General features: G+C 66.6%; 99 protein-coding genes, 3 tRNA genes, 3 rRNA genes and 1 pseudogene (2 of these 106 cut by a window edge). 74 read left to right on the plus strand and 32 right to left on the minus strand.

What is annotated here, in order from left to right; genetic code table 11:
- The 9 genes in view from CIK77_RS10160 to CIK77_RS10200 are tightly spaced (at most 23 nt apart) and all read left to right on the plus strand, a layout consistent with a single transcriptional unit that may run on beyond the window.
- Window positions 1-498 carry the final stretch of an ABC transporter substrate-binding protein gene (locus tag CIK77_RS10160; protein WP_170934069.1) on the plus strand. It extends 1,113 nt beyond the left edge of the window, so the window shows 498 of its 1,611 coding nt (coding positions 1,114-1,611); its start codon lies beyond the left edge, outside the window; the stop codon is at window positions 496-498.
- Window positions 499-521: 23 nt separating this feature from the next.
- Window positions 522-1,481: an ABC transporter permease gene (locus CIK77_RS10165; protein WP_087054201.1), complete on the plus strand. Its 960-nt coding sequence runs from the start codon at window positions 522-524 to the stop codon at window positions 1,479-1,481.
- Window positions 1,481-2,356, plus strand: coding sequence for an ABC transporter permease (locus CIK77_RS10170; protein WP_249268492.1), 876 nt, complete (start codon window positions 1,481-1,483; stop codon window positions 2,354-2,356). The genes CIK77_RS10165 and CIK77_RS10170 overlap by 1 nt, the downstream gene beginning before the upstream one ends.
- Entirely contained in the window at window positions 2,353-3,372 is a 1,020-nt protein-coding gene (locus CIK77_RS10175) for an ABC transporter ATP-binding protein (protein ID WP_087054202.1), read from the plus strand. The genes CIK77_RS10170 and CIK77_RS10175 overlap by 4 nt, the downstream gene beginning before the upstream one ends.
- Window positions 3,369-4,124 carry an ATP-binding cassette domain-containing protein gene (locus CIK77_RS10180; RefSeq protein ID WP_087054203.1) on the plus strand — a complete coding sequence of 252 codons (756 nt, stop codon included), beginning with the start codon at window positions 3,369-3,371 and terminating at the stop codon, window positions 4,122-4,124. Before CIK77_RS10175 ends, CIK77_RS10180 begins: the two co-directional genes overlap by 4 nt.
- The gene (locus CIK77_RS10185; protein WP_249268493.1) at window positions 4,121-5,131 is read left to right on the plus strand and encodes a P1 family peptidase; all 1,011 of its coding nucleotides are present in this window, start codon (window positions 4,121-4,123) and stop codon (window positions 5,129-5,131) included. Before CIK77_RS10180 ends, CIK77_RS10185 begins: the two co-directional genes overlap by 4 nt.
- Window positions 5,132-5,134: 3 nt before the next feature.
- Window positions 5,135-5,806 (plus strand): FMN-binding negative transcriptional regulator, encoded by a 672-nt coding sequence (locus CIK77_RS10190; protein ID WP_087054205.1) that lies wholly within the window; start codon window positions 5,135-5,137, stop codon window positions 5,804-5,806.
- Window positions 5,803-6,858 (plus strand): C45 family autoproteolytic acyltransferase/hydolase, encoded by a 1,056-nt coding sequence (locus CIK77_RS10195; RefSeq protein ID WP_087054206.1) that lies wholly within the window; start codon window positions 5,803-5,805, stop codon window positions 6,856-6,858. The genes CIK77_RS10190 and CIK77_RS10195 overlap by 4 nt, the downstream gene beginning before the upstream one ends.
- Window position 6,859: 1 nt before the next feature.
- On the plus strand, window positions 6,860-7,399 hold the full coding sequence (locus tag CIK77_RS10200; protein ID WP_087054207.1) for a hypothetical protein: 540 nt from the start codon (window positions 6,860-6,862) through the stop codon (window positions 7,397-7,399).
- Between the two features lie 31 nt (window positions 7,400-7,430).
- Here CIK77_RS10200 and CIK77_RS10205 read toward each other — a convergent pair whose 3' ends face one another.
- Entirely contained in the window at window positions 7,431-8,390 is a 960-nt protein-coding gene (locus CIK77_RS10205; protein WP_087054208.1) for a hypothetical protein, read from the minus strand.
- Window positions 8,391-8,472: 82 nt separating this feature from the next.
- On the opposite strand from CIK77_RS10205, the gene CIK77_RS10210 reads away from it, so the two are divergent.
- The 5 genes from CIK77_RS10210 (at window position 8,473) to CIK77_RS10230 (ending at window position 12,106) form a co-directional block, all read left to right on the plus strand.
- Entirely contained in the window at window positions 8,473-9,156 is a 684-nt protein-coding gene (locus tag CIK77_RS10210; protein WP_087054209.1) for a GntR family transcriptional regulator, read from the plus strand.
- A gap of 44 nt (window positions 9,157-9,200) precedes the next feature.
- Window positions 9,201-10,484 carry a serine--tRNA ligase gene (serS, locus tag CIK77_RS10215; protein WP_087054210.1) on the plus strand — a complete coding sequence of 428 codons (1,284 nt, stop codon included), beginning with the start codon at window positions 9,201-9,203 and terminating at the stop codon, window positions 10,482-10,484.
- A complete protein-coding gene (locus CIK77_RS10220; protein ID WP_249268494.1) occupies window positions 10,481-11,305 on the plus strand; it encodes an HAD family hydrolase in 825 nt (274 codons plus the stop codon). Before serS ends, CIK77_RS10220 begins: the two co-directional genes overlap by 4 nt.
- A 142-nt stretch (window positions 11,306-11,447) precedes the next feature.
- Window positions 11,448-11,535 (plus strand) — tRNA-Ser (locus CIK77_RS10225).
- Between the two features lie 103 nt (window positions 11,536-11,638).
- Entirely contained in the window at window positions 11,639-12,106 is a 468-nt protein-coding gene (locus CIK77_RS10230) for an acyl-CoA thioesterase (protein ID WP_249268495.1), read from the plus strand.
- 67 nt (window positions 12,107-12,173) lie between these two features.
- Here the strand turns inward: CIK77_RS10230 and CIK77_RS10235 are convergent, their stop codons facing one another.
- A complete protein-coding gene (locus CIK77_RS10235) occupies window positions 12,174-13,613 on the minus strand; it encodes an RNB domain-containing ribonuclease (RefSeq protein ID WP_087054284.1) in 1,440 nt (479 codons plus the stop codon).
- Between the two features lie 103 nt (window positions 13,614-13,716).
- Between CIK77_RS10235 and CIK77_RS10240 the strand changes: the two genes are divergently transcribed.
- From CIK77_RS10240 to CIK77_RS10250, 3 genes are all read left to right on the plus strand, one after another.
- Window positions 13,717-13,805, plus strand: a tRNA-Ser gene (locus tag CIK77_RS10240).
- Between the two features lie 104 nt (window positions 13,806-13,909).
- Window positions 13,910-15,634 carry an HYR domain-containing protein gene (locus tag CIK77_RS10245; RefSeq protein ID WP_087054211.1) on the plus strand — a complete coding sequence of 575 codons (1,725 nt, stop codon included), beginning with the start codon at window positions 13,910-13,912 and terminating at the stop codon, window positions 15,632-15,634.
- Window positions 15,635-15,741: 107 nt separating this feature from the next.
- Window positions 15,742-17,574: a DUF4012 domain-containing protein gene (locus CIK77_RS10250; protein WP_140403499.1), complete on the plus strand. Its 1,833-nt coding sequence runs from the start codon at window positions 15,742-15,744 to the stop codon at window positions 17,572-17,574.
- A gap of 86 nt (window positions 17,575-17,660) precedes the next feature.
- Here the strand turns inward: CIK77_RS10250 and CIK77_RS17665 are convergent, their stop codons facing one another.
- Window positions 17,661-19,088 carry a hypothetical protein gene (locus CIK77_RS17665; protein ID WP_170934070.1) on the minus strand — a complete coding sequence of 476 codons (1,428 nt, stop codon included), beginning with the start codon at window positions 19,086-19,088 and terminating at the stop codon, window positions 17,661-17,663.
- 147 nt (window positions 19,089-19,235) lie between these two features.
- On the opposite strand from CIK77_RS17665, the gene CIK77_RS17670 reads away from it, so the two are divergent.
- The 10 genes and pseudogenes from CIK77_RS17670 to CIK77_RS10295 all read left to right on the plus strand — a co-directional run bounded on the left by CIK77_RS17670 (window position 19,236) and on the right by CIK77_RS10295 (window position 35,161).
- Complete coding sequence (locus tag CIK77_RS17670; protein WP_170934071.1) at window positions 19,236-21,215, plus strand: sugar-transfer associated ATP-grasp domain-containing protein; 1,980 nt, start codon at window positions 19,236-19,238, stop codon at window positions 21,213-21,215.
- Complete coding sequence (locus tag CIK77_RS10260; RefSeq protein WP_087054214.1) at window positions 21,212-22,342, plus strand: CDP-glycerol glycerophosphotransferase family protein; 1,131 nt, start codon at window positions 21,212-21,214, stop codon at window positions 22,340-22,342. Before CIK77_RS17670 ends, CIK77_RS10260 begins: the two co-directional genes overlap by 4 nt.
- The gene (locus CIK77_RS10265; RefSeq protein WP_170934072.1) at window positions 22,339-23,379 is read left to right on the plus strand and encodes a sugar-transfer associated ATP-grasp domain-containing protein; all 1,041 of its coding nucleotides are present in this window, start codon (window positions 22,339-22,341) and stop codon (window positions 23,377-23,379) included. The genes CIK77_RS10260 and CIK77_RS10265 overlap by 4 nt, the downstream gene beginning before the upstream one ends.
- Before the next feature lie 2 nt (window positions 23,380-23,381).
- Window positions 23,382-24,038: an NTP transferase domain-containing protein gene (locus tag CIK77_RS10270; RefSeq protein ID WP_087054216.1), complete on the plus strand. Its 657-nt coding sequence runs from the start codon at window positions 23,382-23,384 to the stop codon at window positions 24,036-24,038.
- Window positions 24,039-24,155: 117 nt separating this feature from the next.
- Window positions 24,156-24,938, plus strand: a complete 783-nt coding sequence (locus tag CIK77_RS10275; protein ID WP_249268496.1) for an ABC transporter permease — start codon at window positions 24,156-24,158, stop codon at window positions 24,936-24,938.
- A 22-nt stretch (window positions 24,939-24,960) separates the two neighbouring features.
- Entirely contained in the window at window positions 24,961-26,022 is a 1,062-nt protein-coding gene (locus CIK77_RS10280; RefSeq protein WP_087054218.1) for a taurine ABC transporter substrate-binding protein, read from the plus strand.
- Window positions 26,019-26,804 (plus strand): ABC transporter ATP-binding protein, encoded by a 786-nt coding sequence (locus CIK77_RS10285; protein ID WP_087054219.1) that lies wholly within the window; start codon window positions 26,019-26,021, stop codon window positions 26,802-26,804. Before CIK77_RS10280 ends, CIK77_RS10285 begins: the two co-directional genes overlap by 4 nt.
- Before the next feature lie 231 nt (window positions 26,805-27,035).
- A complete protein-coding gene (locus tag CIK77_RS10290; protein ID WP_170934073.1) occupies window positions 27,036-31,679 on the plus strand; it encodes a CapA family protein in 4,644 nt (1,547 codons plus the stop codon).
- Window positions 31,680-32,419: 740 nt separating this feature from the next.
- Window positions 32,420-32,722 (plus strand): annotated as a pseudogene (locus tag CIK77_RS18350) (leucine-rich repeat domain-containing protein); the annotation flags it as partial.
- A 117-nt stretch (window positions 32,723-32,839) separates the two neighbouring features.
- Window positions 32,840-35,161 (plus strand): Mur ligase family protein, encoded by a 2,322-nt coding sequence (locus CIK77_RS10295; protein WP_249268497.1) that lies wholly within the window; start codon window positions 32,840-32,842, stop codon window positions 35,159-35,161.
- A 77-nt stretch (window positions 35,162-35,238) separates the two neighbouring features.
- Here the strand turns inward: CIK77_RS10295 and CIK77_RS10300 are convergent, their stop codons facing one another.
- The 5 genes from CIK77_RS10300 to CIK77_RS10320 all read right to left on the minus strand — a co-directional run bounded on the left by CIK77_RS10300 (window position 35,239) and on the right by CIK77_RS10320 (window position 39,920).
- Window positions 35,239-36,750, minus strand: coding sequence for an HNH endonuclease signature motif containing protein (locus CIK77_RS10300; RefSeq protein ID WP_170934074.1), 1,512 nt, complete (start codon window positions 36,748-36,750; stop codon window positions 35,239-35,241).
- Between the two features lie 82 nt (window positions 36,751-36,832).
- Window positions 36,833-37,030: a hypothetical protein gene (locus CIK77_RS17915; protein ID WP_220224448.1), complete on the minus strand. Its 198-nt coding sequence runs from the start codon at window positions 37,028-37,030 to the stop codon at window positions 36,833-36,835.
- Between the two features lie 33 nt (window positions 37,031-37,063).
- Window positions 37,064-37,696: an SOS response-associated peptidase family protein gene (locus tag CIK77_RS10310; protein ID WP_087054285.1), complete on the minus strand. Its 633-nt coding sequence runs from the start codon at window positions 37,694-37,696 to the stop codon at window positions 37,064-37,066.
- 167 nt (window positions 37,697-37,863) lie between these two features.
- Window positions 37,864-38,769: a nucleotidyl transferase AbiEii/AbiGii toxin family protein gene (locus CIK77_RS17675; RefSeq protein WP_170934076.1), complete on the minus strand. Its 906-nt coding sequence runs from the start codon at window positions 38,767-38,769 to the stop codon at window positions 37,864-37,866.
- On the minus strand, window positions 38,766-39,920 hold the full coding sequence (locus CIK77_RS10320) for a type IV toxin-antitoxin system AbiEi family antitoxin domain-containing protein (RefSeq protein ID WP_087054224.1): 1,155 nt from the start codon (window positions 39,918-39,920) through the stop codon (window positions 38,766-38,768). The genes CIK77_RS17675 and CIK77_RS10320 overlap by 4 nt, the downstream gene beginning before the upstream one ends.
- Window positions 39,921-40,088: 168 nt before the next feature.
- On the opposite strand from CIK77_RS10320, the gene CIK77_RS10325 reads away from it, so the two are divergent.
- Window positions 40,089-41,693, plus strand: a complete 1,605-nt coding sequence (locus CIK77_RS10325; RefSeq protein ID WP_114347249.1) for a xylulokinase — start codon at window positions 40,089-40,091, stop codon at window positions 41,691-41,693.
- Between the two features lie 25 nt (window positions 41,694-41,718).
- On the opposite strand, the gene CIK77_RS10330 is transcribed toward CIK77_RS10325, so the two are convergent.
- On the minus strand, window positions 41,719-42,726 hold the full coding sequence (locus CIK77_RS10330) for a LacI family DNA-binding transcriptional regulator (RefSeq protein ID WP_087054226.1): 1,008 nt from the start codon (window positions 42,724-42,726) through the stop codon (window positions 41,719-41,721).
- A gap of 147 nt (window positions 42,727-42,873) precedes the next feature.
- Here CIK77_RS10330 and CIK77_RS10335 point away from each other — a divergent pair, with 147 nt between their 5' ends.
- The 5 genes from CIK77_RS10335 to CIK77_RS10355 all read left to right on the plus strand — a co-directional run bounded on the left by CIK77_RS10335 (window position 42,874) and on the right by CIK77_RS10355 (window position 51,255).
- The gene (locus tag CIK77_RS10335) at window positions 42,874-44,403 is read left to right on the plus strand and encodes a sugar ABC transporter ATP-binding protein (protein ID WP_087054227.1); all 1,530 of its coding nucleotides are present in this window, start codon (window positions 42,874-42,876) and stop codon (window positions 44,401-44,403) included.
- The gene (locus CIK77_RS10340) at window positions 44,400-45,428 is read left to right on the plus strand and encodes an ABC transporter permease (RefSeq protein WP_087054228.1); all 1,029 of its coding nucleotides are present in this window, start codon (window positions 44,400-44,402) and stop codon (window positions 45,426-45,428) included. Before CIK77_RS10335 ends, CIK77_RS10340 begins: the two co-directional genes overlap by 4 nt.
- Window positions 45,425-46,477 carry an ABC transporter permease gene (locus CIK77_RS10345; protein ID WP_087054229.1) on the plus strand — a complete coding sequence of 351 codons (1,053 nt, stop codon included), beginning with the start codon at window positions 45,425-45,427 and terminating at the stop codon, window positions 46,475-46,477. The genes CIK77_RS10340 and CIK77_RS10345 overlap by 4 nt, the downstream gene beginning before the upstream one ends.
- Before the next feature lie 52 nt (window positions 46,478-46,529).
- Complete coding sequence (rhaS, locus tag CIK77_RS10350; protein WP_087054230.1) at window positions 46,530-47,570, plus strand: rhamnose ABC transporter substrate-binding protein; 1,041 nt, start codon at window positions 46,530-46,532, stop codon at window positions 47,568-47,570.
- A 208-nt stretch (window positions 47,571-47,778) separates the two neighbouring features.
- Window positions 47,779-51,255, plus strand: coding sequence for a glycosyl hydrolase (locus tag CIK77_RS10355; protein WP_170934077.1), 3,477 nt, complete (start codon window positions 47,779-47,781; stop codon window positions 51,253-51,255).
- 178 nt (window positions 51,256-51,433) lie between these two features.
- On the opposite strand, the gene CIK77_RS10360 is transcribed toward CIK77_RS10355, so the two are convergent.
- Both CIK77_RS10360 and CIK77_RS10365 read right to left on the minus strand, forming a co-directional pair.
- Window positions 51,434-51,640, minus strand: a complete 207-nt coding sequence (locus CIK77_RS10360) for a tautomerase family protein (protein ID WP_087054232.1) — start codon at window positions 51,638-51,640, stop codon at window positions 51,434-51,436.
- A 59-nt stretch (window positions 51,641-51,699) separates the two neighbouring features.
- Entirely contained in the window at window positions 51,700-52,440 is a 741-nt protein-coding gene (locus CIK77_RS10365; RefSeq protein ID WP_087054233.1) for an SDR family oxidoreductase, read from the minus strand.
- Window positions 52,441-52,539: 99 nt separating this feature from the next.
- On the opposite strand from CIK77_RS10365, the gene CIK77_RS10370 reads away from it, so the two are divergent.
- Window positions 52,540-53,235 (plus strand): TetR/AcrR family transcriptional regulator, encoded by a 696-nt coding sequence (locus CIK77_RS10370; protein ID WP_087054234.1) that lies wholly within the window; start codon window positions 52,540-52,542, stop codon window positions 53,233-53,235.
- A 26-nt stretch (window positions 53,236-53,261) separates the two neighbouring features.
- Here CIK77_RS10370 and CIK77_RS10375 read toward each other — a convergent pair whose 3' ends face one another.
- Together CIK77_RS10375 and CIK77_RS10380 are read right to left on the minus strand one after the other, a co-directional pair.
- Window positions 53,262-53,615, minus strand: a complete 354-nt coding sequence (locus CIK77_RS10375; protein WP_087054235.1) for an L-rhamnose mutarotase — start codon at window positions 53,613-53,615, stop codon at window positions 53,262-53,264.
- A 90-nt stretch (window positions 53,616-53,705) separates the two neighbouring features.
- Window positions 53,706-55,259: a MinD/ParA family ATP-binding protein gene (locus tag CIK77_RS10380; protein WP_087054236.1), complete on the minus strand. Its 1,554-nt coding sequence runs from the start codon at window positions 55,257-55,259 to the stop codon at window positions 53,706-53,708.
- A gap of 249 nt (window positions 55,260-55,508) precedes the next feature.
- On the opposite strand from CIK77_RS10380, the gene CIK77_RS10385 reads away from it, so the two are divergent.
- The 3 genes from CIK77_RS10385 to CIK77_RS10395 all read left to right on the plus strand — a co-directional run bounded on the left by CIK77_RS10385 (window position 55,509) and on the right by CIK77_RS10395 (window position 57,856).
- Window positions 55,509-56,996, plus strand: coding sequence for a glyceraldehyde-3-phosphate dehydrogenase (locus CIK77_RS10385; protein WP_087054237.1), 1,488 nt, complete (start codon window positions 55,509-55,511; stop codon window positions 56,994-56,996).
- 58 nt (window positions 56,997-57,054) lie between these two features.
- On the plus strand, window positions 57,055-57,672 hold the full coding sequence (locus CIK77_RS10390) for an asparagine synthase (protein ID WP_181861408.1): 618 nt from the start codon (window positions 57,055-57,057) through the stop codon (window positions 57,670-57,672).
- Window positions 57,673-57,783: 111 nt separating this feature from the next.
- A tRNA-Arg gene (locus CIK77_RS10395) sits at window positions 57,784-57,856 on the plus strand.
- Window positions 57,857-57,997: 141 nt separating this feature from the next.
- On the opposite strand, the gene CIK77_RS10400 is transcribed toward CIK77_RS10395, so the two are convergent.
- On the minus strand, window positions 57,998-58,774 hold the full coding sequence (locus CIK77_RS10400; RefSeq protein WP_212647449.1) for an alpha/beta hydrolase: 777 nt from the start codon (window positions 58,772-58,774) through the stop codon (window positions 57,998-58,000).
- Between the two features lie 171 nt (window positions 58,775-58,945).
- Window positions 58,946-59,374, minus strand: a complete 429-nt coding sequence (locus tag CIK77_RS10405) for a MarR family winged helix-turn-helix transcriptional regulator (protein ID WP_087054238.1) — start codon at window positions 59,372-59,374, stop codon at window positions 58,946-58,948.
- 182 nt (window positions 59,375-59,556) lie between these two features.
- Between CIK77_RS10405 and galT the strand changes: the two genes are divergently transcribed.
- From galT to CIK77_RS10420, 3 genes are all read left to right on the plus strand, one after another.
- Window positions 59,557-60,657 (plus strand): galactose-1-phosphate uridylyltransferase, encoded by a 1,101-nt coding sequence (gene galT / locus CIK77_RS10410; RefSeq protein WP_249268505.1) that lies wholly within the window; start codon window positions 59,557-59,559, stop codon window positions 60,655-60,657.
- Entirely contained in the window at window positions 60,654-61,838 is a 1,185-nt protein-coding gene (gene galK, locus CIK77_RS10415) for a galactokinase (RefSeq protein WP_087054240.1), read from the plus strand. Before galT ends, galK begins: the two co-directional genes overlap by 4 nt.
- 215 nt (window positions 61,839-62,053) lie before the next feature.
- Complete coding sequence (locus tag CIK77_RS10420) at window positions 62,054-63,928, plus strand: DUF2207 domain-containing protein (RefSeq protein ID WP_170934078.1); 1,875 nt, start codon at window positions 62,054-62,056, stop codon at window positions 63,926-63,928.
- 285 nt (window positions 63,929-64,213) lie between these two features.
- Here the strand turns inward: CIK77_RS10420 and coaBC are convergent, their stop codons facing one another.
- Window positions 64,214-65,422, minus strand: coding sequence for a bifunctional phosphopantothenoylcysteine decarboxylase/phosphopantothenate--cysteine ligase CoaBC (gene coaBC, locus CIK77_RS10425; protein WP_087054242.1), 1,209 nt, complete (start codon window positions 65,420-65,422; stop codon window positions 64,214-64,216).
- 95 nt (window positions 65,423-65,517) lie between these two features.
- Here coaBC and CIK77_RS10430 point away from each other — a divergent pair, with 95 nt between their 5' ends.
- A complete protein-coding gene (locus CIK77_RS10430; protein WP_087054243.1) occupies window positions 65,518-66,225 on the plus strand; it encodes an NRDE family protein in 708 nt (235 codons plus the stop codon).
- A gap of 164 nt (window positions 66,226-66,389) precedes the next feature.
- Here CIK77_RS10430 and panB read toward each other — a convergent pair whose 3' ends face one another.
- From panB to CIK77_RS10460, 6 genes are all read right to left on the minus strand, one after another.
- Window positions 66,390-67,259: a 3-methyl-2-oxobutanoate hydroxymethyltransferase gene (panB, locus tag CIK77_RS10435; protein ID WP_258861467.1), complete on the minus strand. Its 870-nt coding sequence runs from the start codon at window positions 67,257-67,259 to the stop codon at window positions 66,390-66,392.
- Window positions 67,256-67,645 carry an aspartate 1-decarboxylase gene (gene panD, locus CIK77_RS10440; protein WP_087054244.1) on the minus strand — a complete coding sequence of 130 codons (390 nt, stop codon included), beginning with the start codon at window positions 67,643-67,645 and terminating at the stop codon, window positions 67,256-67,258. The genes panB and panD overlap by 4 nt, the downstream gene beginning before the upstream one ends.
- The gene (panC, locus tag CIK77_RS10445; protein WP_087054245.1) at window positions 67,645-68,496 is read right to left on the minus strand and encodes a pantoate--beta-alanine ligase; all 852 of its coding nucleotides are present in this window, start codon (window positions 68,494-68,496) and stop codon (window positions 67,645-67,647) included. Before panC ends, panD begins: the two co-directional genes overlap by 1 nt.
- Window positions 68,493-69,230 (minus strand): DUF2520 domain-containing protein, encoded by a 738-nt coding sequence (locus CIK77_RS10450; RefSeq protein ID WP_087054288.1) that lies wholly within the window; start codon window positions 69,228-69,230, stop codon window positions 68,493-68,495. Before CIK77_RS10450 ends, panC begins: the two co-directional genes overlap by 4 nt.
- Window positions 69,231-69,755: 525 nt before the next feature.
- A complete protein-coding gene (locus tag CIK77_RS10455) occupies window positions 69,756-70,403 on the minus strand; it encodes a response regulator transcription factor (RefSeq protein WP_087054246.1) in 648 nt (215 codons plus the stop codon).
- A gap of 34 nt (window positions 70,404-70,437) precedes the next feature.
- Window positions 70,438-71,718 (minus strand): sensor histidine kinase, encoded by a 1,281-nt coding sequence (locus tag CIK77_RS10460; RefSeq protein WP_087054247.1) that lies wholly within the window; start codon window positions 71,716-71,718, stop codon window positions 70,438-70,440.
- 143 nt (window positions 71,719-71,861) lie between these two features.
- Between CIK77_RS10460 and CIK77_RS10465 the strand changes: the two genes are divergently transcribed.
- Entirely contained in the window at window positions 71,862-72,704 is an 843-nt protein-coding gene (locus tag CIK77_RS10465; RefSeq protein ID WP_087054248.1) for an aldo/keto reductase, read from the plus strand.
- Here the strand turns inward: CIK77_RS10465 and CIK77_RS10470 are convergent, their stop codons facing one another.
- Window positions 72,705-74,897 carry an MMPL family transporter gene (locus CIK77_RS10470; RefSeq protein WP_087054249.1) on the minus strand — a complete coding sequence of 731 codons (2,193 nt, stop codon included), beginning with the start codon at window positions 74,895-74,897 and terminating at the stop codon, window positions 72,705-72,707.
- Window positions 74,898-75,420: 523 nt separating this feature from the next.
- Between CIK77_RS10470 and CIK77_RS10475 the strand changes: the two genes are divergently transcribed.
- From CIK77_RS10475 to CIK77_RS10500, 6 genes are all read left to right on the plus strand, one after another.
- Window positions 75,421-75,594: a CsbD family protein gene (locus CIK77_RS10475; protein WP_087054250.1), complete on the plus strand. Its 174-nt coding sequence runs from the start codon at window positions 75,421-75,423 to the stop codon at window positions 75,592-75,594.
- A 103-nt stretch (window positions 75,595-75,697) separates the two neighbouring features.
- Window positions 75,698-75,964: a GlsB/YeaQ/YmgE family stress response membrane protein gene (locus CIK77_RS10480; RefSeq protein ID WP_087054251.1), complete on the plus strand. Its 267-nt coding sequence runs from the start codon at window positions 75,698-75,700 to the stop codon at window positions 75,962-75,964.
- 876 nt (window positions 75,965-76,840) lie between these two features.
- Window positions 76,841-78,367 (plus strand): 16S ribosomal RNA (locus CIK77_RS10485).
- 348 nt (window positions 78,368-78,715) lie between these two features.
- A 23S ribosomal RNA gene (locus tag CIK77_RS10490) occupies window positions 78,716-81,821 on the plus strand.
- 122 nt (window positions 81,822-81,943) lie between these two features.
- Window positions 81,944-82,060: ribosomal RNA gene (gene rrf, locus CIK77_RS10495) — 5S ribosomal RNA — on the plus strand.
- The 16S, 23S and 5S rRNA genes sit together here, the layout of an rRNA operon.
- A 103-nt stretch (window positions 82,061-82,163) precedes the next feature.
- Window positions 82,164-82,436, plus strand: coding sequence for a metal-sensitive transcriptional regulator (locus CIK77_RS10500; RefSeq protein ID WP_087055966.1), 273 nt, complete (start codon window positions 82,164-82,166; stop codon window positions 82,434-82,436).
- A 157-nt stretch (window positions 82,437-82,593) separates the two neighbouring features.
- Here CIK77_RS10500 and CIK77_RS10505 read toward each other — a convergent pair whose 3' ends face one another.
- Window positions 82,594-83,757 (minus strand): acyl-CoA dehydrogenase family protein, encoded by a 1,164-nt coding sequence (locus CIK77_RS10505; protein ID WP_087055965.1) that lies wholly within the window; start codon window positions 83,755-83,757, stop codon window positions 82,594-82,596.
- A gap of 372 nt (window positions 83,758-84,129) precedes the next feature.
- Here CIK77_RS10505 and nrdH point away from each other — a divergent pair, with 372 nt between their 5' ends.
- The 13 genes from nrdH to CIK77_RS10570 all read left to right on the plus strand — a co-directional run bounded on the left by nrdH (window position 84,130) and on the right by CIK77_RS10570 (window position 98,015).
- Window positions 84,130-84,363, plus strand: coding sequence for a glutaredoxin-like protein NrdH (gene nrdH, locus CIK77_RS10510; protein ID WP_087055964.1), 234 nt, complete (start codon window positions 84,130-84,132; stop codon window positions 84,361-84,363).
- Window positions 84,364-84,397: 34 nt separating this feature from the next.
- The gene (nrdI, locus tag CIK77_RS10515; protein WP_087055963.1) at window positions 84,398-84,829 is read left to right on the plus strand and encodes a class Ib ribonucleoside-diphosphate reductase assembly flavoprotein NrdI; all 432 of its coding nucleotides are present in this window, start codon (window positions 84,398-84,400) and stop codon (window positions 84,827-84,829) included.
- Window positions 84,808-86,973: a class 1b ribonucleoside-diphosphate reductase subunit alpha gene (nrdE, locus tag CIK77_RS10520; protein WP_249268684.1), complete on the plus strand. Its 2,166-nt coding sequence runs from the start codon at window positions 84,808-84,810 to the stop codon at window positions 86,971-86,973. Before nrdI ends, nrdE begins: the two co-directional genes overlap by 22 nt.
- A gap of 36 nt (window positions 86,974-87,009) precedes the next feature.
- Window positions 87,010-87,984: a class 1b ribonucleoside-diphosphate reductase subunit beta gene (nrdF, locus tag CIK77_RS10525; protein WP_087055962.1), complete on the plus strand. Its 975-nt coding sequence runs from the start codon at window positions 87,010-87,012 to the stop codon at window positions 87,982-87,984.
- A gap of 277 nt (window positions 87,985-88,261) precedes the next feature.
- A complete protein-coding gene (locus tag CIK77_RS10530; protein WP_087055961.1) occupies window positions 88,262-89,155 on the plus strand; it encodes a TetR family transcriptional regulator C-terminal domain-containing protein in 894 nt (297 codons plus the stop codon).
- Window positions 89,152-90,036: a 3-keto-5-aminohexanoate cleavage protein gene (locus tag CIK77_RS10535; RefSeq protein ID WP_087055960.1), complete on the plus strand. Its 885-nt coding sequence runs from the start codon at window positions 89,152-89,154 to the stop codon at window positions 90,034-90,036. The genes CIK77_RS10530 and CIK77_RS10535 overlap by 4 nt, the downstream gene beginning before the upstream one ends.
- A 67-nt stretch (window positions 90,037-90,103) precedes the next feature.
- Window positions 90,104-91,081 carry a 3-hydroxyacyl-CoA dehydrogenase NAD-binding domain-containing protein gene (locus CIK77_RS10540; RefSeq protein ID WP_249268683.1) on the plus strand — a complete coding sequence of 326 codons (978 nt, stop codon included), beginning with the start codon at window positions 90,104-90,106 and terminating at the stop codon, window positions 91,079-91,081.
- Entirely contained in the window at window positions 91,078-91,518 is a 441-nt protein-coding gene (locus CIK77_RS10545; RefSeq protein ID WP_087055959.1) for a thioesterase family protein, read from the plus strand. Before CIK77_RS10540 ends, CIK77_RS10545 begins: the two co-directional genes overlap by 4 nt.
- Before the next feature lie 38 nt (window positions 91,519-91,556).
- Complete coding sequence (locus CIK77_RS10550) at window positions 91,557-92,633, plus strand: alpha/beta hydrolase fold domain-containing protein (RefSeq protein ID WP_249268682.1); 1,077 nt, start codon at window positions 91,557-91,559, stop codon at window positions 92,631-92,633.
- 135 nt (window positions 92,634-92,768) lie between these two features.
- Window positions 92,769-94,343 carry an ABC transporter substrate-binding protein gene (locus tag CIK77_RS10555; RefSeq protein ID WP_212647514.1) on the plus strand — a complete coding sequence of 525 codons (1,575 nt, stop codon included), beginning with the start codon at window positions 92,769-92,771 and terminating at the stop codon, window positions 94,341-94,343.
- Complete coding sequence (locus CIK77_RS10560; protein ID WP_212647513.1) at window positions 94,340-95,299, plus strand: ABC transporter permease; 960 nt, start codon at window positions 94,340-94,342, stop codon at window positions 95,297-95,299. The genes CIK77_RS10555 and CIK77_RS10560 overlap by 4 nt, the downstream gene beginning before the upstream one ends.
- Before the next feature lie 68 nt (window positions 95,300-95,367).
- Window positions 95,368-96,234: an ABC transporter permease gene (locus CIK77_RS10565; RefSeq protein WP_087055973.1), complete on the plus strand. Its 867-nt coding sequence runs from the start codon at window positions 95,368-95,370 to the stop codon at window positions 96,232-96,234.
- A gap of 2 nt (window positions 96,235-96,236) precedes the next feature.
- Entirely contained in the window at window positions 96,237-98,015 is a 1,779-nt protein-coding gene (locus CIK77_RS10570) for an ABC transporter ATP-binding protein (protein WP_087055956.1), read from the plus strand.
- A gap of 31 nt (window positions 98,016-98,046) precedes the next feature.
- Here the strand turns inward: CIK77_RS10570 and CIK77_RS10575 are convergent, their stop codons facing one another.
- Window positions 98,047-99,162, minus strand: coding sequence for a serine hydrolase domain-containing protein (locus CIK77_RS10575; RefSeq protein WP_087055972.1), 1,116 nt, complete (start codon window positions 99,160-99,162; stop codon window positions 98,047-98,049).
- A gap of 130 nt (window positions 99,163-99,292) precedes the next feature.
- On the opposite strand from CIK77_RS10575, the gene CIK77_RS10580 reads away from it, so the two are divergent.
- From CIK77_RS10580 to CIK77_RS10590, 3 genes are all read left to right on the plus strand, one after another.
- Window positions 99,293-100,084, plus strand: a complete 792-nt coding sequence (locus CIK77_RS10580) for an alpha/beta fold hydrolase (RefSeq protein ID WP_087055971.1) — start codon at window positions 99,293-99,295, stop codon at window positions 100,082-100,084.
- Window positions 100,085-100,292: 208 nt separating this feature from the next.
- Window positions 100,293-101,216: a universal stress protein gene (locus CIK77_RS10585; RefSeq protein ID WP_087055955.1), complete on the plus strand. Its 924-nt coding sequence runs from the start codon at window positions 100,293-100,295 to the stop codon at window positions 101,214-101,216.
- Window positions 101,217-101,247: 31 nt separating this feature from the next.
- Window positions 101,248-101,673 (plus strand): pyridoxamine 5'-phosphate oxidase family protein, encoded by a 426-nt coding sequence (locus tag CIK77_RS10590; RefSeq protein WP_087055970.1) that lies wholly within the window; start codon window positions 101,248-101,250, stop codon window positions 101,671-101,673.
- Window positions 101,674-101,787: 114 nt separating this feature from the next.
- On the opposite strand, the gene bcp is transcribed toward CIK77_RS10590, so the two are convergent.
- The gene (bcp, locus tag CIK77_RS10595) at window positions 101,788-102,261 is read right to left on the minus strand and encodes a thioredoxin-dependent thiol peroxidase (RefSeq protein ID WP_087055954.1); all 474 of its coding nucleotides are present in this window, start codon (window positions 102,259-102,261) and stop codon (window positions 101,788-101,790) included.
- 169 nt (window positions 102,262-102,430) lie between these two features.
- Here bcp and CIK77_RS10600 point away from each other — a divergent pair, with 169 nt between their 5' ends.
- The 4 genes from CIK77_RS10600 to CIK77_RS10615 are packed head-to-tail and all read left to right on the plus strand — an operon-like array spanning window position 102,431 to window position 106,267.
- Complete coding sequence (locus tag CIK77_RS10600; protein ID WP_087055953.1) at window positions 102,431-103,450, plus strand: siderophore ABC transporter substrate-binding protein; 1,020 nt, start codon at window positions 102,431-102,433, stop codon at window positions 103,448-103,450.
- A 36-nt stretch (window positions 103,451-103,486) separates the two neighbouring features.
- Window positions 103,487-104,497: an ABC transporter permease gene (locus tag CIK77_RS10605; RefSeq protein WP_249268681.1), complete on the plus strand. Its 1,011-nt coding sequence runs from the start codon at window positions 103,487-103,489 to the stop codon at window positions 104,495-104,497.
- Window positions 104,487-105,512 (plus strand): iron chelate uptake ABC transporter family permease subunit, encoded by a 1,026-nt coding sequence (locus tag CIK77_RS10610; protein ID WP_087055952.1) that lies wholly within the window; start codon window positions 104,487-104,489, stop codon window positions 105,510-105,512. Before CIK77_RS10605 ends, CIK77_RS10610 begins: the two co-directional genes overlap by 11 nt.
- Window positions 105,509-106,267 (plus strand): iron ABC transporter ATP-binding protein, encoded by a 759-nt coding sequence (locus tag CIK77_RS10615; RefSeq protein ID WP_087055951.1) that lies wholly within the window; start codon window positions 105,509-105,511, stop codon window positions 106,265-106,267. Before CIK77_RS10610 ends, CIK77_RS10615 begins: the two co-directional genes overlap by 4 nt.
- Window positions 106,268-106,284: 17 nt before the next feature.
- Here CIK77_RS10615 and CIK77_RS10620 read toward each other — a convergent pair whose 3' ends face one another.
- The 4 genes from CIK77_RS10620 to CIK77_RS10635 all read right to left on the minus strand — a co-directional run bounded on the left by CIK77_RS10620 (window position 106,285) and on the right by CIK77_RS10635 (window position 109,447).
- Entirely contained in the window at window positions 106,285-107,118 is an 834-nt protein-coding gene (locus CIK77_RS10620; protein WP_087055950.1) for a hypothetical protein, read from the minus strand.
- A gap of 297 nt (window positions 107,119-107,415) precedes the next feature.
- Window positions 107,416-107,610, minus strand: a complete 195-nt coding sequence (locus CIK77_RS10625; RefSeq protein ID WP_140403561.1) for a hypothetical protein — start codon at window positions 107,608-107,610, stop codon at window positions 107,416-107,418.
- A 45-nt stretch (window positions 107,611-107,655) separates the two neighbouring features.
- Complete coding sequence (locus CIK77_RS10630) at window positions 107,656-108,630, minus strand: DNA-3-methyladenine glycosylase family protein (protein ID WP_249268680.1); 975 nt, start codon at window positions 108,628-108,630, stop codon at window positions 107,656-107,658.
- Window positions 108,631-108,727: 97 nt separating this feature from the next.
- Window positions 108,728-109,447 carry a winged helix-turn-helix domain-containing protein gene (locus tag CIK77_RS10635; protein ID WP_087055948.1) on the minus strand — a complete coding sequence of 240 codons (720 nt, stop codon included), beginning with the start codon at window positions 109,445-109,447 and terminating at the stop codon, window positions 108,728-108,730.
- A gap of 599 nt (window positions 109,448-110,046) precedes the next feature.
- Between CIK77_RS10635 and CIK77_RS10640 the strand changes: the two genes are divergently transcribed.
- The 6 genes from CIK77_RS10640 to CIK77_RS10665 all read left to right on the plus strand — a co-directional run bounded on the left by CIK77_RS10640 (window position 110,047) and on the right by CIK77_RS10665 (window position 113,659).
- A complete protein-coding gene (locus tag CIK77_RS10640; RefSeq protein WP_087055947.1) occupies window positions 110,047-110,346 on the plus strand; it encodes a helix-turn-helix domain-containing protein in 300 nt (99 codons plus the stop codon).
- On the plus strand, window positions 110,343-111,551 hold the full coding sequence (locus CIK77_RS10645; protein WP_087055946.1) for a type II toxin-antitoxin system HipA family toxin: 1,209 nt from the start codon (window positions 110,343-110,345) through the stop codon (window positions 111,549-111,551). The genes CIK77_RS10640 and CIK77_RS10645 overlap by 4 nt, the downstream gene beginning before the upstream one ends.
- A gap of 89 nt (window positions 111,552-111,640) precedes the next feature.
- Window positions 111,641-111,922 carry a GNAT family N-acetyltransferase gene (locus CIK77_RS10650; protein ID WP_087055945.1) on the plus strand — a complete coding sequence of 94 codons (282 nt, stop codon included), beginning with the start codon at window positions 111,641-111,643 and terminating at the stop codon, window positions 111,920-111,922.
- Between the two features lie 126 nt (window positions 111,923-112,048).
- Window positions 112,049-112,480, plus strand: coding sequence for a hypothetical protein (locus tag CIK77_RS17680; protein WP_087055944.1), 432 nt, complete (start codon window positions 112,049-112,051; stop codon window positions 112,478-112,480).
- Window positions 112,474-112,695, plus strand: coding sequence for a helix-turn-helix transcriptional regulator (locus tag CIK77_RS10660; RefSeq protein ID WP_087055943.1), 222 nt, complete (start codon window positions 112,474-112,476; stop codon window positions 112,693-112,695). Before CIK77_RS17680 ends, CIK77_RS10660 begins: the two co-directional genes overlap by 7 nt.
- Before the next feature lies 1 nt (window position 112,696).
- Window positions 112,697-113,659 carry an NAD(P)-dependent alcohol dehydrogenase gene (locus CIK77_RS10665; protein WP_087055942.1) on the plus strand — a complete coding sequence of 321 codons (963 nt, stop codon included), beginning with the start codon at window positions 112,697-112,699 and terminating at the stop codon, window positions 113,657-113,659.
- A gap of 4 nt (window positions 113,660-113,663) precedes the next feature.
- On the opposite strand, the gene CIK77_RS10670 is transcribed toward CIK77_RS10665, so the two are convergent.
- Entirely contained in the window at window positions 113,664-114,482 is an 819-nt protein-coding gene (locus tag CIK77_RS10670) for an SseB family protein (RefSeq protein ID WP_087055941.1), read from the minus strand.
- A gap of 217 nt (window positions 114,483-114,699) precedes the next feature.
- Window positions 114,700-115,343, minus strand: partial view of a DUF3427 domain-containing protein gene (locus CIK77_RS10675; protein ID WP_258861468.1) — the end only. 2,089 nt of this gene lie beyond the right edge of the window; 644 of the gene's 2,733 nt are visible here — the last part of the coding sequence; its start codon lies off the right edge, out of view; its stop codon occupies window positions 114,700-114,702.

Below are 115,343 nucleotides of genomic sequence, written 5' to 3' on the forward strand. Positions count from 1 at the left end.
CTCGAGCTCAACCTCGTCGTGTACGACTCCGAGGCCGTGCTGAGCGACATCGCCCAGGTGATTCAGCAGAACCTCGCGGAGATCGGTGTGACCGTCTCGATCGAGTCGTACGACTACGCGACGTACTCCAGCCTGGTGTACGCCGATCCGTCCGACTTCGACCTCGCGCTGAGCTGGTTCTCCGGCTACGCCGACCCGTCCATGGTCACCACGTGGTGGAACCCGTCGCTGGCCGGCTTCACGAGCGTGTACAACGTCGGCTCCGACGAGACCAGCGCTCTCATCGCCGACGCCGCCCAGACTCCGGCCGGAGCCGAGCGGGCGGACCTGTTCTCCGATCTGTGCGCGAGCGTCGATGAGGAGTCGGAGACGGTGCCGCTCGTGCTGCGCCCCACGGAGATCGGCTACCGCACCGACGGCCTCAGCCCCACGCTCTTCGCCGACGAGGGCTACGGGAACGTGCTGCGCGCGATCACCGAGTACCGCGCGGCCGAGTAGCGCTCACCCTTCGGAGTTCTCTTATGACAGTCGTGCTGTGGGCGCTGCGGCGCATCGTCGTCGCGGCGGCGACGGTGCTCGCCGTCGGCGTGCTGATCTTCGCGTCCGTCCGGTTGATGCCTGGCAGTTACGTCGACGTCGCGCTCGGCCCGCTCGCCACCGCAGAGCAGCGTGCGGCGGCGATGACCGAGGCCGGGCTCGACCAGCCCATCGTCGTGCAGTTCGCGCAGTGGATCATGGGCGTGGTCACCGGCGACCTCGGCCGGTCTTTCGTCTCCGATGTCGCCATCGCGGAGGAGTTCGCGCTGCGGCTGCCGGTGACCGCGACCGTCGCGCTCGGTGCCATCGCGCTGACGGTGATCATCGGCATTCCGCTCGGCTTCCTCACCGCGCTGCGCTCCGGCCGCCGGGGCGGAGGCGCGGGGGGACGCATCGTCAGCGCGCTCGGCATCAGCGTGCCCGACTTCGTGCTCGGCGGTCTGGTCGTCTTCGCCGTGTCATCACTGGCGATCGGACTCTCCGTCGGCGGCTACCGCTCGTTCGATACGGATCCCGCCGCGTTCGTGAGCTCCCTCGTGCTGCCGACGCTCGTGCTGGCGGTGCCGAGCGCGGCCATCACCGCGCGCAACACCCGCGACGCCGTGATGAACGTGCTCGTCGAACCGCACATCGGTGCCGCGGTCGCACGCGGTTCGTCGTCGTGGTTCATCGTGCGACACCACCTCATCCGGAATGCCATGCCGCCCGTGCTCACACTGCTCGCCACGATCACGGCGACACTGCTGGGCGGCACGGTGATCGTGGAGAGCATCTTCGACGTGCCGGGCATCGGCGCGTACCTGATCACGGCGCTCGGCCGCCGCGACTACGCGATCATCCAGGCCGGCGTGCTGCTGGCCGCCGTGGTGTTCATCGTCGCCAACCTCATCGTCGACCTCGTCGCCGCCGCGCTCGATCCGCGCCTGAGAGGGAGGAGAGTCTGATGTCGGCAGCCCCCGCGACCACATCCGTGATGCCCACCCAGCGCCGCAGGAGGCGACGCCGGGTCGACCTGGTGCTCGTCATCGCCTCGGCGGTGCTCGGCCTGTTGGTCGTGCTCTCCGGGCTCGGCTGGCTCACCGACCTCGCCGGTTCGACGACCGACACCGTCGGCGCACGCTTCGATCGCCCGTCAGACGCGTTCTGGCTCGGCACCGACAACCTCGGCCGGTCGGCGCTGCCCCGCCTGCTCGAGGGGATCGGCACCACACTGCTGCTGTCGCTGATCGCCGTGGCGTGCTCCGCCGTGGTCAGCACCATCCTCGGCATGCTCGCCGGCTACTTCGCCGGCAGCGTCAGCGAGGTCGTGATGCGCGTGATCGACGTGCTCTACGCGTTCCCCGCGCTGGTGCTGGCGATCCTCATCTCGGCGCTGATGGGGCCTGGCCGCGTCGCCGCGATCGTCAGCATCACGATCATCACCATCCCGCTGATGACCCGGATGGTCCGGATCACCACGATGCGCGTCGCGCCGAGGGACTTCATGGTGTCGGCACGGATCAGCGGGGTGTCGGCCCCGCGGATCTTCGCCGAGCACCTGCTGCCCAATATCGCGGGCACCATCGCCGTGCAGGCGAGCTACGCGCTGTCGATCGCGATCCTCGTCGAGGGAGGACTGAGCTTCCTCGGCTACGGCGTGCAGGTGCCAGGCGCATCGCTGGGCACCCTGGTGCAGGAGGGGATGCAGTACATGACGCAGGCGCCGTGGCTGCTGATGGCGCCGGGGCTGGCGCTGGTGATCTCGATCCTGTGCGTGAACCTCGTCGGCGACAGCCTGCGCGATGCCTTCGAACCCCGAGAGACACGGAGCCTGTCATGAGCGCTTCCGAGAACACGCCTCCCGCCCTCGACGCCGACGACGTCGTGGTCGACTTCGACACCCCGTCTGGGGTCGTCAGGGCGCTCGACGGGGCGACCGTCGACATCCGGGCCGGATCGTCGCTCGCGATCGTCGGCGAGTCAGGATCTGGCAAGTCGACCCTGGCGTCGCTCGTCGCGCGGCTGCAGCCGCGGAACGCCGAGATCTCCCGCGGCACCGTGCGCGTCGACGGCGCCGACGTGACGGCGATGCCGACCGATCGTGTGCGCGAGCTGCGCCGCACCACGGTCGGCATGGTGCCGCAGGACCCGATCGGCTCGCTCGACCCGACGCTCCGGATCGGACGGCAGCTGCAGCTCGTGCTCCGCGAGGCAGGCAGCGACCACGACAGAGCGGCGTGCGTCGAACTGCTCGACAGCGTGCGGATCGCCGACCCGGAACGGGTGCTGCGGCTGTTCCCGCACGAGGTGTCGGGCGGGATGGCGCAGCGGATCGCGATCGCCATCGCGATGTGCCGCGAGCCGCGGATCCTCGTCGCCGACGAGCCGACGGCGGCGCTGGATGCGCAGGTGCGCGAGGAGGTCATCCGGCTCATGTTCGACCGAGCCGCGGCGAGCGGCACGACGATCGTGTGGCTCAGCCACGATCTGCCCAGCGTCGCGCGCTGGTGCGACGAGATCGCGGTGATGTACGCGGGTCGCGTCGTCGAGCGCGGACCCGCCAGAGACGTGCTCGATGCGCCAGTGCATCCTTACACCAGGGCGCTCGCCGGTGCGGACCCGGCGAACGTGCCGAGGGGCGCGCGCCTCGTCTCGATCGCGGGAACACCTCCCGTGCTGCGCGAGGCGGCGCACGGGTGCGCGTTCGCGCCGAGGTGCGACTTCGCCGTCGACGCCTGTCACGTGACACGGCCGCGGCGCGTGACCAGCATGGGCCGATCCGTGCTGTGCATCCGCACCGACGAGCTTCCGGAACCGGCGCCGCTCGGTGCCCGTCGCGAGGGAGACGCCGCATGAGCGCGCTCGTCGAGCTGGACGACGTGTCGGTCGAGTTCCGCACAGGGTGGGGCGCGAACCGACGTCACGTCACCGCGATGGACCGCGTCACGCTTTCGATCGAGCAGGGCGAGACGCTCGGCCTGGTGGGGGAGTCGGGATCGGGCAAGACGACGACGGGTGCGGTCGTGCTGGGACTGCAGCGGGTGACGAGCGGAGCTGTGCGCTTCGACGGCGCACCGCTCGCCCGCAGCCTGCGCTCTCGCGCGGGTCGCATGCAGGCGGTGCAGCAGCACCCGCAATGGGCGCTCGACCCGCGCCGGCGTGTGATCGACTCGGTGCTCGAGCCGTTGCGCGTCGTCTCCCGCGACCGGGATGACGAACGACGCGCGCTCGCCATGCTCGCCGATGTCGGGCTGCCGGAGTCGTTCGCCTGGCGCCATCCGCACGAGCTGTCCGGCGGTCAGCGCCAGCGGGTCTCGATTGCGCGCGCCCTCGTCACGAGGCCGAAGTTCATCGTCTTCGACGAGGCCGTCAGCGCGCTGGACGTGTCGGTCCAGGCCCAGATCCTGAACCTCATCCGGGATCTGCAGGCCGAACATGCCTTCTCGTCCCTGTTCATCTCGCATGATCTCGCCGCGGTGCGCTACGTCGCACACCGCGTTGCGGTGATGCGACGCGGAGAGGTCGTCGAGGTGGCCGACACCTCCGTCTTCTACGAGAGCCCCTCCCATCCGTATTCGCAGAAGCTGTTCCAGGAGTTGACATCGTGACCCATCGCCTCGCCCCCTACTTCCCCTCATCCGCCGGACGGACCAATCGGGACCTCCCGCTGGTGCCGGCCAACGGAGCGGGCAGGTCGCGTCTCGAGTACGACTTCCCCGGAGTGCTCGTCGGCAGCGCGGAATACGATGAGGGGCCGACGGGCGCGACGGTGATCTCGGTGCCTGCGGGGGCCAGGACAGCGGTCGACGCCCGGGGCGGGGCGGTCGGGCAGATCGGATCGTATCCGTTCAACCACGCCATCTGCCTCGCCGGCGGTTCCGTCTACGGCCTCGCCGCGGCGACGGGTGTCTCGCACGCGCTGCTGGAGAGCACGGAGGGCAGGGCGTCGTTCGCCGACCTGAAGCTGGTCTCCGGCGCGATCATCTACGACCTCGCCGTGCGGGACAACGCGATCTATCCCGACACCGAGCTCGGCCGCGCGGCGCTCGAGAACGCGGAGCCGGCCGTGCGGATCGGCCGCGTCGGCGCCGGTGCGACGGCATCGGCCGGCAAGATCGAGTACTCGCGGACGGAGTTCACCGGCCAGGGCGCGGCGTTCCGCCAGGTCGGCGACGTGAAGGTGCTCGCCGTGACCGTGGTCAATCCCGTCGGCGTCGTCGTCGACCGTGACGGCACGATCATCCGGGGCGACTACGACGAATCCAGCGGCGAGCGGCATCACCCCGACAAGCACTACGAGGCGGCCATCGCCGAGGGCGGTCTGCCCGACACCGCCGCGGGCAACACGACCGTCACCGCGGTGATCACCAACGTCGCACTCGGCGATGTGGAGCTGAATCAGCTGGCCAAGCAGGTGCACAGTTCGATGCACCGCGGCATCCAGCCGTTCCACACCTCGCTCGACGGCGACACCCTCTTCGCTCTCACGACCGACGAGGTCGAGCTGCCGCGCTCGCCGGAGACGAAGCACGGGCGGCTGTCGCTGAACGCCACTGCGATCGGTTCGCTCGCGAGCGACGTCGTCTGGGATGCGATCGTCGAGGCGGGGCGGTAGGCGGTGCACGAGTTCGCGAAGTACCCCGCTCCTTCCGGCCAGGACGTCGTCGAACTGGTGCGCAGGCATCCGTTCGCCATGTTCGTGACGTCGCAGCCGGGCGGAGCGCCGGTGGCAACGCACTCACCGGTGGTGATCCCTTCGGATGCCGCACCTGTTGACACGCTCGTGGGCACCACCCTGCTCGGCCACATTGCGAGGGCGAACCCGCAGTGGCAGAGCATCGACGAGTCGATTCCCGCACTGCTGGTGTTCTCCGGCCCGCACGGTTATGTGTCGCCGACGAGCTATGCCTCCGACCCGTCCGTGCCGACCTGGGACTACGCGGCCGTGCACCTCACGGTGCGTGCGGAGGTGCTCGAGGGCGCGGACGAGTGTATGCGGATCGTGCGCGAGACGGTGCGCGCCGCGGAGGACCTGATGCCTACCAGGTGGAACGACGAGAGCTCGGTGCCCACCTTCGAGAGGATCGTGAACGGCGTCGTCGGCTTCCGCCTCACCGTCACCGACGAGAAGGCCGTGTTCAAAGTGAGCCAGGACAAACCGGACGACGTGCGAGAGCGCGTCGCACGCGACGCCAGGGAGCGCGGCGACGCCTACGGCGACATCGGGTCGCTCGTGGAATCGAGGGGGCGCCTGGTCTGCCCCGGTACGGGCGCGGAGCTGAGCGCATGATCCGGCGGTGGCATGCCGAGAGCACGGACGCCGCCGAGCGCGGGCGCGCATACGGGCGTGCGTGGCGCGCCGAGCTGCGGGCCTCGCTCGCGGAGTACTCCGAGCTGTTCGAGCGGCTCGCGTTCGCTCCGGATGCCGTTGCTCGCGTCGTCGACGGCGCGCTCGCCCAGACGGCGGCGCACGCGCCCGCTGTGCTCGACGAACTCGTCGGCGTCGCCGATGGCGCTGAGATGACGATCGCAGAGATCATGACGCTCAATGCGCGCACCGAGGTCCTCGCGCTGCAGAAACCGGAGGGCGGGGAGTGCTCCACCGCCGTGTTCCTGCCGGCCGACGGTCCGCCCCGGACGATCCAGACCTGGGACTGGCTCGACGCGCTGTCGGCCGACAACCTGGTGCGCTCGCACATCGCAGCGGACGGACGAAGGGTGGTGACGTTCGCCGAGTTCGGGCAGGCCGCGAAGATCGGCGTGAACTCCCGCGGCCTCGGTGTGCACTTCAACATCCTGCACCACGTCTCAGACGGCGCGGGAGCGGGGCTGCCTGTGCACATTCTGGCTCGGAGGATCCTCGACGAGGCGGCGACCGTCGATGAGGCGGTGGCGATCGCCGAGGCGGTGCCGCTGTCGGCGTCGACCGTGATCACGGTGGTCACCCGCGACCGCGCCGTCTGCGTCGAACTCGCACCTTCGGGCATCGCCGTGATCGCCGCCGTGCCAGAGCAGCTGTTGGCCCACACGAATCACTTCATCGATGCGCGGTTGTCGGCCGGCGAGGTGACGGTCTACGCCAGCACCACGGCGGAGCGCCTGGTGTGCCTCACCGACCACGCGGAGGCGGTCGCGCTGCCGACGGGTCTGGAGCGCGCGCTCGCGCTCGGCGCCGTTTCCGATGCTCCCATCTCGATGCGACCGCGGCCCGAGTCACCGCGGCACCTGCAGTGGGCGTCCAAGGCGACGATCACCATCGACGTGGCGGCACCTGCGATCGAGCTGCACGCCGGCGGCCCGGCCGAGGTCACCCGCGAGGGCTGGCGCCGCATCGAGGCGTGAGGTGAGCGACGCCCTTCATCTCGCCGCGCTCGTCCTCGCCTCGGCCGGAACATGCTGCCTCGCCGCGTCGGTCGAGCGCCGTCGCGGGCGTCGGATGGTGTGGGCAGGGAGCGTGGCGGCCTCGCTCATCATGATCGGCGTCATGTCCGACATCGTCTTCGGGCTCGGCATCGCGCATCCCATCGCGTGGGCGATCGCGCTGCTGGCAGGCTCGGTCGCCGTCGCGGCGGGGGAGCGGACGCTGCTCGGGCGCACCGATGCCGCGCGGGGCCCCGCGGTGCACACGGCGATCGGCGGCCTCGTGGTGATCCCGCTCGTGCTCGCGATGGGGCAGTACTCGGGCGCGCAGGACGCAGCGCTCGCGGGCGCAGCCGCACACGCTCACGGATCGGGCGGTGCGCTGCTTCTCCTGCCCGCCGCGGCTTTCGTCGCCTGGTCCGTCGTGCTGTTCGTGCGCACCGGCAGCTCGGCGCGCGAGCGCATCCAGCACGGCGCGATGGGAGCGTCGACCATGCTGATGGCGCTGGCGGCGCTCGGATGACGGGATGGAGCACTCCATACGGTCGGCACGCTCAGGGTCGCGAACGCGAGATCTCTGCGTGCACGTGCACCTGCTCGATGCCTCCTCGCGCGATGTCGTCGAGCGTGAACAGGTCGGCCGACGTCACCGCACCCGAAGCCTGCGTGCGCCCCGCCATGACGGCCGCCAGCGCCACGAACTCGCCCGTGGTGCGTGATTGGCCCTCGCCTGTCGCCGTGATTGCTTCGCGCGTTCGCCGGTTGACCGCGGTGAGCGACCACTGGTCACTTCCGAGATGAGGCGCACGACTGACCAGACGGGACAGCGAAGGGAAGCTGCCGACCAGACGGAGCGCGGCCGTCGTCAGCGCGCTGTCGGTGGCCAGGAACGAGCGCACGGCGACGCCGCGTGCTCGCCCGATCAGCAGGTCGTCGGGGAAGTCCGCGCGCAGGCACGAGCGTTCTCCGGATGCGGTGGGCAGCCGGCGTCGCTGTCTGAAGTTGAACACGGCGCTGTCTTCCGGCGCGTTCCACACCTCGCGTCCGGCGAGCGCGGCGGTCCACTCGACGGCGGCGGCGCCGTGCGTCTCTCCTCCGCCGAGCACGATCGCCAGGTCGACGTCGTCTCCCGGCTCGCTCGCGACCTCCGCCACGAGCAGTGTGCTCAGCCCCGGGGCGAGTCCGGCGCCGAGCACGATACTCGCACCGGTGTCCTCCGCAGCCGCGGACAGCTGAGCGAGGTACTCGGCGGTGGCGGAGGCATCGACGAGCGCGGTGCCGCCCAGCAGCCCAGCGATACGCGGATCCTCGATGCCCGACGCGTTGATGACGACGTCATGGTCGGAGACAGCCTCCCGCAGCGCGGTGCGCCCGGCATCGGCGGAGAGGTCGACGGCGATTCCGCCAGGGGGCGTGGAGCGACCGGCGGGCGTGACGCGATGTCCGGCGGCTTCCAGCACGTCGGAGGCTGTGCGGCCGACGGCGCCGCGGGCACCGATGACGAGGAATCTCATACGTGTCTCCCTGCAGTTCTCGTTTAGAGTTAGGATTGCCTAATCTCAACTGTATACAAAAAATACGAAGAGGAGACGACGCATGCAGCGACGACCAGAGGCGGCGGTGCCGCAGATCACCCGGATGATCGTCGACCAGCTGCTCGACGGCAGTCTGCGTCGCGGGCAGAAGCTCAGCACGGCGCGCGTCGCTGAGATGACGAACGTGTCACGCGTTCCGGTGCGCGAGGCGCTGCGGGAGCTCTCGGTGCTCGGCGTCATCGACTATCTGCCGAACCGCGGCTTCCGAGTGCCACCGCTGCCGGGCACGCTGGAGCTCGAGGCACTGCTCGACGTGCGGGACCTGCTGGAGCCGGAGGCGCACGCGTATGCCGCCGAACGGGCGACGGACGAAGAGGTCGCCGCCATCGTCGATGCCTTCGAGCGCGGCACTCTCGCGGAGTCCGCGGGCGAATACGGACAGGCCGCGCGGCTGCACCACCGGGGCCTGCGCGCCATCGTCGATGCGAGTCATCACCCGGAGCTGCAGCGAGTGCTGACCCCGCTGATCATCCGGAGCGCCCTGCACTTCCCCGCGGTCCGCGCCGCGGCCGATGCCGAGGGCTTGAAAGGGCATCGCTCCAGCGCGCAGGCCATCGCCGATCGCGACCCGGAGCAGGCCAGGCTGCGCGCGCAGGAGCACCTGGCGTTCCTGCGCCGCCTCGTCGAGACAGTCGCACCGGATGAGCGCCCCCGCGTGCGGATCCGCCGCCGCACGCTGCCGTGAACCGCGCCGTACGCTGCGCACCGCACAAGCCCTAGACTCGTAGCGTGATCGATCCGGTACTTCTACGCGAACAGCCAGAACTCGTGACGCGCTCGCAGGAGGCTCGCGGGCACTCCGCCGAGTCGGTCAGCGATGCCGTTGCGGCCGAGCAGGAGCGCCGCACCGCGCTGACCGCGTTCGAGGAGCTGCGCGCCGAGCAGAACGCATTCGGCAAGCAGGTCGCGAAGGCGCCGAAGGAGGACAAGCCGGCGCTCGTCGCGCAGGCCAAGGAGCTCGCGGCGAAGGTGAAGGACGCGCAGCAGGCCGCGAACGAGGCCGAGCAGGCGTACAACGACGCGATGGCGAAGATCGAGAACGTCGTGATCGATGGCGTTCCTGCGGGCGGCGAGGAGAACTTCGTCACCCTGCGCGAGGTCGGCACGCCCCGCACCTTCGACCCCGCCGAGTTCCCCGACGGGCCGCTCGACCACCTCGCTCTGGGTGAGAAGCTCGGCGCGCTCGACATGGAGCGCGGCGCGAAGGTCTCGGGCGCCCGGTTCTACTTCCTCAAGGGCATCGGCGCCCGCCTCGAGATCGCGCTGATGAACTACGCGCTCTCGGTCGCACTCGACAACGGCTTCACGCCGATGATCACGCCGACGATCGTGCGCCCCGAGATCATGGCCGGAACCGGCTTCCTCGGTGAGCACTCCGACGAGATCTACCACCTCGAAGAGGACGACATGTACCTCGTCGGCACCAGCGAGGTCGCGCTCGCCGGGTACCACTCCGACGAGATCGTCGACCTGTCGAACGGCCCGCTGCGCTACGCCGGATGGTCGACCTGCTACCGCCGCGAGGCGGGGTCGCACGGCAAGGACACCCGCGGCATCATCCGGGTGCACCAGTTCAACAAGCTCGAGATGTTCGCGTACACGGCTCCGGATGACGCCGAGGCCGAGCACGAGCGTCTGCTCGCGCTCGAAGAGCAGGTGCTCACCTCCCTCGGTCTCGCGTACCGCGTGATCGACGTCGCCGCCGGTGACCTGGGGTCATCCGCTGCCCGCAAGTTCGACACGGAGGCGTGGGTGCCGACGCAGGGCGCCTACCGCGAGCTCACGTCGACCTCGAACTGCACGACCTTCCAAGCCCGTCGCCTCGACGTGCGCCACCGCCCGGAGGAGGGCGGCCGCACCCAGCATGTCGCGACGCTCAACGGCACGCTGGCCACCACGCGATGGATCGTGGCGATCCTCGAGAACGGCCAGCGACCGGATGGGTCGGTGGTGGTTCCCGAACCGCTGCGCCCCTTCCTGGGCGGCCTCGAGGTGATGGAGCCGATCGCGTGAGCGCTGTCCAGCGGCTCATCGCCCTCGATCTCGACGGAACCGTTCTGCTGGAGGACGAGACCTTCAGTCCAGGAGTCGTCGACGCCGTCGCCGCGGCCGAGCACGACGGCAACATCGTCACGATCGCAACCGGCCGTGGCTGGGACGCCACCGCGCGCATCCTGCACGGCCTCGGCATCCGGCCCGACTACGTGGTGTGCTCCAACGGTGCGGCGATCATGAGCCGCAACGACGCTGTCGAGACCGGTTACGAGCGCCACGCCACGGAGACGTTCGACCCGTCCGAGGTTCTCGAGCTGCTCGAGAAGGAGCTGCCGGACGCGACGTACCTGGTTGAGCTGCCGGACGGCTCGCGGCTGTACACGAGCTTCGTCGACGACTGGGATCTGCGCGACGAGGACACCCGCAGGGTCACGCTCACCGAGATGCGCGGCCGCGAGGTCGCGCGCGTCGTGGTGGTCTCGGCAGATCACACGGAGGAGGACTTCGTGCGCATGGTCGAGGAGATGGGGCTGAACCAGGTCTCCTACGCCGTCGGCTGGACGGCATGGCTCGACATCGCGCCGGCCGGCGTGAACAAATCGACCGCGCTCGAGCAGGTGCGCGAGCTGCTCGGAATGCCCCGCGAGAGCGTCGTCGTCATCGGCGACGGCCGCAACGACATCGGCATGTTCGAGTGGGCCGCCGCCGGCGGGGGCAGGGCGTTCGCGATGGGCCAGGCCCCGGACGAGGTCAGCCAGGCGGCCACAGACATCACCGACGACGTGGAGGACGGCGGCGTGGCCGCAGCACTCGAGGCGATCGGCGTCGGAGCGGCCTGAGCACGCATCTGCCTGCGTTGTCGTCAGTCGCCGACCTGGTGGTCGACTCCTTCCTCCGCCTCGGCATACACGCACTCAGACCGCTCCGAATGGGCGGCGTCGGTCGGATGGCATAGACTCGATGCTCGGCGGGTCACCGTCTGGAGGGTTGTCCGAGCGGCCGAAGGAGCCGGTCTTGAAAACCGGTGGGCGGCAACGTCCCGTGGGTTCGAATCCCACACCCTCCGCCAAGGATCGCACCGTTCCGGTGTCGGAAATCGACCTCCTGCCCACCCGCGGGGGGCGATTCCTCGCACGGGAACGACGGTGCTCGGCCGCGGGTAGCCTGGAGGAGTGAGCACGCAGACTTTCTCCGACCCGCCGTGGTCGGACGACGGAGTGAACTTCCACACCCGGAAGTGGGTCAAGCCCGAGGACCTCAATGCCAACGGGTCGCTGTTCGGCGGCAGTCTGCTGCGCTGGATCGATGAGGAAGCGGCGATCTACGCCATCCTCCAGCTCGGCAACTACCGCGTCGTGACGAAGCTGATCTCCGAGATCAACTTCGAGTCATCCGCGCTGCAGGGCGATCTCATCGAGATGGGGCTCGCGGCGACGCACTTCGGTCGTTCCTCACTGACCATGCGGGCGGTGGTGCGCAACATGATCACGCGCAAGCGCATCCTGACGATCGATCGGCTGGTGTTCGTCAGCGTCGACCAGGACGGCAAGTCGACGCCGCACGGATACACCGACATCACCTACAACCGCGACCGGATGCCGCGCGAGCACCCGGCTACGGGAACCGTCTCGCTGCCCTGACCCGGCGTCCCGACGTTCGGCTCTGGCATCTCGGCGTTCCTACCGGCGCCCGTCGGCCCGCGCGGCCTCAGCCGGCCAGCTCGAGCTCGACGCCGCCCGCTGCGATGTCGGTCGAGACCACGCGCACGCGGACCTCGGTGCCCGCGGTCGCCTGCTGCGGGACGTGCGCTGTGACGAAGGGGTCGATGATCTGCACACGGCATCCGGCCTTGGTCTCGGCGACGACCGCCGCGTCCAATGCATCTCCGATGCGCGAAGTCAGCACGGCGGCCTCGATGCGGTCGACCGCGCCCGAGTCCAGTCGGCTGGCCAGCGTGCCTGTGCGCTGCATGGTGCCGGGCAGCTCGCCGAGCGAATCAGCTGCCCACTGCGGCACCTCGCGCCCGTTCGCCTCTGCCTCGCAGATCGCGAGCGACCAGCGATCGACGAGCCGGCGTAGCGGTGCGGTCGTGTGGGCGTATGGGGCGCCGATCGCCGCCTGCTCCGTCTCCTCCGGCGGTTCGCCGTCGAACGCCTCGTACCCCGCGCCGCGGAAGAGCACTGTCGCGGCAACCATCACCGCGGCGGTGGCTGAGTCATCCGGATCGAGTGTGCGCAGGTACTCGCCGTAGTCGACGCCATCCGGCCACGGTCGCCCCAGCGCGCGGGTCGTGGCGCGGAACTCGGCCAGCGACTCCTCGTCTGCTGGCGGCAGCGTGCGCAGGATGCCGACGCCTGCCGCGAGCATCAGGTCGGCTGCGGCCATGCCCGTCAGCAGCGAGATCTGCGCGTTCCAGTCCTCCACGGGCAGGGGAGCGCGCCGGATGAGGTCGTACCCGTGTTCGGTCTCGACGACCTCCTCCTCCGGAATGTTCAGGCTCGCACCTCCCCGCGCCGACTCGCGCTCGATGCGCAGCGGCCCGATGACGCGCAGCAGGGCCACCTCATCCGGTGCCGTGCCTGCGTCGATCTCGCGCTGCGCCTCGTCGTACGACCACTTGCGGCGCGAGCGCACCCACGCACGAGTGAGGTCGACGTCGCCGACAGCACCGGATGCGTCGAGCTGTATGCGCCACACATAGGCGCGGCGGCGCTCGTCGGGCAGCAGCGACGCCACCCCGTGCGAGAGGGGCTCCGGATGCAGGGGCACCGCGCCGTCCGGAGCGTAGAGCGTCTGGCCGCGGCGGCGGACCTCCTGATCGAGCGCTCCGCCCGGGGTGACGAACGCGGCGACGTCGGCGATCGCGTAGTGCACGACGAATCCGTCGCCGGATCTTTCCAGGTGCATGGCCTGGTCGAGGTCGCGCGAGGTCGGAGGATCGATCGTGTGGAACCGGATGTCGGTCATGTCGGCGCGATCCGCGTCTGAACCGTCGACCGCGGAGGAGGATGCGGCTCGCTCCGCCTCGGCTAGGGCTTCGGGCGGGTAGTCGTCGGGGATGTCGAGTTCGTCGCGAAGGGCGGCGAGCGAGTCGGCGAGGGCGCCGCGGACGGCACCGGGGCGCAGGTGGGAATGACGTGCCGGCATGGCCACACTCTACGGTCGCGGCGCTGCGCCGCGCGCGGAGTTCGAGCGAGTTTCGTGCGCGCGCGCCGAGCCGTTACTATGGTCAGTGCACCTGCGGGTGCAAGGAGACGTGCCGGAGCGGCCGAACGGACTTCACTGCTAATGAAGGGTCGGGGTTAAACTCGACCGGGGGTTCAAATCCCCCCGTCTCCGCCGATTGTCCTGAGTCGCGACAACGTTGACAGACGAGTCGAGACTCAGGACTTTTCGTCTGTTCTGGGGCACCGATTCGATCGGTCGACCAGTATGCTACTCCCGTGAACCCTTCGCTGTCGAAGACGCGTCCGATCCTTCTCTCGCTGATTGCCGTCCTGGCTGTGATGGCGTCGCTGTTCATGGCGCCGACGACCGCCAGGGCCGACTCACAATCGATCACCGGAACGATCGACGCGTCAAGCCCGACGTACGTGCGACCCGTGACAGGGGGCTGCGGTGCAGGGAGTGAGGAGACTCACTACGCCGTCGTCAAAGTGACGATCACCGGAACGGGGCCGACGGGCTCTCTGATGGACTTCGCCGTGACGCCGAACGGTGACTTCGCGCTGACGACGACGCTCTACGACCCGCCGTTCCAGCCGGATATGCCCATCGTGAACTGCTATGGCGCGAAAAGCAGCTCGGCCGACGGGGAGGCGGTCGAATGGGCGTACACCAACCCGATCACGATCCTTGAGGGGTTCGAGCACCGCGACTTCTATCTCGTGGTCACCGGGAGCTCAGTCGCCGACCTCGGTGCGTTCACCGTCGAGGTGAACGCAGAGACGCTTCCCGTAGAAGTCGAGATCGTCCCGCAAGAGCCTGCGCCCGACACGACCGCCCCTGACCTGACGCTGCCGGTCGACGTGGTTGCCGAGGCAACCGGTCCGGGTGGCGCCGAGGTCAGCTACAGCGCGTCTGCATCCGACGACGTCGACGGCGAGATAGTGCCCGACTGCTCGCCCGCTGCAGGCGCGGTGTTCCCCCTGGGCAGCACGGTGGTGAGGTGCACCGCCACCGATGACGCCGCCAACTCCAGCTCAGGCGATTTCACCGTCACCGTCGAAGACACCACACCGCCGGAGCTCGTCGTCTCTGATGATCTCAGCGTCGAGGCCACGGCGAGCAGCGGTGCCGTCGTGGACTACAGCGTCTCCGCGACGGACCTTGTCAACGGCCCGGTCTCGCCCGTGTGCGTGCCCGAATCAGGGAGCATCTTCACCCTCGGCGAGACGACGGTGAGCTGCACTGCCACGGATGAAGCGGGCAACGCCAGCGAGGCAGGAACGTTCGTCGTCACCGTCACCGACGCCACTGCACCCGTTCTCGATCTTCCGGCAGACATCACGGCGGAGGCAACCGGAGCGAGCGGTGCGATCGTCGACTACACGGCGACCGCGGCCGACGCTGTCGACGGCGCAGTCGCAGTCGACTGCGTTCCCGCCGCCGGCACGACCTTCGCACTCGGCACGACGACCGTTTCCTGCTCAGCAAGCGACAGCGGAGGCAGCGTCGCCACGGACGCTTTCGACGTCACCGTCGAGGACTCCACCGCACCGGTGCTGGATCTTCCGGATGACGTCGGGGCTGAGGCGACCGACCAGAACGGTGCGGTTGTCACTTTCGCAGCATCGGCCATCGACCTGGTCGACGGCGACATCTCTCCTGAATGCGATTCGGCTTCGGGAAGCCTCTTCCCTCTCGGCGTGACGACGGTGACCTGCACAGCCACGGATGAGGCGGGCAACGTCACATCGGGAGCGTTCGATGTGACGGTCAACGAGGCGGCTGACCGCCCGGATGATGACGACACTCCCGACGACGCTGTTGACACGGAGCAGCCGGATTCCGGCGGTGCGGGCGCGGAACAGTCGGGCACCGGCCCCACAGCCTCAGAGCTCGCGGTGACCGGTTCCACGATCCCTGCGGCTGGTCTCAGCGGGGCACTGGCGCTCGTCCTCGGAGGGTTGGTGCTGACGCTGCGACGCCGTCACGGGGTGCGCTGACGTGGCGCGCTGCAGGACTGACCTCAGCCCGCCGGAAACGGTGTTCGACGCCGAAACACAGCCCCTGCTCGGGGATATGCCAGAAACTACCCGGATAAGATTGCGCCGTGTCGACTAGAACCGGAGTGCACCGCTCGCGCCGCCCCGCGCAACACGCTGCGCCGCAGCGAAAGCGGCTCTGGCCGAGGATTGTCGGCTTCGGAGTCGGCGGAGTTTTCCTGCTGGGCATCATTGCGCTCGGTGTCTTCGTGTATCAGGCCATCTCGGTCGCCTCTAACCTGCTGGCAGCGAAGGACGAGATCTCTCTCGTTCTCGATGACGCCACCAGCGGAGACACTCAGCAGGTCGTCGAGCATGCCGAGAAGATCCAGGACATGGTCGAAGACGCCAACGGCAAGGTGAGCGGACCGCTCTGGTCGATCGCGTCGGCAGTTCCTCTGGTGGGCGAGAACGTCAACGCCGTCAGGCTCGCAACGCAGGCGACGCACACCATCGTCGAGGGGGCGCTGCCGCCGGGCATCGCCATCCTGAACAGCCTCGATCTGAAGGACGCGTCGATCAGCGACGGCGGCCTCGACCTCTCTCCGCTGCGCGACGCGCAGTCGTCTCTTCCCGACATCAGTGATGCCTTCGATTCGGCCAATGAAACGGTCAGCAGCATTGATCGCGACAAACTGCTGCCAGTTGTCGACGATGCGGTCAGCTCGCTGACCGACGTGTTCGAGATCGCGGCGCCGGCTCTCGACCTCGCCGAGCAGTACCTCCCGAACATGCTCGACCTCGCGGGCGCCGAGGAACCTCGTCGCTACATGCTCGTCTTCCAGAACAACGCGGAGATCCGCTCGGGCGGCGGCCTGCCGGCGGCGACCGCCATCGTCGACGTCGACAACGGCAAGGCAGAGCTCGCCGACCAGACGAGCACCTACTCCTTCCGACGAGACCTCAAGGTGATCGACCCGCCGGACGAGATGGAACAGCTTTACGTCTCAGACACCTTCACCGGCTTCGGAAACTTCACACGCACGCCGAACTTCCCGACGACGGCTGAGGCGTTCGACTCGCTCTGGAACATCACCACGGACGAGCACCTCGACGGCGTGATCACGATCGACCCGGTCGTACTGTCGTACATGCTCAAGGCGACAGGGCCTGTGACCAGCACTGACGGCACGGTGCTGACGAGCGAGAACGCCGTGCAGGGGCTGCTGTACGACGCGTACCAGCGGTACACCGGTGAACAGCAGGACCTGTTCTTCGGCGACGTCGCTGCGCGCGTGTTCGACAAAGTTGCGGACGGCGACTGGGATCCGGTGCAGATGATCGACCAGCTCGTCCGCGCAGCAGAGGAAGAGCGACTGCACGCCTGGTTCCCCCGTGAGGACGAACAGGCCATGGTCGAGGACCTCGAGATCGACGGCGCGCTGCCCACGTCCAACGATGAGGCAACCGAGGTCGGGCTCTTCCTGAACGACTACGCGGCGAGCAAGCTGACGTACTTCCTCGAGTCGAGCCTCAGCCTGACCTGCGATGTCGCAGCGGGCACGATGACGACCTCGATCACCGTGGCCAACGACGTGCCGGTTGACGGCATGACGAGCTACCAGCTGGGCATCCGCAACAAGCGCTATTCGATTCCGTTGGATTGGTTCGTTCTCGACGTGATGTACTTCGCGCCTCCGGGGTCGGAGATCCTGAGCGTCTCGCCCGACCCCGATGTGTCCTGGGAGACCCGTACGGGCGTCGAACGAGAGCGCAACGTGTGGAGCAACCGATTCTTCGTCCCCACGGGCGAGACGAAGACCATGTCGTACACGTCGACGATCCCGGCCGGAGACCTCGGCCCGGCATCGCTCCGCTTCTCGCCGACCGTCACGGACACCCCGGTGACGATTGACGACAGCTGCGGGTCAGTTTTTGCCGAGGCGTCGGCCGCCGAGTGACGTGAGCTCCCGACGTGGAGTGACAGCCGACGGACCGTCACTCCACGTCGGTGTTTCCCTCGGCCACGGAACCGAGTTCTTGGGGGTCACCGTCTGTGTCGAATGCCTCGAGGCGATTCTGAACGGCAACGCGCAGAGATCCGTGCAGTCTTTGGACGGAACGTGCCAATGTGCGCGGGCCTCCGGCGTGTGACAGAATGCTTGGATATTGCGCCGGCGTGAACGGTGTGTTTCATCTGTAGCCGGCCCGGGGAGTACGAAACTTGCGAAAGATCGTTTCCCGCGCAAAGCGTGTAGTCGTCGGAGCGCTCGCGCAAAGTCACATTCGTCGGGGAACGACGCCAGCCGCGGCCCGGCTTCAGGTGCGCCATGATCTCCGTGACCTGCGCAGCGGCGCAAGTCATTCGCAAGGCTCCGTATTCGGCCGCCGTCAGTTCCACGATCTGCACCCCCTGAACACGCGTCGCCTCTGGCTCAGCAATCGCGTGATCGCCCGTCGGGTTGTGCCCGAACTGGCCGGTCTCGTGGAAGACGGCTACTGCGTGCTCTCCAGAGCCGCTGAGCACGCGGAGGGGCTCTCCGTCGTGCGCCTGCGGGAGTTCCCCGAGGACGTGAGCGCAGACGTGTCGGGAATCATGGAGATCGTGCACCTCCGTGGGAACGTGCGCATCGTGCCGTTGCGCTGGGATCGGGGGCCGGGAGTCATTCTCGAGGCCGACTCGAGCGGGACTCTTCTCCTGGGTGGTCGCGCCGTCTCCCGCGACGAACTGACTGAAGCGCTCGTCGAGATCTGCAGCCGCACTCGGTGCGTGATCATCAACAGCACCGAGCGTGCGAGGCTTCTTCCTGACCACACGCCGGATGACACGATCATCAGGATGTACATCGGACGCTCCGACGACGCAGCACGCGTTCTTGACGCCGAGATGCTCGCACATGATGCCCTGAAACTCGCGGTTCCCGACGACAAGCGCTCCGTGTCGCGCGGGAGTTTCCTCCGGCGTCCTCCGTTCTTCGCGCTTGACCACGCTCGCTCCCGGTTCGCCGTGCGCGTTCCTCTGAGTCTTGACACCGGCGCTCCGGTCGGAGGAGATGGCGACCCGCTTGCGGGGTTTGCTGGCGCCGTGCGGCACATCGAGCGTGTATTGAGTGACCGTTCCTGTCGCTTTGTCTTCATCTCCGTCGATGTTGCTGTCGGAGCCGACGGACGGTACCGCATCGTCGACATCGCGGCGAACCCCGTGCACCCCGGTGCGCGGTCTTTCGATCAGCCAGCCGAGCAGTTCCTCCTCGCGAAATGGATTGAGACACAGCGCGATCGATCGGCCCGCGCCGCTTCGGTGTCCGTGCGGCGCAGGGTCCGGCGCGGAGTCACCCGCGGTGCATGGAGGGTTCGGGCGTTCCGGCTCCGGGCCTTGGGATTCACAGGTCCGGCGGCGCGTGAGTGGAATCGTGTGCAGTTGAAAGACCGTCGCAGGCATGTGCTGCCCAAGCGCCACGCTCGACGAGCTCATGAGTGGGGCTTCGACGCGTCGACCGTCTCACGATTCGGGATCACGGAAGCGAACCGTTCCTCCTTCCTATCGCGACGCGAATACCTCTATGCACAGCCGCTGAACGGCAAGTATGCGAAGTGGGTTCGCGATCGCGTCTCGGCGCTCATGGTGTTCCACCCCTTCGCGCACAACTTCGCTTCCACGCACTTCCAGATCTACCGTCGCAGTCGGGGCGTGCATCTCGTTCCGCTCTCGGGCGAGGCAACGGCGCTCGGTGCGCATCTGGAGGCGATGGCGCAGGTGTTGCAGCGTCATGGTGAGCTCGAACTGCGGCGTACCCGCTGGCGGACGGGCACGGTGGCTCGCGTCGCGCACGACGGCGCCAGTTTCGTCGTGAACGACGTGGCGTGCACCCCGGGTGAGTTCTACGAGCTGCTCGCCAACTACACGCGCCGCTCGTCTTTGGTGCTTGTCGAGGGACGGAGCAGCGATCGCTCGTTCCAGCGGCTGAGCGTGACGATGATGAACCCCGCAGGCAACGACCCGCGGCCGGTGGAAGCGCTGCTGCATCTTCGTGCCGAGCTTCCGGGCGACGAAGACGGGCAGCGCACCACCACGCTCTTCGCGAGCATCGACCCGGCTACCGCGGCCTATCGGGGCGCGCGTCGCGTCATCCGGGATGAGCTGCGCGAATTCCGAACAGATCCGAGCACCGGCGCCGAGATCGTCGGCGAAGTCGCTGGGTGGGCCGAGATGCTTGCTTCCCTCGAGGAGATGTGCCGCTTCGCGCCCCAATTGCGCTACATGCAGTTCACGCTCAATCTCTTCGACGAGGGATTCGAGATTCAACGCATCGCGGAGAAGCCAACGCTCAGCCGCGAGTTCCCGCTCACCCGCGAGGCCACGGAGTTCATCAAGGCGCAGGCGGCGGAGAAGCACCGGCGCAGGAGCCACCTGCGGGCGCGCGTCTCTCGCGGCGCGCACAACGCCAGGCTCAAGATCCGGCGCGAGTTCGCGAAGGCTCTCTACCCCAAGGGGCTCCTGCCGTACCAGTCGGTCCGGTGGCTCGGCGACATGCGGCGCGATCTCCTTGAGCGCAATGGTGTCTCGCTCAAGACGAAACTGTGGGCCTACCGGAACGGCTTCCTGTCGTACCGCATCCCGCAGTACGGCATCACTCCGCAGAATCGCCTGCGGTTCATCTCTGACTTCGAATACCGCTGGCTGCGACACATCAACACTCGCTACAAGTATTGGCTCGAAGACAAGATCAGCATCAAGTACGTCGCCAGCGAGTTCAATCAGTTCCTGCCCGGCTACTACTACACGACCAGCGCCAGCGGCGGCACGAACCATCTGATCCCGATGATGGACTGCCCGGACGGCTACGGTGCGAGCTTCGACGACGTGCTCCGGCTGGCACGCGAGAAGGGCGTTCTCGCGTTGAAGCCAGACGAGGGTTCGCACGGCGACGGCTTCTACCGACTCGGATACGAGAACGAGGGGTTCACCCTCAACGGCGAATCGGCCGGAGAGGACGAGGTTCTCGCCATTCTGAAGAACCCCGACAACCGCTATCTGGTGACCGAGTTCATCGTGATGCATCCGACTCTCGCCGAGATCTATCCGACATCGGTGAACACCATCCGGATGATCGTCTTCAAGAAGGACGCGGTCACACCAGAGCTGGGCAACGCCTACCTGCGTATCGGCACAGCGGCGTCCGGCTTCGTCGACAACACGGCCGCCGGCGGGCTGCTCGCGCAGATCGACGTCGATACCGGCAGATTCGGCGAGGCGAAGTCGTTGCGCAACGGCAGAGTCGTCGATACGCCGAACCACCCCGACACGGGCGTGTTCATCGGCGGAACGATCCCGAACTGGGAGCTCGTCAAGGAGCAGGTGCTGCGGATGGCTGCCAGCTTCTCGCAGCTTGAGTACCTCGGCTTCGACGTTGCCATCACGGAGGACGGCTTCAAAATCCCCGAGATCAATCGATTTCCCGACTTCCCCCGCATCGATCGGCTCACACCGGAGACGATCGACTACCTGCTGATGAAGCTCGACGACAAGAAGCGCGAGTACGGATATCACCGCAGACGGCCCCGAACGCTGATCTCGCTGCCCCGCAGGGAACAAGCATGAGCGGGCGTCCTGCGCGCATCGCGCGAGCACTGCTCTCCGGCATGTATGCCCTGATCAAAGCGTTCACCCGGCAGAGCGCCCGCAAGATCGTCTTCCTGGGCCGACGGACGGATGAGCTGCCACTCGACTTCCGAATGCTGATGGACGAGGTCACCAGACGCGAGCCGGATACCGAGGCTGTCGTGATCTCAAGGCTCGTAAAGGGCGAGCGCGGCGAGGCGATGACCTTCATCCCGATGATGATGCGGAGCCTCTATCACCTTGCCACTGCGCGGGTCTGCGTTCTCGATTCCTACTGGCCGACGGTTTCGATGCTGACACACCGCAAGTCGCTGACCGTCTATCAGCTCTGGCACTCCCTCGGGAAGATCAAGCAATCGGGCAAGCAGGCACTCGATCGCCGTGGCGGACGCTCTGCCGAGCTCGCCGATGCGATGCGAATGCACGAGGGCTATGACTATGTCGTCGCCGGTGCCGAGGTGTGGAACCCGCACTACCAGGCGTCTTTCGGAGTGACGAGCGAACAGATCCTCAATCTCGGTCTGCCTCGTGCGGACTACCTGATCAGCGAACGCGGGTCGGTCGCCGAGCGCATCCGCAGCGCGTATCCGACGCTGGGGCGTCAGAAGCCGGTCGTGCTCTACGTGCCCACTTTCCGGCGAGGTGAGAAGGCTGCCGGAGCACTGAAACTCGCCCGCGCGCTCGATCTTGATGCCTACGACCTGATTGTGAAGAAGCACGAGAGCGACGAGCTGCTCATGCCGCCGCAGGAACACTTCACGTGTCCTGAATTCTCCGGCACGCAGCTTCTGGCGGTGGCCGACTACGTGATCACGGACTACTCGTCGATCGCGCTCGAAGCCGCCATCCTCGACGTGAAGACGCTCTACTTCCTCTACGACTACGAACACTACCTGGCGCACAACGGGGTGAACATCGACCTGTTCAGCGAGATGCCTGGCTGCGTGTTCCAGGACACCGACGAGCTCGTCGAAGCGATTCAGGGGGAATACCCCGACGAGGTGCTGAGGAACTATAAGAACAAGTTCCTGTTCTCCGATTCTGGACATTCGACTCGCGATATTGCCGATCACATTTTCGAGGTGGGTGAACTATGCCGCCGATGATCCGACGCATGGTCAAAACAGGCAAGCTCGGCTACCTGTGGGTGACACGCATTCTGCTCGCACCGAACCGCTTCCGGGTGCCGCTCCTGACGCGACTGCGCCTTGCCGTCTTCGGCGGCTTCATCGGCGATCAGCACGTGTTGTACGACCTGAAGAACCGGTCGAAGCGCGAGTACCTTTCGGAGTTCGACTGGTATCGCTCACGTTGGATCAACGAGCCGTTCGACGCGATGCTCAACAACAAGATCATCTGCAACGAGGTCCTGCAGCCGCACATCAACGTGTCGCCCATCCTTTTCGTGAAGAACAAGCGGAGACTCGTGCGCCATGGTGCGGGCCGTACTCGCGTGAGCACGGCCGATGTCGTGCAGGGTATACGCGACCACGGGTCGTTCTTCATGAAGCCGCTGACGGCGGGCAAGGGCAAAGGCGTGCACCGGCTCGACGCAGTCGACGGACGGCTGTTCGTCGATGAGGCGGAGATGACCGAGGCGGAACTGGTCGCGTTCCTCGACGGGCAGTCCGACTGGTTCCTGACCGAGACGGTAGCCCAGCACCCGGATCTCGCCGCGATCTTCCCGCGTACGAGCAACACCATCCGACTCATTACGATGCGCACGGGCGACGGCGGCGCACAGCCGTTCTTCGCAGTGCTGCGCATCGGCACGGCGGACACCGTGCCTGTCGACAACGGCAGCCGCGGCGGTCTCGTCGCCAAGATCGACATCGACAGCGGCGTTCTCAGCGAGGCGCGCACGCTCTGGTCGCAAGGGGTACACCGGGTGCATCCGAACTCCGGCGCTCCGATCGAGGGCACGGTCGTTCCGCGCTGGCAGGAAGTTGTGGACAGTGCTCTCCGAGTTGCTGATGAGTTCCCATTCCTGCAGTTCGTGGCCTGGGACTTCCTCGTCGGCGAAGACGACATCTGGGTGATCGAGGCGAACACGTCTTCCGGAGTGAACATCGTGCAGTTGTGGGGCGGCCAGCGCTACGGCCAGCTCGGCGACTTCTACCGAGCCCACGAAGTGATCAAGTAATCGTGCGGTACGTCATCATGGCGAACGGTCGCGGCACGAGATGGGGTGAGCACCTCGGGCTTCCCAAGCATCTGATCGAGTTCGACGGCGAGACTCTGCTGCGCCGCCTCGTTCGCCAGCTGCGGGAGCAGGACCCCGGCAGCGACATCGTGATCTCATCGGCGAATCCGACCTACGAGACCGAGGGGGCCAGGCGGCACGTTCCGCGCGCGAACGAGCTTGAGCTCGACCGTTTCGTCCCGGAGCTGATCTCAGATCGCGTCTGTTTCCTCTACGGCGACACGCTGTACGGCGACGCGGCCATCTCGTCCATCGTGCATACGCCTATCGAGGAACTCGACTTCTTTGGCGACGAGGACGGCATCGTGGCCGTACGTTCGGCGGCACCCGATGTGCTGCTCACGCACCTCGCGAAGGTACGTGAGCTGTTCCTCGCCGGGGAGATCGCTGCTTGTGTCGGATGGCAGGTCTACCAGTCGTATGCGGGACTGCCTTTCGATGAGAAGCGGACCGGAGTGCATTTCCACCGCACGTCAGGACAAGCCGCCGGGTTCAACTCGCCAGCTGACCTTGAGGCGTTCGAAGAATGGTTCGCTGCAACGCCGGGCGCGGCCGCGCACGCGGGCTTCCGCAGTGAACAGCGTCGGCACGCCCACTGAGAATGCACTCTCGACCGACCCCAGACAACTAACATCGACAATTTGACGCCATCGGAGAGGAACCTCGTGTCGGGAAACCGAAAAGCCGCGATCAGCTCGCGCTCGCGTCGCTTCGGCTTGGCCGCGGCAGTGTTCGTAGTGCTCGTCGGAGCGTGGTGGCTAGTCACTGCACTCGGCGTGGTGCCACCCGCCTATCTTCCGTCACCGGGGGCAGTCATCGACGCGTTCGTACAAGCGAACACGTGCCGGCCGATCTCCGAAGGAAGTTCGCGCGTCGTCTGTGGCGAGTTCGACTACTACATGTGGCAACACCTGCTCGCATCGCTTGGCCGCATCGGAATCGGCGTGGGCGCTGCAATCGTACTCGGACCCATCGCGGGCTTCTTGATGGGAACCATCGGGTGGTTGCGCGACGCGCTTGATCCCTATCTCAACTTCCTGCGCGCGCTGCCCCCACTCGGATACGTCGGCCTCCTAATCGTATGGTTCGGCATCGGTGACGTGTCGAAGTACTGGCTGCTGTTCCTCGCCGCATTCCCTCCGCTGGTGATCGCCACGATGAACGGTGTGCGGGGCGTGAAGCAAGATCACATCCGAGCCGCGCGTTCGATGGGTGCTTCACGCACGCAGGTCGCGACCCGCGTGCTCCTGCCGAGCGTGCTTCCGGAACTGCTCAGCGGGATTAGGATCGCCACTGGCTTTGCGTGGACCACTGTTGTCGCGGCGGAGCTCAACAACGGCATCCCTGGCATCGGAGGCCTCGCCTATCAAGCGGGAACCCAGATTCAGACTGCGCTGACGATCGCTAGCATCATTGTGATCGGCATAGTCGCGGTCGCACTCGATTCTCTCATTAAGTTCATCTCTCGCATCCTGACCCCCTGGCATGGGCGTGCCTGACCGCAGCGCCTTGGAGGAAACTATGAACCGCAAAGCAGCAATCGCACTCAGCATCACGGCATTGGCCGGGACCGCGCTCCTCTCCAGTTGCGTCTCACCGCAGTCTGGTGGCAACGCAGGAGCGAGCGAAGAGCTCACGGCCTGTCCCGTCGAGGTCGACGAGTCGATCACGTCCGAGGTCAGCATCGCCTACCAGCCGATTCCCAACGGCGACCTCATCGTGAAGGACCTCGGCTGGCTCGAGACATGCATGCCGAATGCGACGATCGATTGGGCCAGCTACGCCTCTGGCGCTGACGCTGTGCAGGCTTTCGCAGCCGGATCGGCAGATATCGGTCTCGTCGGCTCCGGCCCGGCGGTGAAGATGCTCGCAGAGCCACTCAATATCGATGCCAAGGTGATCTACATCTTCGACGTGATCGGCGCCGCCGAGTCGCTGATCACTCAGGAGGAGCACGAATCGATTGGGGATCTGAAGGGGAAGACAGTTGCAGTGCCGTTTGGCTCGACGGCACACTACTCCCTTACCGCTGCGCTCGACGAAGCCGGTATGACCAGTGCCGACCTTGATGTGATCAATCTTGCGCCAGACGCGATGCTGGCGGCATGGCAGCGCGGCGAGATCGACGCGGCATGGGTGTGGAACCCGACTCTGGCTGAGCTGGAGGAGAATGGCCACTTGCTGCTCACCGCGGCTGAAACCGCCGAAGCCGGGCGCGCGACCTACGACCTTGCAGCCGGAACGAGCGAGTTCGTCGATGCGAACCCTGACTTCATGGAACAGTGGACAGCGGTTCAGAACGCAGCGAGCGAGATGGTCCAGGACGATCCGAGTCTCGCGGCAGAGAGCATTGCCCTAGAACTGGGCATCGACGTTGATGATGCGGAGGCCCAGCTTGAGGGGTACGCCTACCCGACCGCCAGTGAACAGTTGGGTGCGGATTACTTCAGCGGTGGACTGGGCGACACGTTGCTGTCGACGGGGGAGTTCCTCACCGAACAGGGCGAAGTCGACGGAATCGGTGATGAACAGCGTTACGCCGATGCTCCATGGGTCGATGCGCTTGAGAACGCAGCTCAATGATGAAGCTCAGCCTCTCTGGAATCTCGCAAGAGTATGTCACGGATAAAGGCGAGACGGTCAACGCAGTCGGTGAGACCGACCTCGAGATCCCCGAGGGCGAGTTCGTCTGCGTTGTGGGCCCGTCCGGATGCGGAAAGTCGACCCTGCTGAATGTCATCGCCGGCTTCCTGGAGCCTACTAGCGGCTCGGTGCGGATGGATGGCAAGGTGATCACGGGGCCCGACAAGCAACGCGGTGTGGTGTTCCAACAGCCGACGCTGTTTCCGTGGTTGACGGTGAGCAAGAACGTAGAGTTCGGTCTCAGGATCAATGGAACGAGCGCAAGCGAACGCGAACGGATCGTGACTGACGTCTTGGATCTTGTGGGGCTCGCCGATTTCCATGACAGCAAGCCGTACGAACTGTCTGGAGGAATGCAGCAGCGCGCTCAGATCGCGCGCGTGCTTGCGAACGATCCATCGGTCATTCTGATGGACGAACCGTTCGGAGCGCTCGACGCGATCACGAGAGAGAAGCTGCAGAACGATCTGCTCGACCTCTCGCGGGAGAAGAGGAAGACGATCTTCTTCATCACGCACAGCGTCGACGAGGCGATCGTCCTCGGAGACCGCGTGATCGTGATGAGCGCTCGGCCCGGGCAGATCATTCGCGATGTGCCGATTAAGATCTCGGAGACGTACGGCAGGCCGCTCAAGGGCGCCGAGCTGCGCGACACCCCTGAGTTCGACGTGCTCCGCGACGAGATCGCGTCGAGCATCGGTCTGTCTGCCACCGACGTATGAGCAGGCGAACGCACATTGTGGAAGGGCGACTAGGAATTGGCTGACGGCGGTATGATCCACAGAGCGCGCGCGCTGGCACGCAAAGTGAAGCGTCGCATGGCGGCAACACAAGAAAGATCAGCGGGAGCTACCGTTGCCACAAATAACGCGCGCGGGGCTGTTGGGAACCCGCAAGGCACAACTCCGGCGCACTCGAAGCCCTTTCGCGTGCGCAGAGCGGAAGCTTCTGGAATGACGTTCTCCCTCGGTAAGAACGGGGCGAAGGTCACCGGCGTGGTGGACGGTGCGAGCCTGGGCGACGTGACGATCCCAGACGAGATCGATGGGGCGCCCGTCACCACGATTGGCAAAGGCGCTTTCGCACGGTGCACGGATCTAACAGCAGTCATCGTTCCTCCGACAGTGAAGTTGGTCGGCGCCGAGGCATTCGCCGGATGCACTTCTCTCACCGAGGTTGACCTCACCGGAGATATCGAGGTCATCAACGCGCGGACGTTCGAGGGGTGCTCGTCCTTGACACGCGTGCATCTTCCGTTCGGTCTGAAGCGATTGGCTGGCCGTGCGTTCGCTGGTTGCGAAGCGCTGATCGAGACTCCCCACTTCGTGAAAACGAGCGGCCCGAACGGGCAGCGGATCAATCGCAACGTGCGGGAGAAGAACCTGCCGGTTTCGCTGGAATACATCGGCGAGGGCGCCTTTGCTGGATGCGTTGCACTCGAACGAATCGTGATCCCGCACAAGATCACCGAGGTCACCGCGACTGCATTCGAAGGCTGTAAGGCGCTCAGAAATGTATGGTTGCACTCGCAGGTCGCTTCCGTGCAGGAACGCGCCTTCATGGGCTGCGATTCCCTTGAGCGCGTCACTCTTCCCGCGGGGCTGGCTCATTTTGGGGCTAATGCATTCAGCACCGGGACAGACCTGGTGTGTTCGAAGGGATCGCTAGCCTACGCGGCGGCTGAAATCGCCGGACTCAACGTTGCGAGCGCAGAACCCCTCGACGAGCCGATCAGGTCCCGCTTCGGTGAGACCAAGGGGATCACCGTCGCGGATGTGCTCGGCGATGACGCGCTTATGCAGCGTGTGCTCGACCGATACAGTATCCGCCCGGCAGCCCCCGAGGTCACCCGACAGAAGGAACCGGCATTGCGGCCGGCACCCAGCCGTTTCGTGCTGCAGGACGGCGTCTACCGGGCGCACGACGATGGCGACGGCGATGTCACGATTTCGTTGGTCGGTGATCTGATGTGCGGCTTCCGGCAGCAGAGATCGGCGTTCCGAACGGGTGAGTACGACTTTTCCGACAGTTTCGCTTCCGTTGCCGGATTTTTCACCGAGTCTGACCTCGCGCTTGGCAACCTCGAATCGACCTTCTCGGAGTCCTCTCCGTATGCGCGTGAGCGGCTTTATGTGGATGACCGGCCTCATCTGAACGCGCCGTCGGCGTTCCTTGAAGCGGTGAGGAACGCCGGGTTCGATGCCGTGATCAATGCGCAGAACCACATGTACGATTCGGGAGTTCGTGGTGTCTTCGAGACCCTGGATGCGCTGAATCGCGCGGAACTGATTCACAACGGCATGTATGCCTTCCCGGACGAACCGCGTTACACGCTGTTCGAGATCAAAGGCATCGTGCTTGCAGTCGTGTCCTTCGTGGATCCAGCACGTCAGCGGATGAAACAGGCCGCGTTTAGCGACGAAGGCCTGGCCGCGACGGTGAGCCATCTCGAACGCGAATCGGCGCAGCGGGGCATCGCAGCAGCGCGTGCAGCAGGGGCCGAGTTTGTGCTGGCGTACGCGCATTGGGGTCGGGAGTACACGGGAGTCCCTACGCCGCGTCAAGAGCGCTTCGCTCGCACGGTCGTCGATGCGGGTGCCGACTTTGTGTTCGGATCGCACTCGCACTGCCCTCAGCCCTACACGGTATACCGTTCTGTGGACAACCGATCTGTTCCGGTTGTCTACTCCGGTGGAAACTTCGTGTCTGACATGAATCGTGACAAGCCGATCACCCAGGACACCTTCATCGCACGACTCACGATCGGCCGGGGCGTTCAGGGCGAGGTGGTGATCCGCAGTAGCGGTTATATCCCGTGTCGGATTATCGAGGACGCCGAAGCCAGGGGCTACTGTCGCACTGTTCCGCTCGAAGAACTGCTCGCCGGTGACCACGGATATGACCCGCTCGTGGCAGAGGAAGACAGCCGCCGCATTGCCCGAGTGATCGGCAAGCAGCTCCCCGAGATCAGCATTACAAGCGCGCACAAGAGCCGGATCGAACAGCGAGAGGCGGACGACCAGATCTCGAGAACGGTCGAGCGCTATGCGCTACGGGAGCCTGCGTTCATGCGGCAGCTCCCCACGACGCCGGAACGCGGTCGGTCCCGATTTACGTATCGCTCGGAGCGCGGTACTTGGGTCCGTGACAACGATGAAGCCGTCGGTGAAGCCGTCATCCTCTGCGGCGGCTCCCTGCTCTACGACCGGGCGATGGAACGCCAGGCCGAGCTTGGCGATGACTACGAGTTCCGCCAGCTTTTCCGTCACGCGCGCGCGGCCCTGACTTCTGCTGATCTCACGCTCGGCAGTCTCGGCGCGATCGTCGCCGAGATGTACCCGCGCCTGTCCGTGATGAATCGTGAGCTCGCCGGCGGTCATTACTCGAATGCTCGCCCGGAGTATCTGGACGCGCTGCGTTTCGCCGGGTTCGATGTGCTTGCTCTGGCAAATCCGTACAATCTCGATGCCGGAGTGCGAGGGTTGGCGGCGACGGAGACAGCGGTCCTGCAACGCGGCCTCGTCCCCAGCGGCATCGGCGTGCGTAAGGTGCCGATCTTCGAGATCAATGGAATTCGGATCGCGGTCCTCTCGCTCACCCTGAACGCCTACAACGTGCGAGCCAATGTGACCGATGAAGGAGCGCGAACACTTCTGAATGTCTTCGACCCTCAGGACGCGCAGGCCCAGATCAAGGCGGCTCGCGAAGCTGGTGCAGAGTTCGTCCTGAGCTATCTGGATTGTAGAGCTGCGGCTGATGCTCCTGATTTTGCACAGCGTCTGGCCATCGGGCGAGAACTGGCAGAGGCAGGTGCCGACTACGTGGTCTGCGTCAGGCCAGGCGTTATTTCGAAGTACCGTCGGCATGTCACCAGCGACGGCCGTGAGGTGCCCATCGCGACCGGCCTCGGTACTCTCATGGCCGGTCCGGAGAGCACTCCTGACGCGCCTTCGCCGTTGCTAAAGCTTGTGATCCGTCGCTCCGGTTCCGGCGCTGTCGAAGTTGTGGACTCCTATGTCCCAATGAAGCGCTTCCCGGTCTACGACGGCGCCGTCAATGCGCTGGTGCCTGGCATGAAGGCATTTGACCCACGCTACTCGAGCAAGGAACATGCGTCGGCCAAGCGGGCGTTGTCCGCGAAGCTCGGTGACGACATCGCGGTTGACCACAAGCGTGTGGTGACGACGAGCACCCATTGTCGGCCGCAGCTCACGCCGGTGCAGGTCGGGGAGATCCTTGGTCAGTCGTTGAGCGCGCAGGTCAGCTCGACGCTCGGGAATACGGCGAACAAGCCGTTGATCAACATCGCACCCCGGAAGGAGGACCTCCGCCGTGGCGGAGCCGCGGTGATCACTCCGGGGGTCCGGGGGTACGCGAAGTTCGGTGAGACGACCGTGCGACAGGCGAAAGACGCCGGCGTCGTACTCGCAATATCAACGAGACCCCAGCCTGGTATCCCGACGATCGTTGTCGATGACGCTATGGCGGCTTTCGAGACGCTGATGAGCGCCGTACGGGACAAGTACTCACCTGTGACCGTCGCGGTTACGGGGACCGCAGGGAAGACGACGTCCAAGGAGCTTCTTGCACGCGTATTCGAGCGTCACTACCGCACGCTCGTCGTGGAGGGGAACAAGAACACGATGCCGACGGTGGGCGTCGTGCTGCAAAAGCTCTCCGATGAGGATGAGGCCTATGTGCAGGAAGTTCACGGAGGCACCCCCGGTGCGGCGAGCCAAGTGTCGAAGGTGATCAAGCCGGACATCGCCCTCATCACGAACATCGGTGATGGGCATCTCGGCCAGATGGGCACCATCGAGCGGGTGATCGAAGGAAAGATGGCGATCACGGACGGAATGCCGGAAAGCGGCGTGCTCGTGATCAACAATGACAGCGAATACTTGCGTGACCAGCGCCCCCATGTGCGCACCGTGCGGTACAGCGTCAGCGACCCCGCATGCGAGTACCACGCTCAGAACATTCGCTCAGACGGCGAGCGATTGGAATTCCAGATCGTATCGCCGGATGGGGTGTTTGACGCGAAGCTGAACTTCCAGGGCGTTCATAATGTGAGCAATGCGCTGGGTGTGTTCGCCGCCGCACGGCTCGCGGGCATTCCTCCGTTGAAGATCGTGGCGGGCCTATCCCGGTATGTGCCGGATTCGGTTCGGCAGAACCTGGTCACGTACGGCGGCTACCGGCTCCTCATCGACACGTACAGTTCGACACCGTCGTCCGTGGTCTCCGCTGCGGAGACGCTCTGCGCCCTCCCGGCGAAGGAAGGAGCACGCAGGATCGCCGTTTTGAGCGACATCCCGGATCAGGGCGACAAAGCGGAGGTCAATCATGCCGACGTGGGCCGTGCGCTCGGAGCGATGAACTTCGACCTGTTGCTGTGCTGCGGGACGTTCTCGCGCCACACGGCGCAAGCCGCTCGAGAGAAGGGACTGGAGGCGTACTTCTTTAAGGACCGAGACCTCTTCAACAGAATGATCGCCGAGTCGGCCCGCCCGGGCGACCTGGTGCTGTTCAAGGGTGGGGTGCGCGTGAAGCTTCTGGAGAATACGGTGCATGCTCTGCTGGGAAAGATCGCGTGAATTCCTCACCAGGCCGTCGCGGGGCGCCGTTGCACAGTGCGCGACATTGCAGAAGGAAGTGTGCATGAAACTGAACCGTCCCAGGTTTGGTGCCGCATCCTTTTAAGGCAGGGAGCCGCGTACTGGTGAATGAACAGCAACGTGCTCGTGAGGCAGAGGCAGCTGCGCCGGCAGTTGAACTAGGTTCGGTCGCAGGCGGAAATGTTCTGTGGAGCGCGTTGCCTTCACCTCAGCTTGCCGTCCGTGCGCTCGCGGCCAAACTCAGCCCGCGCGTTCCGGGGGAATCTGGGAAGCTGCTTCTCATTGGAGGCTTGTCACGGTCGCGGGAGGAGACGGCTCCTGCGATCGCCGCTGAGGTTGCTGGGGCGTCCGATGCTTTCGACCGCATCATCGCGTTCGGGCAGGCCGCAGAGCGCGTTGCGGGCCTCATCCCTGCTGGGTCCGTCCGAGTCGAGGCGGTAAGTGACCGAACCCGGCTGCGTGATCGGATCGTCGAGCACTGGGCATCGTCGAACCAGTCCGTTCTGGCAGTTGCGGGTTCTCGTACGTTTGACACCGCGTGGGCGGTCGACGAGGCACTGGGGACGCTGCTGTCCCTTGAGGCTGTCGGTGTGGCGCGTCGTTCCATGCGAGTGACTGCTGGGCGGGTCGAGTTCGGCCTCATCTCGGGATTCGGCGCGATAGCCGTTACCGGGACGGCGCCCTGCACCGAAACGGTGATCCCTGCCACGGTCGCAGGAATGGGCGTCGTCGCCGTCGCTCCCAGCGCGTTTGCCGGAAGCGCGGTCGAAACCGTTTTGTGCTCCGCGCCTCTTCGGACAATCGGCGCCGCCGCGTTCGCTGATTGCCCAGCTCTGGCTTGCGTAGTTCTTCCCGCTTCCGTCGATGCAATCGAGGCCGGCGCTTTTGAGAACGATGTGTCTCTGACGCACGTGGACGTTCCCGAGGGTGTGCGCACGATCGGGCCGCGGGCGTTTGCAGGCTGCTCTGAGCTCGCAGAGGTGATTCTTCCTACGGGGCACCTCTCGATCGCCGACGATGCATTCGTGGGGTGCCATCCTGCGCTTCGGTTGCTTGTCGCTGATGGCAGTCCTGCGCAACGTTGGGCGGGAGAGCGGGGCGTTGCTGTGGCCCGTCGGAGAGCGACAGCATCCCGCTCGATGCTCCCGGGCAGCGTCTCGACAGGCGGTGTCGACTATCACGTGCTTCCGGGCGGCATGCTCGAGGCAGCGCATATCGATCGCAATCTGGTCGAGGCGGCAACGCTTCCTGACGAAGTCGAAGGGCTTCCGGTTCGTGGAATCGGCTACGACTTCGTGCCCGCGACGAGCCGTGTGACGGAGCTTTCGCTGCCGCAGTCACTGCGCTGGGTGGCGGCTCATGCGCTGTCACCGGAGGCACCGATACGACGAGTGACCGGAGCGAACAGAATCGAGGCGCGTGGTCGGGGCGACGCCGTGCGAGAACACGTCAGGTTCCGCGGCCATCGCGCACGTGATGCCGACTTCATCAGGCTCTCCCTCCGCCAGGTGTGCGCTCTGCTCGACGTCGCCCTGCCTCGGGAAGTCGACGACAGCGTTGATGAGCCGTATTCCTCGCTCGCGATGTCGTTCTTCGCCTCCCAAGCAGGGAGCCTGTTCTTCGGCACAGTCGATGCACCGGAGCACCCCGCAGTGACCACGCTTGTGCCGTCCATGGTCGATCGCCTGCTCGAGCGTGGCATCCGCGCATTCGTTGCTGATGCGCCCGTGCACGATTCGTCAGGGAAGTCCGTGCCGTGCCTGGTCCATCCGGATCCGCGTCGTGCATTCGAGACGCTGTGCGCATGGGTTGCTCGACAGCACGATGCGACGACCATTGCCGTCACCGGCAGCGTCGGCAAGACCAGCACCAAGGAGATGGTGAGACGCGTTTGCGAGACCACGTTCGCCACCCTGTTCAACGAGGGCAACCAGAACAGCGTCGCCCAAGTCGGCCGCTACGTGCAGGAGCTCAGTTCGCGCACCGAGGTCTACGTGCAGGAGACGGGTGCGGCCGAACCTGGCCGCATCGAAAGCGAGGCCCGTATCCTGCGAGCCGATGCGTTCATCATGACGAATATTGGCGTCAATCACGTCGGTGACTATGGCGGTCGGCAGGATCTGCTACTTGCCGACAAGCTCAGCCACGATCGATTCATGCCGGATGACGGAATCGCCTTCGTCAACGTCGATAGCCCCGGCCTGCAGGAGCTGCCTCTGAGGCATCGCGAGATCCGCTACGGCATGTCGGAGGACGCCGACTACCGAGCAGTCGATATCGACGAGAGCGATGGCGAGGTGCGGTTCACGATCGTGGAGGCCGCGACGGGTGAACGCACGCCGGTAGTGGTGAACGCGATCGGCCGCCACAACGTCGGCAACGCCGTCGTTGCGTTTGCCATCGGCCGCTGGCTGCAGATTCCGGTCGAGAAGATCGTCGAGGGGATTGCCGCATACGAGGGCGAAGGACTGCGACAGAACCTCGACGTGATCGGCGGTAGGCGCGTGCTGGTCGACTGCTACAACGCATCCGAGGTTGCGATCGGCAGCACGGCCGATGCGTTGCAGGCGCTGAGTGTTGCGGACGGCGGGCGCCGGATCTACGTCGTCGCGGACATCGACGACAAACTCGGCGATATCACCGAGGAGGTCCATCGCCGGGTCGGCGAGGAACTGGCCGACCGCGAGCACATCGACCGGTTCTACCTGTTCGGGCACCATGCGGCTTGGATCGCCGAAGAACTGCGGGCGCGCGGTCGAGATGTCTGGTCAACGACCGATCGCGATGAGCTGACCGCGGCGCTGCGTGACGACCTGACGCCGGAAGATGTTGTCGCGTTCAAGGGCGGACAGCAGATGGCTCTTTCCATCACGATCGACGCATTGTTCGGCACCTCGTTCGTGCTGGCGGACGGCGACGTGCTGGAGAAACGTGGAACCAGCGTTGATGTCGGCGATGTCGTGTACCGCATCATCGATGAGTACGGCGCCGAGCTGCGAAAGGTCTGGCCCGAATCCGGCCTCACGGAGGTCGATGTCGTTCCTGCTGTGCATGACACGCCCGTGTATATGATCGGTCGCTCTGCATGCTCTCGCACCTCGCTGCAACGGGTCCGCATCCCCGAGCCGGTGCGCACGCTCGCGCGGGCGGCGTTCTTCCAGGCCCGATCGCTCGTGAGCGTCGAGCTGCCACAGTCGCTGCGGAACATCGGTCCGAGCGCATTCAACGGCTGTTCGTCTCTGCGGGAGGTGATCGTGCCAGATGGTGTCACGACGATCGGTCACCGCGCCTTCTACCGGTGCACGGGCCTCGAACGACTCGTGCTCCCGGCGTCTGTTCGCACGATTGATGCGGAGGCATTCGCGCGTTGCAACGGACTCACGATCGAGTCTCCCGCTGGCTCGTTCGCCGAAGCTCATGTGCGAGAGCAGTACTCCGCAATGAAGATCGCCGGGGTCTGAGGACGCGGCCGCAGGCCAGTGCGCACGGATGTTCGGTAGGATATTCGCTACGGTCGCGACAGGCAGACTACGACCAGTCAGGTGAGAACGGCTTCGCGGGCGAGCTGTGGCGAACCTCGCCGCGTCTGCGGTCGATAGCGCGAAAGACTGCGCGTGGGGCGGAATCGTCGGTGGCGGTCGAGCCAGCGGGGCGCGGCGACGTGGGGGACGCCGCGGCGCATCTCGATGCGCCATCCGGAGCGGTCGAGGTTGTGGTGGTGCCACCAGCAGAGCAGGACTCCGTTGTCGGTGTGGGTTGCTCCTCCGTGTGAGTGCTCTTCGACGTGGTGGATCTCGCACCAGGCGGCGGGTACGGAACAGCCGGGGATGATGCATCCGCCGTCGCGGGCGGTGATGGCGCGGCGCTGGTGCGCGTTGAACAGGCGCTCCTTGGTGCCGAGCCGAACGAGGCGGCCGCGGTCGTCGAAGACCATCTTCTGCACTGCGCCGGTGCAGGCGATCCTGTGGGCGATGCCGGCGGGAACGGGGATGTCGATGCCGTCGATGCGGGCGATTCCGCCATCGATATCGTGCGCGTCGACTGTGACCAGAAGCGTGGGTGCCGCACTGCCGAGCGTCGGTGCCTCCGCCGATGCGGCCGCCGTGTGCACAACCGACGTGAACGCATCGTGCCGCTTCTGCTGCGCCGTGCGGGGGTCGGTCGGAGCGTCGTCGCCCCAGGGGGCATCGGCATCCTCGTCGCTCGCGGTCGGTGCGAATCGCACGGGAGAGCCGTTGTGTGCATCGAACAGGCGGCTGAGCGCGGCCGCGGTCTCGGGAACGAGGTCGCCCCAGATGTGCACCAGCCCATCGCGCTCGCGGCCCAGGTTCACACCGCGGAGGCGCTCGGCGCACTCGGCATCGGACTCGACGCCGTCGCGGCTGAGAAACGCGACCCAGGTGTCGACCATGATCTTGACCTCGCGGAACGTCGCAGGCGGCGCACCCTCGGCGGGCTCGTTCTCGTTCGGCGCCTCGCTGGGCAGCCGGTCGTGGATCGTGCCGCGCACGGCGGCAGGCACCAGCTCCTCCTCCGCGGCGGCGATCTCGGTCGGTGAGGCGAGGCCGCGCTCGGCGACGCGGGCGAGTCGGTCGGTGACGTACTGTGCCGTCTCCTCGGTGAGCGCGCCGCGGCGCAGTGCATCTGCGACGTGCGGGAAGGAAGCAGGGATGTCCTGCCCGCTCAGCCCCGTGCCCGCGCGGGTGCGTCGGTCGAGGCGCATTCTGGCCTGGGCGACGCGCGCCGGCACTCCCGTGGCGTTCTCGAGAAGTTCGGTCGCGTTCCGGCAGCCGAGCACTGTGCCGAGCTGGTCGTCGGAGGTGCGACCGGACGCCTCGGCATCGGAGCGGACGGCGACCTCGCCCGCGGCTCGGACCTGAAGGCTGTCGACGAGCCGGCCGAATGACGCCAGCCGCTGCGTGAACGAGAGCATCTCGACGTCGGACAGCGAGGTCAGTTCGCCGATCAGCCCATCGAGCAGCTCACCAGCCGCCGCGACCCGCTCGACCGCGTCATGCGCGGGAGCTGTGGATCGTGACGTCGTTGCCATACCTAAGAATAGCATATATGTTCGAGAAATGGGGAGAAAAGTTGAGCCGAATCGATTGGGCTGCGGATCACAATCGCTTATTTCAGGAGGCTATGAGAACAAATCTACTAATATGTGCGTCGATGGCGACATGGTGGTGCTGATCCAGCGCGGCGCACGGCGAGGCGACCCCGATACGCTCGCATCCGGCATCCGGCATCCGGCATCCGGCATCCGGCATCCGGCATCCGGCATCCGGCATCCGGCATCCGGCATCCGGCATGTGGGCGTCTGTGCCCATCCGGAATCGTTTGCGCTACGGACGCTGCGGACGCTACGGGCGGGACGCGATGGGGGAAGCGGTGACGCTCGTCAGGGCTGCGGTCGACAGTGCGACGGCCTCGTCGACGAGGTCGGCGATCGCGTGGTCGCTCGTGAGCCACTCGGTGACGAAGTCTGCGGGAATGAGGATGGGGGAGCGGTCGTGCACATCCGCAAGCACGTCAGGCGAATCCTGCATGACGATCGAGTAGCAGGTGAACTCCTGCCCGTCGTGCGTGCGTCCGGGGCGAGTGACCGCCGCCATGGCGAACAGCTCACCCGACGAGAACTCGTGCCAGGTGCGCTGCGGCTTCTGCATCTCGAACCATCGCGTGGCCGGCACGATCGCCCGCGTCGGCGCCGCACCTCGCGCGGTGCGCAGCTTCTCGGAGCGCGTGTTGATCGACGGAAACTTCGCCGGCTCGCCGCCCACGAGGTAGCCCCACCAGGCCCATTCCAGAGCGCGTTCGCCGTCGGGCGCCGTCACGATCGGGTTGAGATTACGCGCGTTCTTGCCCGTGGGGCGCAGCGTCTCGCCCTCGTTCTCTTGTGCCCACTCGCGCAGACCGTCGAGCATCGCCTGCTCGTGAGCGAGGATGTCGCTCTTGTCAGCGAACCGCGGGTCGAGTCCGTATGACGCGCACATGCTCTCACCGTACCGCCGGGGAGAGCCGGGTGCGAGAATCTCGCGGCTCAGCCGGTCGCCGATGTCATCGTCGAATGCCGCCGTCCCGTCGAGACTGAGCGTCTGTTCGACGCCGACAGGCAAGCACGTAGCGAGGCGTTGCTGACTACGGCCGTCCTGCGGCTGAATCAGGCCCAGTCACGCCGAGAATGGTCCCACGTCTTTCCCGAGACCTCATCTCGGAGAATCTGGTCGATGAACGCGGTCATCAGCGACATGGCGAGCTCGACGCTCTGGTAATGGGCACAGGCAGGAACAAGTCTTGCGTCCTTCGCGTAGCGACGTCCCCAAGACGCTGGGGCGGAGAACCGATCCGGCAGTGTGAGGCTGCGGCCTCGCGCCTCCGCGAGGAGAGCTCGCCGGAGCTTGTCCGCGCTCACATCCTCGGTCGTGGCCAGTACCACGAGGTCGACGAGGTCCCATTCTCGGCTCGAAGGTTTGCCGCGGTACTCCGCGAGCGTTGCGCAGACCTTGTCGGCGATCTGATCGACAACCGGATACAAGCGGTAGTCGTGACACGGCAGCCTCGGGATGTCGAGTCCATTCGCAGGCGGCTTCACGGTCGGCTCGTCGGTGATGACGACGTTGACGACCAGGTCGACGTTGAGGCTGCCGCGCTTGTTCGCGCCGACGTAGATGTCGAAGCTGACGCGGCAACCCTCGGAGTTGGTCTGCTGGCCGCCGAGGGAGCTCTCGTGTCCCGTGTACTCGAACCGGAAGAAATCGCCGAGGTCGGTTGCGGCCAGCCGCCTGAGATCGTTCAGTGCGCCTTCGAGTGACTGGTCTTTGCGGAACAGGTCTACGTCCGTCGTTGTTCTGGCTGATCCGACCCGCGCGAGCACGCCGGTACCGCCTTTGAGCAGCCACCCAGAGTCCTCGACCTCGGAGAAGATCCGACTGAGGAAACGGCGGAAGTGCTCCTGCGTGATCCGATCTCCGGTGGAGATCGACGGATCGGCGACAGCAGCATTTCGCGCCGCGTGCCGGATCGCCGCCTCGACGCCGGCTGCGGAAGTGTAACGTTCGTCAGTCACGACTCTTCCTTGTCGACGTCGGCGGCTTCGATCTGCTTCGCATTTTGAGCCAGTGATGCCCAGCCCACCGCACTGATCGCTTCGCTCAGCCGTCGCGTGTTGTCGGCACCCGGTGCTGCGCCTGGCGAACTGAGGCTCGCGATCGCCTTCTGGACGTTCTCCAGGCCGGTCATCTGTGGCGCGATGAGCTTGCTCAGGGCCGTCGATACTGCGGTGAGCTGCCTCTCCTGGGACTCGAGAACGGAGCGTAAGGCCGGTGAATCGAACGTCGCCGTGGCGGCAGCCATTGACGCTGCGACTTTGTCGAGCGTCGGCAGAGCAGGTGTCACGACCTTGATCACTGACTCGGCGAGCTTGGCGTACTGCTGTGTCTGGGCCTCGAGCACCGATCGCATTGCGGGGCTGTCGAGGAGTTCGGAAGTGTCGAGTGTTGCCAGATAGTCGCGGGCCACCAGGGCGCTGAGGTCGGGCATCTCGACGATCTGCTTCGAGAGACTCTCCAGGTCGATATGCGCGGATTCGAGCAGCTCGTCGAGCAGTGCGTTACCGTCTCCCTTTGCGTGGCCGTTGCGCTCCGCGAGCGGACCGAGCAGCTCGGCCAGCCGATCGATGTCGAGTCGCGAATTCCGTGCGGCGTCCCGAAGGGCGTCACCCACATGGTCGAGTTGTGCGCGCTGTTCGACGAGATCGGCGATGGTGCGCTCCGGGGTGGTCACCGGTAGACCTTCCCGGACGGTGACGTCGTCACTCGTCAGGGCCCGTGTTCGATAGTGCACGTCGGCGCGCTGAGTCTGCTTCCGGGACGGAGCCGTGAACTCGCTGCGCATGGCGCGGAGGTTCCCGATGCCGTGCAGTGCGGCTGCGGACTCACCGGAGACGATGACCTTGCCAGGCTTTTCGTTGAGCCGGTCCCATGCGAGGCGCGTCGGATCGGATGCCAGCCACGCTGAGCGCAGTTCATCGTATTCGCCGCCTGGAGCCCCGGCATCTTTGTAGACCCCGTGCGACAGGCGGATGAGATCTCCGGACTTGGTCAGTCGCGTGAGGTTCATGTGACTCACGCCGCGCGCGTGGGCCTGGGCCGAGGTGACCATCCCCCACTGAGATTCGGACACCTCCGCCAGGATCTTGAGCGCCTCGCGTGACTTCATGCTTGGATTATAACGCTTAGAGTGTGAGGTTCCAAGCTTCTCGGATCAATCTCACTCGTTATTCGTCCTGCTGCGAGCGCTCTCGAGCACACAGGCCGGGCAATCGGCGCGGTAGCTTGGGAGGGTGCCCGGCGCCCGGGCGAATTCGACGAGGAGTGAGACCCGCAGATGGAGCACGCGAAGAACGCCGAAACGATCGGACTCGGCCAGACGGCACTCGGAATCGAACTCGGGTCGACGCGCATCAAGGCGTGCCTGACCACGCTGGGCGGCGAGACTCTGGCATCCGGCGGCTTCGAGTGGGAGAACACCCTGGTCGACGGGCTCTGGTCGTATTCTCTCGACGACGTGCGCACCGGTCTGCGCTCAGCGTTCGCCGATCTCGCATCCGATGTCGAGCGCAGGCACGGCGAGAAGCTCGAACAGGTCGGTGCGATCGGCGTCTCGGCCATGATGCACGGCTACCTGGCCTTCGACGCGTCAGGCGAGCTGCTCGTGCCGTTCCGCACGTGGCGCAACGTCAACACGACCCGCGCGGCGGCCGATCTCTCGGAAGTGCTCGACGTGAACATCCCGCTGCGATGGTCGGTCGCGCACCTCTATCAGGCCGTCCTCGACGGCGAGGACCACGTCGCTCGCGTCGCCCGCATCACGACGCTGTCCGGCTACGTGCATGAGCTGCTCACCGGCACCCGCGTGCTCGGCATCGGCGACGCATCCGGCATGTTCCCGATCGACGCCGCGACGCGCGACTACGACGAGGCGCGGCTCCGGATCGCCGATGGCGCGTTCGCGGACGCGGGCGCCGGTCATCTGCGGCTCGGCGAGGTGCTGCCACCGGTCGGCCGGGCCGGTGAGGCCGCGGGGCATCTCTCCGCGGAGGGTGCCGCCCTGCTCGACCCGTCCGGGGCGCTGCGCCCAGGCGCGATCGCCGGCTCGCCGGAGGGCGATGCGGGAACGGGCATGGTCGCGACCAACGCGGTCACTCCTCGCACCGGGAACGTCAGCGCAGGGACCAGCTTCTTCAGCATGATCGTGCTCGAGCGGCCGCTGTCGAACCGTCACGAGGAGATCGACATCGTCACGACGCCTGCCGGCGACGATGTGGCCATGGTGCACTGCAACAACGGCGCCAGCGAGATCGGCGAATGGGCGGGTGTGTTCGGCGAGTTCGCCGCCGCCCTCGGCGCGGAAGCCTCCGCCGACCGCGTCTTCACCGCACTGCTCTCGGGGGCGCTCGAGCGCGGCACAGACGACGGGCTGCTGGCATACAACCACCTCGCGGGCGAGCCGATCGCCGACCTCACCGACGGACGGCCGCTGATCGTGCGCACACCGTCGTCGACGATGAGCCTCGCCGGGCTGATGCGTGCGCAGGTGCGCGGGTCGTTCGCGACGCTGAGCCTGGGGATGCGCACTCTCGCCGATGAGGGCGTGGCCATCGACGGCATCCGGGCCCACGGCGGCATCTTCCGCACGGCGGGGGTCGCGCAGCGTCTGCTCGCGGCGGCGCTCGGGGCGCCGGTCACCGTCGGCGCGACGGCCAGTGAGGGCGGCGCATGGGGGATGGCGGTGCTCGCGGCGTACGCGCACGCGTGCGACGCCGGTGAGCGGGCGAAGCTTGCCGCATGGCTCGACGCGAACATCTTCGAAGCCGAGGAGACGACGGCCGTCGCGCCGGATGAAGAGGACATCGCCGATCACGCCGAGTTCCTCGAGCGCTGGTCTGCCGGTCTCGAGATCCAGCGCACCGCCATCCGGACGATGCGCTGATACGGAGGGCGCGGGTGCCGCGTCGTCAGCCGCTCGTCGAGCGGCGGATGACGAGCTCAGGCGGGAAGACGGTCTGACGAGGCACGTTGGTCGGGTCGTCGGCTTCCTCCAGCACGGTGCGCAGGGCGGTGCGGCCGATCATCCGGCCCGGTTGTCTGATCGAGGTCAGCGGCACGGCGGCCGCGGCGGCGAACGGGATGTCGTCGAAGCCGATGAGCGCGATCTCGTTGGGCACCAGCAGTCGGTCGCCGACGACCAGTGACTGCAGCAGGCCGAGGGCGAGCAGGTCGTTGGCGGCGAGCAGGGCATCGGGCCAGTCGCGTCTGGGGCGTTCGAGAAGTCTTCGACCCGCTTCGACCCCGGCCTCCACGGTCATGGAGTCTGTTGCGATCACCTCGAGGTCGATCGGCGTCGGGCCGTCCTCGACGGCGGCGCGTGCACCGGCGAGGCGGTCGGTCACCTGCCGCAGCTGGAACGGGCCGCCGACGAACGCGATGCGCCGTCTGCCGATCTCGGCGAGGTGCTGTGCGGCGAGGCGGCCGCCGGCGACGCTGTCGAGCGATACGGACGAGAACTCGTTGTCGGCGCTGAACCGGTCGACGAGCACCGTGGCGATGCCCGCGCGCCGGAGCTTGCGCAGATCGGTGACCACATCGCTGTACGGGGCGAGGAGAATGCCGCGCACCTGCTGCTGGCGGAAGAGGTCGAGGTACACCTTCTCGCGCGCCGGATCCTCATCCGTGCTGCCGTAGAGGATCGCGATGCCGTGCTTGGCCGCCTCGTCCTCCGCACCGCGGACGACCTCGTTGTAGAACGGGTTCTGCCCGTTGAGCACCACGAATCCGACCGTCGAGCTCACCCCGGCTCGGAGCTGACGTGCGGCGTCGTTGCGCACATAGCCGAGCTCCTCGATCGCGCGGTGCACGCGCTCCACCGAATCCGAGGAGACCTCATCCGGTCGGTTCAGCACGTTCGAGACGGTGCCGACAGAGACGCCGGCTCGCTGCGCGACGTCGCGAATACTGACGGGCACTCGCTCTCCCTTGTCCGAGGTGCATCACAACTTGGTAACCGTCCGAGAGGTTGTGTCGTCGGCGCGGTGTGAACTACATTAGCGTGAACAACACGTGAAACGATTCAGGCACGTTCAGTGTCGCCCACCTCGAAGGAGAGGACCGTAGTGGTCGCCGAAGATCCCGCCCGCAGGAACACAGGTCCTGCGCTGGAGTTGGAGCGCGTCGTGAAGTCCTTCGGACCCGTCGTCGCCCTTCGCTCAGGAAGTCTGAGCCTGCACCGGAACTCCATCCATGCCCTGATCGGCGAGAACGGCGCGGGCAAGTCGACCATGGTGAAGATCATGGCCGGGCTCTACCGGCGAGACGCCGGCGAGTTCCGACTGCACGGCGAGAGCGTCGATTTCGCCAGCACAGCGCAGTCGAAGAACTCGGGGATCGCGGTGATCTACCAGGAGCCGACGCTCTTCCCTGACCTGTCGATCACCGAGAACATCTTCATGGGGCGCCAGCCCGTCAGCAGGTTCGGCCGGATCGACCGCAAAGCGATGCGCGTCGAGGTCGAGCAGATCTTCGCGCGTCTGGGCGTGGGGCTCGATCCCGACCGTCTCACCGAGGGCCTGTCGATCGCTGACCAGCAGATCATCGAGATCGCGAAGGCGATCTCGCTCGATGCGAGCGTGCTGATCATGGACGAGCCGACGGCCGCGTTGAGCGGCGTCGAGGTCGAGCGCCTCTTCACCGTCGCCCGCAGTCTGCGCGACGAGGGACGCGCGGTGATGTTCATCTCGCACCGCTTCGACGAGGTCTTCGCACTGTGCGACACGGTCACCGTGATGCGCGACGGCGCGTACATCGCAACGCAGCAGATCGCCGACACCACGGTCGACGAGCTCGTGCGCCAGATGGTCGGCCGCGACGTGACGGAGCTGTTTCCGAAGCAGGAGACCGCCGTGGGCGAGGAGCTGCTCAGGGTCGATGGGCTCACCAGCCCCGGCACCTTCCACGACATCTCCTTCAGCGTGCGCGCGGGCGAGATCGTCGCGCTGGCGGGGCTCGTCGGCGCCGGCCGCAGCGAGGTCGTGCGCGCGGTGTTCGGCGTCGACGGCTACGCGTCGGGCGCGGTGACGATGGGCGGTCAGACGGTGCCGCAGAAGAAGCCGACCGCGGCGATGCGTGCGGGGCTCGCGCTCGTGCCGGAGGACAGGCGCAAACAGGGCCTCATCGTCGACGCAACCGTCGGCGGGAACATCACCTCGGCCATCCGGCGCCGACTCGCCGCTTTCGGGCTGATCACAACCGGCATCGAGAACCGCGCGGCACGCGGGTGGGCGGCGAAGCTCGAGGTGAAGAGCCACGCGCTCGACACCGTGGCCGGTACGCTCTCCGGCGGCAATCAGCAGAAGGTCGTGCTCGCCAAGTGGCTGGCGACGAACCCGAAGGTGCTCATCGTCGACGAACCCACCAGAGGCATCGACGTCGGAACGAAGGCGGCCGTGCACGCGCTGCTCTCCGAGCTGGCAGGCGAGGGACTCGGCATCGTCATGATCTCGTCCGAGCTGCCAGAGGTGCTCGGCATGGCCGACCGCGTCCTGGTGATGCACGAAGGCCGGATCACCGCAGAGATCGACCGCGCGGACGCGACCAGCGAGAACGTCATGCACGCCGCAACTCACGCATCGGAGCAGCACTCATGACCACGACGGCCACCACGGCGCAGGGCGCGGCGAGCCTGAAGGCGATCTTCGGCGGCGGCCGCATGCGCGAGATCGGGATCCTGCTCGCACTCGTCCTGATCGTCGTCGCGGCGACGGCCAAGAACCCGAACTTCCTGTTCTCCGGTGACGGCTGGCGCGATCTGCTGGTGACGCCCGCACCGCTGCTGCTTGTCGCGGTCGGCCAGGCGATCGTCATCATCACCCGGAACGTCGACATCTCCGTCGGCTCGGTGATCGGCCTGACCGCCTACCTCACGGGGCGGCTCTTCGTCGACTTCCCCGGCATCCCGATCCCGCTGGTCGTCGTCGCAGCGCTGCTGTTCGGCGCGCTGCTCGGCCTCATCAACGGCATGCTGGTGTCGTTCGCGAAGGTTCCGGCGATGGTGATCACGCTCGGCACGCTGTACGCCTATCGCGGCATCAACGTGCTGTGGGCGGGAAGCGACAGAGTCAACGGCGCCGACATGCCGAAGGAGTTCCTCGGTCTCGGCACGGCGCAGGTCCTGTCGATCCCCGTGCTGACGATCGTCGCCATCCTGGTGCTCATCGTCGCCGCCTGGTACATGAAGAACATGCGCTCGGGTCGCGAGCTGTATGCGATCGGCTCCGATCCGGAAGCGGCGACGCTGTACGGCCTGAAGAAGACCAAGCGCGTGCTGACGGCGTTCGTGCTCTCCGGCACGCTGGCAGGGCTCGCCGGAGTGTTCTACGCGGCCCGCTACGGCACGATCGACTCGCAGGCCGCAGCCGGATGGGAATTCGACGCGATCGGCGCGGCCGTCATCGGCGGCGTGGCCATCGTCGGCGGCGTCGGCACCGTGTGGGGCGCGGCCATCGGCGCGTTCCTGCTGATGACGATCAACCGCGCGCTGCCGATCCTCGGCATCCCCGACTTCTGGCAGAAGGCCGTCGTGGGCGTGCTCATCATCGGCGCCATCGTGCTCGACCGCTTGCTGGCGCTCCGGCAGAAACGACGCCTCATCGAAGCGAGGGACGAATCATGACCACCTCCGCCCCCACGACGACGACCAACATCGTCCGGTTCGATCACGACCGTCCGCTGTGGCGCCGCACCCTGATGACGCGCGAGTCCGCGATCATCGGCCTGCTCGCGGTCGTGCTGATCGTCGCCTCGGTCACTGTGAACGGATTCGCCCAGCCGCTGACCTACAACTACCTGCTCCTCGACGTCGCCCCCATCCTGTTCATCGCGCTGCCGATGACGCTCGTGATGACCACGGGTGAGATCGACCTGTCGGTGGGCAGCATGGCGGGCCTTGCGAGCGTGACCACCGGCGCGCTCGTGCAGGGCGGCATGCCGTTCGAGGCAGCGGCCTTCATCGCACTCGTGGTCGGAGTGATCGGGGGAGCGTTCAACGGTTTCCTGGTCACCACCGTCGGTCTGCCGTCGCTGGCGGTCACCATCGGTTCGCTCGCACTGTTCCGCGGCATCGCCGTCGGCATGCTGGGAACGACTGCGGTCACGGAGTTCCCCGAGTACTGGACCGCGCTGGCCAAGGCGAAGCTCGCCGGCACTCAGATCCCGTGGGTTGTCATCCCGTTCCTCGTGCTGCTGGTGATCTTCGTGGTGCTGTTCCACTTCACGCCCTTCGGGCGAGGCATCTTCGCCGTCGGCCAGTCGAAGGACGCCGCGCACTTCTCCGGCGTGAACGTGAATCGCACTAAGTTCATCGTGTTCGTGCTCGCTGGTGCCGTGGCGGCGCTTGCCGGTGTCTACTACACCTTGCGCTACGGCAGCGCCCGAGGCGACAACGCGACCGGCCTCGAGCTGCAGGTCATCGCCGCCGTCGTGCTCGGCGGGGTGTCGGTGTTCGGCGGCCGCGGTCGGATCCACGGCGTCATCGCGGCCGTGCTGCTGATCGGTGCGCTCTCCAGCGCGCTGCGCCTGAGCGGCGTGACCAGCGACATCATCAACATCATCACCGGTGGCCTGCTGATCGTCTCGGTGGTGGGAGCCAGCTTGTTCGCCTGGGTGAAATCGAAGCGCTCCACCATCTCTCCCGCTCGAGTAGCGGCATCCCCGGCCTCCTGAGGCACCTTGCCGGGGCGCATGTCCCGGTGCAATCCACATGAAAGGAAAGACGATGAAGTTTTCTGTGAAGAGAGTGGCGGCCGGTGTGGCCGTGACCGCTGCGGCGGCGCTGGCACTGGCCGGATGCGCCGACACGAGCGGCGGGTCCGCCGGCGGCGAAGAGGGAGGCTCGACCTCCGGTGATCTGTCGGTCACGCTGCTGCCGAAGAACCTCGGCAACCCGTACTTCGACGCGTCCCGCGTCGGCGCCGAGGCCGCTTCGGAGGACCTGGGCGCCTCGTTCGAGGAGGTCGGCCCCACGGAGGCGACCCCCGACGGTCAGGTGAGCTACATCAACACGGCGGCTCAGCAGCAGCGCTCAGCGCTCGTGGTGTCGGCGAACGACCCGAACGCCATCTGCGACGCGCTGAATGAGGCGAGCGACGCCGGCGTGAAGATCGTCACCTTCGACTCCGACACGAATGCCGACTGCCGCGACCTGTTCATCAACCAGGCCGACGCCGCGGGCATCGCCAAGGTCCAGGGCGACCTGATCGCCGAGCAGATCGGTGAGGAGGGCCAGGTCGCCATCCTCTCCGCCGCCGCCAACGCGACCAACCAGAACACCTGGAACGATGCGTTCGAGACCTACGTCGCCGACACCTACCCCGACATCGAGATCGTCGACACCGTCTACGGCGATGACGACGACCAGACCTCGTACGACAGGACCGCTGCGCTGCTGCAGACGTACCCGGAACTGAAGGGCATCGTCTCGCCGACGACGGTCGGAAGCGCCGCCGCCGCGCGCTACATCTCGACCTCGGACGCCAAGGGCGAGGTCGCGGTCACCGGTCTCGGCACGCCGAACCAGATGCGCGAGTACGTCGAGGACGGCACCGTCGAGGCCTTCGCTCTGTGGAACCCGGAAGACCTCGGAACGCTGGCGACCTACGCCGCCGGCGCACTGGTCAGCGGTGACATCACCGGCGCCGAGGGCGACACCTTCGCCGCTGGCGACCTGGGCGAGTTCACGGTAGGCGCCGACGGCGTCGTGCTGCTGGGCGACCCGTTCGTCTTCGACGCGGACAACATCGGCGACTTCGACTTCTGAGTCGCCGTTCGGGCGCCCGGCCCAGGCACGGCCGGGCCGGGCGCCCGAACCACATCTTCTGGTGGTCAGCCGCCGACAGAGCGCGCAAAGATGCGCGACCAGGATCGCATTCGATCCGGATGTCGTTGCGCAACCACGACAGCAACCGACGCGGACGACCGCGTCGGTGAGTAAGAGCAGTTCCGTTCGAAGACGAAGGAGCATGTTGATGCGCGCATCGAAACGCGTAGTAGGAATCGCGGGCGCGGCGCTCGCGGCTGTGGTGGCCGGAGGGTTCGCCGCCCCCATCCTGTCGAGTGAGGAACCCGCGGCAGCAGCGAGCGCGGCATCGATCGACCCGAGCGAGTTCGCCGCGCCAGGAGTCGAGTACCGCCCAGGCGTGAGGTGGTGGTGGCCGGGAAACGGCGCCACGGAGCAGGCGCTGATCGAGCAGCTCGAGTATCTGCACGAAGAGGGTTTCGGAGCGGTGGAGATCGCGCCGTTCTCCAAGGCGTTCTGGACGGACGCCGAGACATCGTCACTCAACCCGCACATCCATGACGCCCTTGATGGCAGCTACGACGACGATCAGATCCTCGGCTACGAGAGTCCCGAGTACTTCGACAAGCTCGAAGCCGTGGTCAAGCGGGCGAACGAGCTGGGCATCACGGTCGACCTGAACATCGGCAGCGGCTATCTCGCCAACGACGACTCGATCGACGTCTCAGAGAGCCAGAGCAACCTCGCGCTCGGCCGGGCGACAATTCGCGTGGCAGCGGATGGCGCTGCAGAGCTTGTGAGCGGCGACGTCGATGTCGAAGCTGCGGACACAGAGATGAGCGTCGGGATCCCCGATGTCGAGGTCAGCCCGTTCTACGCGTCGGAGAAGTTCGGGCACGACTTCGGCGTCTGGAGTCCGGATGACGTCGAGCTGCGGGCCGTGGTGCTCGCGCCCGTCGACGGCACAAGCGGTGAGCTCACCGAGAACAACCAGGTGCTCTCGAGCGACTTCTCCTCGGTGAAGTCGTACGACGCGACGGCGGCGCTCGACCTCGCCGACGCCGTTGTGGTCTATCCGGAACCAGGCGACGAACAGTTCTCCATCGATCCGGAGACCGTCGGCGAGGGCGACTACGAGATCATCTCGCTGTACAGCCTTCCGACCGGATCGTTCGGTCTGAACTCGATCCTCACCAGCGGCGACACCGGTGAGCGCAACATGGTCGTCGACCACCTCGACCCGGATGCCGTCAGTTCGCTGGTGCACGGTTGGCTCGGCCAGGAGCGACTGCAGCAGATCGTCACGGAGAACGACGTGCGCGCAGGGTTCAACGACAGCTACGAGTTCTACACCGACGCGTTCTACAACGACAGGGTGCAGGACTCGGCGTCGTCGGAAGAGATCCTCGGCTACGACGTCACGCGGTTCGTCCCCGCGATGTACAACTTCTTCGGGGAGTCCTTCCTGATCGACGGCGCACCGACTGTGAAGGACGAGTATGCCGAACTCGGCATGAACGACTTCACGGGCAGCTTCTTCGGACCGTCCGGTCCCGCACTGATCGAATCGGGGCTGACGGAGGACGAGGCTGAGCGGGTCGAATACGACTACGGCCGCCTCGTGAACGAGGCGCTGCTGTCGGGTATGGGCGCCTTCTCGGACTCGTTGGGCGACTTCGGCATGGTGTACCGCCAGCAGGCATACAACCCGCCCGTCGACACACTCAAGTCGGCCGAACTGGTCGACATCCCGGAGACCGAAGGCCTCGACGAGTACAGCCTGAAGCGCGTGGCATCCGGTGCGCACCTCTATGGCAGGAACCTCGTCACGAGCGAGGTGTACACGCTGGGCTCGACTCCGTTCACCGTGACGCCCGACTTCATCAAGCAGGGCTTCGATCTGATGGCGACCAGCGGCGTGAACAACTTCTTCTACCACGGGCTGAGTGCGACGTACTTCGGGAACGAGAACCCGGACTTCACCTCCGACGACGATCTCTTCGGCGAGGAAGGCTGGCGCGCGTGGCCGACGATCGGCGTCGAGATGGCCGAGACCAACCCGATGCACGAGTACTTCGGTGAGATGAACGCGTACGCCTCGCGGGCGAACTACCTGATGCAGTCGGGTTCTCCGAGCGGCGACGTGGCGATGTATATGCCGCTGTTCGGCAGTCTGGAGGAGACGGAGACGGTCGCCGCGCTGCAGTCGCGAGGCGTGCAGTGGGACGCGATCAACGACGACACTATTCAGAGCGGCCTGTCGTGGAACGGCGAGCAGCTCGTCGCGAACGACGGGGCGATGACCTTCGACTCGTTGATCGTCGAGTCGGATTCGGTGCCGTTCGAGACGATGACGGCGCTGCGCGATCTCAGTGACGCCGGGGCTCCGATCCGGATCATCGGCGAGGCTCCCGCGTCGCAGCCGAGCTACGCGGGCGGCGCCTACGAAGCGCTGGACGCACAGGTCGCCGATGTGGCCGCGGAACTCGGTGACCCCGTCTCCGCAGATGCCGCGGCCGATGAGGCGATCGGCGGCGCCCCGATCTCGTTCGACAGCAGCGAGAACCTGCGTTCGGCCCGTCGCACGCTCGACGACGGCGGAGAACTCGCCTACGTGCGCAACACCGCGCTCGATGAGTCCACGACGGTGACCGCACACGTGGCGGGCGGCTTCGACGAGTGCTTCTGGCTCGACCCGGCCTCCGGCGACATCCATGAGGCCGATGTGATCGACGGGTCGTCCTTCACGCTCACGGCGGGCGGCGCGGTCGCTCTCGTGTGCGGTGCCGCAGGGCAGACGTTCGACAATGCGGACGTGTCCGCGGGTCTGCCGGACGTCATCGAGTCCGAGACCCTGCCGGCGTCCATCGGCATCGACGGCTTCCGCCTCACTGTGGAGGCCGACAATCTCGGCACGAACGTTCCGGGTGAGGTGGAATCCCACACGTACGAGGGAGCGGGCGTCCTCGGTTCCTGGGCAGACGATGAGGTCGCCAGCGGCGATCTGACACACGTCACGTCGAAGGGCACCTACCGCGCTACCTTCGACGTGGCGAATGCCGATGCGATCACCGGCGATCGCGCCATGCTCGATCTGGGCGAAGTGCACGACGCCGCGACCGTGCGGATCAATCCGGGCACGGAGCACGAGCAGGAGTTCCAGCTCTTCGCGTCGCCGTTCCGAGCCGACATCAGTGAGGCTCTGTTCACTGGTGAGAACGTGATCGAGATCGACGTGCAACCGGTGAAGAACAACCGACGCGTCGGGCTGGCCGACGCGTACGCGGCCGATCCGGAGCAGTACCCGCAGTATCAGTCGTACCCGGCGTTCCACGGCAGCGATGAACTGATGCCAGCCGGCCTGGTCGGCCCCGTGACGGTTGCCGTCCCGGAAGGCGCCGACGTTCCATCTGGAACTGACGGTGGAACGGATGGCGACACCGACGGCGGAACGGACGGCACCGCTGACGGAGGAACCGACGGCACATCCGACGGCGACGCCACGGACGGGTCAGGTGGCACGGACACCGGCACGGACGGGGCGACCGACGGCGGTGATGCGTCAGGTGACGACGACCTCGCGGTGACGGGTGGGACGGTCGCGCTGGGCGTGATCGTGCTCGCGGTCATCCTGCTCGCCGGCGGTGCGCTGATCGTGTCGCGGCGCCGCAGGGCAGCCGACGCAGGCGGTGACGAGACCGTCTGATCACCCGCGAATGAAGGCGGTGCGCCTGGCTCTCCAACGGAGGCCAGGCGCACCGCCTTTCATCGTCTCGGCTGCGCCGGGCGAGCTCTTCGCCGGCGATCGCGGCGCGCCCCGCCCCCGCTCGCCGCGCATCGGAACCGCCCGCGGGGAAGCTCAGCCCGCCGTCTCCGCGGGGTGTTCAGACGCGGCCGAGCATCGCCTCGTTGAGGATGGTGCCGCCGAGGCTCCAACCGCCGTCCGCTACCTCTTCGAGGATGACGAGCGTGGTCGGTCGGGCGCGTTCGCCATAGACATCGACGATCGCGTCGGTGACGGCGTCCTGCAGCTTCTTCTTCGATTCCGCGGTGAGGGTGCCCGCGGGAACCTTGAGGTTGGCAAAGGGCATGCTTGTTCCTTTCGATTGCGACCCAGATGGGTCAGGGGCAGGGAGGGGAGACCGGAGGATCAGACCATGCCGCCGTTGGCGCGGATGGTCTGGCCGTTCACCCAGTGGCCGTCTGCGCTGGCGAGGAAGGCGACGACGCCTGCGACGTCCTCCGGTGTGCCGAGCCGCTCGAGCGGTGCGATCTTCGCCAGGGTGTCGATCTGCTCCTGCGTCTTGCCTTCCAGGAACAGGTCGGTGCCGGTGGGTCCGGGGGCGACGACGTTCGCGGTGACATCCCGGCCACGGAGCTCTTTGGCGAGGATCAGCGTCATGCCCTCGACGGCGCTCTTGCTGGCCGCGTATGCGCCGTAGGCGGGGAACTGCGTCCCCACGACCGACGTCGACATCCCGACGAACGTGCCTCCTTCGCGGAGGCGACGAGCCGCCTGCTGCGCGACGACGAAGGTCCCCCGGATGTTCGTCCGGTGCAGCGCGTCGAGCGCGTCGAGGTCCTGGTCGGCGATCGTGGAGAGCGCCAGGCGTCCGGCGGAGTTGACGACGACGTCGATGCCCCCGAGCTCTCGCTCAGCACGGTCGAACATGGCCGCGACCGCGCCATCGTCAGCGACATCGGCCTGAACAGCGATCGCGCGACCGCCTGCCGCCGTGATGGCCTCGACCGTCTCGGCCGCGGCGGCAGTGCCGCCGACGAAGTTCACCACAACGGCGAAGCCGTCGTCGGCGAGGCGGATGGAGATGGCGCGCCCGATGCCACGGGACCCACCCGTGACGATCGCAACGCGCTGTATGGAGTCGCTCATGAGATGTCCGTTTCGCTGATACAAGGCGAACGTTTCGCCGCTATGGAATCAACGTAGCACAGATACGCGCGGTGATATGGAATCGAATAGAATCGGGGTATGGCACAACCAGATGACGATATCCGCGCCGCACTGCTCGCCGCAGCGGAGGCACAACTGGTCGCGTCGCTCGACAGCGACATCGCCACCCGAGCCGTGTGCGAAGCGGCCGGGGTGACGCAGCCGGTGCTGTATCGAATCTTCGGCGACAAACGCGGTCTGCTGGACGCGCTCGCCGACGCCGGTCTCGAGCGCTACGCAGCCAGGAAGGCCGAACTCGAGGTGACCGACGACCCGGCCGAAGACCTCCGACGGGGATGGGACGATCACCTCTCCTTCGCCCAAGAGCACGCAGCGCTCTACCAGTTGATGTTCGCGCCGCGCCCGTGGGCGAGCAGTCGAGCACGCGACGGAGTGATCGAACTGCTGCGCAGAACGCTTTCCCGTTGCGCCGCCGCCGGCGTGCTGCGCGTGGAGATCGATGTGGCGCAGGCGATGCTGCTCGCGGCCAACGTCGGACTGGCGCTGAATCGCATGGCCGACCCTGCGTCCTACGCTGCGACAGGTGTCTCCGACGCTCTCCGAGACGCCGTGATGGGATCCGTCCTGGACGACGACGGATCCCAGCGGGGTCAGGAGGATGCGGGTGCGGCCGCTCGCCGGCAGATTCGTGCACAGCTCCGGATGGACCCGCCGAGCGCGCTCTTGCCCGAGGAGACCGCACTCATGACGCTCTGGCTGAACCGCCTCGACTGAGCGGGCGAGAGAATCGGGGCCGGCCGCTACTCCCCGCTCGCCCCGCCGCGCTGGTCGGCGAGGTTGAACACCTCGCGCAGCCCGGTCGCGGCCTGGTCGGCGCGGCCGCCGAGGTCGACGAAGAACTCCTGCATCGACTCCTCCCACTTCGCGGCGACGGGCGAGGCAGCGAGGTATGCCTGTGATGCCTCGTCGTCGTCCGTCTCGTAGTAGCCGATGAGGCGCCCTCCGCCGGCGAGGAACAGCGAGTAGTTGCGCCGGCCGGAGGCCGCGATCTCGTCGAGCATCTCCGGCCACACGGGGGAGTGCCGCGCGATGTAATCGTCGATCATCTCCGGCCGGATCCGCAGCTCGAAGCAGACGCGGGTGGGGGTGCTCATTGCGGGGACCTCTTTCGTGAGTTCAAGAGTGCGCTTCGGCTGGAATGACGGGGTCAGAACAGCCGAAAGGCACTCATGAAGCCGGCGGGCTCAGGCCGGCGGCGGGGTGAGCGGCAGGCCGCGCGCGACCGCGGCCGACGCGGCGAGCCACGCGCGCTGCGTCGTGGGGCTCAGCGCGCGCACGTGCAGCTGGGAGGCACCCATGGCCGGATCGAACGGGATGCGCACGACGTCGCGCACGAGGTCGGCGTACCCCTGCTCGATGCGACGGATCTCGGCCGGTGTCGTCTTCTCGTCCGACTGGCTCACGACCGCCACCGCGTTCCGCGCCAGGGCGGCGGAGCGCTCGTCGCGATCGGCCAGCGCCTCCAGCAGCAGCGCGCCGGCTTCGGCGTGCTCGGCACGCGACGACGTCGCCACCACGAGCTGGTCGGTGTGGTCGATCATCCGCAGCCACATCGGGTCGGACTCGTCGTTGCCCGAGTCCATCACGATGAGCCGGTAGTACTTCGCCGCCACGGAGTGCACGCGGTCGACGTCACCGCTCGAGACGCGCTGCTGGCTCGCCAGTGCCATGGGCTGCGAGCGGAGCACGTCGTAGTGGTCGCGCGACTGGTGGTGCACGAAGCGGGCCAGCTCTGCAGACTGCGCGTCCGACGACAGCAGGCGCTCGGTCTCTGGCAGCAGGTCGTGCAGGGTCGCATCGTGCGGCCCCTGCTCCGTGCGCCATCCGAGCGTGCCTCTGGTCTGGTTGTTGTCCCACGCGAGCACGCCGGCGCCTCCGTGCCGGGCGAACATCGCAGCGGTCAGGATCGTGGTCGGCGTCTTGTTCGCCCCACCCTTGCCGTTCACAACGGCGATGGTGCGCGGGCCGGTCCACTGCTGCGCGACGGTCACGCGGTCCTCGCGCTCGCTGCGCTCCACGGAGCCCGGGCCGACCTTCACGCCGGCGCGGACGAGGAAGCCGCGCCATCCGCGCGTGGCCGGGTCCTCTGAGCTCTCGGTCTGGATGAACGACGTGCGCCCCTGCGGTGAGATCGGCCGTGCCCCAGGCAGTCCCGGTTCGGGGGCAGCGGGCTGGCCGAGTGGCAGCGGGGTCGGCTCAGCCGACTCGGGCGCCGCGACCGCGGCCTCACTGGTCTCGGCTCCCGCGACACCGGGCGCCGCAGGCACGGTCGCGCGGTCGGTGCCGTCGGCCTGAACGTGTGTCGCAACCGTGTCGGCGGTTGTGGCGTCCTCGTCGATGACCGGCACGTGGCTGGTGCGTCGCGGTCCGGTCGATGAGTCGCCGGGCTCCGCGTGGGGGAGCACTCCGGGAACAGCATCGATCACGCTGCCGGGAGCCGAGCCGACGACCGCTTCGAGGCCGGAGGCCTCGTCGGTCGGCGCCGGCTCGTCCGCCGTGTCGACCTTGCCGTCGGGGTGCACGATCAGGGGCCACGTCGCATCCGGCTCCTCGACGGTCACCCGCACGGGGCGCTGCAGCTTCTGCGCGTTCTCCGCGCAGAAGCGCACGACCTCGCGCCGCGCGTCCTCTGCACTCTCCGCCGTGATCCGGTGCTCGGTGTCGTTGAGCGTGACGACGCCGGAGCCCGAGTCGTCGATGCGTGCGGAGATGGCGGGCCACATGGGCACGTATTGCATGGAGAAACCCCCTGAAACGGATCCCGCAGCGAGCGGGTGGATGCCTCACAACAGCCTAGTTCGTGCGGGACGGGAACCTGGGAACGCACGCGCGAGGGTTTGGAGCCGTCACGCGGCCCACCGTCATTGCTGAAACGAAAGAAGTACAAGTTTTGCAACCGGAATCGGCAGTAAGAGCCCCTTCGAAGTTCGTAGCCTCTCAACAAGCGGATCTCAAAACACCCGAGCCGCGCGAGACGAAGGAGCGCCATGAACGCGTACGAGGACGAACAGCACGCCTGGGCCGCGCGCGAGGAACTCGCGGAGCGGATGATTCCGGTCATCGGCAGGCTGTATCGGGCGAACGGCACCGTCGTGTCCATCCACGGGCGCCGCCTGATCGGGTGCTCCCCGATCGACATCCTCAAAGCGCACCGATTCGCCCGGCTTGCCGGTGACGACGTGCTCGACCCGGCGAAGACCCTCGCGGTGCTCGAGTCGCTCGACGCACTCGGCCTCGGCGCGGCGTCGATCGATGTCGCCAGGCTCGTGCAGCGTTTCGACGCCGGGAGCGGGTCGTACGAGCCCCGGGCGCTCGCAGACTTCCTGCGTGCGGAACTGGCCGAGGTGGTGGGGGCGGAGCCGCCGGGCCCCACCGACGTCGTGCTGTACGGCTTCGGCCGGATCGGGCGCCTCGTCGCGCGGATCCTGATCGCGCACGCGGGGCGCGGCTCCGGCCTGCGACTGCGGGCGATCGTCGTGCGCTCGGGAGGCGACAAGGATCTGCGAAAGCGTGCGAGCCTGCTGCGCCGCGACTCGGTGCACGGCTCGTTCGACGGCTCGATCGAGGTGGACGAGAAGAACCAGACCATCCTCGCCAACGGCACGCTCATCCGGGTCATCTACTCCGATGATCCGGCAGCGATCGACTACACCGAGTACGGCATCGACGGAGCGATCGTGGTCGACAACACGGGCAGGTGGCGCGATGAGGAGGGGCTCGGCCGGCACCTGCGGGCACGCGGCGTCGCGCGCGTGCTGTTGACCGCACCGGGGCGCGGCAGCATCAGGAACATCGTGCACGGCATCAACAGCGACGGGATCGAGAAGGGCGACCGGATCCTGTCGGCGGCCTCGTGCACGACGAACGCGATCACGCCGGTGCTGGCGGCCCTCGACGAGGAGTACGGCGTCGAGCGAGGCCACGTCGAGACGGTGCACTCCTTCACGAACGACCAGAACCTGATCGACAACTTCCACTCGGGCGACAGGCGGGGCAGGGCGGCGACGCTGAACATGGTGATCACCGAGACCGGTGCCGCGAAGGCTGTCGCGAAGGCGCTGCCGCAGCTCGCCGGGCGCCTGACGGGATCGGCGATCCGGGTGCCGACACCTGATGTCTCGCTCGCGATTCTGAATCTGAAGCTCGACAGAGCCGCGTCGAAGGCCGAGATCAACGCCTTCCTGCGCAGGACGAGTCTCACCTCGAAGCTGCGTCAGCAGATCGACTACATCGAGTCGCCGGAGGTCGTCTCCACCGATTTCGTCGGCAACAACCGCGCAGGCATCGTCGACGGACTCGCCACGCTCGCCGATGGCGACGAGAACGTGGTGCTCTACGTCTGGTACGACAACGAGTTCGGATACTCGAACCAGGTGGTGCGCGTGGTCGAGAAGATGGCCGGCGCCCACCCGATTCAGCTGCCCGAGCGCGACGCGGTCGCCCACGAGGAGGTCCCCGTCGCCCAGACCGTGTGACGATGCTTCGCCGGATCCGGCCTCGCTCAGTTAATCTCTATTCGGATGAGGAGGACCGGTGGGACGAAACGCAGACGCGATCGCCGAGGGCGAGGCAATCGCTGTGTCTGCGGCACGCCTCGAGTTGAAGAACCGCATCCTCGTCACCACGATCGCCGCTGACGCGAACTTCGACACCGACCGGTTCATGCCGCAGGCGCGCGAGGTCGTCGAGCGGCTGGCCGTCGAATCGGAGCAGGCGGCAGAAGCGCTGCGGCGGCTGCGCAAGCGGGCGTGGGGGCGGCACTCGCAGTCCCACGGCACGCACGACTACCGCGACAAGGACGTGCGCAATCTGCGACGGCGGGCGAAGCAGTCGATCGGCGTCGCCAAGCGGCTGCGCGAGCTGCTCGACGACACCGATCGCATGCGCGGGGTCATCGAGAAGGCGCGCGATGCGGCATGGCAGGACGTCAGGTCGAACATCGACCGCCGCCTCAACATCGAGGCGATGCGCCCGGACGAGGATCCGGACTACGACCGGATGCGCGAAGCGCGAATGCAGGCGCTCCGCCTCGTCGACCTGCAGTCGCTGGCCTCGCAGATGCGTGCGAAGAAGAAGGCCGCGGGCGCCGACGGCGACGATCCGGATGACGAGAGTCCGGATGGCGGGGCCGAGGAGGGCGGGCGCGGCTGAGCAGGCCGCAGAGTCGGCGCCACGCCCGGGGTGCGGTTCGGGCACGGCGCGATTTCACACGTCGCGGAGTCGTGGGTTATGATCGTTGGGTTGCTTCGGCAGCAGCGCCAAGCGCCTGTAGCTCAATGGATAGAGCATCTGACTACGGATCAGAAGGTTGGGGGTTCGAGTCCCTCCAGGCGCACGTCATCTGAAACGGCTTCCGCATTCGCGGGGGCCGTTTCTGCGTTGCGATTGCTCCGTTGCATGATCATCCTCGCACCATACGCATTCTCCCGTGGGCGAACCACCGTCGGTGTCCCGTGCAGGTGGGGCGCCTCCCGCGTCAGCCCGTCACTCGGCGGGCGAAGTCGAGTGCGGGGTCCAACACGGTGTCGAGCGAGTCGAGACCCTTCCACATGTGGGTCGCGCCTGGCACGATCGTCAGTTCGACTTCGGCTCCCGCGGCACGGAGAGCGTCGGCGAGCAGCTCGCTCTGCGCCGGTGGGACCCATTCGTCGTCCGCACCGTGCGCGATGTGGAACGGGGGCGCGTCGGCGTGCGCCTGCCTGGCCGGGCTCGCAGCCGTGGCCAGCTCGACGTGCTCGTCGATCGGCCCGCCCACGAGCGACTCCTCGCGCGTCGGGCGCTCGTCATCCGGGCCCGGCTTCGGGAACGCGAGCAGGTCGGTGGGCGCATACCAGCACACGGCACCTCGCACTCCCTGCTGGCGGTCGAGGCCGGCCAGCGCCGCCAGGTGACCGCCGGCTGACTCTCCCCACACGATGATCCTGGTGGCGTCGATGCCGTGCTCCGCACCGTGTGCGCGCACCCAGTCCAGCGCGGCTCGCACGTCGTCGAGCTGTGCGGGGAAGATCGCCTCACCCGTGAGTCGGTAGTCGATCGAGGCGACCGCGAACCCGGCGTCGACGATGCGGCCGCGACCGGCCGACTCCTCGAACCCCGGCACGAACATCTTCCGGCTTCCCACGCGCCATCCGCCGCCGTGGAAGCACACCACGACCGGCACGGGGCCCGTCGCATCCGGCACGACGAGATCGAGCGACAGCGGCCGGAATCCGGATCGAGAGGAGAACGCGACATCGCGGAGCACAGCACTCATGCCGACAGCGTATCCCGCCGCGCACCGCTGCCGAGATGCGCATGTTTCGTCGAGATGCGCCGCTTTGGACGCCTTTTTGGGCGAAAGGTGCGCATCTCGCGAGCCGGATGTCGGCATCCGGAGCCGTCCACGTGCCGGCGTTCCTCGCACAGGCGACGGGTGCGGGAGCGGTCACTTCCCGCGAAGCTTGTTCGTCAGGGTGAACAGAGTCGCGAGCTCGTCGTCGCTGAGCACGCTCATCTTCTCGGCGATGTGGCGACCGTGCTGTGTCGCGACGGCGCGGAAGGCGCGGGCGCCGGCAGCGGTCGCCGTGATGAGCGAGCCGCGCCCGTCCTCGGGATCCGAGCACTTGGACAGCAGGCCCTTCGCGACCATCCGGTCGACGAGGCGGGACACGCTGGGCTGGCTGATCAGCATCCGGACCGTGACGTCTCGCAGTCGAGCCGTCATCTCCGGCGCCCGTGTCACGGTGAGGAGTACGTCGTACTCCGCCTGGGAGAGTTCGGAGCCGCGGAAGTCTCCCTCGATCGACTCGAAGATCTCGTGCTGGGCACGGAAGAGGCTCTCCCACGCCTCAACAGCAGCTTTTCGATCCGTCACGTATTCAAGAGTATGCGAAGTGCAGCCGTTTCATCCTTCCGATGTCGGACGTCGTCGCAGAGGTGAGTAAGATCGGGTCCGGCCGTAGCCCAACTCAACGAGGAAGCAGCGCTGTGACCGGGAACCTCTCAGTCCCATCCGGAGTCGAGCTCGGGGCGGGAGTCGTGAAGCGACAGACTCGGATGCCCGACGGGCGAGAGCTCATCTACTTCGACGACGCCGATACGCAGCTGCCGCCGGAGCGCCGTGCAGACGAGCGCGCGCTCGATCCGCGCCCGGAGACCGCGTCGATGCGCCGCGATGTGCTCACCGGTGACTGGGTGTCGATCGCGGCCGCTCGTCAGAACCGCGCGCACCTGCCGCCGGCCGACCTGGATCCGCTTGCGCCGCAGACGGACACGAACCCGTCAGAGATTCCGGATCAGTACGACGTGGCCGTCTTCGAGAACAAATCTCCGTCGTTCGGTCCCGCGCTCGCGGAGGCCACGGGCGATGCTCCGGCGGGCGAGAACGCCCCTGGCGACCTCGATGCACCTGGCATCAGCCGCACCTTCACCTCGATCGGCCGCTGCGAGGTCGTCTGCTTCAGCCCGGAGCGCGCCGGATCGTTCGGTACCCAATCGCGCTCGCGCGCCCGCACGGTGATCGAGGCGTGGGCCGATCGCACCGCCGCGCTGTCGACGCTGCCCGGTGTGAAGCAGGTGTTCCCGTTCGAGAACCGGGGTGAGGCGATCGGCGTGACGCTGCACCACCCGCACGGCCAGATCTACTCTTACCCGTACATCACTCCGCGCACGCAGTCGCTGCTGCGGTCGATCGAGCGTGAGGGCGGCGACCTGTTCGACCGGATCCTCGAGTTCGAGCAGGCCGGCCCCCGCGTCGTGCTCGAGGCCGAGCACTGGCTCGCGTATGTGCCGTTCGCCGCGCGCTGGCCCGTCGAGGTGCACCTCGCACCGCGCCGCCACGCCGCCGACTTCACCGAGCTGACCTCCGCTGAGCGCGACGAGCTCGCCGGGGTGTACCTGCGTCTGCTGCGCGGCGTCGATCGGGTCTACGACACCCCGACGCCGTACATCGCCGCATGGCATCAGGCGCCGGTGGGCGTCGCGCGCGATTCGGCGCGACTGCACCTGGAGCTGACGTCGCCGCGCCGCGCCGCCGACAAGTTGAAGTTCCTCGCCGGCAGCGAGGCCGCGATGGGCGCGTGGATCGGCGACGTGCCGCCCGAGCAGTCCGCCGAACGCCTGCGCGAGGCGGTCGCGAGCGTCGAGGACCCGGCATGAGCGCGATCGACGACGCCCGCGGCCTGCTCGCCGGGCTCGGCGCCGGCGATCCGCTTGGCGTGTGGTCGTCGGCCGGGCGGGCGAACCTGATCGGCGAGCACACCGACTACAACGAGGGCTTCGTGCTGCCCTTCGCCATCGACCGGCGCACCTACGCTGCCGTGGCCGAGCGGAGCGACCGGATGATCCGGGTCGCGTCCACATTCGATCCGGATCCCGTCGAGGTCGATTCCGCGGCGCTGGCCGAGCTGTTCGCGGGGGAGCCTGGCGCCGCCGTCGCGCGCGGCGACGTGCCGGAGTGGGCCGCTTATCCGCTGGGCGTGGCATGGGCCGCGCTGCGCGGCAAGCCGGCACCGCGCGGGCTCGACATCGCGATCGCCTCGGACGTGCCGGTGGGCGCCGGATTGTCGTCGTCTGCGGCGATCGAGGGCGCGGCGGCTGCCGCGTTCGACGAGCTGTGGAGCCTCGGTCTCGCGCCGATCGACCAGGCGAAAGTCGGCCGCACCGCCGAGAACGAGGCCGTCGGGGCGCCGACCGGGATCATGGACCAGGTGTCGTCGATCATGGGCCGCACCGACGCGGCGACCTTCCTCGACTGCCGCACGCTCGACGTCGAATCGGTCGATCTCGGCTTCGCGAGGGAAGGCCTCGAGGTGCTGGTGATCGACACCCGCGTCGCGCACTCGCACGCCACCGGCGGCTACCGCGACCGGCGCGACGCCTGCGAGCGCGCCGCAGCCGCCATGGGAGCACCGGCACTGCGCGACGTCGCCGTGAGCGACCTCGACCGAGCCGCGGAGCTGATGGACGAGGTCACCTTCCGCCGGGCGAAGCACATCGTCACCGAGAACGCGCGCGTGCTCGACACGGTGCGGGCGCTGCGCGAGTCGGGGCCGCGCGCGATCGGCGAGCTGCTGCTGGCCTCACACGCCTCGATGCGCGACGACTTCGAGATCTCCGTTCCCGAGCTCGACATCGCCGTCGACACCGCGATGTCGGCAGGGGCGATCGGAGCCCGGATGACCGGAGGTGGCTTCGGCGGCGCGGCGATCGCGCTCGTCGAGCACGACCTGGTCGACGAGGTCTCCTCCCGTGTCGCCGCGGCTTTCGCTGAGGCCGGCTTCGGCGCTCCGCGCACCTTCACCGTCCACCCCTCCGACGGCGCCCACCGCGACGCCTGACCTGCGCGGCGACCGGCCGGGCGCCGGCGCCCGGCGCAGCAGTGGAACCGCCGTTCCGGTGTGGCGAACTGCGCCACCGGCGCTGCCCATCCGGTTCAAGTGTGCGGAAGTGCGGCAAACGTCGGGTCTTGCCGCAATCTGCCACACCTGAGTGGTGTCTGAGGGCTGGGCGTCGGCCCGGTATCGTGGCCGCACTGGATGAGGGAGGATCCGCAGTGGTGCAGACGGGAAGATCTCTGGCGAAGAGACCGTTCATTCGACGAGCCGCGGCGGCGTTCGCCGTGGCGGCCTGTGCCCTGTTCGGCGTGCTTGCGCCCGCAGTCTCCGCAGCCGGCGCACCAGAGTCGAGCGCGGCGATATCCGGGTCCGTTTCTGCCGTACCTGCCGGCGTCAGCTCTGCTTCCGTCGACGACTTCGAGTTCGAGAGCCTGCACACCGAGTTCGACGTGTCGCGCGACGACGAGGGAGTCGGCGTCGCCACAGTCACCGAGACCTTCGTCGCGCAGTTCCCTTCCGCGCAGAACCGCGGAATGGTCCGCGCCATCCCTGAGACCTCCTTCGGCGCCCCCACGCATCCGACGATCGTCTCCGTCACCGACGGAACGGGCACCCCGCGGGACTACGAGACCGAATCGGAGGACGGCTATCTGGCGATCACCTCCGCCGTCCCTGAGGGCGAGTTCGCCGAGGGGCAGCAGACCTACGTCTTCACCTACACGATCGACAATGTCGGGCACCCGATGGAGAACGGTCTCGATGAGTTCTACTGGGACATCAACGGCGAGGAATGGGTGCAGCCGTTCCGCGGGGTGAGCGCGACGGTGACGATCGCTCCGGATCTCGCGACCGAACTCACCGGCGACGCGCGCTGCTACATCGGCACGGACGGTGACGAGTGCGGCATCTCGAGCGCGGAGGAACCGGATGGGACGGTGACCTTCGAGACGGACACCGTTGCCGCGGCACCGTATGAGAGCGCGACCGCGGCGATCGGGTTCGCATCCGGCACCTTCACACCCTTCGACAGCTCCCCATTCGCGTCGCTCTGGGGCTGGGCCGCGCTGGTCGGTGCGCTCGGTTCCGTGGCGACGCTCGTCTGGGCGATCGTGGCCCGTCGCACCGTGCTGAGGGACTCGCCAGGGCGCTTCACGATCATCGCGGAGTACGACCCTCCGCCCGGCATCGACGCCTTCGCGGCCAGGCGGTTCGTCGCCACGAGTCTCGACAAGGCGATCTCCGCTGAGCTTCTCGAGCAGGCGGTCCGCGGATCGGTGCGGATCATCGAGCAGCCGGCGGTCAAGCGTCACAAACCGAAGCTGGCCGCGGAGCTGATCGATCCGAGCCTCGCCGATGAGAACGGAACCAGGCTGCTGCGTGCGCTGTTCGGACAGACCCTCCCGGTCGGCGCGGTCTATTCCTTCGGCGCACACGACTCACGCCTGTCGAAGGCGATCTCGAGTCTGAATTCCGAGACGGCGAAGGCGAGCCGGCGTCTGTACCGCAGGCCGTTGCCGCGCGGGCCGATCTTCGCGGTCGTCTGCGCCGCGATCGTCTCAGCTGTTGTCGCGGTCGTCGGCGGAGCGCTCGCGCTGTCAGGCTACGTGTCGCCTGCGCTTCCTGTGACGGCGCTCGTCGTCGGGATCGTCGTCTCCTTCGCCGCGCTCGTGGTGGTCGCCAAGCATCCGCTCAACGGGTCGGGCGCCGAAGTGCGAGATCATCTCAAAGGCCTCAAGCTGTTCATCGAGGTGGCAGAGGAGGACCGGATCCGGACGCTGCAGTCACCGTCGGGGGCGCAGCGACGCCGCATCGATCCGAACGACCCTCGCCAGCTGCTGCACCTGTACGAGGAGCTGCTTCCGTTCGCCGTCCTGTTCGGCCTCGAGAAGCAGTGGACCGACCGTCTCGCTCTGATGTACACCGACGCCTCACCGTCGTGGTGGGCAGGCGCCGGGGCGTTCCACGCCGCGTCGTTCTCCGCGGGCGTCGGCTCGTTGTCGTCGACTGTTTCGACCTCCAGCTCGTCCGGCGGCTCAACCGGAGGCGGCTCCGGCGGCGGTGGAGGCGGCGGCGGAGGAGGAGGCGGCGTGTAGCGGCCCACCCGTTCGGGTGTGCCTAACTGCGCCATCGGCGTCGGGCATCCGGTTCGGGTGTGCGGATGTGCGGCAAACGTCGAGCCTTGCAGCACTTTGCCACACCGGAGGGGGCGAGGGCGTCTCCGGGGCGGGACGGGCTCCCGGGGTGGCGGGCTTCGGCGCAGCCCGTTCGGGTGTGCCTAACTGCGCCATCGGCGTCGGGCATCCGGTTCGGGTGTGCGGATGTGCGGCAAACCCTGAGCCTTGCCGCACTCTGTCACACCGGAGCGACCACCCACGGCCTCACCTCGAGACGATCGCCTGCACCAGGGCCTCGGCGGTGGCGCGCTTGGTGCCTGAGGCGTCGGCGATGATCCGGTCGTCGGAGCCGACGATGAGCAGCCGGTTGTCGTCGCGCTCGAAGCCGGCGTCCCATCCGACCTCGTTGGCGGCGAGCAGGTCGGCGCCCTTGCGGCGGCGCTTGGCGATCGCCCGCTCGGCCAGGCTGACGCCGTCATCCGGGGTCTCGGCGGCGAAGCCGACGATCGTCTGCCCTGGACGCCTGGCTGCCACGACCCCGGCCAGCACATCCGGCGACTCGACCAGCTCGATCCGGAGCGGCCCAGACGCCTCCTCCTTGCGCAGCTTCTGCTGCGCCACCTCCGGCAGCCGGTAGTCGGCGACGGCAGCGGCCATCACGACCACGTCGGCCGACGGCGCCGCCTCGGAGACCGCGCGCTCGAGTTCGTCCGTGGTGCTCACAGTCACGATGCGGATCTGCGCGTGCGCCGATGCCTCGGTGAGTACTGCCCAGTCGACGTTCGCCGCGATCAGCGTCACCTCGGCCCCGCGCCTGGCGGCAGCGAGGGCGACCTCGGTGCCCTGCTTCCCGCTCGAGCGATTGCCGATGAAGCGCACCGGATCGAGCGGCTCGCGGGTGCCGCCCGCCGTCACGAGCCATGTCCCGGATGCCGCGCCGTCCGTCCCCCGATGCAGCTCACGGCCGACGGCCTCGTGGATCTGCTCCGGTTCGGCCATCCGGCCGGGACCCGTGTCACCGCCGGTGAGCTCGCCCGCCACGGGGCCGACCATGTGCACACCGCGCGAGGTGAGCGTGTCGACGTTGGCCTGCGTCGCCGGGTTCTGCCACATCTCCGTGTGCATCGCAGGCGCGATCAGCACCGGCGCGGACGTGGCCAGCAGCGTCGTGCCGAGCAGATCGTCGGCGAGGCCCGAAGCCATCTTCGCCATCGTGTTCGCGGTCGCCGGCGCGATGACCACCAGATCGGCGCGCTGCCCGAGCGATACGTGCCGCACGCTGGCGACGTCGTCGTGCACGCTCGTCGTCACGGGGTTGCGGCTGATCGCCTCCCACGTCGGCAGGCCGACGAACCGCAGCGCGTCTTCGGTCGGCACCACGTGCACGTCGTGTCCGTCCTTCACGAGCAGCCGCACGAGCTGCACCGACTTGTACGCGGCGATCCCGCCTGTCACACCCACGACGACGAACATGGCTCCATTGTGTCAGCGCGGGCGGCATCCGGGGCGGGCAGCGGACTGAGAGGGCGAACCTGCCCGCGCAACCTCGTACGCTGGAGTCGATACCCATGTGCACCGTCGTCATCCGCGTGCCCGAGACCGTCGGCACCCCCATCAGCCTGCTCGCCGTGCGCGACGAGGATCCCGCCCGACCCTGGAACCCACTGGGTCGGTGGTGGCCGGATGATCCGGATGTCGTGGGCGTACAGGATCGCCTCGCCGGTGGGGCGTGGATGGCGGCTCGAGGCGGGAGGCTCGCGGTCACGCTGAATCGCCACGGCGATCCGGACCTGCCGCCGGAGCGCATCGTCTCGCGCGGTTCGCTCGCCGTCGACGCCGCGGCAGGCCGCCCGCAGCCCGACACGCACGCTATGCGCGGGTTCAACCTCGTGACCATCGCCGACGGCGCCGCGCGGGTGACGTCGTGGGACGGCATCCGGATGAGCGGGGAAGAGATCCCGCCCGGAACGCACATGCTGGCGCACCACGACCTCGACGACCCGCGCAGCGAACGCATCACGGCCTGGCGCGACGCCTTCGCCGATGCCGAGCTCGGCGCCGGCGGCGACTGGTACCTGCCGTGGATCGACCTGCTCGAACGCACCTCCGAGGTCGGACCCACCGACGACCGCGCCATCGTGCGCGACAACCGCCCGCTCGGCTACCCGACGTTGTCGACGCTGGCGTGCGTCGCGCGGATCACGCCGGGCACCGCCGACGTGCAGTACGCGGAGTTCGATGCGCCTGGACAGTGGGCGCCGCTGAGCTTCGCCTGAGCGGCGCCCCTGCCGCACGAGCCACGTCCACCGGCCACAGGCATCCGGATGATCCGGCCCGCGAGAGGGGTGACTTGGCTCGCGAAATGCGCACTTTTCGTCCGAAAAGGTGTCAAGAACGGCGCATCTCGACGAAAAGTGCGCATTTCGGCAGCGGGGCAATGTCAGGGGGCGGCGAGGAACTCCTCGAGGCGGGTCTGCTCCTCGGCCGGCATGCCGTAGGTGTGCTCGGGGGCGGGGTATCCGGAAGACCGGACGTCGTCGGCGAATGATGCGACGCCGGTGATCATCCGCTCGCGCAGCTCGTCGTAGCGCTTGACGAAGCGTGCGGGGGCGCCGTCGTGGATGCCGAGCAGGTCGTGGAAGACGAGCACCTGCCCGTCGACGTCCGCGCCGGCGCCGATGCCGATCACCGGAACGCGCAGCCGCGGTGCGATCGCGGCGGCCGCGGCTGCAGGCATCGCCTCGAACACGATCGAGAAGCATCCGGCGTCTTCGAGTGCGCGGGCCGCGTCGAGCACGGACAGCGCCTCCTCGGCGGTGCGCCCCCGCGCGCGGAAGCCGCCGCCTGACGCCGCCGTCTGCGGCGTCAGGCCGACGTGGCCCATCACGGGAATGCCGGCGCGCACGATCGCCCGCGCCCGCTCGACCGACGGCCCGCCGCCTTCGAGCTTGACGGCATCGCACCCGGCCTCTTTGACGAAGCGCTGTGCGGTCGCCACGGCGTCGGCATCGGAGGCTTCGTAGGAGCCGAACGGCAGGTCGCCGACCAGCAGCGGCCGGTGTGCACCGCGGCGGGCGGCGCGGCACAGCACGAGCATCTCGTCGACCGTGACGGGCACCGTGCTGTCGTAGCCGAGCACCGTCATCGCCCCGGAATCGCCCACCAGCACCACATCGACGCCGGCGGCATCGGCGATGCCCGCGCTGGGGTAGTCGTAGGCGGTCACCATCACGATGCGCTCGCCGCTCGCCTTCATCCGAGCGAGGTCCGCGATGCCGATGCGCTCGCCGCGGGGCGCGTGCGTGCTCACGCCGATGCCCTGAGCAGCCGGTCGACGGCGTCGTCGACGGTGATGATCTCGTTGCGGCGCCCGACGTGCACGACGCGCGGCTCGTACTGTTCGAGGTCGCGCTCGTCGTATTCGGCGTAGGAGACGACGATGATGGTGTCACCTGAGTGCACCAGACGAGCCGCCGCGCCGTTGACCTGCATCGCGCCGGATCCCCGCTCGCCCAGAAGCGCGTAGGTCTCGAAGCGGGCGCCGTTGTCGATGTCGAGCACGTGCACCTGCTCGTGCGGCAGGATGTCGGCTGCCTCGAGCAGATCGGGGTCGATGGTGATCGAACCGACGTAGTTCAGGTCGCTGCCGGTGATGGTGGCGCGATGGATCTTGGACTTCAGCATGGTGCGGTGCATCAGCGGTCTCCTTCCAGGATGCGGTTGTCGATGAGGCGTGCGGTGCCGACGCGTGCGGCGACGGCCAGCAGGGAACGGTCGCCGATCTCGTCGAGCGCGCCGAGGTCATCCGGGTCTCGCAGCTCGACGTATTCGGGGTCGATGCCCGCGCCGACGAGCACGCCGCGGGCCGCCGCGAGCACGGGCCCTGCGCGGCGCTCACCGGATCGGACGAGTGCCTCGGCGGCGTCGAGGGCGCGGTTCAGTGCGGTGGCCTGCTTGCGCGATGCCGCGTCGAGGTAGGCGTTGCGCGAACTCATGGCGAGGCCGTCCGGATCCCGCACGATCGGGCAGGCCTCGATGCGCACCCGGATGTTCAGATCGCGCACCATGCGGCGCACCACGACCACCTGCTGGGCATCCTTCTGGCCGAAGTAGGCGGAATCCGGGGCGACGATGCCGAACAGCTTTGCGACCACCGTGGCGACGCCGTCGAAGTGACCGGGCCCGCGGACCGCACCGCAGAGCACGTCGGTGACCCCCGAGACGTGGACCGTCGTGGCGAAGCCGTCGGGGTACACCTCGCTCGCGGGCGGGGCGAGCAGAACGTCGGCACCGGCCTCGCGGGCCAGCCGCGCATCGCCCTCCTCGTCGCGCGGGTAGGAACCGAGATCCTCATTCGCGCCGAACTGGGTCGGGTTCACGAACAGCGACACGACGACGAGCTCGTTCTGCGCCCGAGCGGCGCGGATGAGGGAGAGGTGCCCCTCGTGGAACGCGCCCATCGTCGGCACGAGTCCGATCGACCCGCCTGAGGCTCGCGTCTCCGACACGGCCGTGCGGATCTCTGCGATCGTTCTGATGATCTTCACGCGGCCTCCTCGGTCATCCGGTGAGTGCTGGCGCACATCGCGTCGAAGAGCTCCGGCACACCGGGGACATCGGCGATCGCCGCGCGCTGGCGCACCACGGTGCCGTCGTCGCCGCGTGCGATTGGGCCGGTCAGTGCCGCGGCACCGTGTTCCGTCCAGTTGTCGACCGTGCGCCGGATGAGCGGTGCGAGCATGTCGCGCGCGCTGACTTCGTCGATTCCGGCCGCCCCGGCCGCCCGGGCGGCGGCTTCCTCGAGGGTGACGAGGAAGTTCGAGGCGATGCAGCATGCCGCGTGATAGGCGGCACGGTGCTCATCGGCGATCTCGAAGGACCTGCCGCCGAGAGCATCGACGAGCATGCTGGCCGCCTCCCTGCCGGCGGGATCGTGGGCCGCGACGGCGCACGCAAGGCCGGAGAAGACATCCGGATGCTCGTCGCCCGTGAAGGTCTGCACCGGATGCAGCCCGAAGTCGACGTCGTCGATCGGCGTGGCCCCCGAGGTGTGACCGACGATGCGCGCACGCCCGGCGACGGCCGCGGCCGCGCGGGGGATCTCCGCATCCGTGACGCACAGCAGGGCGATGTCGGCACGCGGAACCGATTCGCCGCGACCGGTGGGCCCGAGCGCGTCGACACCGGCGGCGCGGAGGGCGCGGGTGATCACGCCGCCGAGTCGGCCGTTGCCGACGACGGCGACGCGGAGGTCTGCGAGTGCGAAGGAATGGGTGCTCATGGGGTGCTGCGCGTTCGATGCGCGCGGGATGAGTATCCAGCTGTCAGCGCACGCCATACAAATCCGGGATCAAAGTGACAAGTGCACAAGGGCACAATGCGTGCGTAACGTTCTTCTCTTCCTCGAAGTGCATGGCATAACGCTCCCGCGCTCCTCGCGCCTATCCGCTCCGGCGTCGCAGGAGGGCAGAGCCGCGTTCGTCTGCGTCGAACGCGGGGATAACAAGCGCATACGCCGCGCAAGGCGCAAACGAGAGATGCGGCGCGGCTCTTGATGCGGCGCACAGCAGAAGGGGCCGGGTGGAGAGAATCTCCGCCCGGCCCCTCGTCCCTTGCACCAAGAGTGTCCTGCAATCACATGTCGGTCGCCGCCACAGCAAAACGGCTTCCGTGGTTCCCACTGTATAACGGAGGAGTAACGCTTGTCACGCACTTTCGTTATTTTTCTGTGACATTCATCTCTCGTTCATCGAAGACGCCCAGGTTCTCGCCGCCGATCTCGGTCCGACGCGCGGGCGTCGTCGCCTCACGCCAGCCCGGCGTCGCGGGCGATCACGGCCGCGCGCATCCGGCTCGGTGCGCCGAGCTTGCTGAGCACGTTCGACACGTGGCTCTTCGCCGTCGGCTCCGACACGAACAGCGTCGTCGCGATCTGCGCGTTCGAGAGCCCCTGGCCGAGGGCGCCGAGCACCTCCCGTTCGCGCGGAGTGAGGTGCTCGATCTGCGCGGCCGCATCGGCCGCGGGGTCCTGCCTGCTCGATGCGCTTCGCGCGCGCTCCAGTACGCGCCGTGTGACCTCGGGGGAGAGCACGCCCTCGCCCGCCGCGACCCTCCGCACGCCGTCGATGATGTCGTCGGCCTCCGCTGTCTTCAGCAGGTAGCCGGCAGCTCCCGCAGCCAGCGCGCCGTCGACGTAGTCGTCGACCGCGAACGTCGTCAGCACCAGCACGGGGATCTGCAGCTGCGTGAGCTCCTCGGTCGCCGCGATCCCGTCGACGTGCGGCATCCGCACGTCCATCAGCACCACGTCCGGTTCCAGCGCGCGGGCCTGCGAGACGGCGATGCGGCCGTCGGCGGCCTCACCCACCACCTCGACGTCGTCCGACATCTCGAGCACCGCCCTCACTCCCGCTCGTACGGCGGCGTGGTCGTCTGCGATGAGAACACGGATCACGGTTGCTCCTTCTGATTCGATGCGCTGATGGCGGTCATGCGGAAAGGTCGGCGCCCAATGGAATCTCGACCCGCACGCGCCACAGGCCGTGCTCCGCACCGATGTGCCCTGTGCCACCGAGCGTGAGCCAGCGCGCGGCCATCAGCTCGGTGCCGAGCCCGGAGCCCTGGGCGTGCTCCGGGCGGGAGGGGAGGGGATTGTCGATGGTGATGCCGATCGTCCGGTCTCCTCGGTCGAATCGCGCATCGATCGGCGCGCCAGGTGCGTGCTTCGCCGCGTTCGCGATCGCTTCGCGACCGATGCGCTCCAGCGCGTTCGAGACGGGAGTCGACAGCGTGCCGGGGTCGCCGGCGAGCGTCAGCTCGACCCCGAACGCTTCCGCCTGGGCGCGCATGGCCGCCTGCGGATCGTGGGCGGTGGGACGTCCGTCCGCATTCCCCGCGCGGGTGCCGTCGACGCGCCCGTGCGGCTCATCCGGAACGTCGGCCGCCGTACCGTCGTCGGCGCGGTCCTGCGCGAGCACGCCGATCAGCTGGTGCAGCTCGCTGAGGGCCTCGTGACTGGAGGTGCGCATCGCCGTCACGGCGCGCGTCAGGGCAGGGTCATCATCGACGCGCGATGACATCGCGGATGCCTGCAGCGAGATCGCCGTGAGCCGCGCGGCGATCTCGTCGTGCAGCTCGCCGGCGACCTCCGTCCGCTCCGCCCGCACGGCGGCGGCCCGCTCCGCTTCGGCGGCGCGCGCGATCGCGTCGGCTCGATCCTTCTCCGCCGTCAGCAGCTCGTCGCGCTGGCGTACGGCCGTGCCCCACAGCAGGGGGGCGCCGTTGAAGAGCGTGACGGCGATGACGACGGCGATGACCTCGCCCACACTCTCGGCGCTGAACACGGGGCGCGCCTGCACGATGCCGGCTGTGATCACGCACGCATACACGATCGCCCGCCCCCGAGGAGAGGCGTACAGCATCGCCGCGTACAGCGCATCGACCATGGCGACGAGCGGGAGCATCAGCAGCGGCTCCGAGGCGAGTGCGATCGCGACCAACTGCGCGGCCGCGAGTGCGACGGCCGCCTCCGGCATGCGCCGCTTGGACAATGCGACCACGACCGAGACAGCGACGATCGGCCACAGCCACACGATGTCGATCGCGTCGAGGGGCAGCACCCATGCCCTCACATCGGCGAAGAACCAGGCAGCCACTCCCGCGGCGGCCAGCAGCACGGCAGCCGTGATGTCTCCGGCGAGCGAGCGGTAGCGCACGCCTGGCAGCACCCACTCGTCGAAGGGGAGTCGCAGGGGACGATCGTTCGGCACGCGTCCATCTCAGCACGTGAGCGGCGCGAGCAGATCATCCGAAGGGAGGATCCTTCGTGATCGCGCGCCTCGGTGCCGGCAGCGATCGGACATCCGGATGCTCGGCCGGTAGTGTCGGAAGCCCGAACGGAAGGACGCTCGCAATGGCAGAACCGATCCGGATCCCCGGTGTGACACTGAACGACGGCAGTCCGTTCGCCGAGCTGGGCCTCGGCACGTACAAGCTCACAGGCGACGACGGCATCGCCGCGGTCGAAGGGGGAATCCGCGGCGGCTATCGCGTGCTCGACACCGCGGTGAACTACGGCAACGAGCGCGAGGTCGGTGAGGGCGTGCGCCGCAGCGGCGTCGACCGCGACGACATCATCGTGACCACCAAGGTTCCCGGTCGTCACCACGGCTACGACGAGGCCATCGCCAGCGGCCGCGAGTCGAACGAGACGCTGGGCCTGGGCCGCATCGATCTGCTGCTGATCCACTGGCCGAACCCGAGCGTCGACAAGTACGTCGACACCTTCCGCGGCATGATCGAGCTGCGTGAACAGGGCGTCGTGCGCTCGGTGGGCGTCTCGAACTTCACCATCGCCATGCTGGAGCGGCTGATCGCCGAGACCGGCGTCACACCGAGTGTGAACCAGATCGAACTGCACCCGTACTTCCCGCAGGCCGAGCTGCGCGCCTTCCACGCAGAGCACGGCATCCGCACGGAGAGCTGGAGCCCGCTGGCCCGCCGCACGGAGCTGCTGCAGGAGGAGTCGCTGCTCGCCCTTGCCGAGAAGTACGGCGTCACCCCGTCGCAGCTGGTGCTGCGCTGGCATACGCAGCTGGATGCCACGCCGATCCCGAAGTCGTCGTCGCCGGATCGCCAGCGCGAGAACGCCGACGTGTTCGGCTTCGATCTCGATCCGGATGACATCGAGCAGATCGCTTCGCTCGAGCGCGGCCGCATCTTCGACGCCGACCCCGACGTGCATGAGGAGATGTAGTCAGGAGCCCTTCCGCGACAGCTTCGACGGCCACCAGATCGCGCGGCCGATGTCGTAGGAGAGCGCAGGAACCAGGAGCGACCTCACCACGAAGGTGTCCAGCAGTACGCCGAACGCGACGATGAAGGCGATCTGCGCCAGGAACAGGATCGGAATGATCCCGAGCGCGGCGAAGGTCGCTGCCAGTACGAGCCCGGCCGACGTGATCACGCCGCCCGTGATGGTCAGGCCGCGCAGCACGCCCTCGCGGGTTCCGGATGTCAGCGCTTCCTCGCGCACGCGCGTCATGAGGAAGATGTTGTAGTCGATTCCGAGCGCCACGAGGAAGACGAACCCGTACAGCGGCACGGCCGGGTCGGCACCAGGGAAGCCGAGCACGTGATCGAACACGAGCGCGGAGACGCCGAGCGCCGTGCCGAAGGAGAGCACGGTCGTGGCGATCAGCAGCAGCGGCGCGAGAATCGAGCGCAGCAGCATCATCAGGATCAGCGCGATCACGGCGAGCACCACAGGGATGATCAGGTTGCGGTCGTGGATCGACGCATCGTTCGTGTCGATCGCCGTCGCCGTCACCCCGCCGGCGACGGCGCCTGGCGCCTGATCCGACAGCTCATTCCGGATGTCCCTGACGACCTCCTCTGCTGCGGCCGAGTCCGAGGCGTCGGTGAGCGTGCCCTCGAGCATCGCGTCGCCGCCGACGATCGTCGGCTCGGGGGCGGGTGAACCGGGTACGAGGGCGGAGATGCCGTCGGATGTCACCGGCGCCGTGCCGCTTGGAGAATCGGACGCGACGACCGACACGGCATCGACGCCGTCGTGCGCCAGCAGCACGTCGGCGGCGTTCTGCAGGTCGTCCTCGGGTACGACGACTCGCACGGGCGTTCCTGACCCGCCGGGGAAGTGCTCACCGAGGGCGACCTGGCCGTCGCGTGCGGGAGAGGAGCCGAGTACGAGGTCCGACTGCGGCACCCCGGATGCCTCGAGCTGCGTCGCGCCGACCGCGCCCGCCGCCAGCACCAGCGCGGTGACGATCCAGACCGCGCGGGGGCGCCGGCGCACGAGCACCGCCATCTTCGCCCACACGCCCTTCGTCGGCACGCCAGGCTCCGCGGCCACGACATCCGGTTCGTACTTGGGCCGTCGCGGCCAGAACGCCGCACGACCGAACGCGAACAGCACGGCGGGCAGCAGCGTCAGCGCGGCGAGCATTGCGAAGGCGATGCCGATCGCCGCAACCGGACCGAGCGTGCTGTTCGACTTCAGGTCACTGAGAAGCAGACACAGCAGGCCCGCGATCACCGTGCCGCCCGAGGCGAGGATGGGTTCGACTGATGCCCGCAGCGCGCGAGTGGTCGCCACGGCCCTGTCGCGGTTGACGCGCAGCTGCTCGCGGAAGCGCGCGACGTAGAGCAGGGAATAGTCGGTGGCCGCGCCGATGACGAGGATGAACAGGATGCCCTGGGTCTGGCCGCTGAGCAGCAGCACTTCCCACTTCGCCAGCCACCACACCATCAGCAGCGCGGCACACAGTGAGAACATGCTCGTGGCGAGCACGGCGACCGGCAGCAGCAGCGATCGGTACACGAGCACCAGGATCACCAGCACGGCGAGCAGGGCGACCCCGAGCAGCAGTCCGTCGATGCCGGAGAAACCGGCGACGAGATCAGCGGAGAACCCGGCGGGGCCCGTGACGTAGGCGGTGACGCCGTCGGGCAGACCGTGGTTCACGGCATCGCCGATCGCCGCGACCGCGTCAGCGATGTCGGCGTCGTCGGCGACGGGCACGAAAGCCTGAGCGGCGAGACCGTCATCCGATGCGATCACGGGCGAGACATCGGAGGTCACATCCGGAAGGTCGGCGAGAGAGGCGACCTCGTCACCGATCGTCGCGAGCTGGTCTTCGGTGAGCTCCGTCTCTCCGACGAACACGGCGATCGCCGGAACGGCATCGGACTCGGTGAACTCCGGCAGGAGCTCCTGCACGCGCGTGGCGTCGGCGGACTCCGGCAGATAGGCGGTTTGATCATTGGAGGAGACCTCGTCGACTTTGCCGAAGTAGGGTCCGCCGATTCCGGCCGCCGTCAACCACGCCAGGATCAGCACGGCGGGCAGCAGCACGCGCAGCGGGCCGGAGCGGCGTCTGCGCGGATGGAGCTCGCGGCGGGTGCGCGTCGCAGCGTCGTGGGCGGTCATGTGGTCTCCTCCATCGGTCGCGCACCTGCACGGGCGGCAGCGCCATCGCTCCAATCTATGTCGTCGTGCCGCAAGACTCTCCGTGCCTGAGACCGGCGAGCCGAATCGGCGTGGGGCCGGCGGAGGAAGAGGTCGCGGCCGATGCCGTTGTCACGGTCGTACACACCGATCCGCAGCGCGTGGTCGGCGACATCACAGCGGCCATGCACGGTCCGACGATTGCGTCAGGGCGGACCTTCCGCAGCACCTCTATTGCGGATCGGCGGGGTTGCCGAGTAGACAGAGAGTTACCGGAGTCCCGTGAAGTCACCCGGGCCCCGCGAAGGGGAGGGGAACGACGTGAACGCAGAGATCGCCGCGCATCGCAGAGTGATCCGGCGCGAGTCGCACTCGTCGCGGTCCGCACCCGCCGCCTCCGTCGGCCCAGCCGCAGGCAGGGGCTTCCGATCAGATCCCGACGGGAACTCCCGCACAGGACAACTTCCCCGCAACCACGCGGGGCAGCGAGAGAGAGGAAGAATCGATGAGCGCTGAGGACAAGATCACGGCTGCCGCCGATAAGGCCAAGGGCAAGGCCAAGGAGACGATCGGTCAGATGACCGACGACGAGCGTCTCGAAGCGGAGGGCAAGAAGGACCAGGCCAAGGGCCACCTTCGCGACGCTGCAGAGAACGTCAAGGACACTTTCAAGAAGTGATCGGTGGAGCAGGGGGCGGCGCACACGTGCGCCGCCCCCTGCTCCATCACAACCCCGCGCCGCGGGCGGCAGCGCCCTCGGCACAACAGGAAGGACATACATCATGGGCTTTCTCGGTTTCCTGCTCCTCGGCCTCATCGCCGGAGCGATTGCAAAGCTGATCATCCCGGGCAAGCAGGCTGGAGGCTGGTTCGTCACGCTGCTGCTGGGCGTTGTCGGAGCGCTGCTCGGCGGGTGGCTCGGCAGCCTCATCTTCGACGTCGGGCTGGGATCGTTCTTCTCCCTCTCGACATGGCTGCTCGCGATCGGGGGCTCCCTGCTGGTGCTCGTGATCTACGGCGCGATCGCGGGTCGACGCGCCAAGAAGTAGGACCCGCTCCGCACGGGAGGAAGAGCCGGGGACATCGGGGGCTCGCGGGACAGCAGCGCCGCTGTCCCGCGAGCCCCCGATGTCGCGGGAGTGCCGGCAGAGCATGACGAGATGGTCGCGGCGTTCTCGACAGCGCTCCCCACCGCGAGATCATCGGGGCTCGCGCAGCTGACAGCGCCCCTGGCGCACACGGCCACCGACACGCCCGGGAGGGCCCGAGTTTGTGGGGTGTGCACGATCCGCGTAATGTTTTCTCCTGTCGCCGCCAAGAGGTGAGGTTGAGCCGGAAGGTTCCCATCCCAAGACGGCGACACAATCCCCCCGAAGAACCTGAGGCAGCTGCCGACGGAGCAGAGGTGGGAGGCTGCTCGTCTCTTGAGGGTCTCGGTTTGCGAGTCCCGGTGAGATGAGCTAGGCTTCTGAGGTTGTCCTTTCGAAGAGCTTCGGCTCGAAGAAGGCGATCACACGGTTCAGAAAGCATTCAGCTTCGGTTGAATAGACTGAATCGAAAGCCTTTCGGTTCGGAAAGCGATTCAGAATACGGATTGCTGAGAATGCGAAAGCCAAATGCAAAGCCATTCGAAATGCGGCGTGTCGCTTTTGCGACATGAACACTGATCGAATAGGCTGAGGAAGTTGCCCCGGAGGGCTGCGGCGGGAGTCGCAGGGCTGGGAGCGTCCGTTCCTTGAGAACTCAACAGCGTGCACTTGTCAAATGCCAAATTATCCTCGGCTCGTGTGTTTTTCACATGGGTTTGAGAATTCCTTTGGATCAATTATATATGAATCGTCAGCTTTTTGATGGTTCGTCTTTTTGGTCATGATTGAACTCGCTGCTTCGTCACCTTTTTCCGGTGGTGGAGTCGGCAACTGTTTTTTACGGAGAGTTTGATCCTGGCTCAGGATGAACGCTGGCGGCGTGCTTAACACATGCAAGTCGAACGATGAAGCTCCAGCTTGCTGGGGTGGATTAGTGGCGAACGGGTGAGTAACACGTGAGCAACCTGCCCCTGACTCTGGGATAAGCGCTGGAAACGGCGTCTAATACTGGATATGCACTGTAGCCGCATGGTTTGCAGTGGGAAAGATTTATCGGTTGGGGATGGGCTCGCGGCCTATCAGCTTGTTGGTGAGGTAATGGCTCACCAAGGCGTCGACGGGTAGCCGGCCTGAGAGGGTGACCGGCCACACTGGGACTGAGACACGGCCCAGACTCCTACGGGAGGCAGCAGTGGGGAATATTGCACAATGGGCGCAAGCCTGATGCAGCAACGCCGCGTGAGGGATGACGGCCTTCGGGTTGTAAACCTCTTTTAGCAGGGAAGAAGCCTTCGGGTGACGGTACCTGCAGAAAAAGCGCCGGCTAACTACGTGCCAGCAGCCGCGGTAATACGTAGGGCGCAAGCGTTATCCGGAATTATTGGGCGTAAAGAGCTCGTAGGCGGTTTGTCGCGTCTGCTGTGAAATCTGGAGGCTCAACCTCCAGCCTGCAGTGGGTACGGGCAGACTAGAGTGCGGTAGGGGAGATTGGAATTCCTGGTGTAGCGGTGGAATGCGCAGATATCAGGAGGAACACCGATGGCGAAGGCAGATCTCTGGGCCGTTACTGACGCTGAGGAGCGAAAGGGTGGGGAGCAAACAGGCTTAGATACCCTGGTAGTCCACCCCGTAAACGTTGGGAACTAGTTGTGGGGGCCTTTCCACGGTCTCTGTGACGCAGCTAACGCATTAAGTTCCCCGCCTGGGGAGTACGGCCGCAAGGCTAAAACTCAAAGGAATTGACGGGGACCCGCACAAGCGGCGGAGCATGCGGATTAATTCGATGCAACGCGAAGAACCTTACCAAGGCTTGACATATTCGAGAACACTGCAGAAATGTAGGACTCTTTGGACACTCGTATACAGGTGGTGCATGGTTGTCGTCAGCTCGTGTCGTGAGATGTTGGGTTAAGTCCCGCAACGAGCGCAACCCTCGTTCTCTGTTGCCAGCACGTAATGGTGGGAACTCAGGGGATACTGCCGGGGTCAACTCGGAGGAAGGTGGGGATGACGTCAAATCATCATGCCCCTTATGTCTTGGGCTTCACGCATGCTACAATGGCCGGTACAATGGGCAGCGATACCGTGAGGTGGAGCGAATCCCAAAAAGCCGGTCCCAGTTCGGATCGTAGTCTGCAACTCGACTACGTGAAGTCGGAGTCGCTAGTAATCGCAGATCAGCAACGCTGCGGTGAATACGTTCCCGGGTCTTGTACACACCGCCCGTCAAGTCATGAAAGTCGGTAACACCTGAAGCCGGTGGCCTAACCCTTGTGGAGGGAGCCGTCGAAGGTGGGATCGGTAATTAGGACTAAGTCGTAACAAGGTAGCCGTACCGGAAGGTGCGGCTGGATCACCTCCTTTCTAAGGAGCATCTGGCACTCTTTTGGGGTGTCCAGGCGTCGTGTGGGACCGAATGTGTCCTGCCGGCAGCTCATGGGTGGAACATTTGACATGCCATCGTTGATGGGTGATGTCGCTAGTACGTCTCTTTTTGAGGGGCTGGAACGTGGTGTCGTCCGGGGGCGGTGGCTGCACGCTGTTGGGTCCTGAGGGACCGGGCCTTGGGGCTTGGTTTCTTGTTGGGCCCACTTTTGCGCTCCCGGTTGGGGGTTGCGGGGTGGGCGCCGCCCGTACTTTGAGAACTACACAGTGGACGCGAGCATCTTATAGAGAGCGACATCGACCTTTTGGTTGGTGGCTCATGTGATTTTGTAAGTCTTTAAGAGCAAACGGTGGATGCCTTGGCATCTGGAGCCGAAGAAGGACGTAGCAATCTGCGATAAGCCTCGGGGAGCTGATAAGCGAGCTGTGATCCGTGGATTTCCGAATGGGGAAACCCCGCCAGGCGCATTCGTGTGTCCTGGTGACTCCCGCCTGAATATATAGGGCGGGTAGAGGGAACGTGGGGAAGTGAAACATCTCAGTACCCACAGGAAGAGAAAACAAAAGTGATTCCGTTAGTAGTGGCGAGCGAACGCGGATGAGGCTAAACCGAGTGTGTGTGATAGCCGGCAGGTGTTGCATGTTCGGGGTTGTGGGACCTTGTGTTCTCCTGCTGCCGCAGGGGTGACGTTAGAGAAGCGTGTAGACGAACGGTTTTGAATGGCCGGCCGGAGAGGGTGTGAGTCCCGTAGTCGAAACATGTGTTCTCGCGTTACGAGTGTTCCCGAGTAGCACCGGGCCCGTGAAATCCGGTGTGAATCTGTCAGGACCACCTGATAAGCCTAAATACTCCCAGATGACCGATAGCGGACAAGTACCGTGAGGGAAAGGTGAAAAGTACCCCGGGAGGGGAGTGAAATAGTACCTGAAACCGTTTGCTTACAAACCGTCGGAGCGACTTTAATTGTTGTGACGGCGTGCCTTTTGAAGAATGAGCCTGCGAGTTAGTGATACGTGGCGAGGTTAACCCGTGTGGGGTAGCCGTAGCGAAAGCGAGTCTGAATAGGGCGATCGAGTCGCGTGTTCTAGACCCGAAGCGAAGTGATCTATCCATGGCCAGGCTGAAGCGACGGTAAGACGTCGTGGAGGGCCGAACCCACTTAGGTTGAAAACTGAGGGGATGAGCTGTGGATAGGGGTGAAAGGCCAATCAAACTTCGTGATAGCTGGTTCTCTCCGAAATGCATTTAGGTGCAGCGTTGCGTGTTTCTTGCCGGAGGTAGAGCTACTGGATGGCCGATGGGCCTCAACGGGTTACTGACGTCAGCCAAACTCCGAATGCCGGTAAGTGAGAGCGCAGCAGTGAGACTGTGGGGGATAAGCTTCATAGTCGAGAGGGAAACAACCCAGATCGCCAACTAAGGTCCCTAAGCGTGTGCTAAGTGGAAAAGGATGTGGAGTTGCTTTGACAACCAGGAGGTTGGCTTAGAAGCAGCCACCCTTGAAAGAGTGCGTAATAGCTCACTGGTCAAGTGATTCCGCGCCGACAATTTAGCGGGGCTCAAGCACACCACCGAAGTTGCGGCATTGACATTTTTGGTAGGCCTTCGTGGTCCAGCCGTGTTGATGGGTAGGAGAGCGTCGTGTGGCGAGTGAAGCGGCAGAGTGATCTAGCCGTGGACGCCACACGAGTGAGAATGCAGGCATGAGTAGCGAAAGACGTGTGAGAAACACGTCCTCCGAAAGACCAAGGGTTCCAGGGTCAAGCTAATCTTCCCTGGGTAAGTCGGGACCTAAGGCGAGGCCGACAGGCGTAGTCGATGGACAACGGGTTGATATTCCCGTACCGGCGAAGAACCGTCCCAACCAATCCAGTGGTGCTAAGCGCCCGAATCCATTCACCGTCACCTTCGGGTGACACCGGATGGCCTAGCGCGCGACCCCATGCTGGTGCGGTTAGCGTATTAACAGGTGTGACGCAGGAAGGCAGCCCAGCCAGGCGATGGTAGTCCTGGTCCAAGTGCGTAGCCCGAGTCCTAGGCAAATCCGGGACTCATGAGGGTGAGACACGATGGGAATAAAAAGTGGGTGATCCTCTGCTGCCAAGAAAAGCATCGACGCGAGGTTCAAGCCGCCCGTACCCCAAACCGACTCAGGTGGTCAGGTAGAGAATACCAAGGAGATCGAGATAATCGTGGTTAAGGAACTCGGCAAAATGCCCCCGTAACTTCGGGAGAAGGGGGGCCCGCCACTTACTAGGTTTTACACCGAAAGGGTGTGTGGGCCGCAGAGACCAGTGGGGAACGACTGTTTACTAAAAACACAGGTCCGTGCGAAGTTGCAAGACGATGTATACGGACTGACGCCTGCCCGGTGCCGGAAGGTTAAGAGGACGAGTTAGCCCTTGGGCGAAGCTTTGAATTTAAGCCCCGGTAAACGGCGGTGGTAACTATAACCATCCTAAGGTAGCGAAATTCCTTGTCGGGTAAGTTCCGACCTGCACGAATGGCGTAACGATTCCCCAGCTGTCTCAACCACGAACTCGGCGAAATTGCATTACGAGTAAAGATGCTCGTTACGCGCAGCAGGACGGAAAGACCCCGTGACCTTTACTACAGCTTGGTATTGGTGTTCTGTGTGGCCTGTGTAGGATAGGTGGGAGACTGTGAAACCCGGACGCCAGTTCGGGTGGAGTCATTGTTGAAATACCACTCTGGTCATTTGGAGCATCTAACTTCGGACCGTAATCCGGTTCAGGGACAGTGCCTGGTGGGTAGTTTAACTGGGGCGGTTGCCTCCCAAAGAGTAACGGAGGCGCCCAAAGGTTCCCTCAACCTGGTTGGCAATCAGGTGGCGAGTGTAAGTGCACAAGGGAGCTTGACTGTGAGACTGACAGGTCGAGCAGGGACGAAAGTCGGGACTAGTGATCCGGCAGTGGCTTGTGGAAGCGCTGTCGCTCAACGGATAAAAGGTACCTCGGGGATAACAGGCTGATCTTGCCCAAGAGTCCATATCGACGGCATGGTTTGGCACCTCGATGTCGGCTCGTCGCATCCTGGGGCTGGAGTAGGTCCCAAGGGTTGGGCTGTTCGCCCATTAAAGCGGTACGCGAGCTGGGTTTAGAACGTCGTGAGACAGTTCGGTCCCTATCCGCTGCGCGCGTTGGAAGTTTGAGAGGATCTGACCCTAGTACGAGAGGACCGGGTTGGACGAACCTCTGGTGTGCCAGTTGTCCTGCCAAGGGCACGGCTGGTTGGCTACGTTCGGGATGGATAACCGCTGAAAGCATCTAAGCGGGAAGCCGGCCTCAAGATGAGACTTCCATGAACTTCGGTTCGAGAGGCTCCCAGCAGATTACTGGGTTGATAGGCCAGATGTGGAAGCACAGCAATGTGTGCAGCTGACTGGTACTAATAAGCCGACGACTTACACACTTCTTCACTAGCTCTTGCGAGCGCTCGCGTCCACTTTGTGGTTCCCGATGTACGGGCACCCACCCCCTCGAGACCACCCCTCCGCGTGGTCTCACCACAACAGGGGTACACATCGAAATATTTTCGGTGGTCATAGCGGGAGGGAAACGCCCGGTCACATTCCGAACCCGGAAGCTAAGCCTCCCAGCGCCGATGGTACTGCACCCGGGAGGGTGTGGGAGAGTAGGACACCGCCGAAACACTCTTACAGAAAAGCCCGCCCCTTCTGGGGGCGGGCTTTTCTGCGTGTGTGGTCAGCGGTGCGGAGTCGGCACCTTCGCCTGACGCGGTAGCCTGGCACGTGTGATCGAAGACATCCAGAAGCGCGCCTTGCACCGCACCCGCATCCTCGAAGGCCAGATGCGCGGTGTGGGCCGGATGATCGAGAGCGAAGAGTACTGCATGGACATCATCGCGCAGTCGCGCGCGATCCAGCGGTCGCTGGAGTCCCTGAACCGCCTGCTGCTCGAGAACCACCTCCGCACACACGTCTCCACGATGTTCGAGGAGGGCGGTGACCACAGGGAGCAGGCGGTGGAGGAGCTGCTGCGGGCGTTCGACTTCGACGGGCGATAGGCCAGACGCGTCAGACGGTCGCCGCCGGCGGCACATCGAGCTCCTTGATCGCGCGCCAGGCACACCACTGCGGCACTGCCGGCTCTCGTCCGTCGTGGGATCTGCTCTGCGTCGGCCTGTTGCGCAGCGTGCCCGTCGTGCCCGCTGAGACGCCTCCTCAGGCCTCCAGGGGGCCGAGCCAGGCGGTGGCCGCCGTTGCGTGCGCGGACTCCGGGTCGGAGGGGTGGAAAGCGCCGGCGAGCACGTCGCGATAGATGCGCGAGAGCTCGTGCGACGCGAAGAACGACGACCCGCCGGCGACCAGCATGGCTTCATCGGCGATCTGCTTCGCCGCCGTTGTGGAGCGGTGCTTGACCCCTGACAGCAGGGAGAACCAGCGAGGTCCGTGATCCACGACAGCATCGACGTCGTGCGACAGCGAAGCGATCTGCGGCGGCAGGGCGTCATAGGCGAGCCCCATGCCGGCCACGCGACGACGGATATCCGGGTCCTGGCTCAGCGCGCTGCCGGTCCTCTTCGACCTGCGCGCCGCAGCCGAGGCGACGGCGAGGTCGATCGCACGGCGCGCGATGCCCGTGTAGACGGAGGCGAGCAGCAGCTCGAAGGCCGCGAAGATCCCGAACACGAGCGGGTCAGGGCTCGGGCCCGCCGACACGATGCGCGCGACCCGGTCGGCAGGGGCCACGGCGCCGTGCAGCTGAGTCGTTCGGCTCTGTGTGCCCCGCATGCCGAGCGTGTTCCAGTCGTCGCGCGTGACGACCGCGTCGCTGCGCGGTACGAAGGCGTAGACGAGCCGGGGATCATCCGGATCCGTCGTGTCGAGGCCGTGCAGGCCGAGCTGGGTCCACACGGGCGCGAGCGAGGTGAAGATCTTCGTCCCCGTGAAGGCGTACGAGCCGTCGGGGCGGGGGTGTGCGGCCGTGTCGCTGCCGAACAGCACGAGATCGTTGCCCGCCTCGCTGATCCCGAATGCGAACACCTCGCCGGAGGCTGCGCCGGTGAGGACGAACTCGAGATCGTCGATGCCGCGGTCGCGCAGCACCTTCGCCACCGCCGTCCACACCAGGTGCATGTTGATCGCGAGCGCCGTGGCGGGCGCCGCGCCGGCGAGTTTCTGCTGCAGCACGGTCGCCTCTGCGAGACCGAGCCCCGCGCCGCCGAGCTCGGTGGGCACGAGGATCTTCAGGTACCCGGCTTCGCGCAGCTCGGCGAGATCGTCGTCGGGGAAGACGTTCTCCGCGTCGACCGCCGTCGCTCTGGACCGGATGCGTTCGAGCAGATCGTCGGGGAGATGGCCGCTGGTTTCGAACCCGTCGCTCATGCACGCCACTCTATTCTCGCGGCGTGCTGCGGGCTCCGGAATCCGTCGTCGTGCGGACGATCGCGACACGCCAGCGACACGCCGAACCGGTCTCTCCACAGGAATCGAATGTCGGAGGCCCGGCGTAGCGTTCGGGCTGTGGAGAAGACACGATCCGCATGGCGCGAACCGCGTCACGACGCGGTTCGCCGGGCTCCGTCCGGTGTGGACAAACCGGTGGACCCACCTGTGGGAAGTGTGGATAGGGTGTGGATAATCACATGGATGTAACTACTAGCCCTAGTGGTGCCACCGAACCGTCGCACCCATATGTAGTATTGAGGTCCCGGCCACAGGGTGCCGGAACATCAACGAGTCTCAAGGGGAGAGAGCATGTCGATCACCGTTTACACGAAGCCTGCGTGCGTCCAGTGCAACGCCACCTATCGCGCCCTGGACTCCAAGGGGATCGAGTACGAAGTGACCGACCTGTCGGAGGACCCAGCGGCCCTCGAGCAGGTCAAGTCGCTCGGCTACATGCAGGCGCCCGTCGTCGTCACCGACGATGGTCACTGGTCGGGTTTCCGTCCCGACAAGATCGACGAGCTCGCCAGCCGCCTGGCCTGATGACCGGGCGTCGCGTCGGAGCCGAGGGGGAGTGATGACCGCGACAGCCACAGCGACCGAGGCGCCGCTTCTGGTGTTCTTCTCGAGCATCTCGGGGAACACTGCGCGCTTCATCGACAAGCTCGGGTTGCGTGCCGAGCGCATTCCCCTCTACCGCAGCGAGGAACCGCTGCAGGTCGACGAGCCGTATGTGCTCGTGACACCGACCTATGGCGGCGGCGACGGCAACGGCGCCGTCCCGAAGCAGGTCATCCGGTTCCTGAACGACGAACGCAACCGTCGCGGCATCCGCGGCGTGATCTCCGCGGGCAACACCAACTTCGGCGAAGGCTTCTGCATCGCCGGAGATATCATCAGCCGCAAGTGCGACGTGCCGCACCTGTATCGGCTCGAACTCTTTGGCACGGCCGACGACGTTGCTCGCGTGAGCGACGGATTGGAATCATGGTGGAAGCGACAGCAGTGACCGGTGAGGTCACCGACTTCAAGCACAACCCCGCATTCGAGGGCATGGACTATCACTCGCTGAACGCGATGCTGAATCTGTACGACGCTGATGGCAACATCCAGTTCGATGCCGACAAGCGCGCGGCGCAGGAGTACTTCTTGCAGCACGTCAATCAGAACACGGTGTTCTTCCACTCTCTGCGCGAGCGACTCGACTACCTCGTAGAGAAGGAGTACTACGAAGGCGCCGTCATCGAGAGGTACCCGTTCGAGTTCGTCGAGCGGCTCAACGATTTCGCGTACGGCAAGAAGTTCCGCTTCCAGACCTTCCTCGGCGCCTTCAAGTACTACACCAGCTACACGCTGAAGACGTTCGACGGCAAGCGCTACCTCGAGCGCTTCGAGGACCGCGTCGTGATGACGGCGCTGGCGCTCGCCGACGGCGACCAGGACCTCGCGTGGAAGCTGACCGACGAGCTCCTCTCGGGACGTTTCCAGCCGGCGACGCCGACGTTCCTCAACGCGGGCAAGGCGCAGCGCGGCGAACTGGTCAGCTGCTTCCTGCTGCGCATCGAAGACAACATGGAGTCGATCTCGCGTGGCATCAACTCCTCGCTGCAGCTGTCCAAGCGCGGCGGCGGCGTCGCGCTCCTGCTCAGCAACATTCGTGAGTCCGGTGCGCCGATCAAGCAGATCGAGAACCAGTCCAGCGGCATCATCCCCGTGATGAAGCTTCTCGAAGACTCGTTCAGCTACGCCAACCAGCTCGGCGCGCGGCAGGGTGCGGGGGCGGTGTACCTCACGGCGCACCACCCCGACATCATGAAGTTCCTCGACACCAAGCGCGAGAACGCCGACGAGAAGATCCGGATCAAGACGCTGTCGCTCGGCGTCGTGATCCCCGACATCACGTTCGAGCTCGCGAAGAACGACGAGGACATGTACCTGTTCTCGCCGTACGACGTCGAGCGCGTCTACGGTGTGCCCTTCGGCGACATCTCAGTGACCGAGAAGTACCGCGAGATGGTCGACGACCCGCGCATCAAGAAGACGAAGATCGGTGCGCGCAAGTTCTTCCAGACGCTGGCCGAGATCCAGTTCGAGTCGGGCTACCCGTACGTCATGTTCGAGGACACGGTCAACGATTCGAACCCGATCAAGGGCCGGATCAACATGTCCAACCTCTGCAGCGAGATCCTGCAGGTGAACACTCCGACGACGCTGAACACCGATCTGTCGTACGACCAGATCGGCAAGGACATCAGCTGCAACCTCGGTTCGCTGAACATCGCCCTCGCGATGGACTCGCCCGACTTCGGCCGCACGGTCGAGACGTCGATCCGGGCGCTGACCGCGGTCAGCGACCAGAGTCACATCGAGTCGGTGCGTTCGATCGAGGACGGCAACGACCGCTCTCACGCGATCGGCCTCGGCCAGATGAACCTGCACGGCTACCTCGCTCGTGAGCACGTGTTCTACGGCTCGGAAGAGGGCATCGACTTCACGAACATCTACTTCTACACGGTGCTGTTCCACGCGCTGCGCGCGTCGAACAGCCTCGCCAAGGAGCGTGGCGTCGCGTTCGAGGGTTTCGCGGACTCGAAGTACGCCTCGGGCGAGTTCTTCGACAAGTACACCGACCAGGTGTGGGAGCCGCAGACGGAGAAGGCCAAGGAGCTGTTCGCCGGTCACCACATCCCGACGCAGGCCGACTGGGTCGAGCTGAAGGCCGAGATCCAGAAGCACGGCATCTACAACCAGAACCTGCAGGCCGTGCCGCCGACCGGTTCGATCTCGTACATCAACAACTCGACGAGCTCGATTCACCCGATCGCGTCGAAGATCGAGATCCGCAAGGAAGGCAAGCTCGGTCGCGTCTACTACCCGGCGCCGTTCATGCAGAACGACAACCTGGAGTACTACCAGGACGCATACGAGATCGGCTACGAGAAGGTCATCGACACCTACGCCGCCGCCACGCAGCACGTCGATCAGGGCCTGTCGCTGACGCTGTTCTTCAAGGACACCGCCACCACGCGCGACATCAACCGGGCTCAGATCTACGCATGGCGCAAGGGCATCAAGACGATCTACTACATCCGTCTCCGCCAGATGGCCCTCGAAGGCACTGAAGTCGAAGGCTGCGTCTCGTGCACACTTTGACGGTCTGACCAGGGATTTTAGGAGAAAACGGAGAGCATGACTGAATCGCTCAAGCTCCTGAACGATGTTCAGGCGATCAACTGGAACCGCATCCAGGACGATAAGGACGTCGAGGTGTGGAACCGCCTCGTGAACAACTTCTGGCTGCCGGAGAAGGTGCCGCTGTCGAACGACATCCAGTCGTGGAACACGCTGACGCCGGATGAGCAGCAGCTCACGATGCGCGTGTTCACTGGGCTGACGCTGCTCGACACGATCCAGGGCACCGTCGGCGCGGTCTCGCTGATCCCTGATGCGGTGACCCCGCACGAGGAGGCCGTCTACACGAACATCGCGTTCATGGAGTCGGTGCACGCCAAGAGCTACTCGTCCATCTTCTCGACGCTGTGCTCGACGGAGGAGATCGACAAGGCGTTCCGCTGGTCGGTCGAGAACGAGAACCTGCAGCGCAAGGCGCAGATCGTGATGGACTACTACCGCGGCGACGACCCGCTCAAGCGCAAGGTCGCCTCGACCCTGCTCGAGAGCTTCCTGTTCTACTCGGGCTTCTACCTGCCGATGTACTGGTCGGCGCACGCGAAGCTCACGAACACGGCCGACCTCATCCGGCTCATCATCCGCGACGAGGCCGTGCACGGGTACTACATCGGCTACAAGTTCCAGAAGGGGCTCGAGAAGGTCGACCAGGCCAAGCGCGACGAGATCAAGGACTACACCTTCTCGCTGATGTACGAGCTCTACGACAACGAGGTGCAGTACACGCAGGATCTCTACGACGCCGTCGGGCTGACCGAGGACGTCAAGAAGTTCCTGCACTACAACGCCAACAAGGCGCTGATGAACCTCGGCTACGAGGGCATGTTCCCCTCGAGCGTCACCGACGTGAACCCGGCGATCCTGTCGTCGCTCTCGCCGAACGCCGACGAGAACCACGACTTCTTCTCGGGCTCGGGTTCGAGCTACGTCATCGGCAAGGCCGTGGCCACCGAGGACGACGACTGGGACTTCTAGAGTCACGGGCTGAGCCCGTAGCCTGAAGGGGTCGATGAGGCCCAGGGTTGCAGATCTTCTGCAGCCCTGGGCCTTTTTCGTGCGTTCGCTCATCAAACGGCGGAGGATGCCGATGGGCGCCGGTGCCCGTTCGAGGGGTGCTGCACGGGCGCGGGGATCATCGCGGGCCGGTCGCGCAGGCGAACTCGCGCGAGCCGGAACACTTTCTTTGATCGCAAGTCTGATGCTGAGTCAGAATCTTGCGATTCGGGCAAAGTGTGTCTAGAGTCGATGCTCGATGGGACACACAGAACGCGACCGGCCCAGGCAGTCGGCAACGGAGCGAGGCATCGCCGCACGTGCGCGGACCGCTCTGCGGGACTCGGGCCTTGCGCAGCGAGAAGTCGCCGCACAGATGGGCATCGACGCGACCAAGCTCTCCAAGTCCCTCGGCCAGACCCGCCGCTTCGCCGCGGAGGAACTGCTGCAGCTCGCGCGTGTGACCGGCGTCACCGTCGATTGGCTCCTCACCGACGAGGGCGTCGAGTCGGGCGTCGCGGCTCCCGACGAGAACCTGCTCCCCGGCACTCGCGACGAGTCAGATGAGCATGCGCTGCGCAGAAGGACCATCGTCGAACATGCCTGGCGGCTCTTCGCCGCACGAGGCTTCGCCGGGGTCCGGATCACCGATATCGCCGAGGCCGCCGGGATCTCGAACGCCTCGGTGCACTACTACTTCTCCTCGAAGCAGGAGCTCTTCTCCGAAGCGCTGCCGTACTCGGTCAAGCTCGCGTATGACAGGCAGAGCGCCGAACTCACTGAGATCGCCGACCCCGTCGAGCGCCTGCGCACGCTGATCGGCCTGCAGCTGCCCGTCGATGAGCTGCTGCGTGCGGAATGGTCGATCTGGATGCAGACCTGGGTCGCGATCGTGCTGACCGGTGACCAGCAGGCAGAGCACTCCGGCAGCTATCACCGCTGGTGGCGCACGGTTCGCGATGTCATCGCCGCAGGACAGACGAGCGGTGCGATCGTCGACGAGCCGCTCGACGATCTCGCCAATGCGCTGACCGCATTCGTCGACGGGCTCGGCATCCGCGTGCTCACCGGACTGATCAGCACGGACGACATGACCAAACAGGTCGACAAGTTCATCAACCGAGTTCTGCTCGTCGAAAGGACCACCCCGTGAAGCGCAACGTCATCCTCACCTGTGCCGTCACCGGCGCCGGAGACACCGCAGGAAAATCGGAGCACGTGCCCGTGACACCTGAGGAGATCGCGAACTCGGCGATCGAGGCGGCCAGGGCCGGCGCGTCGGTCGTGCACATCCACGTGCGCGAACCCGAGACGACCCAGGGATCGCGCGAGACCGCCTACTACGCCGAGGTGCAGCGGCTCATCCGGGAATCGGATGTCGACCCGGTCGTCAACATGACGGCGGGCATGGGCGGCGACTACGCGATCGACCCGGCGGACCCGCTGCGCTCGGTCGACGGGACCGACCTGGTGAACCAGGAGACGCGGCTGCAGCACGTCGCTGAGCTGCGCCCGGAGATCTGCACACTCGACTGCGGCACCCTGAACTTCGGCGAAGGCAGCCAGATCTACATCTCCACGCCGGACATGATGCGCGAGGGTGCGGCCCGCATCCGCGACCTGGGCGTGAAGCCGGAGCTGGAGTGCTTCGACACGGGCAACATCTGGTTCGCCAATGTCATGCACCAGGAGGGTCTGCTCGACGATCCGCCGCTCTACCAGATCTGCCAGGGCATCCCGTACGGAGCGCCGGCGGATGCGCGCCTGCTGCACGCGCAGGTCGCGCTGCTCCCCGAGCGCGCGCAGTTCACGGCATTCGCGATCGGACGCAATCAGCTCGAGTGGGTCGGTCAGTCGGTGCTCGCCGGCGGCCACGCACGAGTCGGCCTCGAAGACAATCTCTACCTGTCCAAGGGCGTCAAAGCGACCAACGCACAGCTCGTCTCCAGAGCGCGCGACATCATCGAGTCGCTGGGGACCGCGGTGGCGACCCCCGACGAGGCCCGCGAGATCCTCGCACTCGATGCGCGCTGACCACGGCGGAACGCCGATCCGGAATCTGACAGACACACCTGAGACGAGCAGCATGCAGCTTCGCGAGATGACAACCATCGACACGGTCGCGTGTGTCGGTGCTGGCACGATCGGCGGCGGCTGGGCGGCGTACTTCCTCTCCCGCGGCCTCACGGTGAGGGTGTGGGACCCGAGCCCCGACGCGCAGGACCGGCTCCGGCGCCTCATCGACAACGCGTGGCCAGCGCTCACCGAGCTCGGTCTGGCCGCCGGCGCCGACCGCGACGCATGGACCGTGCACGCCGATCTCGCCGAGGCGCTGGACGGCGTCGGTTTCGTGCAGGAGTCGGCGCCGGAGAACCTCGAGATGAAGCAGCGTCTGCTCGCTGACATCATGCAGGCGGCTCCGGCAGACGTCGTCGTCGGCTCCTCGACATCCGGGTACGGGATGACCGAGATGGCCGCGAAGGTCGCCGACGAGCAGCAGGCGGCGCGCCTCGTGGTCGGGCACCCATTCAACCCGCCCTATCTGATCCCGCTGGTCGAAGTCGTCGGAGGTGAGCGCACGGCCGAGTCGGCGACCGGATGGGCGGCCGAATGGTACGACGCGATCGGCAAATCGGTGATCCGGATGGACAGAGAGGTGCCCGGCTTCATCGCGAATCGACTGCAGGAGGCGCTGTGGCGCGAGGCGCTGCACATGGTCGAGAACGGCGAAGCGACCGTCGAGCAGATCGATCGTTCGATCACGGAGGGCCCCGGTCTTCGCTGGCCGCTTCAGGGCCCGATGCTCACTTTCCATCTCGCCGGCGGCGAGGGCGGCATGGCGCACATGCTCGACCATTTCGGGCCGTCGCTGCTCTCCCCGTGGACGAGGCTGGACGCCCCTGAGCTGACCCCCGAACTCCGCGACGAAGTGGTCGCCGGAAGTGAAGCAGAGGCCGGTGAGCGCAGCATCGACGAGCTGGTGCGTGCGCGGGACGCTTCGGTGATCGCAGTGCGCAAGGCGGTCGCCGCGGTCCGCGAAGCCTTTCCGGAAACGGCCGACGGGGGTGCGGCGGTATGACCCTGTCGACGTACGACACCGCTGTGAAGCCGGAATGGATCGACTACAACGGGCACATGTCCGAGGCGTTCTACGTGCTCGTCTTCGGATTCGCCACCGATGAAGCCATGGCTGCGGTGGGTCTCGACGAGGACTACCGCGCGGCGACAGGATGCTCGCTGTACACGGTCGAGGCGCACGTGCGCTACCTCGACGAGGTCGGCCTTGGCACTGAACTGCACGTGAGCACCGAGATCATCGGAGCCGCGGCGAAGAAGCTGCACATCGCGCACACCATGGTCGCCGGGGACGCCGTCGTCGCAACCGAGGAGATCCTCGCCCTGCACGTCGGGCAGCGGGAAGGGCGCACCGAACCGCTTCCCGAGGCCGTCCAGCAGCGGGTGCAGGCAGCGCTCAGCGACGCCCCGGCGTGGGCCGGTCGCCGCGTTCTCGCATGATCACCGATCGACCGTCCGCACCCAGCGAAAGGAACACCGTGCCAGCGCTCTCCGACATCCCCGCACACGTCAGGGACGCCTTCACGCCGCAGATGCGACGAGTCGTCGAGCACCAGCTCGAGCGCGCAGCGCAACGGAGTGCGCCGCGCGGCGCGGGGCCGGCGGGAGAAGCGACTGGGGCCGACGCGGGCAGCCGCGCGGCCGAGGCGGAAGGCGCGCTCGCCGCAGCACGCGCCGAATACCGCGAGGAGCGTGCGTTCTGGAACGTCGGCGGCCCGAAGATGCACGACACGCGCGACCTGTCCATCCGGACGTCAGGCGCGGATGTTCCGGTGCGGATGCACCGGCCGAGCTCGGATGAGATGCTGCCGGCGATCGTCTACCTCCACGGCGGCGGCTTCACCGTCGGCGACCTCGACACCCACGACCGCATCACGCGCGTGCTCGCCGCCATCAGCGGCGCGGCCGTCGTCGCCGTCGACTACACGCTCGCGCCGAAGGGTGCGTTTCCGGTCTCGCTGCACGAGAGCGCCGGCGTCGTCGCGCATCTCGCCGCGCACGGCGGCCGATACGGAATCGACGGTCAGCGACTCGCGGTGGCAGGCGACTCCGCCGGCGCCATGCTCGCCCTCGGCGCGACGCTGCTCCTGCGTGACGAGCCGGGGCGACTCGGTGAGCAAGCGGAAGGTGCGGAGCAGGCCTTCGCATCGCTCAGAGCGATGCTGCTGTACTACGGCGGCTACGGCCTCGCCGACTCGCTTTCGGCACGCCTCTACGGCGGATTCTGGGACGGCATGGCGGCCGAGGATCTCCGCGTCATCGACGATGTGTTCCTCACACAGCCGGAAGACCGCACCAGCAGCTACACGAACCTCCTGTCCGCAGACATCGAATCGACGCTGCCGCCCTCATACGTGATCGGCGCCGACCTCGACCCGCTGCGTGATGACTCGATTGCGCTCGCTCGACGGCTGGAGGCCGCAGGCCACGACGTGCAGTGGCGGGTGGTGCCCGGTGTGCTGCACTCGTTCCTGCACTTCGGTCGGATGCTCGATGCGGCGAACGAGGCCATCGCGGGCGGTGCGATGTTCGCACGCAGCCGATTCTTCTCCTAGCCGGCTGCTGATCGCACAGCACCCGGCGCTGCAGCCGGTGAAGCACCAGACACAGCCCGGCCAGGCAGTACGGGCCGAGGGAAGCCGTCGAGATGTTCGACGAAGAATGTGAAGGGAAATCGAATGGAAAGCGCCATGCGCTTGTCTCGAGCACGATGGGAGCCGTCGCGTCGCGCGGTCCTGGGCGGCGCGGTGATGGTCGGGCTCTCGGGCCTGCTCGCCGCGTGCAGCGGAGGAGCGCTCGTAGGGCAGGCTCCCGCGCTCACCGGTCCGCCGAAGCACGGCGGGAACCTGCGGGTCGGGTTCGTCGGGGGAGGAGCCGCCGACACCGTGGACGGGGCCATCGCCACGAACCTCGGTGACATCGCTCGCGCCATCAACATGTACAGCACGCTGCTGTACCGCGACGACGACTACGTCCTGCAGCCCATGCTCGCAACATCGATCCGGCCGAACTCCGACGCCACGGTGTGGACCGCCGAGCTCCGCACCGATGTGAAGTTCAGCGACGGACGTGACATGACCGCGAAGGACGTGGTCGCGAGCGTGAAGCGGATCATCGACCCGGATGACCCGAAGAACGGCGCGGCAGGGCTCGCTCATCTCGAGGACGTGGTCGCCGTCGACGAGCACACGGTCGAGTTCCGACTGAGCTCACCCGATTCGGCACTTGACGACGGTCTCGGCCAGTACACCATGACGATCGTGCCGGATGACTTCGACGTGGAGAACCCGGTCGGCACCGGTCCGTACATGCTCGAGAGCTTCGTGCCTGCGCGCTCGACCGTTCTGAAGGCGAACCCGCACTACTGGGGTGAGGAAGGGCCGTACCTCGACACGATCGAGCTGCTGAACTTCAACGACACGGACGCGCTCATCAACGCTCTGCTGTCGAGCCAGGTCGACGTGGTCGCACAGATCCCTGCGGCGCTGTCCGAAGTGATCGAGTCGGATGAGCGCATGCGCGTACTCGATTCCGACACCGGCATGTGGCTCCCGTTCACGATGCGCACAGACGTCGAGCCCTTCGATGACGAGAGGGTGCGCCAGGCGTTCCGCCTCGTGGTCGACCGTGAGCAGATGATCGAACAGGTGCTCTCGGGGCACGGGCAGGTCGGCAACGACATGTTCGCGCCGTACGACCCTGCGTATCCGGAGTTTCCGCAGCGCACCCAGGACATCGCAGAGGCGAAGCGGCTGCTCGCCGAGGCAGGCTACCCCGACGGGATCGACATCGAGCTCGCGACCGCGCCGATCCAGGCGGGCGTCGTCGAGGCTGCTCAGGTGTACGCGGAGCAGGCAGCCGAGGCCGGGATCAGGGTCACCATCAACCGGATGGATCTCACGACCTACTGGGGCGGCTACCTCGAGTACCCCTTCTCACAGAGTTTCTGGTACACCCGCAACTTCCTGCCGCAGTCGAACTCGGGTTCCATGCCTGACGCGCCGTTCAACGAGACGCATTGGGCCGACGAAGAGTTCGTTCAGCTCGTCGAGCAGGCGCGGGGCGAGACGGACGACGACGCGCGCGGCGCACTGATCGAGGAGGCGCAGCGGATCATGTACGAACGCGGATCGCTCATCATCTGGGGCTTCTCAGATCAGCTCGACGCGCATCAGTCCTACGTCGGCGGTCTCGTCCCGAACGCGACCGGACTGCCGCTGTCGGGCTTCCAGCTGCATCGCGCGTGGATCGGAGACCCCGCATGATCCTCCGACTGATCGTTCGACGACTGGCCATCAGCGTCGTCATTCTGCTCGTGGTGTCTATGGCGATCTTCTTCGCGACGCTGCTGCTGCCTGGCGATCCGGCGCAGGCGATTCTCGGGCAGCAGGCCACGCCGGAGCGGATCGCTGCGATTCACGAGCAGATGAATCTCGACGAGCCGGCCTGGAAGCGCTATCTTCTGTGGCTCGGCGGCCTCTTCGCCGGAGACTTCGGCGTCTCCGCGGCGACATCGCAACCGGTCTCCGCGCTCATCGGGGAGCGCGTCGGGGCATCTCTGTTCCTCATGATCGCCGCCGCCATCATCTCGGTCCCTGTCGGCATCCTCGTCGGGATCTGGTCGTCGCTGCGGCGAGGGCGGGCGACGGACTCCGCGATCACGGGCGTCTCGCTGGTGCTCGCTGCTCTGCCCGAGTTCGTCATCGGCATCGCGCTCGTGTCGCTTCTGTCGACGACGGTCTTCACCGTGCTGCCGGCGGTCACCATGCAGCCGCCGGGGATGCAGGTGTGGGACTTCCCCGCGCAGCTCATCCTGCCCGTGCTGGTGCTGGTGCTCGTCGTCACGCCGTACATCGCACGCATGATGCGGGCCACGATGCTCGAGGTCCTCGACTCGGGGTACGTCGAGATGGCGCGCCTCAAGGGCGTTCCCGAGCGCCGGGTGATCCTGCGCCACGCGCTTCCGCATGCGATCGGACCGGTGGCGCAGGTGGTTGCGATTCAGCTCGCCTGGATGGCCGGAGGCGTGGTCGTCGTCGAGTTCCTGTTCCGCTACCCCGGTCTCGGGCAGGCGCTCATCGAAGCGGTGAACTATCGCGATGTCATGGTCGTGGTGGCGATCACGATGATCGTCGCGGTCATCTACGTCGTGGTGAACCTGCTCGCCGACATCGTCGGCATCCTGGCCAATCCCAAACTGCGCACCGAAGGGGGTAAGTGATGTCTGATCGGCAGCACGTGTCCGACCCGATCGCACCGGACACCGGAGGACTGACCTCCCAGGAGCTGATGCGCAGCAAGGAAGCAGGCACGGGGCACCGCAACACGATGCTCACCCGGTTCTGGAGCCAACGGCAGGCGAAGGCGGGTGTCGTGCTCACTGCGGTGATCGTGATCCTCGCCTTCGTCGGACCGCTGCTGCTGCCATGGGCGACCGGGCACTCCGCGACCGAGTTCGCCGATCGGCCGTTCCAGCCGGAGGGATTGTTCGGCACCGACAATCTCGGGCGCGACGTCTGGTCGAGGTTCCTCGCCGGCGGCCTCACTCTCATCGTCTTCTCGGTGCTCGCCACGTTGCTCGGGCTGGTGCTGGGCGCCGTGCTCGGCATGATCGCCGCCTACACCGGAGGCTGGCTCGATTCGCTCATCATGCGAGCGAACGACGTGCTGCTCGCAGTGCCTCAGCTCGTCTTCGCCCTGCTGGCGGTGACCGTGCTCGGGCCTCAGGGCTGGGTGCTCGTGACGGTGATCGGGGTGACGCATGCGCCGCGCATCGCTCGGGTGGCGCGTTCGGCGGCGCTGAACGTGATCAACGAGGACTACATCCGGGCCGCAGAGATGTATGCGGTGCCGCGCGGCCGGATCATCATGCGCGAGATCATGCCGAACATCACCGGTCCGATGGCCGTCGAGGCCGGTCTGCGCGTCACCTATTCGATCGGAGCGATCTCGTCGCTGTCGTTCCTGGGGCTCGGTATGCAGCCGCCGGCGGCGGACTGGGGCCTCATGATCAACGAGAACCGCATCGCCCTGTCGCTCGAACCCGCCGGTGTGCTCCTGCCGGTGCTGGCGATCGCGGTGCTCACAATCGGTACCAACCTCATCGCGGATTCGATCGCTCATGCGTCCGCGAGTACGAATGCGGGTGAGAAGTGATGATGGCGAAGCAGGGACAGCGATCGGCGCAGCGGCAGACGGTCAGCAGCCGCAGCGAAGGCACGGCCTGGCACATTCGTGTGGCCGCCGACGAGCACATTCTGGAGGTCGATGACCTCACGATCTCGACGGCTGCGGCGGAGACCGCCGTTGTGGACGGCGTGAACCTCGATCTGAAAGCCGCGGAGATCCTCGCTCTGGTCGGAGAATCGGGCTCGGGGAAGACGACGGTGGGGCTCGCGATCCTCGGGCACATCCGGCGCGGCCTCGCACACGCCGGCGGCACCGTCACGCTGCATGCGTCGCACAGCGAAGCACCCGCAGAGATGATGACGCTCGACGAGGCGTCCCGGCGTCGACTGCGCGGTACGCGCGTGAGCTACATCCCGCAGGACCCTGCGCTCTCGCTCAACCCCGGCATCCGGGTCGGCAAGCAGATCCGGGAGGTGCTCGATATCCATGGATACGGCTCCTCCGAGGCGGAGCGCGTCGAACGGGTGCGATCGGTGCTGCGGGAGGTCGGTCTTCCCGCCGACGACGCCTATCTGAAGCGGTGGCCGCACCAGCTCTCCGGCGGGCAGCAGCAGCGCATCGGCATCGCGATGGCGTTCGCCATGTATCCGGACGTGATCGTGCTCGACGAGCCGACGACGGGCCTCGACGTCTCGACGCAGGAGCAGGTGCTCGAGACGATCCGAGAGATGACGGTGAACAACCGGGTCGCCGGTCTGTACATCACGCACGATCTCGCCGTCGTCTCGGAGATCGCCGATCGCGTCGCCGTGATGCTGCGCGGCGAGATCGTCGAAGTCGGCGCGACCGCAGATGTGCTGCAGAGACCCCAGCACGACTACACGCGGCGCCTGCTCGCTGCTGTTCCCGACCTGGCAGGCAGAAACCAGATCGGCAGGCTGACGGCAACGGATGCGCGCACGTCCGAGTTCCTGACGGGCGAGCTTCCCGTGGTGGCACCGACGAACGCCGCCGAGGTGACGTCGCGCCCTTCCTCTCCTGCCGCAGCCGAGACGCCGGCGGTTGCACTCGCCGTGCGCGACCTGGGTCTCACCTACGGAGAGACCCAGGTGCTGCGGGGCATCGACCTGGAGGTGAACGCGGGGGAGTGCACCCTGCTCCTGGGCCAGTCGGGTTCGGGCAAGACGACGCTCGCCCGATCGATCTCGGGGATCCTCAGCAGCTACACCGGCTCGGTGCAGTATCGAGGAGAGGAACTCGCGAGGTCCACGCGCCACCGCACGCCGGAGCAGCGCAAGCAGATCCAGTACATCTTCCAATCGCCGTTCTCGTCGCTCAACCCGCGTCGCACCCTCGGGCAGTCGCTGACGGTTCCGCTCGAGATGTCGGGGGATCTGAGCGCCAACGGTCGGAGAGAGCGGGTCAGAGACGCGCTCGACGCGGTTCAGCTGGGCCGTCAGTTCTACGACAGGCGCCCAGGGGATCTCTCCGGCGGCGAACGTCAGCGCGCGGCCATCGCACGGGCGCTCGTGAACATGCCATCCGTGCTCGTCTGCGACGAGATCACATCAGCGCTCGACGTGTCGGTGCAGGCGAGCATCATCTCACTGCTGCACACGCTGCAGGCCGAGCGCGGTCTGGCGATGCTGTTCGTGACGCACAACATCGCGCTGGCACGACACATCGCGTCTCGCGTCGCGGTTCTCAACCGCGGTGCGATCGTCGATGACGGTCCGGTCGACGACGTGCTCGACAACCCTCGGCACGCCTACACGAAGGAGCTCCTCGCGAACGTGCCGACGCTGTAGGCGCGATGTCCCCTCGCGGATGGGTGCGGGACTACTGCAGGTCGGCGAACAGCCCCATCACCTCGGCCCCCATCTCGACCTGGGTGAGGATGACGCGGAACGATCCGTCGGGGTCGATGTAGACGTCGGTGCCCAGGCCGCCTGACCAGCCGTATCGCCCTGGATGCGGGCCGGCGGTCTGCACGGACACGCCCCATCCCCATCCGGTTCCGTCCCAGAAGCCGGGGAAGAAGCTGTCGTCGGCTTTCGCGGCATCCGGTACCTGGTCCGTACGCAACTGGGCGAGCAGATCCGGATCGAGCAGCGTGCGGCCATGGTGCCGCCCGCCGTCTGCCAGCAGGCGCGCGAAGGCCGCGTAGTCCGCGGCAGTGGAGACGAGTTCGGCATGGCTGAGGTCGAAGGCGGCCGGTGCGACGTAGAAGCCGGCTCCGGCCGGCTCCGCCTGCGTCAGCCCGCCTGAACCGTCATGGCGGTGCGCGGCGGGAAGCCGGTGCGCCTTCTCCTGCGGCACGACGAACCCCGTGTCGACCATGCCGAGCGGGTCGAACAGGAACTCGCGCAGGTGCTCATCGAGCGGACTGTCGGTCACGCGCGAGAGCAGGATGCCGAGCAGGCCGAACGAGTGGTGGTAGCGCCACGCCGTGCCCGGCTGGAACGCGAGCGGCATCGACGCCAGCGCGTCCAGCCACTCCTGCGCGCCGAGCTCGACGGGGTCCTGACTCGCCTGGGTGCGGTTCGCGATCATCTCGTCCTGCAGCGGGCACGGGGCGGTCATCATCCCGTACCCGGACATATTCGTGAGCAGGTGACGCAGAGTGATCGGCCGGTCGGCGGGAACCGTGTCATCGAGCGGCGACGTCGGCGTGCGCAGCACCCGGCGCTCGGCGAGTTCGGGGAGCCAGCGATCCACGGCATCGTCGAGGCCGAGTCGCCCGTCCTGCACCAGTTGCAGCGCGGCCGCGGCGGTCACGGGCTTGGTCATCGACTGGATCCGCACGATCGCGTCCTCGGCGAGATCACCTGAGGCGATCGTCTCGAGCCCGCCGTTCGGATCTCCTGTGGTGACCACGATCCCCGGCGCGGTGCCCCGCGCGATGTGGTCGTCCAGTGCGGCGCGCAGTGCGCGCGGGTCTTCCTGTCTCGGCATGTCCACAAGCCCACGCTAGCGAGGTCCGCGACCGCCCGGATAGGGGGATACCCCGACGCAGGCTGAGAACTGCATCCGACCTGTGCACCGGAATTTCGTGGGGCGGTGCCGGAGGAGCACAATGAAGGGCATGGCACTTCCGCTGATCACTGAGATGCCCGAGCCGAAGTTCGTGATGAGCGGAGACGGATTCCGCATCGCCACCTACTCGTGGGGCGATCCGGATGCCCCGGCCGTGCTGTGCGTGCACGGGTTCGCATCGAGCTGCCGCGACAACTGGGCGGCGACCGGATGGGTGCGCGACCTCACACGCGCCGGGTTCCGCGTGCTCGGCATCGACCAGCGCGGCCATGGGGCGAGCGAGAAGCCGCACGAGCCGGACGACTTCTCGATGGAGCATCTCGTCAGCGATCTCGAGAGCGTGCTCGACACCTATCTCGTGGAGGAGTTCTCGTATCTCGGCTACTCGCTCGGCGCGCGCGTCGGCTGGCATGCGGCGGTCGCACTGCCGCACATCCTCGAGCGCGCAGTGCTCGGGGGCATTCCGGATGGCAAGCCGCTCGGCCGCATCGATCTCGCGCAGGCGCATGCGTATCTCGATCAGGGCACGAAGGTCACCGATCCGGACACGATCAACTACGTCCGCCTCGCCGAGCGCGTGCCAGGCAACGATCTGCGTTCGCTGATCGCGCTCGCCGAGGGCATGCGCTTCGACGACGACGATCCGGATCTCGGCGACCCGCCCCAGCAGCGGATCCTGTTCGCGACCGGGTCGAAGGACTCGATCGTGGAGCAGTCGCGCCACCTCGCCGAGGCCTCGCCTCAGGGCTACTTCTACGAGATACCAGGCAGGCAGCACTTCAACGCCCCCGGCTCGCGCGACTTCCGCGCGGCCGGCCTGGAGTTCCTGGGCATCCGGTAGCGCGCGAGTGCGCCCCTTGTGATCGAGCGTGCCCGCGGAACTGGATGGGAGAGGCCGCTCGATCACAGAGAATACGTTCGGCGCGTGGCCGCGTCGGGGATCTCCTATCTGCCGGAGAAGAGCGGTGGTAGGCTGATTTCGACGCAGGGCGCAAGTGCTCGAGGTCGGTGCTCCCGCCTTCTCGTGAAGGCCTTGAATGGAGCCCACCATGAACGGTAAATCCTTCTCCGCGTCAACCGGCCCTTCAGGCGCTGACTCTTCTGCACAAGACCTCGGCGTGCTCGTCGGATTCGACGGCTCAGAGAACGCCGCTCTGGCGCTCGACTACGCAGCGGATGAAGCCCACCGACGCAATGTCGTCCTCACGGTGGTCACCGTGTACACGATTCCGGTGAGGTTCTATGCGAACCTCGCGTCGATGCCGGCTCACCCCGACGCGGTGACGGCTCGTGAGGAGGCCCTCGAGATCCTGGATGCCGCTCGTGGACGTCTCGCCGACTACGTGGGTGAGATCGTCTACCGCGCCGAGGCCGGTCATGCCGTCGGCGTTCTCGCGGAGCTCACGGAATCGGCCCGCGTGCTGGTCGTCGGCATGCGCGGGCGAGGCGGCTTCCTTGGTCATGTGCTGGGATCCGTAGCCGTGGCCATCCCGGCTCACGCGTCCTGTCCCACGATCGTCGTGGGGGACCAGCCGGTTCCCCACGGGCCGGTGACTGCGGCGGTGGACGGCTCCGATGCGAGTCAGGGTGTGCTGGCTGAAGCCGCCGATGTCGCTTCCTCGCGCGGTGCCGTTCTCGATGTCGTCATGGTGCTGCCGCCCTCGGACTACGTGTTCGTCTGGTACCCCGAGGCTGCAGTGGATTCGGACGTGGTCGAGGCTCGGCGGATGGGACTCGAGGAACGGTTGCGCGACCGCGTCGTTCCTCTTCGAGAGGACTTCCCGGATCTGACGATCGAAACGACCGTCGCGATGGGGCCGCCGCGACCGCTGCTCGCCGACCGCACCGCAGGATCGCAGCTTACGGTGATGGGAACGCACGGCCGAGGCGCCGTGATGAGCACGTTGCTCGGATCGGTCTCGCGGTCGGTTCTGCACCATTCCCACGCGCCGATCATGGTCGTTCCCGCGTGATGCGCGCGACCGAGACGAAGGGATGACGCGCATGAATCCGAATGGTCTAGTGCACGACCTCACCGAAGATCAGTCATGGGCACTATTGCGCGACGCCGACATCGGCCGCATCGTGACACACGTGCGCGACGTGATCGACATCTTCCCGGTCAATTACGTTGTCGACGACCGCAGTCTCGTCTTCCGCACGGCAGAAGGGTCGAAACTGGTCGAGCTCACGATCGATGACGCGGTGCTGTTCGAATCGGACGGCCACAGCGATGACGCCGCGTGGAGCGTGGTCGTCAGAGGGCACGCCCGGCGCCTCGAGACGTCTGCCGAGATCGAAGCGGCCGACGCGCTGGAACTGCGCCCCTGGGTGCCGACGATGAAGCGCAACTATGTGCGCATCGAGCCCGACCGGATCACCGGGCGATGGTTCCGGAGGTCAGAGGAGCCCGACCACAATCTGCCGTAGCATCCGGCAGCGCGAGCGTACCCCTTGTGATCGGCTGTACCACTTGGATCCGGATCCAAAAGGTCCACTCGAAAACAAAGAGGTACGCTCGCGGCGCGGCGCGGCGCTGGCCGGCTATGCGTCGATGGCGAGCTGCTTGCGCAGGCGTGCGACGTGGCCGGTCGCCTTGACGTTGTACTGCGCGTGGGTGACGGTTCCGTTCTCGTCGATCACGAACGTGGAGCGGATGACGCCCTCGACCTTCTTGCCGTAGTTCATCTTCTCGCCCCATGTCGCGTACGCCTCGTGCACGCTGTGATCGGGGTCGCTCAGCAGCGGGAAAGGCAGCTCGTCGCGCTCGGCGAACTGCTTCAGCTTCGCCGGATCGTCGCGGGAGACGCCGAGTACGGAGTAGCCGGCGCCGGTGAGCGAGGAGATCGAGTCGCGGAAGTCGCACGCCTGTGTGGTGCAGCCCGGCGTCATCGCCGCGGGGTAGAAGTACAGCACGACGTTCTTGCCACGGTAGTCGGCGAGCGAGACGGCGTTGCCGTCCTGGTCGTTCAATGTGAACTCTGGCGCGGGATTACCCGGAATGAGTTGATCAGTCATGACTCCAGGTTACGTGCCGCTGGCAATGCGCGACGCGCAGAGATTGGCGCACGTTGAGTGGTTAGGCTAACCTACATTCGGGTCTAGGTATGGTTACCCTAACTTCCGATCCGACCGCCCTCACGGAGCGCGCTGCACACTGCGCGCCCGACCACACAGGAGAACACACATGGCTCTGAACCGTCCGCTCGTGACGCTGTCCATCGTCGCCGCCTCGGCGCTCGCGCTCGCCGGCTGCGCATCGTCGAACGACGCCGACGCCGCCTCCGGCGATGATGGCAGCGGTGAGACCATCGAGTTCACGTTCCAGCAGAACGTGGCAGGTGAGGACGAAGAGCCGGAGTACGTCGAGGAGACGGTCGACGTGCCGAAGAGCCCCGAGAGCGTCGTCTTCTTCGACATGGCCTCGCTCGACACCTGGGCCGCACTCGGCGGCCCCGCCGCGATCGGCGCCCCGCTCGACTCCGTGCCCGACTACCTGGCCGACGGCGTCGCAGACGACGCCTTCAACGCAGGCACCCTCTTCGAGGCGGACCTCGTCGAGATCGAAGCGGCCCAGCCCGAGCTGATCATCGTGGCCGGCCGCTCCGCCGCGCTCTACGAGGATCTCAAGGGGATCGCCCCTACCGTGAACCTCTCCTCCGAGGGGTCGTTCGAAGAGACGCTCGAGCGCAACACCGCCTTCCTCGGCGAGGTGCTCGGCGCCGAGGACGAGGCGCAGGCCGCGATCGACGACATCGAGGCGCAGATCGAGGACGTCAGGGCGAAGACGGCCGACATCGGCACCGGTCTCAGTGTGATGGTCGCCGGCGACAGCATCAGCGCACTCAAGCCCTCCGATGGCGACTACTCCGGCCGCAACCTCCGCGGCGGCCTCGTCTACGACGTCTTCGGCGTGCAGCCGATCACCGACGACATCGAGGAAGCCACGCACGGTGAGCCGGTCTCGTTCGAATTCCTCGAGGACTACGACCCCGACTACCTCTTCGTCACCGACCGCAACGCGGCCGTCGCCGAGGAGGGCGCTCAGACTGCCGAGGTCGTGCTCGACAACGAGATCGTGCACAGCACCACGGCGTGGGAGAACGACCAGATCGTCTACCTCGACCCGACCGCCTGGTACATCGTGTTCGGCGGTCTCGAGACCGCGCAGATCATGATCGACGACATCGCGAACGCGATCTCCTGATCCGCAGTCGTTCGTGACCGCGGTACCGGCATCGTCGTGACGACGACCGCCACAGCCAAGAGCACCCCCACCCGGCGCCCCGTGCGCACCTGGGTGGGGGTGCTCATCGGCGTGTTCCTCGTGGTGCTGGCCGCCATGAGCCTGCTCATCGGAGCCTCGGAATCCGTGTCCCTCGGCGCCATCGCCTCGCGCGATGAGGACGCGCTGTTCCTGCTCGCTGCGAGCCGCATGCCGCGCACGCTCGCGCTCATACTGGTCGGTGCATCGCTCGGCATCGCCGGCCTGATCATGCAGATGCTCGTGCGCAACAAGTTCGTCGAGCCGTCGACGACGGGCGTGACGGAATTCGGCGCGCTCGGCATGCTCGCCGCGCTGGTGTTCTTCCCCGGCATGCCGATCGTGCTCCGGATGGCCGTGGTCGCCGTGTGCGCACTGTTCGGCACCTGGGTGTTCCTGCGGATCATCCGGTTCGTTCCCGTGCGATCGCTCGTGCTGGTGCCGCTGGTCGGCATCATGCTCGGCGGGGTCGTCGGTGCGGTGACGACGTTCTTCGCCTACAGGCTCGACCTGCTGCAGTCGCTCGGTCAGTGGTCGCAGGGCTCGTTCGCGACGGTGATGCGCGGCCGATACGAGTTCCTCTGGATCGCCGGGGCGATGGTCGTCATCGCATGGATCGCCGCCGACCGGTTCAGCGTGATCGGCATGGGGGAGGAGTTCGCGACCAATCTCGGCCTGAACTATCGTCGCGTCATCGCGATCGGCATGATCCTCATCGCCGTGATCACGGCATGCGTGCTGGTCACGGCGGGCATGCTGCCCTTCCTCGGGCTGGTCGTGCCGAACATCGTCAGCCTCATCATCGGCGACAACGTGCGCAGAGCGATCCCATGGGTCGCCGGACTCGGCGCAGTGTTCGTCGTCGCCTGCGACATCGTCGCACGCCTCGTGCGGTTCCCCTACGAGATCCCGCTCTCGGTCGTCGTCGGCGTGATCGGGGCGGGCCTGTTCCTGTGGCTCCTGCTGCGAAGGAGGGGTCGTGTCCACTGACATCCGCACCGCTTCCACAGGCGCAGCGTCGGATGCCGCGCCGCGCCGCGGCATCCGGAGCCTCTGGGCGAGCCCGGCGCGGCGGTTGGCACTGCTGGGCGCGGTCGTCGCTGCGCTCGCCGTGTTCTACCTGCTCTACGACGTTCCCGGCTCCTACGCCTTCGCCGCGAAGATCCGGGGCCTGACGATCGCCGCGATGGCCGTCGTCGCCACCGCTGTCGGCATCTCGACTGTCGTGTTCCACACCATCACGCAGAACCGCATCCTCACCCCGTCGATCATGGGATTCGACTCGTTCTACGGCCTGATCACGACGGCGATGGTGTTCGCCTTCGGCGCCACCGGCTTCCTCGCTGCAGACAGCATGACGCTGTGGGTGCTGCAGGTCGGCGTCATGGTCGGCTTCAGCGTGATCCTGTTCACGTGGATGTTCGGCGGCAGACGGCGCTCGATCCACCTGATGCTGCTGGTCGGCATCGTGCTCGGCACGTTCTTCCGCAGCATCACCGAGTGGTTGCAGCGCATGCTCGACCCGCTCGACTTCCAGGTCGTCACCGACGCGATGTTCGCCTCGCTCACCCGACCCGACCCGACGCTGCTCGTGTTCACGGCGCTGCTCGTCGCCGCAGGAGGCGCTGTGCTGGTGCCGCTGCTGTCGAAGCTCGACGTGCTCACGCTCGGCGAGCCGGTGGCGATCGGGCTGGGCATCAACCATCGCCGGATGGTGATGGTGCTGTTCCTGGTCGTGTCGGTCATGGTGGCCGCTTCCACCGCGCTGGTCGGCCCGATCCTGTTCTTCGGACTGATCGTGGCGAACCTCGCGTACTCGTACGCCGGTTCGTTCCGGCACCGCTGGACCCTTCCGGTCGCAGTCCTCCTCGGCATGGTGTGTCTGCTCGGCGGCCAGATCCTGCTCGAGCAGCTGTTCGGCTTCGGCGGCGCGCTCTCGACCATCATCGAGTTCGCCGGCGGCCTGTTCTTCCTCTATCTCGTGCTGCGAAAGGGGGCGCGATGATCGTGCTCGACGGCGCCACCAAGCGCTACAACGGAACGACCGTGCTCGACGACGTCTCGCTCGAGCTCGGCGGTGAGGGCGTCACGGCGCTGATCGGGCCGAACGGCGCGGGCAAGTCGACGCTGTTCGGAATCGTCGGGCGCCTGATCGCGCCGGATGCCGGCGACATCCGCATCGACGGACAGAGCGTGTCCCGAGCGGCGAGCCGCGACCTGGCGCGGACGATCGCCGTGCTGCGACAGGACAACACGATCGCCGCACGCCTGACGGTGGCGGATCTGGTGGAGTTCGGCCGCTTCCCGCACTCGCAGGGCAGGCTGACGACCGAGGACCGCGACAAGATCGACGAGGCGATCGACTACCTCGACCTCGGCGACCTCCGCGGACGTTTCCTCGACGAGCTGTCCGGCGGTCAGCGTCAGCGTGCGTTCGTCGCGATGGTGCTCGCGCAGGACACGAAGTACGTGCTGCTGGACGAGCCGCTCAACAACCTCGATCTGAAGCACATGTCCGAGATCATGCGGCTCGTGCGCCGGATGGCCGACGAGCTCGGCAAGCGCATCATCATCGTGCTGCACGACATCAACTTCGCCTCGACGCACAGCGACCGGATCATTGCGATGCGCGACGGCCGAGTGGTCGCCGACGCCGGTCGTGACGAGATCATGACCCCGGATGTCCTGGGCCGCGTCTACGACACCGAAGTGGACGTGCGCCAGATCGACGGCAGGCCCGTCGCGCTGTACTACAGCTGAACGGGCAGGCCCGCGCTTCAGTACCAGTTGACGGACTGGGAGTGCCCCCATGCCGCGCACGGGGCGCCGTATGTCGCCTGGATGTACGTCAGGCCCCACCGGATCTGCGTGAGCGGGTTGGTCTGCCAGTCACCGGCGACCGTGGACATCTTCGCGCCGGGGAGCGACTGGGGAATGCCGTACGCGCCGCTCGAGGGGTTGGTGGCCTGGTAGTTCCAGCCGGATTCCTTCTGCCACAGGTTCGACAGGCAGCCGAACTGGTCGGAGCCCCAGCCGAACTCGTTTGCGGCGATGTCCTGTGCGGCCGCTCGCGCGCCGGCGGGCGACTGTGCGTTCGTGATCGCCTCGGCGGCTTTGCGCTCAGCCTCCTTCGCGGCTTTGCGCTCCTCCTGCTTGCGCTGCTCCTCGAGTGCCTTCTGTTCGTGCAGCTGTGCCGTCGCGGTGACGACAGCCTGTGCCTCGCTGGACGCGCTCGCGGTGAGCCCGATGACCTGGTCGCGGGGGAGCTCTTCGTAGTCCGTGAGCTCGCCCACGTACGCCTCGAGGTCGTCCGTGTCGACGCTGGAGGCGGCACCGCTGAGCGCGGTCTTCGCCTTGTCCAGCGCCGATTCGGCGTCGCCGAGCTCCTCGGCGCCGATCGACAGCTCGATCGACTCATCCGCGGCTTCCGTGGAGACGCCGGCGGTCGCCTCGGGATGAGCGGCAGTCTGCGCGGAGACGACGATCGCGCCGCTGACGACGATTCCCGCTACGAGCGCGCCGAGGGCGGCGAAGCGGAGAGCGCGGCGGGGCTTCTGGACGCGCTCTGGTGCGACGGGAGCAGCCTCGGGGAGGGACGAATCGTGGGGCATAGCGGCTTTCGGGTCGACGTTACCGTGTCGTTACTTTCGGGATCCGTCGACCCTCTCATCCAGTTCCTGAGTGCGGCCTGCCGCGACGCTGGACGAATGATATGAACGCGGTTGTGCGTGTCAAGAGTCGTTGTGGGCGCGCTTGTCTCGCGGGGCGAGGCATGATCCGCGTCACGGTGCGGATCATGCGGCTTCGAGCGGGCTTGGTAACGAACCGATAACGGACGCGTGTGAGAGCGGTTCTCAGAATTCGCTGGGAGTCGCATCCGGACGTCCGGAGCGGGCGGAGCAGCGTGCCTACAGCTCGATGCCGTGGTCGTCGTCGTTCACGCCCTGGTTGCCGCCGCGCTTGCTCTGCCCGCTGATCAGCAGCACGATCGCGATGATGACGCCGATCGTCAGACCGAGCCAGATGTTGCTCATGATGATGCCGACGAGCGCACCGAGCGCGAGCGCTGCCAGGGCGAAGGCGAGGGTGCGCAATCGGCTCATGAGGCCATTCTGCCGCGTGCAGGCGTGCGGGCGCGAACGGCGGGGTCAGCGGTCACGGTGGTCTTCCATGTGCACGCGCGCGCCGCGCCGGGGTTCGGCGATGCCCGAGGCGCCGATGAGCCGGATGACCCGCTGCCGCTGCCCCGCCCATGGCGCGAGCAGTTCGAGCATGCCGGCATCGTCGACGCGGTGGCCCGTGAGGGCATAGCCGACGTGGTGTGCGAGGTGGTAGTCACCGACGCTGACGGCATCGGGGTCGCCCAGCGCCCTGATGCGCGTCTCCGCGATCGTCCATTCCCCGATGCCGTACAGGCTCCTCATGGCCGAGTCGAGGTGACCGCGGGCCGCGGCGCGCTCCAGGCCGGGCGCGCGAGCGGCGACGGCGACGATCGTGCGCGACTGGGGCGGCTCGAGCCCCGCGCGATGCCACGCCCACGAGGGGATGCGCCGCCAGCCCTCGGGCGTCGGCGGGGCGAAGAGCGCGACGGGTGTCGGGCCAGGCGCGCGCTCGCCGAAGCGCGACACGATCTGCCGCCATGCGCCGAACGCCTGGCGCAGCGTGACCTTCTGCTCGATGATGACCTGCGCGAGCGCGTCGAAGAGCAGGTCTGTGCGGCCCAGGCGGAGCCCGGGATTGCGGTGGTGAGCCTCGGCGACGAGCGGGTGGCGCGGGTCGAACCCCTCGGCGTCGTCGTGCGCTCCGCACAGGGCGGGAGCCTGTGCGATCGCCCACTCGCGCCCCGGCCCCCACGCGGCAAGCCGCACTGTGCCGTCGCCGCGCTGCCGCAGGGCGAGCGTCGCGATGCCCTCCGGCGTCCGCGTGGCGCGCCAGATGATGCGGCCGGGCCGATCGATCGTCTGCGTCGGATCGCCAGGACCCCGCTGGAGACAGGCGACCGTCGCGAACAGGTCGAGCGAGCCGTTGGGGCGATACTCGCTCTCCAGTCGCGCACCGCCATCCGGTGCCGTCTGCTCCGTGCGCGGCCGGAACCGCGGAGCGAGGGCATATGCGGCGATCATGTGTCAACGGTACGCGCCGCCTGTGACATTCAGGGGTGCGGATGCTGTGCGCCGGTCAGGGCGCGCGCCGCTGGGGGCGACTCCGAGCGAACGAGGCTCAGACCGCGTCGGGCGACGGTGCGCCTGCGCCGTAGCGGACGGCGACGTCTGCGTGGCGGTCGAAGCGGTAGCCGAGGCCGCGCACGGTGCGGACGATGTCCTCGTAGGCGCCGAGCTTGGCGCGCAGGCGTCGCACGTGCACGTCGATCGTGCGCACACCGGGGGACTCCTCCTCGCCGGCCTGCCACAGCGAGTTCACGAGCTCGGAGCGTTCGATCGTGTGGCCCTCGCGGAGCACGAGGTACTGCAGCAGCTCGAACTCCTTGTATGTGAGGGTCGCGGTCTCGCCGTCGATCACGATGCGCTTGCGGGAGAGATCGATGACGACGCCCTGTGCGGTCTGCGTCTTCTGTGCCTCCTGCTCGCGGCGGCGGACGGCGCCTGGCTCCTTGAGGGCGAGGCGCACGACGTCGACGTCGCGGCCGCCTGCCTGCTCGGGGGCGAGAGCGACGGCGGCATATGTGTCGGCGCTGGGGGCGAGGTCGGCGATCGTACGGCGCAGGGCGTCGACGAGCACCGGAAGGCTGACGCCGTCGATGGCGGCCTTGACCTCGTCGAGCCCGACGTAGAGGGCGAAGCCGCGCGGTGCGGTGCCCGCGGGAAGGTGCGTGGCTGACGAGGCGGCGGGGGTCTCCTGTGCCTGCTCGTCGAGCGGGGGCACGGCGCGGAGGTGACGGCGGTCGGCGGACTGCTGGTTGAGAACGACTGCGTTCGACATGATGATGATGCTTTCGGTGTCTGCCCTGTGCGGGCGTGTGTCTGTGTGCGTCGACCGGTGAGGTCGAGCGGTGCCGATGTCAATCGGCGTGCCCTGCGGATCAGGAGGGCGGGAGGAGCGGGCCGATCGGCCGGCGCTCGAACTCACGGCATCTGGGCCGGTGAGCGGGTGGGCAGCTGCAGAAGGCAGTCAGCCGCACATTCGACAACACATGACAACGCGACCGGGCATCATCATCCCGGTAACTCCGTTCGCCTCCCAGGCGGACAGGGTCGTTGCGTTGTGAGACATGCCGATGATTATTGCCCGGCGTGTCGCGGCGTGTCAAATGTGACAGAGATCTCGCTGTCACGTGACGAAACATGTCGCATTCTGACCGGATGTGACGAGGCGAGCGGACGTTCTGCATCCGGTGTGCGGATGACGTCGCCTGTGGATGTCGCTGATCACTGCGATCGTGGTTATCAGACGGAGACGAGGGTTCTGCTGGCGTCGGCTAGGCACTAATGGATATCAATGTGGTGATTAAGGGTTGACGGATGCACCGTTCGATGCGATTCTGAATTGATCGCAATGATCGTGGTGATTATGGAGGCCGTATGAAACTGCGCAGGAGCCGCGCGAGCGTCACGCGCCGCGCCGAGGAGCGAGGCTGGCTCGCCGCCGCCGTGTTCGGGGCGCGAGAAGAACTCGGTCTGCGTCAGGAAGAACTTGCGGAGCTGGCGGGATGCTCTGTCGGGTTCGTTCGGCAGCTCGAAGAGGGCAAACGCACGGTGCAGCTTGCCAAGGCCGAAGCGGTGCTCGACGCGCTCGGTCTGCACCTGCAGATCACGCCCGGTACGCGGGACGGAGTCGTCGTCGAAGAAGAGATGCTCCGGCGATTCGCGCAGGAGTCATGATGATGGCCGCGGCCGCCGACGTCGTGCGCGCCGATGTGTACAAAGCGGGTGCGCTTGCTGCCGTGCTCGAGCGCACCGAGCGCGGGGTGGAGCTCCGATACACCGACGAGTGGGTGCGCGCTCGTGGGCGTGCGATCGCCTCGACTCTGCCGGTGACATCGGAGCCCGTTGTGAGCACAGGCGGTGCCGTTCCCGCATTCTTCGCCGGACTGCTTCCCGAAGGGCGGCGACTGAGCGCACTGCGTCGGGCAGTGAAGACGTCGAGCGATGACGAGCTCGGTCTGCTCGTTGCTGTGGGCAGCGACCCGGTTGGTGACGTGCAGGTCGTCGCCGCGGGCGCCCGTCTCGAGCGCGCGTCCGCGCGCGTGGAGACGGACGGCAGTGACTTCGGGCGGGTGAGTTTCGCCGATCTGATGCGCAGCTACGACATCGAGATCGACCGGCGGGCGCTCGCCGGGGTGCAGGACAAGGTCAGTCTCACCATGCTGTCGCTGCCGGTGCGCGCGGCGTCGGGGGAGTTCATCCTCAAGCTCAATCCGCCGGAGTATGCGAATATCGTCGCCAACGAGGCCTACTTCCTCGGGGCAGCGAAACTCGCGCGCGTGCAGGCGGTGCGCGCGGAGCTCGTGACGGATGCTGAGGGTGCGCAGGGGCTCGCGGTGCAGAGATTCGACAGGATCGTGTCGCGTGCGGGAGCGCAGGCCCTTGCCGTTGAAGACGGCTGTCAGGTGCTGGGGCTGCATCCGGAGGCGAAGTATCGCGTGTCGACCGAAGACCTCATCACTGCGCTTGCCCGAATCTGCGCGGCTCCGGCTCCGGCGGCACTGGAGCTGTACCGGCAGATCGTGTTCGCGTATGCGATGGGCAACGGAGATGCGCACGCGAAGAACTTCTCGGTCGTTGACACCGGAGCCGGATACCGCCCATCGCCGGCGTACGACATCCCGTGCACCCTCATCTACGGCGACTCGACGATGGCGTTGCGCGTGGACGAGCGGCGCGATGGCAACATCAGCCGAAGCCGGTTTCTGGCGCTCGCCGCGGCGGTGGGCATTCGCGAACCCGCGGCGGTGAGGGTTCTCGACAGCGTCGCCGACGCGGCCGACGCGTGGGTTGAGGGGATGGACGCTCTCCCGTTCGATTCCGGCGTTCTCCAAAAGACGAAGCGTGCGCTGATCAACCGGCGGCGCATGCTCCGCGGATGAGTGCGGCGCCCGAATCCGCGCGGAGCGGCGATCCCCACGAGCGCGGCGCCACCAGGTGTGCGCGGGCGTACGCTGATGGCGTGGGAGAGATGATGTTCGCCAATGATGCCGCCGCTTCGCGCTACGAGCTGCGCCGCGGCGACGAACTGCTCAGCGTGCTCGACTATCGCGACAACGGAACGGATGTCGCGCTGGTGCGCGCATTCACCAATCCGGCGCATCGCGGGCACGGGTACGCCGCGGTTGTGACCGAGCGCGCCGTCGAGGAGATCGCCGCACGCGGTGATCGCACGGTTTCTCCCGTGTGCTGGTACGTGGCCGACTGGTTCCGCGACCATCCGGATCGCCAGCAGCTGCTCGCCGCGCGCTGAGCAGTTGTCGACCGGGTAAGCCGGACCGCGGCGTCGGCACGACCCAACGTGTAAAAAATCCTTGACATCGGATGTGTGGGAGCCCAAGCTTTGTCGTGTCGGGTTTTCTTTACATCGGAGGTCGGGATGTCGAGTGATATCGCTCCGGGCGAGCGCAGCGCCTGGATACAGTTGATCGTCGCGGTGATCGGCTGGGCGGCCTACGCGGCTGTGGTGCTGATCGGACGGGGGAGCGCGCCGCTGGCGGAGGCGGCGTACGCGGTGCCGCTGCTGGTGACGGCAGCCTCGGTGGTCGTGGTGTCCGTCGCGCTGCACGCGGCGCTGGGGGCGTTCGGCGGCACGCGCGACGAGCGGGATCTGCTGATCGAGAAGTGGGCAGAACGGATCGGGCACGCGTTCGCCGTGCTCGGTGCCGTCATCGCACTGTCGCTTGCGCTGGCTGAGGCGGCGCACTTCTGGATCGCGAACACGATCGCGATCGGGTTGGTCGCCTCGCTCGTGTTCGCGTCGATCGCGCGTATCTGGGCGTACCGGAAGGGGTTCGACCCGACATGGTGAAGCCGACCAACGTGACCAACCGCATCCGGAGCATCAGGGCCGAGGCGGACGAGATGACGCAGGCGCAGCTGGCGGAGCGGGTCGGCGTGACGCGGCAGACGCTGATCGCGATCGAACAGGGCAAGTACTCGCCGTCGCTCGAGGTGGCGTTCCGGATCGCCAGGGCGCTCGGCGTGGGGATTGATGACGTGTTCGGCTACCCGGAGGGGAAATGATATGCGTGCGATCGAACAGGCCCGCTACGGCGGCCCGGATGTTCTGAACGAGGTCGAGCGGGAGGTGCCGGTCGCCGGCAGCGACGAGGTGGTCGTGCGTGTGCGTGCGGCGGCCGTGGACGCCGGCACGGTGCACCTGCTCGAGGGACGGCCGGTGTTCATCCGGTGGTTCTTTCCGATCCGCCGCCCGCGCGTGCCGGGCGGTGACGTCGCGGGCATCGTGCACGAAGTCGGCGCTGGCGTCGACGGAGTCGCGGTGGGTGACGAGGTGTTCGGCGTCGCAGCGGCACCGGATGGGGCGCTCGCGGAGTTCTGTCGGGTGGAGGTGGCGCCGAAGCCGGAAGAGCTGTCGTTCGTCGAGGCCGCGGCGATGCCGATCTCGGGCGCGACCGCGCTGCATGCGGTGCGCGATGCCGCTGGGGTCTCGTCGGGGGACCGGGTGCTCGTGCTGGGTGCGGGCGGAGGCGTCGGGCACTTCGCGGTGCAGATCGCGAAGGCAGCCGGGGCAGTCGTGGTGGCGGCGTGCAGCGCGGGCAAGGCGGAGATCGCGCGCGAGGCGGGAGCGGACGAGGTGGTCGACTACCGGCTCGAGGACCCGCTGCGGCGGGGCGCCTTCGATGTGATCATCGACACAGGCGGACACCGGCCGGTGCGGGAGATGCGGGCGGCACTGACGCCGTCGGGCGCGCTGGTGATCGTGGGCTCCGAGCCGGAGCACGCACCGCTGGGTGGTCTGTCTCGCCCGATCGGTGCCGCGCTGCGGAACCCGTTCGTGTCGCAGCGGCTGGTGATGCTGACCTCGTCGGAGTCGGCGCAGGACTTGCATGACCTCGTCGATCTGGTCAGAGCCGGGCAGCTGCGGCCTATCGTGCACCGGGAGTTCGCGTTGTCGGATGCCGCAGACGCGCTCGCCGCGTTGGGCCGCGGGGACGGCGCCGCGAAGACGGTTGTGCGCGTGGGGTGAGGCCCTACGCCTCTGGTGCCGAGTCGGCGTCGTTCGACGAGCCGTCCTCGAACAGATCGATGCGCAGCTCGGCGGACGGTCCGACCGGATTGACGACGAGACCGGCCATGTCGCCCTCACGAGCCGACGCGACGATCCGGTCGAGGGTGGTCGGCTGCGCGACAGCCGTCGGCTGCCATGCCCAGAGCTCGGCCGGGCTGGTGAACACGGCGTGCAGGGTGTCGCCGTCGGGCCGCGTCGCCGTGGCGATGTTGTACCCGATGGTGTCGCCGTCGTCATCGGCGACCGGGATGCCGCCGATGTAGATGACGGATTCGCCGAGCATCGTGACGAAGTCGTTGATCTCGACATCGCCGTCGACGATGGCGGACGCGAGGCGCACGGCGTCGTCGATGTTGTCGCCGAACGCGCGCGTGATCTCGTCGCCGTAGGCGATGAAGGCGCCGTCCGTTCCCGCGTCGATCGCGATGCCGTCGTGGCGGTCGGCCGCCATCCTGAGGGTTGCCGCGGCGGGCTGTGCAAGCGAGTGCCCGGATGCGCCTGACGCAAAGGCCTCGAGGCGCGGGTTGTCGGTGAAGGCGAGCAGGAGATCCTTGCCGTCGTTGTCGGTCACGCTCGTGACCGCGAGCTTGTCGCCCTCCTGCATCGGGCTCTCAGGGTCGGCGAACTCGGAGTTCGAGATGTCGAGCAGAAGATTCCCAGAAGCGACCCGTCGCAGCACGTCGCTGTGCGCCTGGGCATCCTTCCGCTCGCCCCACGCGGTCAGCGCTTCCTGCACGCGGGCGTTCTGCACGAGGTTCTTCGGCTGCTCGTCTGACGTCATGCTTCCACGGTACGTGGGGGTGGGGACGTTCGCGAATGAGGGCGTGGCGGGCGGATGTCGGGGAGTGTCCACATGCTGGGAACATGCGGCACATCGACACGACCGCCGAGGCGATGGCACTGGTGCGCGAGCTCGATTTGGGGTCAACGCGGCACGTCGTGCGGATCAGCAACGTGTTCGAGATGAGGAGGCGAGATCCAAGCCGGGAGCGGTCCGGTCAGACCGTGAGCGTCGGGTGGAAGTAGTCGTACAGGGCAGAATCGAGCGGGCGATCGAGGGTGAGCGTCATCGTCACAACGCTCAGGGGCGCGCCGGCGCTCGTCGGCATTGTCGTTTGAACCGGGTCTGACGCCTGCGCCTCGCCCAGGTAGTAGAAGGCCTTTCCCTCCGCGTCGTCTTTCTTGACGAATACGGGGAGCGCGTACTCGCCACTGAGGATCAGCCTCACGTCCTGGCTCGCAAGCGTGCGCTTTGACTTCGAGAACCAGTGCAGGTGCCGGCGGTCGAGGATCGCGTCCTGATATCGCGTGCTGTCGGACACATCGTCATCCTTGTGGAGCGTGACGAAAATCGGGCACGTACGCGTCTCGTGATCGGGCATGTAGCCATTGATCACGCCTTCACGATTCGACGCCCATCCGAGGAATCGGCATGCGTCTCGTCGCGTGTACTGCGCCCCATGAACGAGCACGTTTCCGGTGCCGTAGCGCCGTGCGATCAGCGCGAGGCCGGTCCTCACGATGTCGTCGACCCCCTGTCGGAGAGGGGAACGGGTATCGCTAAGCAGCGTTGACGCCTCGTGCGTGAGTCGAAGCTCGGAGGAGTGGAGCTCGGCCAACGGGACGCCGAACGTCTTCTCTC

It is taken from the genome of Microbacterium sp. JB110 (assembly GCF_003335195.1).
GTDB lineage: Bacteria > Actinomycetota > Actinomycetes > Actinomycetales > Microbacteriaceae > Microbacterium.

Bases quoted from the DNA above. Each gene is read 5' to 3' on its own strand.
- CIK77_RS10165 (WP_087054201.1), top strand. From the start codon at position 522: ATGACAGTCGTGCTGTGGGCGCTGCGGCGCATCGTCGTCGCGGCGGCG.
- CIK77_RS10170 (WP_249268492.1), top strand. From the start codon at position 1,481: ATGTCGGCAGCCCCCGCGACCACATCCGTGATGCCCACCCAGCGCCGC.
- CIK77_RS10175 (WP_087054202.1), top strand. From the start codon at position 2,353: ATGAGCGCTTCCGAGAACACGCCTCCCGCCCTCGACGCCGACGACGTC.
- CIK77_RS10180 (WP_087054203.1), top strand. From the start codon at position 3,369: ATGAGCGCGCTCGTCGAGCTGGACGACGTGTCGGTCGAGTTCCGCACA.
- CIK77_RS10195 (WP_087054206.1), top strand. From the start codon at position 5,803: ATGATCCGGCGGTGGCATGCCGAGAGCACGGACGCCGCCGAGCGCGGG.
- CIK77_RS10205 (WP_087054208.1), bottom strand. From the start codon at position 8,390: ATGAGATTCCTCGTCATCGGTGCCCGCGGCGCCGTCGGCCGCACAGCC.
- CIK77_RS10210 (WP_087054209.1), top strand. From the start codon at position 8,473: ATGCAGCGACGACCAGAGGCGGCGGTGCCGCAGATCACCCGGATGATC.
- CIK77_RS10235 (WP_087054284.1), bottom strand. From the start codon at position 13,613: ATGCCGGCACGTCATTCCCACCTGCGCCCCGGTGCCGTCCGCGGCGCC.
- CIK77_RS17665 (WP_170934070.1), bottom strand. From the start codon at position 19,088: ATGAGCTCGTCGAGCGTGGCGCTTGGGCAGCACATGCCTGCGACGGTC.
- CIK77_RS17670 (WP_170934071.1), top strand. From the start codon at position 19,236: ATGGTGTTCCACCCCTTCGCGCACAACTTCGCTTCCACGCACTTCCAG.
- CIK77_RS10260 (WP_087054214.1), top strand. From the start codon at position 21,212: ATGAGCGGGCGTCCTGCGCGCATCGCGCGAGCACTGCTCTCCGGCATG.
- CIK77_RS10265 (WP_170934072.1), top strand. From the start codon at position 22,339: ATGATCCGACGCATGGTCAAAACAGGCAAGCTCGGCTACCTGTGGGTG.
- CIK77_RS10280 (WP_087054218.1), top strand. From the start codon at position 24,961: ATGAACCGCAAAGCAGCAATCGCACTCAGCATCACGGCATTGGCCGGG.
- CIK77_RS10285 (WP_087054219.1), top strand. From the start codon at position 26,019: ATGATGAAGCTCAGCCTCTCTGGAATCTCGCAAGAGTATGTCACGGAT.
- CIK77_RS10290 (WP_170934073.1), top strand. From the start codon at position 27,036: ATGACGTTCTCCCTCGGTAAGAACGGGGCGAAGGTCACCGGCGTGGTG.
- CIK77_RS10295 (WP_249268497.1), top strand. From the start codon at position 32,840: ATGCTCCCGGGCAGCGTCTCGACAGGCGGTGTCGACTATCACGTGCTT.
- CIK77_RS10300 (WP_170934074.1), bottom strand. From the start codon at position 36,750: ATGGCAACGACGTCACGATCCACAGCTCCCGCGCATGACGCGGTCGAG.
- CIK77_RS17915 (WP_220224448.1), bottom strand. From the start codon at position 37,030: ATGGGCACAGACGCCCACATGCCGGATGCCGGATGCCGGATGCCGGAT.
- CIK77_RS10310 (WP_087054285.1), bottom strand. From the start codon at position 37,696: ATGTGCGCGTCATACGGACTCGACCCGCGGTTCGCTGACAAGAGCGAC.
- CIK77_RS10320 (WP_087054224.1), bottom strand. From the start codon at position 39,920: ATGAAGTCACGCGAGGCGCTCAAGATCCTGGCGGAGGTGTCCGAATCT.
- CIK77_RS10325 (WP_114347249.1), top strand. From the start codon at position 40,089: ATGGAGCACGCGAAGAACGCCGAAACGATCGGACTCGGCCAGACGGCA.
- CIK77_RS10340 (WP_087054228.1), top strand. From the start codon at position 44,400: ATGACCACGACGGCCACCACGGCGCAGGGCGCGGCGAGCCTGAAGGCG.
- CIK77_RS10345 (WP_087054229.1), top strand. From the start codon at position 45,425: ATGACCACCTCCGCCCCCACGACGACGACCAACATCGTCCGGTTCGAT.
- rhaS (WP_087054230.1), top strand. From the start codon at position 46,530: ATGAAGTTTTCTGTGAAGAGAGTGGCGGCCGGTGTGGCCGTGACCGCT.
- CIK77_RS10355 (WP_170934077.1), top strand. From the start codon at position 47,779: ATGCGCGCATCGAAACGCGTAGTAGGAATCGCGGGCGCGGCGCTCGCG.
- CIK77_RS10360 (WP_087054232.1), bottom strand. From the start codon at position 51,640: ATGCCCTTTGCCAACCTCAAGGTTCCCGCGGGCACCCTCACCGCGGAA.
- CIK77_RS10365 (WP_087054233.1), bottom strand. From the start codon at position 52,440: ATGAGCGACTCCATACAGCGCGTTGCGATCGTCACGGGTGGGTCCCGT.
- CIK77_RS10370 (WP_087054234.1), top strand. From the start codon at position 52,540: ATGGCACAACCAGATGACGATATCCGCGCCGCACTGCTCGCCGCAGCG.
- CIK77_RS10375 (WP_087054235.1), bottom strand. From the start codon at position 53,615: ATGAGCACCCCCACCCGCGTCTGCTTCGAGCTGCGGATCCGGCCGGAG.
- CIK77_RS10380 (WP_087054236.1), bottom strand. From the start codon at position 55,259: ATGCAATACGTGCCCATGTGGCCCGCCATCTCCGCACGCATCGACGAC.
- CIK77_RS10385 (WP_087054237.1), top strand. From the start codon at position 55,509: ATGAACGCGTACGAGGACGAACAGCACGCCTGGGCCGCGCGCGAGGAA.
- CIK77_RS10400 (WP_212647449.1), bottom strand. From the start codon at position 58,774: ATGAGTGCTGTGCTCCGCGATGTCGCGTTCTCCTCTCGATCCGGATTC.
- galT (WP_249268505.1), top strand. From the start codon at position 59,557: ATGCCCGACGGGCGAGAGCTCATCTACTTCGACGACGCCGATACGCAG.
- galK (WP_087054240.1), top strand. From the start codon at position 60,654: ATGAGCGCGATCGACGACGCCCGCGGCCTGCTCGCCGGGCTCGGCGCC.
- coaBC (WP_087054242.1), bottom strand. From the start codon at position 65,422: ATGTTCGTCGTCGTGGGTGTGACAGGCGGGATCGCCGCGTACAAGTCG.
- CIK77_RS10430 (WP_087054243.1), top strand. From the start codon at position 65,518: ATGTGCACCGTCGTCATCCGCGTGCCCGAGACCGTCGGCACCCCCATC.
- panD (WP_087054244.1), bottom strand. From the start codon at position 67,645: ATGCACCGCACCATGCTGAAGTCCAAGATCCATCGCGCCACCATCACC.
- CIK77_RS10450 (WP_087054288.1), bottom strand. From the start codon at position 69,230: ATGAGCACCCATTCCTTCGCACTCGCAGACCTCCGCGTCGCCGTCGTC.
- CIK77_RS10465 (WP_087054248.1), top strand. From the start codon at position 71,862: ATGGCAGAACCGATCCGGATCCCCGGTGTGACACTGAACGACGGCAGT.
- CIK77_RS10470 (WP_087054249.1), bottom strand. From the start codon at position 74,897: ATGACCGCCCACGACGCTGCGACGCGCACCCGCCGCGAGCTCCATCCG.
- CIK77_RS10475 (WP_087054250.1), top strand. From the start codon at position 75,421: ATGAGCGCTGAGGACAAGATCACGGCTGCCGCCGATAAGGCCAAGGGC.
- CIK77_RS10480 (WP_087054251.1), top strand. From the start codon at position 75,698: ATGGGCTTTCTCGGTTTCCTGCTCCTCGGCCTCATCGCCGGAGCGATT.
- CIK77_RS10505 (WP_087055965.1), bottom strand. From the start codon at position 83,757: ATGAGCGACGGGTTCGAAACCAGCGGCCATCTCCCCGACGATCTGCTC.
- nrdH (WP_087055964.1), top strand. From the start codon at position 84,130: ATGTCGATCACCGTTTACACGAAGCCTGCGTGCGTCCAGTGCAACGCC.
- nrdI (WP_087055963.1), top strand. From the start codon at position 84,398: ATGACCGCGACAGCCACAGCGACCGAGGCGCCGCTTCTGGTGTTCTTC.
- nrdE (WP_249268684.1), top strand. From the start codon at position 84,808: ATGGTGGAAGCGACAGCAGTGACCGGTGAGGTCACCGACTTCAAGCAC.
- nrdF (WP_087055962.1), top strand. From the start codon at position 87,010: ATGACTGAATCGCTCAAGCTCCTGAACGATGTTCAGGCGATCAACTGG.
- CIK77_RS10530 (WP_087055961.1), top strand. From the start codon at position 88,262: ATGGGACACACAGAACGCGACCGGCCCAGGCAGTCGGCAACGGAGCGA.
- CIK77_RS10540 (WP_249268683.1), top strand. From the start codon at position 90,104: ATGACAACCATCGACACGGTCGCGTGTGTCGGTGCTGGCACGATCGGC.
- CIK77_RS10545 (WP_087055959.1), top strand. From the start codon at position 91,078: ATGACCCTGTCGACGTACGACACCGCTGTGAAGCCGGAATGGATCGAC.
- CIK77_RS10555 (WP_212647514.1), top strand. From the start codon at position 92,769: ATGCGCTTGTCTCGAGCACGATGGGAGCCGTCGCGTCGCGCGGTCCTG.
- CIK77_RS10560 (WP_212647513.1), top strand. From the start codon at position 94,340: ATGATCCTCCGACTGATCGTTCGACGACTGGCCATCAGCGTCGTCATT.
- CIK77_RS10565 (WP_087055973.1), top strand. From the start codon at position 95,368: ATGCGCAGCAAGGAAGCAGGCACGGGGCACCGCAACACGATGCTCACC.
- CIK77_RS10570 (WP_087055956.1), top strand. From the start codon at position 96,237: ATGGCGAAGCAGGGACAGCGATCGGCGCAGCGGCAGACGGTCAGCAGC.
- CIK77_RS10575 (WP_087055972.1), bottom strand. From the start codon at position 99,162: ATGCCGAGACAGGAAGACCCGCGCGCACTGCGCGCCGCACTGGACGAC.
- CIK77_RS10580 (WP_087055971.1), top strand. From the start codon at position 99,293: ATGGCACTTCCGCTGATCACTGAGATGCCCGAGCCGAAGTTCGTGATG.
- CIK77_RS10585 (WP_087055955.1), top strand. From the start codon at position 100,293: ATGAACGGTAAATCCTTCTCCGCGTCAACCGGCCCTTCAGGCGCTGAC.
- CIK77_RS10590 (WP_087055970.1), top strand. From the start codon at position 101,248: ATGAATCCGAATGGTCTAGTGCACGACCTCACCGAAGATCAGTCATGG.
- bcp (WP_087055954.1), bottom strand. From the start codon at position 102,261: ATGACTGATCAACTCATTCCGGGTAATCCCGCGCCAGAGTTCACATTG.
- CIK77_RS10600 (WP_087055953.1), top strand. From the start codon at position 102,431: ATGGCTCTGAACCGTCCGCTCGTGACGCTGTCCATCGTCGCCGCCTCG.
- CIK77_RS10615 (WP_087055951.1), top strand. From the start codon at position 105,509: ATGATCGTGCTCGACGGCGCCACCAAGCGCTACAACGGAACGACCGTG.
- CIK77_RS10620 (WP_087055950.1), bottom strand. From the start codon at position 107,118: ATGCCCCACGATTCGTCCCTCCCCGAGGCTGCTCCCGTCGCACCAGAG.
- CIK77_RS10625 (WP_140403561.1), bottom strand. From the start codon at position 107,610: ATGAGCCGATTGCGCACCCTCGCCTTCGCCCTGGCAGCGCTCGCGCTC.
- CIK77_RS10630 (WP_249268680.1), bottom strand. From the start codon at position 108,630: ATGATCGCCGCATATGCCCTCGCTCCGCGGTTCCGGCCGCGCACGGAG.
- CIK77_RS10635 (WP_087055948.1), bottom strand. From the start codon at position 109,447: ATGTCGAACGCAGTCGTTCTCAACCAGCAGTCCGCCGACCGCCGTCAC.
- CIK77_RS10640 (WP_087055947.1), top strand. From the start codon at position 110,047: ATGAAACTGCGCAGGAGCCGCGCGAGCGTCACGCGCCGCGCCGAGGAG.
- CIK77_RS10645 (WP_087055946.1), top strand. From the start codon at position 110,343: ATGATGATGGCCGCGGCCGCCGACGTCGTGCGCGCCGATGTGTACAAA.
- CIK77_RS10650 (WP_087055945.1), top strand. From the start codon at position 111,641: ATGATGTTCGCCAATGATGCCGCCGCTTCGCGCTACGAGCTGCGCCGC.
- CIK77_RS17680 (WP_087055944.1), top strand. From the start codon at position 112,049: ATGTCGAGTGATATCGCTCCGGGCGAGCGCAGCGCCTGGATACAGTTG.
- CIK77_RS10660 (WP_087055943.1), top strand. From the start codon at position 112,474: ATGGTGAAGCCGACCAACGTGACCAACCGCATCCGGAGCATCAGGGCC.
- CIK77_RS10665 (WP_087055942.1), top strand. From the start codon at position 112,697: ATGCGTGCGATCGAACAGGCCCGCTACGGCGGCCCGGATGTTCTGAAC.
- CIK77_RS10670 (WP_087055941.1), bottom strand. From the start codon at position 114,482: ATGACGTCAGACGAGCAGCCGAAGAACCTCGTGCAGAACGCCCGCGTG.